A 110,004-nucleotide genomic window follows, 5' to 3' on the forward strand; every position below is an offset into this window, starting at 1 on the left:
CTGCGCCGCTGCACGGCCTACTCGGACTCCGTCAACGACGTCCCGATGCTCTCGGTCGTCGGCACCGCGGTCGCGGTCAACCCCGACCAGGGCCTGCGCGACGTGGCGCGGGCGCGCGGCTGGGAGATCCGCGACTTCCGCACCGGTCGCAAGGCGGCCCGGATCGGCGTGCCGTCGGTGCTGGGCGCAGGGGTCGTCGCAGGGGCCTTGGCGGCGGGCATGGCCTACCGCCGCCGCGGCCGTTCCTGACGGGTCGTCCTACCTGGGGCCGGGGCCACCGGGCCCGGGGCCGCCGGGGCCCTGCTGGTCCAGCGGCACGATGAAGACGGCGGTGCCGTAGGCCGCGATCTCCGTGCTGCCGGGCATGATGTCGCCGCTCTCGAAGCGCATGGCGAGCACGGCGTTGGCGCCCATGCCCGCGGCGTTCTGCTTGAGCCTGCCGAGCGCCTCGAACCGCGAGTCGTTGAGCAGCTGGGTGTAACCGGCCTGCTCGCCGCCGAACATGCCCTTGAAGCTGGCACCGATGTCGGAGAAGGCGTTGCGGCTGCGCACGGTCGAGCCGAACACCTCGCCGATCACCCGGACGACGCGGTAGCCCGGCACGTCGTTCATCGTGCTGACCAGGATCGGTGGCGGCGGAGGCATGGGGGGCATGGGTTGGTTCACGGCGGGGATGCTAGCCGCGAGATCCGCCCCCACGCCGGAGAACGCCGGTGTTCAACCGGGGTTTCAGCCCAGCGTTCACCCGAGGAAGACGTTGCGGCGCTGGGTGAGCAGTCGGTAGAGCGTCTGCTGGATGGTCTCGCGCACCTGGTCGGTCAGGTTGAACACCAGCATCGGGTCGTCGGCCGCCCCCGCCTCGTACTGGTCGGTGGTGATCGGCTCGCCGAACTCGATGTACCACTTCGAGGGCAGCGGGACGAGGCCGAGCGGCCCGAGGTGCGGGAAGAACGGCGTCACCGGGAAGTACGGCAGGCCGAACAGCCTGGCCAGCGCCTTCACGTCGGCGATCATCGGGTAGATCTCCTCGGCGCCCACGATCGAGCACGGGATGATCGGCACCCCGGTGCGCAGCGCGGCGGAGACGAAGCCACCCCTGCCGAAGCGCTGGAGCTTGTAGCGGTCGCGGTACGGCTTGCCGATGCCCTTGAAGCCCTCGGGCCAGACGCCGACCAGCTCGCCGTTGCGCAGCAGGCGCTCCGCGTCCGCGCCGCACGCGAGCGTGTGACCCGCCTTGCGGGCGAGCGCGCCGAGCACGGGGAACTTGAAGACCAGGTCGGCGGCCAGCATCCGCAGGTGCCGCTCGGCCGGGTGGTGGTCGCGGACCGCGAGGCCCGTCATCACCGCGTCCATCGGCATCAGCGTGCCGGAGTGGTTGGCCACCAGCAGCGCGCCGCCCTCGGCGGGCACGTTGTGCAGGCCGATCGTCTCGACGCGGAACCACTTCTCGTACAGCGGCCGCAGCGGCGGGAACAGCACCTTGTCGGTCAGCTCGCGGTCGAAGCCGAACTCGTCGACCTCGTAGTCACCGGTGAGCCGCTTGCGCACGAAGGCGAGCGCGTCGGTCAGCCCGCGCTCCAACGCGGACTCCTCGCGCACCTGCTCGCGCTCGTCGGGCTTCTCCTCCTGCGGCGGCAGCTCGTCCTCGGCCGGGACCGGGCGCACCGGCGCTGATCCCGCAGGTTGCTGCTGTTGCTGCTTGCGCGCCACCGAGCGGATCGGGATCACTCGTGCTCCTGCCATCGTCCTCACCTCCTCACTCCCTCATCGGCCCAGCCGGGCCAGCACTCCACGGATGCCCCGCTCGGCATCGTTGACGAGTTCCGGGTCGATCACCGGCCGCAGTCCCCGGCCGCGCACGTAGTCGTCGAAGGCCTGCTGGGTGGTCCACCTCGGGGTGAAGCCGAACTGCTCGCGCAGCTTGGCCGTGTCCACCACCCTGCCGAAGTTCAGGAACCGCATCTGCTCCGGCGAGAAGTCCACCAGCCTCGCCCCCCGCACCACCTGCGCGAAGGGCTGCACCGCGAAGCTGGGCACCGGCATCGGAACCCGGCCAGCGCGGCGGATGGCCTGGGAGAGCAGCAGCAGTCCGTCCGCTCCCGCGTTGAACACCCCTGGCAGGTCGTGCAGCGTCGCACGTTCCAGGATCGCGAGGGCGTCCTCGGAGTGCAACAGCTGGACACGGGCGTCGTAACCGAGCACGGTCGGCACGACCGGCAGCGCGAAGTAGCGGGTGAGCACCGTGTCGATGCGCGGGCCGATGAAGTTGGTGAAGCGCAGCGTGGAGATGGTGACGTCCGGGCGGCGCCTGCCGTAGCCGCGCACGTAGCCCTCCACCTCGACCGCGTCCTTGGCGTAGCCGGAGGACGGCAGGTCCTTGGGGCCCATCGACTCGGTGAACACCGCGGGGTCGCGCGGGCTCGAACCGTAGACGGCGGTGGTCGACTTGACCACGAACTTGCGCACCAGGTCGGACTTCTGGCACGCGGCCAGCAGCTGCATCGTCCCGATGACGTTCATTTCCTTCATCGCCGTGCGGCCGGTCGACCCCGGGTTGGCCGAGAGCGAGGCGTGCACGACGGTGTCCACCTTGGCGGTGGCGATGACCTTGGCGATCAGCGGGTTGCGGATGTCCGCGCGGACGAACTCGGCCCGGCCCATCCGGCGCAGCAGGTCGCGCGGCGGGGGCACGGTGTCGACCCCGAGCACGCGTTCGATGTCCGGGTTCGCGGCGAGGCGGGCTGCGAGGTGTCCGCCGAGGAAACGGCTGACCCCGGTGACGAGAACGACGTTGGGCGCCATGCGACTCCCTGGGCACTGGCGGTGAAGGGTGGGATGTTACCCGCCGGAAGCTTCGCAGGAGTCGGCCAGATCGTTAGCCGGATCCTGGACGCGTCACCGTACTGGACGAGTGCGTTTCCGATCACTCTGTGCTCCGGGGCACACCGCGAGCCCGCCACGGAGGACGGTCCAGGACGCGCGAACGCCCGCGCCGGAGCGTTCCGGGCGCGGGCGTCACGGGATTAACCGCAGGGGCGGTCGCGTACTGCTTACTTGCCCTGCTTGCGACGCGCGTGGCGGGTCTTGCGAAGCAGCTTGCGGTGCTTCTTCTTCGACATGCGCTTGCGACGCTTCTTGATGACCGAGCCCATGCGGGTTCCTTCGCTGTTGACGTTTGCGTATTTCGAGCTTCTCGCACGCCCACGCACACCTGCCGGCGGCCTCGGGCACGCAGCGGCTTGCCAGAGTACCTGGACGGGCTGAAGCCCCTCTCGTCAGCTATCCAGCCGAGTAGTACGCGTTCTCCAAGTAGGCGTGCACCTCGTTCTCCGGGACCCGGAACGAACGGCCCACGCGCACGGCGGGCAGCTCACCCGAGTGCACCAGGCGGTACACGGTCATCTTCGAGACACGCATGATGTCGGCCACCTCGGCGACCGTCAGAAACTGGACCTGACCGAGCCTGTCGTTCTTCTTCTCCCTGCCAGCCGGCATGTGTCACCGCATCTTTCATCGCCACGTGGCGCGCCGCCGGCTTCCCCTCCGGCGGAACTCAACACGCACGCGCTCCCCCTGAGGGTAACCGGGCTGGAGTGACTGAAGCGACTAGCGGGAAGTTCCCTCATGAGCCCGGCCCAGCTCGACCGAGCGGTCGCGCGCCGCCTCGATCGCGGCCAGCAGCGCCGCGCGGACGCCGTGCTTCTCCAGCTCCCGGATCGCCATGATCGTGGTGCCCGCCGGGGAGGTCACGGCCTCGCGCAGCGCGACGGGGTGTTCGCCGGAGTCGCGCAGCATCTTCGCCGAGCCGATGGCCGACTGGATGATCAGATCGGCGGCGACCGCCCTGGGCAGGCCGAGCAGGATGCCCGCGTCGATCATGGCCTCGACCAGGAAGAAGAAGTACGCGGGGCCGGAGCCGGAGAGCGCGGTGACCGCGTCCTGCTGGGCCTCGGGCACCCGGACCACCTTGCCGACGGCGCCGAGCATGCCCTCGGCCAGCTCCATGTGCGCCCGGGAGGCGTGCCGCCCCGCCGAGATCGCGCTCATCGCCTCGCCGACGACCATCGGGGTGTTGGGCATGACGCGGACCACCGGAGTGCCTTCGGGCAGACGGCTCTCGAACAGCGAGGTCGGCAGGCCCGCGCAGAGCGAGACCACGAGCGCGCCGGAGGACAGCGAGCCGTTCAGCTCCTCCAGCAGCGGCTCGATGTCCTGCGGCTTGACCGCGACCACGAGCGCGTCGGCCAACTTGGCGGCCTCGGCCACCTCGACCCCGCGCACGCCGTAGCGGCGGGTCAGCTCGGCGGAGCGCTCCGGGTGGCGTTCGGTGAACATCAGCTCGGCGCACGGGTGCCCGGAGGCCAGCAGCCCGGACAGCAGCGCCTCACCGATCTTCCCCGCACCCAGTACCGCGATGGTCGTCATGGCTGACAACCCTAGGGCTTCACCCTGCGCTGGTCAGAGCGAGTTGCCGGGCCTGGCAGACGAGCTTGCCGGAGGAGTCGATCACCGTGGCGTCCTCGTCGAACCACTGGCCGAGCACCGCGCGGGAGTCGACCTGCAAGCGCAGCCAGCCCGTGCTGGGGCGGGAGCGCAGCAGAGCCGTGAGCTGCACGGTCGGCGACCAGCTGAGCCTGCCGAGGTTGAACGTCACCGGCATCGAGATGTCCCCGGCGACCAGGGCGAACAGCGGGTCGGGCTGGCCGTCGCGCGGGCGCACCCACAGGCGCAGGCGCAGCGGGTCGCCGATGTTGCCGTTGAGGAAGCCAGCGCCGTCGGGGTCGAGCATGACCTGGCAGGCCTTGGACATCCGGAAGGTCTTCGCCGCGTCCGTGGCACCGACGTCGATGGCGCGCGCCGGGGGCTCGGCGGGGAGGTCGGGCAGATCCGACCACGCGGGCACGGCGTCGGGCAGCCTGCCGACGGTGATCATGGCGTGCACGCAGGTCCTGCCGCGCTGCAACAGCTCGGCCTGCACGACGGTGACCGTGCGCCCCGCCTTGGCGACCGTGGTCCGCACCAGGACCGGACCGAGCTCGGGGGTGTGCAGGAAGTCCGCGCTGACGCTGAGCGGGTCGAGTCCGCCCGTGCCGCCCGGGTCCACCGCGGCGAGCGCCGTCCTGGCGATCAGCGCGAGCAGGTAGCCGCCGTGCGGTTTGCCGCCGATCGTCCAGTCGGCGGCCAGCTCGCCGGTGAAGCTGCCGTCGCCCATCGGCCGCACGGTGGTGGCGATGGCGAAGGGGGTGACCCGCACCGGGTCCGTGCGCAGTCTCATGAGGTACCGACCAGGGAGCGCAGGAAGAAGGTGGTGTTGGCGGGGCGCTCGGCCAGCCGCCGCATCAGGTAGCCGTACCACTGCCCGCCGTAGGGCACATAAACCCGCATCGTCTCGCCCGTCTCGGCCAAGCGCCGTTGTTCGTCCGGTCGTACTCCGAAGAGCATCTGGTGCTCGTAGCTGCCCGGAGCGCGGTCGTACCACTTCGCCCGCTCGCCGATGATCGACACGAGCCGGGGGTCGTGCGTGGCGAACATGGGGTAGCCCTCCCCTTCGAGGAGGACGTTCGCGCAGCGCACGTAGTTCAGGTCCACCTCGTGCGGGTCGGTGAAGGCCACCGACTCCGGCTCCGCGTAGGCGCCCTTGCACAGCCGCACCCGCGAGCCGGCGAGGTCCCGGCAGTCGCCGGGCGTCCGGCGCAGGTACGCCTGGAGCACCGCGCCCACCGACGGCCAGGTCCTGCGCAGCTCCGCGAGCACGCCCAGGGTGGAGTCGGTGGTGGTGTGGTCCTCCATGTCCAGCGTCACCGTGGTGCCGCACTGCTCCGCCGCCGCGCAGATGCGCGAGGCGTTGGCCAGCGCCAGTCCCTCGTCGAAGGCCTGGCCGACGGCGGAGAGCTTCACGCTCACCTCGGCGGAGCCCGAAAGCCCCGCCGCGTGCAGGCTGTCCAGCAGGTCCAGGTACGCCCGCACCGTGCGATCGGCCAGCTCGCGATCGGTCGTGTGCTCGCCGAGGTAGTCCAGCGTCACCGCGAGCCCGTCCCGCGCCAGCGCGGTGGTGACCGCGACGGCGTCGTCGGTGCCCTCGCCCGCCACGAACCGGTCGACCACACCGCGACTGAGCGGGGCGGTCGACACCATTCGCTGGACGGCGTCGTTGCCCGCGGCGGCGAGGATCAACGAGCGCAACGGATTCACGGGCGGAACTGTACGTCAGCAACAAGATCGAAAAGCCTGCGGCGGACACATCTCCGCAACGAGAAAGTCGATCAAGCCGGATCGAGGCGCGGGTTCTGCCCGAGGTGCAACCGCGCGAACAGCAGCGCCTCGGCCAGATCGCTGACCCGCTGCTCGCGGCTGGTGGCCTTGCGGGTGCTGACCTCCAGCACCACCTGGCCGTCGAAACCGTTGCGCGCCAGCTCTTCGCACAGCTGCGCGCACGGCTGGTTGCCGCGCCCCGGCACGAGGTGCTCGTCGGTGGGCGCCCCGGTGCCGTCGGCGAGGTGGATGTGCCGCAGCCCGGATCCCATCCGCTTGGCCAGCTCCAGCGCGTCCACGTGGGCGGCGGCGGTGTGCGACAGGTCGAGCGTGTAGTTCGCGTAGCCGATGTCGGTGGGGTCGTAGGAGGGCCGGTAGCCGGACAGGCGCAGCTGGCGCTTCCTGCCGAGCGGGCGCAGCGGGAACATGTTCTCCACCGCGACCGCCACCTCCGTCACCCGCTCCAGCTCCGCGACCAGCTGCGGGAAGGAGTCGGCGTACTTGCGCTGCCACTTGAACGGCGGGTGCACCACCGTCGTCGGGGCGTCCAGCGCCGCGGCCGCCGCGACGGCGCGGCGCAACCGCACCTCCGGGTCGGGCGACCAGATCCGCTGGGTGATCAGCAGGCAGGGCGCGTGCACGGCCAGCACGGGAACCCCGTGCATGTCGGAGAGCCTGCGCAGCGCGCTGACGTCCTGGCTGACCGGGTCGGCCCAGACCATCACCTCGACGCCGTCGTAGCCCAGCTCCTTGGCGTACTCGAACGCGGCGGCGGCGGGCTGCGGCCAGACCGCCGCCGTGGAGAGTCCGACCGGGATCAACGGTTCACCAGCAGCAGCGCCGCCGGTGAGATGGTCACCACCAGGCCGACCAGCACGGTGAGCACGATCGTCTGGAGGTCGTCGGCCTTGCGGATCTTGCGGACCAGCCACACCATGCCGCCGATCACCGCGAGCGCGACGAACAGCGCGACCGGGGCCATCCAGCTCCACAGGAACTGGAACCCGATCCAGAGCCCGGCGCCGCCGACCAGGCCGCCGCCGAGCTGCGCGAGCATGACCAGCCACTCCTTGGCCGGAGACGGCTCGTCCTCGTCGTACTCGTCGTACTCGTCCTCGTCGGACTCGGCGCGCTCGGCGTCGTCCTCGTCCGCCTCGGCGTCCGGACGGGCCTCGTCGTCCTCCTCCAGCTCGTCCTCGCGCTCGTCGTCGACGACCGCGGGGGCCTGGCTGGTCGGGTAGTCCTCCTCGGCGGGACGGCCGCTGCGCAGCGCCGCGTACGGCTGCTGCCCGGTGTTGCCGAACCAGTCGTGATCGCCGTCGAGGCCCGCGGGGGCCGCGCCGGTGAGCGGAGGCGTCGCGCCGACCTGGGTGGGCGCGGCGTCATCGGTGATCCTGGGGAACTGCTCGGTGACCGGCTCGCCCGCCGCGGCGCCGGGCGGCGGCACGGGGAGGGCCTGCGAGGTCTGCGCGGCCGGGTTCGGTCGCGGCACCAGTCGCTGGCCACCGGGAGTCCCCGGCGGCGGGTAGTCGCCGCTGATCGCCGGGTACTGCGCGGTCACGTCCGCGTCGGGGGTGCCGGGCGGCGGGGCCAGGTGCGAGCCCGTGCCCTGCGGAGCCGGGTGCTGCCCCGTGCCCTGCGGCGGCATCGGGTGCGCGCCGGTCCCGGGCACCGGGTGGGCTCCGGTGTTCGGCGGGGGTGCGGCGAAGCGACCCGAGGTGTGCGGCGGGCCCCCGGCCTGCGGGCTGGGCTCGAAGCGCTGCGGCGCGGGCTGCTGGGGCGGCGGCGCGGCGAAGCGACCGGTGCCCTGTCCGGGCCCGGCGGGCGGGCGCTGCTGCGGTTGCTGCGGTTGCCCCTGGTGCGGCTGCTGCCCCTGCTGCGGTTGACCGTCGTCGCGGATGGCGCGCATCTGACCGGAGTCCGTGAGGATCCGGTTGATGATCGCCTGCGGCGCCGTCTCGTTGACGTCGTCGTCGGGCCGCCTGCGCCTGCGTCGCGCCGTCGGCGGTCCGTCGGCCCCGTACTGGGCGAGCAGCTCCGCGACGGTCTTCTGACCGTCGTCGTGCTCCGACTCGCTGTTCTTGCTCATTGAGTCCACCGTGCCCCGTACCGGCCTGTCCGTCCAGAACTGTGATCCTGCCGACCCGAAAGCTGATCGATCGAGCCGTTCACTGCCGGAGCAGTCTGGACTGCTTCCTCCGTCTGGTCCAGCCGTCTCAAGATCACTCCCTCGCGCAGCGCCCACGGGCAGATCTCCAGCTCGGCCAGCGACAACGCTCGCATTGCGGCCTCCGCGACCAGTGCGCCCGCGACCAGCTGGTGCGCCCTGCTGTGGCTGACGCCCTCCAGCTCGGCCAGGTCAGCTGCTGACATGCGGGAGATGAAAGCGATCAGCTGGCGCAGCCCCGCGTCCGTCAGCGTCCTGCGGGCCATGGGGCCCGCGGAGGACGGCGCGGCACCGGTCAGCCTCGCCAGGGTGCGAAAGGTCTTCGAGGTGGCCACCGCGTGATCCGGCGGCCCGATCTTGCGCAGCCGCCGGGAGACCGGGGCCAGTTCGGCGTCCAGCCGCTCGCGCAGCTCGCGGACCTCGCGCTTGGTCGGCGGGTCGGAGGCGAAGCGGGTCCTGGTCAGCCTGCCCGCGCCGAAGGGCAGCGACAGCGCGAGATCGGGGTCCTCGTCGATGCCGACGGCGATCTCCAGCGAGCCGCCGCCGATGTCGAGCACCACCGTGTTGCCCGCTGACCAGCCGTACCAGCGGCGCACCGCCAGGAAGGTGTAGCGGGCCTCGTCCTCGCCGGAGAGGACCTTCAGCTCGACGCCGGTGCGCTCGTGCACCAGCGCGAGCACGTCGGCGGAGTTGCTCGCCTCGCGCACGGCCGAGGTGGCGAAGGCCATCAGCTCGGCGCAGCCGAACCCGACGGCGGAGTCGCGGGCGTGCGCGACGGCGTCCACCAACAGCTCCGCGCCCTCGTCGCTGAGCCGGTCACCGTCGGTGATCTGCTCGGCGAGCCGCAGGACCGCCTTCTCCGACCGCATCGGCGTCGGGTGGGCACCACGATGCGCGTCCACCACCAACAGGTGGACGGTGTTGGACCCGACGTCAAGCACCCCTAGGCGCACGGAGACAAGGCTACCCGCCGGTCGGGAGCGCGGTGGCCATCGGCCCGGTCCGGGCGCGGGTGAACGGCGTCCGGGGCGCGCGGCCCCGGACGCGTGATCAACAGCCTACGACTCGAACTTGTAGCCCAGCCCACGGACCGTGACCAGGTACCGGGGCAGCGAGGGGTCCGGTTCGATCTTGGAACGCAGCCGCTTCACGTGCACGTCCAGCGTCTTGGTGTCGCCGACGTAGTCCGCGCCCCACACCCGGTCGATGAGCTGACCGCGCGTGAGCACCCTGCCGACGTTGCGCAGCAGGTACTCCAGCAGGTCGAACTCCTTGAGCGGCAGGCTGACCTCCGTGCCGGAGACCGTGACCACGTGCCGCTCCACGTCCATCCGCACCACGCCCGCCTCCAGCACCTGCGGCGCGAGGTCGGAATCCATCGCGTTGTCGGCGCCCCTGCGCAGCACCGCGCGGACGCGGGCGATCAGCTCCCGCGCCGAGTACGGCTTGGTGACGTAGTCGTCGGCGCCCAGTTCGAGGCCGACCACCTTGTCGATCTCGCTGTCCCGCGCCGTGACCATGATCACCGGGACCGAGGAGCGCAGCCGCAGCGCGCGGCAGACGTCGGTCCCGCTCATCCCGGGCAGCATCAGGTCCAGCAGCACGATGTCGGCGCCGTTGCGGTCGAACTCCTCGAGCGCCTCCTGGCCGGTCGTGGCGACGGCGGTGGCGAAGCCCTCCTTGCGCAGCAGGAAGGCGAGCGGGTCGGCGAAGGACTCCTCGTCCTCGACGATGAGCACCCTGGTCACGAGACTCCTCCGGATTCGACGACTGCGAGTGGCGCGGGGTCTTCCGACATCACCGCCGCGGGCGCGGCCTCCGCGACCCGGTGTGCCGGGATGCGGAGGGTGAAGGTGGAACCGGTGCCCGGTTTGCTCCACAACCGCACCTCACCGCCGTGGTTGGCGGCGACGTGCTTGACGATGGCCAGGCCGAGGCCGGTGCCCCCGGTCGCCCTGGAGCGGGCCGGGTCGGCCCGGTAGAAGCGCTCGAAGACGCGCTGCTGGTGTTCCGGGGCGATGCCGGTCCCCCGGTCGGTGACAGCGATCTCCACGGTCCCGTCGGCGAAGCGGCGGCTGACCGAGACCGGGCTGTCCGGCTCCGAGTAGGACACGGCGTTGTCGATCAGGTTGGTCAGCGCGGTCACCAGCAGCGTGCGGTCGCCGTCGACGAGCAGCCCGCTCGGCTGGTCCACGGTGATCTCGATGCCCGCGGACTCGGCGGCCAGCCGGGAGCGGCCCAGCGCCTCGTCGACGACGTCGTCGACCTCCAGCACCTCCAGCTCCGGCAGCGCCTCGGCGCCGGTCAGCCGGGACAGCGCGATCAGCTCGGTGACCAGGGTGCCGAGCCGGGTGGCCTCGCGGAGGATCTTGCCGCTGAACCTGCGCACCTCGACCGGGTCGTCCACCGCGTCGAGCACGGCCTCCGCCAGCAGCGCGAGCGCGCCGACCGGCGTCTTCAGCTCGTGGCTGACGTTGGCGACGAAGTCGCGGCGGGTGGCTTCGAGGCGGACCGCCTCGGACTGGTCGGCGGCGTCGACGACGGCGAAACCGTCCCCGAGCGGGCGGACCTCGGCGAGCACGGCGGCGGGCTGGCGGCCGACGCGGTTGTCCAGCGGGGTGAGGTCGACCTCGACGGGCTCGCCGGTGGCGATTGCCCGCTCCGCCGCCTTCTCGGCGCGGAGGTCGGGGCGGTTGTCCCTGACGAACCCGAGCTCGACCGAGCGCGGGTTGTGCACGACGACCGCGCCGAAGCGGTTGATGACCGCCACCCCGTTGTGCGAGGAGTGCACGACGCGTTGCACGAGATCGGCCACGGTCAGCTCGGCGGGTCGGTTCCGGGCGCGCCGACCGGCGGCGCGCCCGGAGACAAAGCCGACCCCCGCGCCGACCAGCAGCACACCGATCAGCAGGGCGATGCAGCCCGAAGCGGTCACGGGCGCATCGTAAGCACTGGTCCGGGCGGTTGGACTACTCCCAGACGGCTATACGTGACGCCTGTGACACCTGTTCGAGGCGTTGTTCAACAACAGGTCTCGCACCGTTCACCGAACGGTTATCGACCCTGGTTCGCGACGGCCTTGATCGCGCCCGCCGCTGCCTCGGGGTCGAGGTAGGTCCCGCCCGCCTTCACCGGCTTGAGGTCCTCGTCGAGGTCGTAGCGCAGCGGGATGCCGGTGGGGATGTTCAGCCCCGCGATGGCCTCGTCGGAGATGCCGTCGAGGTGCTTCACCAGCGCGCGCAGCGAGTTGCCGTGCGCGGCCACCAGGACGACCTTGCCCGCGCGCAGGTCGGGCACGATCGCCTTCTCCCAGTACGGCAGCATGCGGATGCCGACGTCCTTGAGGCACTCGGTGCGCGGCAGGTCGGAGCCGAGCCCGGCGTAGCGCGGGTCCTCGTCCTGGGAGTAGGTGCTGCCCAGCTCGATCTCCGGCGGCGGCGTGTCGTAGGAGCGGCGCCAGAGCATGAACTGCTCCTCGCCGTAGGCCTCCAGGGTCTGCTTCTTGTCCTTGCCCTGGAGCGCGCCGTAGTGCCGCTCGTTGAGCCGCCAGTCGCGGCGGACGTCGATCCAGTGCCGGTCGCAGCCGTCGAGCGCGAGGTTGGCGGTGGAGATCGCGCGCCGCAGCAGCGAGGTGTGCACCACGTCGGGCAGGAGCTTGGCCTCGCTGAGCAGCTTGCCGCCGCGCTTGGCCTCGACCACCCCCTTCTCCGACAACGGCACGTCCACCCAGCCGGTGAACAGGTTCTCGGCGTTCCAGACGCTCTCACCGTGGCGGAGCAGAACCAGGGTCGCTGTCATGGCGTCAAGCCTGCCAGATCACTCTTTCGTGTTAGGACAGAGTCCGGCGAGGACGGTGCGCACGTGGAAGGCCGACTGCTCCTCGGTCATCGCCCCCGGCAGGAACAGCGCGCCGGAGAGCGCGGGCCCGATCAGCATCTCGACCAGGAACTCCGGGTCGGTGCCCGCCAGCAGCTCGCCCTCGGCCACCGCCCGCCGCAGCCGCTCCACCATCGCGGCGCGACCGGGGCGGACCACCTGGGTCCAGTAGACCTCGAACAGCTCGGGGCGGCGGTGGATGTCGGGGACCAGCTCGGCGACCAGCTTGCCCGCCCGGGTGTCGATCATGCTGCGGTAGAGCTGCCAGACCCGCTCGACGAGGACCGGCTCCAGCGGCCCCTCCTCGAACTCCTGGTGGATGAAGTGCAACGAGGCGAGCGCGTCCTGGAGCAGCTCGTCCCCGGACTTCCACCTGCGGTAGATCGTGGTCTTGGCGATCCCGGTGTGCGCGGCGAGGCGTTCGATGGAGAACCCGGCCATCCCCTTGTCGACCACCAGGTCCACCGCGGCGGAGAGGACCTGGCCGTCGATGGCGGCGTTGCGCGGTCGGCCGCCGCGCTGCGGGCGCTCGGCTGCTGGCGTGGACATGTCACGAGAACCTAACCCGAATCGGCCGTCCAGCCGAGCCCTGTGGACGGCGAACGCCAAGGCGAACGTTGGCGTGCTTCAGCATCGGGTGAAGCACGAGACGCGCGACGGGGTTCACCGGTAAGCACCAGGTTCCGTCCTGTCACGAAAACCTTGGGGGTCACCGTGTCCAGAAGCCTGACCGTTCTCGCCGCCGCCGGAGCAGCCGCGGCGCTCTCCCTGCTCGCCCCGCTGACCGCGCAGGCGGCAACGGGTCAGTTCACCGCTCTCACCGCGACCGGTCAGTCCTACGTGATCCAGAACCCGCCCGCGTTCAAGTGCTTCTCCCTGTCCCAGGAGGGCGTCCGCGCGAACAACCGCACGAACGCGACCGCGCTCGTGTACTCCACCGCCCAGTGCACCGGCGTTGCGACCACTGTCCCGCCCGGCAGCTCCACCTTCGTGCCCAACGGCTACCAGAGCGTGAAGTTCAGTTCCTGAATGACTCATTCAGGACCCTCAACGCGCTGAATGACTCATTCAGGTACCTGAACTCCCTGAATGAGTCATTCAGGGAGTTCAGCGCACCAAACGCGGCATTCGCGAGGCCGCGTGGGACAGGGGCTAGGCCTTCTCGCGGGCGCGGAGGTCCTTCCGGAGGATCTTGCCGCTGGCCGATTTCGGGATCGCTTCGAGGAATTCCACGACCCTGACCTTCTTGTACGGCGCCACGCGCTCGGCGACGAAGGCCCGCACCGCCGCCTCGTCGAGGTCGGCGCCCTGCTGCCGGACGACGAAGGCCTTGGGCACCTCCTCGCCCTCCTCGTCGATCACGCCGATCACGGCGGCGTCGGCGATGAGCGGATTGGTCAGCAGCAACGCCTCCAGCTCGGCGGGCGGCACCTGGTAGCCCTTGTACTTGATCAGCTCCTTGACCCGGTCGACGATCGACACCACGCCGTTCTCGTCGATCACCGCCACGTCGCCGGTGTGCAGGTAGCCGTCGGCGTCCACAGTGGAGTCTGTGGCCTCCTTGTTGTTCAGGTAGCCCACCATCACGTTGGGGCCCTTGCACAACAGCTCGCCGGGCACGCCGGTGCCGACCTCATCGCCGGTGGCGGGGTCGATCAGCTTGCACTCCATGTTCGGGATGATCAGGCCGACCGTTCCGATCGCGATGTCCTCGCGCACGTCCGGGATCATGTGGCTGACCGGGCTCATCTCGGTCATCCCGTAGCCCTGGCGGATCGTGCAGCCCAGCCGCGCCTTCACCGCTGCGGCCAGCTCCTCGTCCAGCGGGGCGGCGCCGGAGAAGAGCACCTTCATCGGCGACAGGTCGTAGGAGTCGACGATCGGGTGCTTGGCCAGCGCCACCGCGACGGGCGGGGCGATGTAGACGCGGTCGGTGCGGTGCTCGGCGATCACCCGCAGGAACTCGGGCAGGTCGAACTTGGGCATCGTCACGACGGTCGCGCCGACGTGCAGCGCCGCGTTCATGGTCACCTGCATGCCGTAGATGTGGAAGAACGGCAGCACCGCGAGGACCCGGGTCTCGCTGCCGACCTCGATCAGCTCGCAGATCTGCGCGATGTTCGCCACGAGGTTGCGGTGGGTGAGCATCACGCCCTTGGCCCGCCCGGTCGTACCGGAGGAGTACGGCAGCACCGCCAGGTCGGTCGCCGGGTCGATCACCACGTCGGGCGGTGCCGCGCCCTCGGCGAGCAGGTCGCTGAGGCTGGCGTGACCGGGCGCGGCGTCCAGCACGATGATCTCCGAGACCCGCACGCCGTCGGCCTTGGTTGCGGCTTCGGCGCGGTCGAGGAACGCGGAGATGGTGATCAGCACGGTCGCGCCGGAGTCACGCAGCTGCGAGGCCAGCTCGTCGGCGGTGTAGAGCGAGTTGACCGTGGTGGCCACGGCGCCCGCGCGCAGCACGCCATGGAAGGCGACGGCGTAGAAGGGCGTGTTGGGACTGAAGATCCCGACCACGTCGCCCTTGCGCACGCCGCGCGCCGCCAGTGCTCCCGCGACCTTGTCGATCATCGCGGCCAGCTCCCCGTAGCTCAGCGAGCGGCCGGAGGAGCCGTCCACGAGCGCGGGGTGCTCGGCACGCCCGGTGCCGTCCCTCTGGGAGAGGTCGCCGAAGAGGTACTCCGGCAGGCCCACGTCGGGGATCGCAACATCGGGGAACGGGCTCCTGAAGATCATGAACGTCCCTCCGTCGGGTGGTTGCCCAGGTGGCGGCGCCCCATCGTGACCGGCTTCACAACCCAGGGTCAAGGCATCCGCCACCTGCAGGAACCCGATATCTTTCCGTTACTTCGCATGACTAACTACACTCGAATGGAGTAACGGGCCAGGCTTGTGATCGCCCGGTCGTGTCTGCCAAGTTGGCAGCACCTCGCCGGTCGGCTCCCACGCATTCCCCGATCCGGTGAGGCGTCGCGCGGTTCGCATCCCCCGTCGAACCGCGGCCCGCCCGGAACACCGCCCAGGTGCCCCCCACCTGCGCGACCGGCCGGGGACACGCGTGGAGCGGCTCGAGCTCGCGACTCCCTCTCTCTCCCGAGCCGCTCCACCGTCCCCCTCACTCCTCGGTGGCGATGACCGGGGCGGCCTTCCTGCGGCGCAGCCAGATCACCAGCGCCAGCACGGGAATCGCGATCACCACGGCGAACGGCAGCACGGCCCCGATCGCGGTCAGCAGCCCGGAACCGAAGGCCAGCAAGGCGTTCCAGCCACTCGCCAGACCGGCGAGGAACCCGCTGTCGGCCTTGGCGGGCGGAGCGCCGGTCCTGAGGACGGTGAGCGTCACCGTGGACATGGCCACCTGGTTGGACATCGACTCCAGACGCCGTTGCAGCGCTTCGAGATCGGCCTGCCTGCGGTTCAGCTCGCCCTCGACCTGGACGATCTCGCCGACGGTGTTGGCACGCGCCAGCAACGCCCGCACGCGCTCCACGCTGGCCCGCTGCGAGGTGATGCGGCTCTGCGTGTCCACGAGCTGGTCGGTGACATCGGTGGAGCGCACGTCGCGCACGTTCACGGTGCCGAGCTTGGTCAGCTCGTCGAGCACGGCGTCCAACTTGTCCGCGGGCACGCGCAGGGTCAGCGTCGCGCGGGTCTCCCTGGTCTCCTCCGCACCTGCGAAGCCACCCGCCCTGGTCGCCGCCTCCTTGCCGCGCCCGACCACGCCCGTGACGTCGGCGGCGCTCAGCTCCAGGCGCGCGGTGCGGATCAGCTGGCGCTCCGGGGAGATCGAGAGCGGATCGATCTTCTGGTCCGGCGGGACCGGCGCGTTGGGGGCGACACCCGCCACCTCACCCGCGCCCCGCTTGCTGAGACTGCCATCGGCGGGGACGGGCGCGGCGAGGTCGTGCGCGCTCTGCGCCTCACCGGAAGACAGTGCGCCGGAACCACATCCGGCCAGTAAGCCCAGTGCGAGCACGGCACCGACCGCGGTGCCGAGACGTCGAGTCGAGTTGGATGACGGCATGCCCCGGAGACGGAAACCGACCTCCGCCGCGTTCGTCCACCAGCATCACGATTGGGACTCGGCGTCTCCGACCAGGTGCTTGAAGGACTTCAGGTTGGCGAGGGACTCGCCCCGGGAGACCCGCCAGTCCCACTCCCGCCGGATCGCGTCCGCGAAACCGATTTCCAGGAGGCTGTTGAAGTCCCCGTCGGCCGCTTCGAGGACCTGGCCGAGCAGCCGGTCCAGCTCGTCGGCGGTCACCGCGTGCAGCCCGATCCTGCCGACGAGGTAGATGTCCCCCTCGGCGTCCAGCGTGTAGTGCACGCCGTAGAGCTTCGCGTTGCGGCGCAACAGGAACCGGTAGACGTCCTCGTGCTTGCTGTCGGGCTGGCGGCAGACGAAGGCCTCGATCAGCAGCGCCTCGCGGCCGATGATGAGCCAGCAGTTGGTCTGGAGCTTCTTCGTGCCGGGCAGCGTGACGAAGTACTTGCCCGTTTCCTTGCTCTGCCAAGCGAGTTCGCGTTCGTCCAAAGTGGATTCGATCAGCTGCTGCACGGACATGCCCCGACCTCCGTTCGCGCGGCGTCGGCGTAGGCGGCCAACAACCCCTCCGTGGTGCGTTCCCAGGAGAAGCGTGCCGCATGCCGCACCGCCGCCGCGGACATGGCCGCGCGCCGCGCCGGGTCGAGCGCGATCCCGGCGAGCGCGTCCGCCCAGCGCTCGGTGCGGTGGTCGGGCAGGAGCAGCCCGGACACGCCGTCAGCGACCGCGACGGGCAGTCCACCGACCGCGGTGGCCGCGACCGGGGTGCCGCACGCCTGCGCTTCGAGCGCGACGAGGCCGAAGGACTCGCTGTGGCTGGGCACGGCGATCACGTCGGCGGCCCGGTAGACCTGGGCGAGCGCGGCACCGGAGCGCGGAGCCAGGAAGCGGACCACGTCGGCGATGCCCAGCTCGACGGCCAGCCGCTGCAACAGCTCCGGCTGGTCGAGCCCGGTGCCGGACGGCCCACCGACCACGAGGGTCACCATGCGCTCGCGCAGCGACGGCGTGCGGGCCAGCAGCTCAGCGGTGGCGCGCAGCAGCACGTCAGGCGCCTTCAACGGCTGGATGCGCCCGACGAAGGCCGGGACCACCGCGTCGAGGGGCAGGCCCAGCTCGGCACGCGCGGCGGCGCGGTCGCCCGGGGTGAAGCAGTCGAGGTCCACGCCCGGCGGGATCGTCAGGACCTGCTCGGGACGCGCCCGGTACAGGCCGCGCACCTGCGCCGCTTCGATCTCGGTGTTGACCACGAGGCGGTCAGCGGCGGCGGCCAGCTCCTCCTCGCCGACCACGCGCGCCTTCGGCTCGGGGCGCTCCCCCTCGGCGAGCGCGGCGTTCTTCACCTTGGCCAACGTGTGCGCGGTGTGCACCAGCGGTGTTCGCCAAGCCCGCTTCGCCCGCACACCGGCCTGCCCGGCGAGCCAGTAGTGCGAGTGCACCGCGTCGAAGCTGCCCTGACCGGCCGCGACCACCCCGGAGGCGAACTCGGCGATACGGGTGGGCAGGTCGTTCTTGTCCAGCTCCGGCGGTCCGGCGGGGACGTGCCGCACGGTCACCCCGGGCACCATCTCCACGGCGGGCGGCAGGTCGGGGGCGTTGGCCCTGGTGAACACCTCGACCTCGACCCCGTTGGCGGCGAGGTGCCTGCTGGTCTGCGCGACGTAGACGTTCATCCCGCCCGCGTCCCCGGTGCCCGGCTGCTCCAGCGGCGAGGTGTGCATCGCCAGCACGGCGATCCGCTTGATCACAGTGACTCCCCTGACTCCCCTTGGCAGCGCTCGACGAACTCGGCCAGCTCGGCGGAGAAGCGCTCGGCCTGCTCCACGAAGGGCAGGTGCCCGCACTCCGGGTACCAGCTCGTCGCCGCGCCGGGGATGAGGTCGGCGGCGTAGCGGCCCGCCGCCGGGTCGACCACGCGGTCGTCGAGGCCGTGCAGGACGAGCGCGGGCACATCGAGCCCCGACAACACGTCAGCGCTGCCGACGTCCCGGCGGAACAGCCCGTGGCGCACGGCGGGCGAGGTGTTCAGCGCGGCTCCGAGCCCGCGCTGGCGGATCTCTCCTGGCAGCGGCAGCACGGTCATGCCGTCGATGAACTCGTGGAGTGCCGGCACCGCGACCGCGGGGTCGTCGGACAACGCGGCGGGGAGCGCGGCGCGCATGACAGCTCCGGTGCGACCGCCTTCACGACCTCGGCCGAGCTCGGTGATCGCGCCGACGAACGCCACCCCCGCGACAGCCTGTGAACCGTGTTCACGCAGGTAATCGGTGATGACGAGGCCCCCGTAGGACCAGCCGACGAGCACCGCGTCGCGCCCGGCGTGCGTGAGCAGTGCCGCCACATCGCCAGCCCAGCTCGCGGACCGGTCGTAGCCGTCCGCAGGAACCGAGGAGGAGCCGTGCCCGCGCAGGTCAGCGGCGATGATGCGGAAGCGGGAGGTCAGGTGCTCGTCGGAGAGCTGGGCGTCCCAGCACCGCGCCGACTGCGCCCAGCCGTGCAGCAGCACCACCGGAGGGGCGTCGGGCGGCCCGGCCTCGACCACGGCCAGCCTGGTCCCACCGGCACCGCTCAGCTCCGAGAGTCGCACCGCTCCAGTGAACCCGGAGAGCCCCCGCACCCGCGAGGGCCCGTTCCCGATCTCACATCAGCGGACAGCCTCAGCGGAGCGCGGACTTGGACAGCCACTGGTTCCAGGTGAGCTGCCAGTCGTAGACGTCGTACTGCGGGGCGATGGCGGTGGCCGAACCGGTGACCTCGACCGGGTCGCCGATCAGCGCGCTGTCGAAGAACCTCTTGGCATCGGCTTCCAGCAGGTTCGCGCAGCCGTGCGAGGTGTTGGCCCTGCCGATGTTCGCCGCGTTGTCGTTGTTCTCGTGGATGAACTCGCCGTGGTTGGAGATCCGGACGGCCCACTTCTTCATGACGTTGGTGTAGCCGTACTTCGGGTTGTCCATCTTCTCGACGTTGTTCTTCTGCATCACGATGTAGGTGCCGTTGGGCGTGTTCAGGTCCTTGTTCCCGTCCTTGCCGTAGCTGGCCGGGTAGGTCGCCACGGTCTGGCCGTCGCGCTGCACGACGAGCTTGTGCGAGGGCGTGTGCGCCTTGACGATCTGCGCACGACCGATGCTGAACTGCGTGCTCACGTCCGCGCGGCCGAAGTTGCCGTCGCCGTAGGGCACCGCGTAGAGGTTGGCGTGGACCTTGATCTTGGTGTTGGCGGGCCAGTACTTCTCCGGCCGGAAGTGCACCTCGCGGTCGTTGAGCCAGGCCCACGCGCCCTCGACCTTGGGCGTGGTCTCCACGACGAGCGCCTTCTCTGCTGCGGCCTTGTCCTTGATCTTCGCGTCGAACTCGACCTTGATCGGCATGGCGATGCCGACGACCGCGTTGTCGGTGGGGTTCACCGTGGCCCGGATCAGCTTGCCCGCCTTGAGGGTGCTGAAACCGCCCTTGACCTCGACCGGCTTGTTGTCGGTCCCGGTGGCCTTGCCCGTCCAGGTGTAGCTCTTCTCGAACGCGAGCTTCTCGGTGCTGGTCCAGCTCAGCTTGTCAGGGGCCAGCTCGCCCTTGACCGCCTTGCCGTCGGTGTTGGCGAGGGTGACCTCGGTCAGCGTGCCCTGGGCGACGGTGACCTTGACCGGGGCGGTCGGGCTGATGTCCTTCGCGCCGTCGACGGGGTCCATCGCGATCTTGGCGACGGGTGGGGCCTCGACGGCGGGCGCCGCGCCCTCACCGCTGCATGCCACCAGCGAGAGAACCGCGGCGAGCGCCATGCTCGTCAATCCGACAACGCCCCGAGTTCCCCGCTTACCCACGTCCATCGACCTCCACCTACCCATGGGCACGATCGTGCACCTCCCAGAAGACGTTCGGCGTGAAGCCGAGGGTGCGCCAGTCGGGTGTGACGGTCGTCACCTCGAACCGCCCAAGGATGCCTCAACCGGTGCAAACGTCCACGAACAACTCGGCGAGCACGGGTTCGATGGGGTTGGCGTAACCGACCGTCCCGCCCTGGTTACCCGCGAAGTGGAGCCCGATCACGCGCCCGGACTGGTCGACGACGGCGGCCCCGGAGTCGCCCCGGTCACCGAAGCGCCCCGCCGCCACCTCCACGCGGACCTGGTCGCGCATCCGTCGCACGCCGAGGCCGGCGCCGTAGTCGAGCTGCACGGTCGCGTCCACCGACACCACGACGCCCGCCGTGAGCCCGGTGCTGCGACCCCGCTTGCGCACCGGAGCGCCGATGCGCGCCGCCGCGTGACCGGTGATCGGACCGATGCCCACGATCGCGGGCTCGGTGGCGCTGCCGGAGCGGAACCTGATCAGCGCGGCGTCCACTTTGGACGAGAGAGCGCCGCGCGCGAGGCTGCCGCACACGTCGTCCGGGCACCGTCCACCGTCCACTCTGGACGGATGGGTCAGCTCGTCGCCGATCGCCCAGCCGTCATCGACGCACGCGACGTGGAAACTGGTCAGCCCCAGCACTTCCCCGCTGCCGAGCCGGTCGGTGACGAGCACTCCGAGCGTGCCCACCGTGACGTACTCGCCGTACTCCGGCGCGAGCGGCGGCCCGAGCCGGATCGGCCTGCACGGACCGACGCTGATCCCGCCGACCAGGGTCGAGTACGCCTCGGGCGGTGGTTCCGGAGCGGAGTCCGCGCGCATCAGCGCCGTGTGCGCCACGACGTCGTCGCGCACCACGTCGACCGGAACGCCCTCCACCTCGCGCGGCAGGATGTTCCTTGCCGCCACACGGTTCTCGGGGAGCTTGTCGAGCACCGACACCGAGATCGCCAGCCGCCCCGTCGGCAGCCCCGCGACGCGCTGCTGCGCGATGTCCACGCCGACAACCCCTGGCAGATCGAGAAAAGCGTCTTCGACCCGCCGTTTGACCGGTCGGATCTCGTCCCTGCGCCAAGCCCGGGTGTCGCCCGCCATGATGCCCTCCTCGTCAGAGCTGGCATCCGCACATCCCATGAAACACGCGCAGTTAGACGATCGTCACACGACGTCACCCGAACGGCCCCCGCCCGCGTAGGTGTTTGCCCTACGCACGGCCGCAACGACGTACCCAATGTGGCATTTGTTGCGCCAGACGAAACCAACGCCACATTGGGTACTTCAGTCCGCGCTGAGGGGACCGAGGAGGAGTGCGGTGAACGTGGTGGCGCGCAAGGAGAACGGGTTCTAGAGCGCGCAGCCGATGAGGACGGGTTCGGGGTGCAGCCGGACGCCGAAGGCGGAGGCGACGCCGTCGCGCACCTCGGCGGCGAGCGCGAGCAGGTCCTCGGTGCGCGCGGAGCCCCGGTTGGTCAGCGCGAGGGTGTGCTTGGTGGACAAGGAAACCCGGCCATCGCGGGCGCTGTGCCCCTTGCGGAAACCGGCGCGCTCGATCAGCCACGCGGCGGAGAGCTTCACGTGCCCCTCGGTCGCGGGGAAGTTCGGCACCGGAACGTCCCCCGCCACGGCGGCGATCCGCTCCAACACTCCGGGGAGCTCGCCCTGGGCGAGGATCGGATTGGTGAAGAACGAGCCCGCGCTCCACGTGTCGTTGTCGACCGGGTCGAGCACCATTCCCTTGCCGCGCCGCAGTTCCAGCACGACCTTGCGCACCTCCCCGACGGGCGCGCGCTCGCCGACACCGACGCCGAGCGTCCTCGCCAGCTCGGCGTAGGCGATGGGCGCGGACCGCCCGCCGTCGGTGAGCGCGAACCGCGCGCGCAGCACGACGGCGTTGTCCTTGCCCTTGAGCACGCTCGTCCGGTACGCCAGCCCCAGCTCGGCGGCGGGCACCATGCGCACCTGGCCGCTCTCGCGGTCCAGCAGGTCGACGGAGACCAGCACGTCGGTGATCTCCACGCCGTACGCGCCGACGTTCTGCACGGGGGTCGCGCCGACCAGGCCGGGGATGCCGGAGAGGCACTCCAGGCCGCCGAGGTCGTTGGCGACGGTGTGCGCGACCACGTCGTCCCAGTCCTCGCCCGCCTCCACGGTCAGCTGCACGCGGCCGTCGCTGAGCCGGTCGATGCGCCTGCCGGATGTGCCGATGCGCACGACGGTGCCGTCGAAGCCCTCGTCGGCGATCACCAGGTTCGATCCACCGCCGAGCACGAGCAGCGGTTCCGCGGCCGCGTCGGCGGCGCGCACGACCTCGACCAGCTCGGCGGAGGTGGTCGCGTTGACGAACCGGGCCGCCGGACCGCCCAGTCGCAGCGTCGTGTGGTCGGCGAGCGCGACGGCTTCGGTGGCGGACGGCGGTGTGGTCACGGCCGCCAACGGTAGCCTGACGCGCCGTGGCCACCAGCACCGAGACCTCACACGAGTTCCCGTTCCCGGCGCCCGCGCTGCTCGCGGCGCTGACGGACGCGGACTACCTGCGCGCGCGGCTCGCCGCGGTCGGCGGGGGCAAGGCGGAGCTCCTCTCGCACGAGAGCACCGACGGCGAGAGCAAGGCGGTGCTCAAACAGGGCGTACCCGCCGACAAGCTGCCCTCGTTCGTCCGCACGCTGATCAACGGCGACCTGGTGATCGAGCGCACCGAGCGCTGGCGCGCCGCCGGGGAGGGCGCCGTCGGCACGGTCGTCGCCTCGGTGCCAGGAGCCCCGGCCTCGATCAACTGCTCGCTCCAGCTGCGGCCGAGCGGCACGGGGTCGCAGCTGCTCAGCTCGCTGGAGGTGCGGGTGTCGCTGCCCTTCGTCGGCGGCAAGGTGGAGAAGGCGATCGTGGAGCAGATCGGCAAGCTGCTCGACGCGGAGAACACCTTCACGCTGAGCTGGCTGACCGGCAAGCCGTGAACCAGGCACGCCGCAAGCCCCGGTTCGCGGCGGGCCGGGCGCGTGCGCTCGGCCTGCCGACCCGGGGCACCACCAACCCCAACCGGCTGCGCCGCGTCGACCGCTGGATGGCGGCGAACCCGCGCGTCGGCGAGGTGCTGCGCGCGGCGGCCGACCCGCTGGTGATCGACCTCGGCTACGGCTCCTCGCCGGTGACCACCGTGGAGATGGCGCAGCGCCTTCGCGTCGTCCGAGCGGACCTGCGCGTGCTCGGCCTGGAGATCGACGCCGAGCGCGTCGCCGCCGGGGCCGCGGTCGCCGACCCGCCGCTGCTGGACTTCCGGCGCGGCGGCTTCGAGCTGGCCGGGCGGCGGCCCGACCTGGTGCGCGCGTTCAACGTGCTGCGCCAGTACAGCGAGTCCGACGCCGAGCAGGCGTGGCGCACGATCCTGGACGGCCTGGCCCCCGGCGGCCTACTGGTCGAGGGCACGTGCGACGAGATCGGCAGGCGGTGCTGCTGGGTCACGCTGGACGCCTCCGGGCCGCTGACGATGACCTTCGCCTGCAAGCCCTCCGACCTCGAGGTGCCGTCCGAGCTGGCCGAGCGGCTGCCGAAGTCGCTGATCCACCGCAACGTGCCCGGCGAGCGCGTGCACGAGCTGCTCTCCGACCTGGACAGCTGCTGGGCCAACGCCGCGCCGTTCGTGCCCTTCGGTCCGCGCGCCAGGTGGGCCGAAGCCATCCGGCTGTTCGCCGAGCGGGGCTGGCCCGTGCGCGACAACCACCGCCGCTGGCGCCTCGGTGAGGTCACCGTCGACTGGGCCGCGGTCGCCCCCGCCGACCTCTAGGGTCGAGCGCATGGAGCACGCCGACTTCGTCAATCACGTGCGAGAGCAGGCCGTGGCGCTGCGCGAGGCCGCAGTGGCGGCCGGCCCGGACGCGAAGGTGCCGCCCTGCCCTGGCTGGACCGTCTTCGACCTGGTGCGGCACATCGCCAACGTGCACTCGCGAACCGCTGAAGTCCTTGTCGCACAAGACATCACAGCTCCGCCGCAGTTCGCACGCGCACCGAAGCAGTGGGACGAGCTGCTGGTGTGGTGGGACGACGTGGCCGCCACGATGCTGGACCGCTTCGTCGAGCTGGACCTCGACAAGCCGACCTGGATGTTCGCTTCGATGCCCGGAAGCGTGCGCGTGTGGGCACGGCGGCAGGCGCACGAGACGGCCATCCACCGGGTGGACGCGGACCTCGCGCACGGCGTGGACTCCCGGCTGATCTTCGATCCCCAGTTCGCGGCCGACGGCGTCGACGAACGCCTGATCGCGTTGCCGCTGGGCAACTTCAGCTCGTCGACCGCGAGCGGCACGGTCCTGTTCCACGCCGCCGACGCGGGCCGCGCGTGGACGATGACGCTGCGCCCCGGCCAGACGCCCGAGGTGACTCCGACTGCGGACCCCGCGCTCCACGCCGACGCCGTGGTCGCGGGGACGGCGGACGCGGTCTACCGGGCCATCTGGAACCGTCCGAGCACCGCAGTGGTCACCGGTGAGCGCGAACTGTTCGACGCGCTGCCCTCGATCTGACTATCTGATTCACACCACGTCGAAAACGACGGGAAGGTGGTCCGACGCCTTCTGGAAGATCTCCGAGTTCGGCACCGAGAAGTCCCGCACGGTCGCCGAAGCGGTGTGGAAGCAGTAGTCCAGGCGCAGGACCGGCTCGTCGAGCTTGATGGGGAACAACTGCGTGGGGAACGTCGGGCGCCCGGCCGGGCTCGCATCCTGGAGCCCCAAGGACTCCAGCAGTTCCGCGACCTCGCCCCGTTGCATGTCCGCGACGATCGGCGCCAGCGCTCCGGCGAGCACCGGGGCGCTCTCGTAAACGCCGCTCAGGTCGGGCAGATCGCTGGCCTTGAACGAGTTCAGATCGCCGACGACAACGGTCGGAACGCTGGAGTCGATCTCCGGAGCCAGCGCCTTCACCTGCGAGACCCGCACGTCCTCGCTGAGGTCGTCCAGGTAGACGAGCACGAGTCGAAGTCCGCCGCGCACACGGGCGGAGATCGCGTTGCGCGTCGCGATCCGAACTGAGCGGACGTCTTCCAACTCAACATTGCTCAACAGGGTGAGACCGTTGTTGTGCCCCAACTCCGTCAACCGATCGTCGCCCAGGTTGACGCAGAAGGCGTACCTGTAGCCGAAGTGCTCGCAAATCTCGTCGGTCGTGAAGATCTCGTCCCACCGGAAAGTGTCGACGAGCCCGACGACATCGGCCCCCAGCTCCTGAACCGCCAGCTTCACCTCGGGCAGCCGCTGCGGCACGGGCGACGTGGTCTCGTACCCGTCGAAGCCGCCACTCATGATGTTGTAGCCAGCGATGCGCACGCGCCGACCATAGCCGGGGTTGCGCATCGCTCGATCGTGACCGCCTGACAGACTGACCAGCCATGTCCAGCCCTGAACGCCGCTACGTCATCACCCTCGGCTGTCCCGACCGCTCCGGGATCGTCGCCAAGATCTCGACGTTCCTCGCGGAGTTCGGCGGTTGGATCGTGGAAGCGGCTTACCACACCGATCGCGAGACCAACTGGTTCTTCACCCGCCAGGAGGTCCTCGCCGACTCACTGCCCTTCGACCTCGCCGAGCTGCGCACGCGCTTCGCCAGAGTCGCCGCCGAGCTGGGCAGCCGCACCGACTGGCGGGTGAGCGACACCGGAGTGCCGCGCCGCGTGGTGCTGCTGGTGTCCAAGGCCGGGCACTGCCTCTACGACCTGCTCGGCCGCGTCGCCTCCGGCGAGCTGGACGTGGACGTGCGCGCCGTGATCGGCAACCACGCGGACCTCGCCAACATCACCAGGGCGCACGGCATCCCGTTCCACCACGTGCCCTTCCCCGGCCCCGGCCAGAACCCCGACGGCAAGCAGGCGGCCTTCAACCAGATCCGTCAGATCGTCGACTCGCACCACCCCGACGCCGTGGTGCTGGCGCGGTTCATGCAGGTCCTGCCGCCGGAGCTGTGCGCGGCGTGGGCGGGCAAGGCGCTCAACATCCACCACAGCTTCCTGCCGTCCTTCATCGGCGCGCGCCCCTACCACCAGGCGTACGCGCGCGGCGTGAAGCTCGTCGGCGCGACCTGCCACTACGTCACCGCCGAGCTCGACGCCGGGCCGATCATCGAGCAGGACATCGTGCGCGTCGACCACACCGACAGCAGCGGTGACATGGTCCGCAAGGGCCGCGACATCGAGAAGGTCGTGCTCGCGCGCGGCCTCCGCTGGCACGTCGAGGACCGCGTCCTGGTGCACGGCAACCGAACCGTGGTCTTCCACTAGCCCTCCGCCACCCGGGTCCACCAGTCTTCAAGACCCACAAACCCCACCCGCAACCGTCTTCAACCGCCCCCAACCCCGCCAGGGTTCGTAGCGGTTAGCGATGATCGAAAGCGGGGTTTGGTTTACTTGAAGACCAGCGAACCGACGCGAGCTAGCCCTTCGTCAGTGCGAGCAACGGGAACACCGGCTCGAAGTCCTGGCCGTGGCCCACGAAGGAGCCCTCGCCGCACACGGAGAGCCCGTACCGCGCCCCCAAGGACTCGACGCGGGCGCGTTCATCTCGCGCACCGGGCATCGCGATGTTGCCCTCCGCCAACCGGTGCGCGGCGCGTTTGTCCACAGTGCACACGAAAACACCGCCGGGCCGGAGCACCCGAGCGACCTCGCGCAGCACAGCCTCCGAGTCGGGCATGAGGTGCAGCAACCAGATCGCGGTCACGGCGGAGACGCTGGAGGACCGCGCGGGCAGGCGACGCGCGTCGGCCTGGGCGACCCGTCCCGGCAGGCGCTGGGTCGCGTGCCCCAGCATCGACAACGAAAGATCAACGCCAATTACCTGGCGAGTCATCGCAGCGGCCACGATCCCCGTGCCCACCGCGACGTCGAGCACCGGGCCGGGCGGAAGCAGTCGTTCAACAGCGGAGGCGGCGGCACGAGCACGGGGCTCACCGCCGCGGGTCGAGTCGTAGTGCGCGGCTTCGACCTCGTAGTCCGGCATGGTCACCGCCCCAAGCCCTCCACGACCTCGGCACCGGCCAGGCGGGCCAGCACGTCACCGGGGATGAAGAGCTTGCTGGAGCGCACACCGCTGCCGATCACCAGCTCGGGCGCTGCGGCCACGACGGAGTCGAGCAGGATCGGCCAGCCCTCCGGCAGCCCCACCGGAGTGATTCCCCCGTAGGCCATGCCGGTCAGGCTGACCGCCTCGTCCATGGGCGCGAACGACGCCTTGCGCGCCTCCAAACGCTTGCGCGCCAAGCCGTTCACGTCGGCGCGTGTGGTCGCCAGCACCAGGCACGCCGCGAAGCGCACGGTGTCGCCGCGCTTGCCGCTGATCACGACGCAGTTCGCCGAGGCGTCCAGCGGCGAACCGTACTTCTCGCAGAACGCGGCCGTGTCGGCCAGCTCGGGGTCGATCTCGGCGACCCCGACGCGGTCGCGGTCGGCGTCGGACAGCGCGCTGAGCGCCTTGGCGACCGGCTCGGCGAGCAGCTCCGGGTGCTCGGCGGCGGGCAGAACGGTGAGCGATCCGGCGATGGTCCAGGTCATGCGCCCAGGCTAAACACCTTCAGGATCGCGGCGTTGAAGGCGTCCAGGTCCTTGGGCGAGCGGCTGGTGATCAGCTGCCACCCGTTGTGGTCGCAGACGAAGACCTCCTCGTCCACCCACGTCGCGCCCGCGTTGCGGATGTCCGTGGCGAGGCTCGGGAACGAGGTCAGCGTCTTGCCGCGCACGACGTCCGCTTCGACGAGCAGCCACGGCGCGTGGCAGATCGCCGCGATCGGCTTGCCGGCGGCGACGAACTCCTTCACCAGGCGCACGGCGTGCGGGTTCATCCGCAGCTTGTCCGGGTTCGCCACCCCGCCGGGCAGCACGAGCCCCGCGTAGTCGGCGGCGACGGCCTCCTCGAAGGTGATGTCGACGGGGAAGGAGTCGGCGGGTTCCAGGTGGTTGAAAGCGCGCACGCTGCCCAGCTCGGGGCCGAGCAGTCGCGGTTCGGCGGGGGCGTCCAGCACGGCCTGCCACGGGGAGGTCAGCTCGACCTGCTCGATGCCCTCGTCGGCCACCATGAACGCGATTCTCTTCAGGTATTCGGCCATGCACTTCGGCTACCCACGAGACGGCCGGGCAAGCCAATCGCTGAGCAGCTCCCGCACACGGGGCCGGTGGGTGAGCAGCGGCGCCCGCGTCGGCAGCACTTCGAGCCGCCCGCGCGGGAACGCCGCCGCGACGGCCTCGCCGACCTCGCGCGGGTGCTGGCCGTCGCCGGTCGCCGCGATCACCAGCACGTCCGCCTTCACCGCCGCCACCTGCGCGGGATCGCTCAGCGGGGCCTGGCCGGGAAGGGCGGCGAGCGCGTCGCCGAGCCGCATCAGCGCGGCGATCCTGGTGTCCACGTAGTCGCCGAGCTCCACGCCCCGGGGAAGGTGCTCCAGCATGAGTTCACGCAGCTCAGCACGGTCCCCACGAGCCACAGCGGCGGCTTGGCGGAGCAGCGGGAGGTCGGGGTCGCCGCGCGGCTCGGCCAGCGCGGCGGGCAGCAGCAGGGCGAGCCGGTCGAAGCGCTCCGGCTCGCGCGCGACGAGGTTGATCAGTGCGGCGGCGCCGAGCGAGGTCCCGATGGCGGCGGTGGCGCCCACCTCCGAGGCAACCGCTGAAACGTCGTCGGCGACGCGCTCGTAGCGCCAGTACCCGGACGGGGCGCCGGGAGCGTCTCCGTGCCCCGGAAGCGTGAGCACGACGCGGGTACCGGGCAGGCCGGAAGCAGGCAGCCTCGCCTCGCCCGGTGTCGTCCCGAGGCCGGGAACGACGACGGTGACGGGGTCCCCGCAGCCGTGCGCCTGCCAGATCACCAACGCGGGCCGCGCTGGACCTCGGCCAGCTTGGGGCGCACGTCGACGATGTAGACCAGCACCGCGACCAGCGCGGGCAGCCAGAAGAGCGCCCCGGGCCCGCCGAGCTGGAACAGGATCAGCGCTGCGGTGGAGCCGCCGGTGATGCCCAGCCACGCGGGCTTGGTCAGCTTCTCGGCGACGGTGAAGGCGTCGGCACGCTGCATGAGGGCGTGGCCGAACGCGTACACCCCGAACGGGATCGCCGCCCAGTAGATGACGAGCAGGATGATGACGTCTGGCCTCAGCACGACTCCCAGCGTACGGGCAGTTCCGGTGTTCCGGAGCCCCCGAGCGCGTCAGGGCCCCTGATCCACGGGAGTGATCAGGGGCCCTGACGGGTTCGCGCCGGAGGTCAGTTCTTGGTGGTCTTCTTCGCGGCGGCGGGCTTGGCGGCCTCGGTGCGGTTGGCGGCCTTGCGGGTGGTGCTGCGGGTCGCGGCGGCGGCCTCGGCACCGGCGTCGACGACGGCCTCGGCCACGTCCTCGGCCACGCGCTCGGTCGCCTGCGCGGCCTTCTCACCGGCGGAGCGGGTGCGGCGGGTGACCTTGCCGAGCACGTCGTCGGCCAGCTCGCGGACGTCGGTGACGACCTCCTCGACGCGGCCCTGGGCGACCTTGGTGCCCTCTTCGACCTGGGTCAGCGCCTTCTGCACCTGCGGGGTGTTGCGCAGGGTCTCCAGCGCCTCCTCGCCGCGCTCGGCGAGGTAGCCGTAGAGCTGCAGCGCGGCCTGGGTGTAGGCGTCGACGTACTTGCGCAGCTCGGCAGGCTCCAGCTTGGCGCGCAGGCCGGTCAGGTCCTTGGGCAGCTCGTCGGCGGCGGACTTGGCGGCCTCGGCGCCGTCCTTGGCGGCCTCGCGGGCCTTGCCGAGCGCGTCGGCGACGGCCTTGGCGGCCAGGTCACCGGCGCCGAGCGCGGCGAGCAGCGGGGTGCGGGCCTGCTCGAGCACGGTGGTGACGACGGCGCTCGCCTGCTCGCGGACGTTCTGGGTGGTGGTCGACACGGTATTGCTCCTTAGTTGTCGCGAGTCGCTGTCGGCAGGTCGCCTTCTCCGTCCGAAGTGGACGGTGAAGCGCGGTTCTCCCGCCGGAAGGATTGGTAGACGTCGAGCAGCACCTGCTTCTGCCGCTCGGTGAGTTCGGAGTCGGCGAGCACGGCGTCCACGACGGCACCGCTCTCCCGCTCCTCGAGGATTCCGGCCTGCACGTAGAGCGCTTCGGCCGAGATCCGCAGCCCCTTGGCGATCTGCTGCAGGATCTCCGCGCTCGGCTTGCGCAGTCCCCGCTCGATCTGGCTCAGGTAGGGGTTGGACACCCCGGCCTGCTTGGCCAGCTGGCGCAGGGAGATCTGCGCGCTGGAGCGCTGCGTCCGGATGTACTCACCGATGTCGCGGACCGTGCCGACAACGGCTTCGTTGACGTCGCTGACGGCTTTTTCGACCCGGCTCATCCGGCCACCTCCTCTCGCTGTTACCCGACAGTACGCACGGGTGCTAGCTGTTGCAAGCAAAGCGCTTGCAGGAGGGTGGTGGCCTTGCCCACACTGGACCGGACTACGGTCGTGACGTGCGAGAACAGGCCCCGGCAGTGCTAGCGGTCGCGGCGGGCGGCGTCATCGGCGCCCTCGCCAGACACGGCGTGAGCCTGGCAGTCGACGTTCCCCGCGACGGGTTCCCCTGGGCCACTTTCGGCATCAACGTGCTCGGCTGCCTGCTCATCGGCGCGCTGATGGCACTGCCCGCGAAGGGCCTGCGCAGGCCGCTGCTCGGCACCGGCGTCCTCGGCGGCTTCACCACGTTCTCCGGCTACACCGTGGAGACCGAGCACCTGCTCGCGGGCGGGCACTTCGTGATCGCCGGGCTCTACGTCCTCGGCACGCTCTTCGCCGCGCTCGGCGCCGTGGTCCTGGGAGCGAGGCTGGTCAGGTGAACGCCCTCCTCGTCGCGCTCGGCGCCGGAGTCGGCGCGCCGCTGCGCTACCTCGCCGCCCAGCGCTTCGGCACGCGCGGCATCTTCGCGGTCAACGTGATCGGCTCGTTCGTGCTCGGCGTGCTCACCGGGGCCGCCGTGGCAACGCCCGGCATGGCGCTGCTCGGCACCGGCCTGTGCGGCGCGCTGACCACGTACTCGACCTTCGGCCACGAGACCGTGGAGCTGCTCAGGAGCGGTCGGCGCCGGGCCGCGCTGCTCAACGTCGTCGGCAGCACCGTGCTCGGCGTGCTCTCGGCGGCGGGCGGAGTGGCCGCTGGAGCTGCCCTGTTCGGCTGAAGGCGCCACGGCCCACCTCGGGTTACCGTGATTGACGAGGTGCGCCATGGGCGAAGTGAGCAAGCGCAAGGCACAACGGCTGCGCAACCGGATGGCCGCGATGCTCGCGAGCCAGGGCGCGGTCGCCGATCCGCGCTGGCGCACGGCCTTCGAGCAGGTGCCGAGGCACGTGTTCCTGTCCCGCTTCTTCAAGCCGCACCCGGACGGCGGCTGGACGGCGGTCGCCGACTCCGATCACGAGTGGCTCGACCTGGTCTACTCGGACTGGGTGTGGGTGACCCAGCTCGACTGCGACGAGCGCCGCTGGGCCACCGCCAGGCAGCAGGGCCGCACCCCCGGCACCGCGACCTCCTCCTCCAGCATGCCGACGATCATGGCGATCATGTTGGAGGCACTAGAGATCCGGGGCGGCGAGAAGGTGCTGGAGGTCGGCACCGGGACCGGCTACAACGCGGCGCTGCTGTGCCACCGGCTCGGTCAGCGCAACGTGTCCACTGTGGACGTCGATCCGCTCGTGCTGCGCAGGGCGGCGGCCAACCTGGAGCGCGCGGGCTACCGCCCGACAGTGTCCACCTCCGACGGCGCGGCGGGCTACGCGCCGACCGCGCCCTACGACCGGGTGCTCGCCACCTGCTCGGTCGCCCGGATCCCGTTGCCCTGGCTGGCCCAGACCGTGGTCGGCGGCCTCGTCGTCACCACGTTGCACCGGCCGCTCGGCGCCGGGCTCGTGCGGGTCAGGGCGGGTCGCAACAGCACCGGCGAGGGCAGCGTGCTCCCGGCGGACGGCCGGTTCATGCCGCTGCGCGCCCATCGCGGCCCCGAGCTGGCCGAGCTGCTGCGCGCCATCGGTGAGTCCCCTGCCCCCGCGTCGCCGACGAAACTCGGCATGAACGTGGTGACCAGCCCGAGCAGCGCGTTCGAGTTCTTCGCCGGTCTCGCGCTGCCGGGCGTGCGGCCCGCCACCGGCGTGACCGAGGGCGACGCGAGGCAGAACTGGCTGCTGCACCCCGACGGCTCGTGGGTCCGGCACATCTCCGAGCGCGGGCGCCACCACGTCGAGCAGGGCGGGCCCCGGCGGCTGTGGGACGAGACCGAGCACGCCTACGAGCGCTGGCGCGAGCTCGGCGAACCCCGGCGCGAACAGTTCCGGCTCACCATCGACTCGGACGGCCAGTGGATCTGGCTCGATGAGCCGTCCGGTGGACAGCACTGGGAACTCGAATCCGCGTAATCTCCAGCCCATGATCTGCCCGAAATGCAGCGACGTGTTGGTGACCTACGAGCGCAACGGCGTGCACGTCGACCAGTGCCGGGGCTGCCAGGGCCTCTACCTCGACCGGGGAGAGCTGGAACAGCTGGTCAGGGCGTCGAGCACGTACCACAGGAGCAGGCGCGAGGACGACGGCGGGAAGCGCAAGCGCGACGATGGCGACAGCTTCATCATGGACATCCTCGAATTCATCATCTGATCCGGCCACCCGGGTCTGGTCTTTCTCCCAGAATTCACCGAATTTATCTGCATGGAAGTGCATCATTCGGTGCGCAGGCCCTCCGGCCGCATCGCGCGGCGCAGCTGCGGCAGCGTCAACACCGTGGCCAGCAGCACGGCGAGCACGGCCGCGACGCCCATCGTCGCGATCCCCTCCCAGTCGTAGTGCTGCGGCATCGGCGTGGTGTTCAGCACCAGCACCGCCAGCCCCAGACCGCACACCAGCGCCCCTCCCGTCCCCAGGAGCACCGGCACGGCGTTCTGCCACAGCACCGACAGCGCGAGCGTCGAGTACGGCACTCCGGTCGCCGCCAACACCGCGAACTGCCGCCTGCGCTGCCTGACGTGCTCGAAGGCCACCACCAGCAGCCCGCCGGCGGCCAGCCCGAGCGTCACCGCCGAACTCACCGTGACGAGCCCCCGGATCGCCGCGTAGGTCCGCTCGGAGTCGCTGGCCGTCATCGCCAGCGTGGGCAGCGCGAACTGCCGCGTCAGCCCGATCACGTTGCGAATCTGTTCCAGCGCAAGGGAATCGTGCCCGCTGAGCCAGACGGACACCTGGTGCTGGAGTTCGGGCACCGCGCCCCCGATCGCCGCAGGGGTGAGCAGCAGGCCCGGCCCGATCCACCTCAGGTGTGCGGCGGGCCGAGCGACGGGGCGGACGTGCTCGGGAAACCTCCAGCTCACCTGGGCCGCGCGCGCTGAATCGGCGTCCAGCGCGAACTCCGTGCCGACTGGCACCCGCACGTTCTCGCCGTCGCGGTCGGGGTAGGCGAAGACGTCGCCGTCCGTGCAGTTCGCGATCGGCGTCAGCTCGCGCAACGCGGGGCACGGCGCGACGATCAGCTCAAGGGAACCGAACTCGCGCAACGGTTGCCGCGTGTAGACCACGTCGTAGGAGACCACGCGCGCCACCCCAGGAGTCGCGCGCAACCGCTCGGCCAGCACCCGCGCCGACTCCGCGTCGGAGGTGGCCGTCCACGCCCGATCGCGATCGTCGGCCCGGTCCAGGTACTCGTTGTGGCGCATCGGATCGACGGTCAGCAGCAGCGCCTGGAGCGCGATCCCACCGGCCAGCAACGCCGTGAACCCGCCGACGATCCGCCACGAGGCACCGCCGTGCGCCTCCATCCGCCGCATCGCGAGCTGCCAGGACAGCGGCCCTCCCCGCGACCGCCCGGCGCAGCGTTCGAGCAGCCACGGCAACACCATCGGCATGCCGGCCAGGATCAGCACGACCCCGAGCACCACGAGCGCCGGGCGGGCCTCCGACGCCATGCCCCGGTGCTGCCCCGCCAACAGCGCGACCCCGGCCAGGACGGGCAACAGCCGCCACCACAGCCTGCGCGGAGGCCCGCCAACGCCCCGGCGGACGCCGAGCGGCTCGATCAGCGTGCTGCGCAAGGCGAACAGGGCCGCCCAGACGGCGATCACCGGGACCACCGCGAACACCAGCAGCGCCAGCGGGATCGACGGCCGGATGTCCCGCGCGAAGACGCTCACGCCGAACGGCGAGACCCGGTCGACGAGCTCGCGCCCGCCGGAGAAGAACCCCGCACCGACGACGAGCCCGGCCAGCGCACCGACGAGCGACTCCCCCGCAGCGATCCGCCTGACCTGACCGCTGTCCGCGCCGATCAGCCGCAGTGCGGCGAGCCTGCGGTCCCGCGCCGAGGCCGACAGCCGCGCGGTGCCCGCCACGAACACCACCACCGGGACGAACAGCACCACCGTGGCTATGACGGCCGGCAGCACCAGCAACGGGTTGAAGTACAGCTCCCCGACGGGAACGCCGACGACGTAGGCCCCGACGACCCCTTCGGGCAGCTCGGCGCGCTCGACACCGACGTAGAAGTGCAGCTCCGAAGGGCCGCTCAGCCCCTCGTCCCCGATGAGCCCGACGACGCGCTGGGGGAACCTCGGCCGCAGCAACTCTCCGCTCTGGTCGGCGAGGAGGTCGCGCAGTGCCGGCGAGAGCACGACCTCGCCCGGCTTCGGCACCACGTCGACGCCGGGAATCCTCGGCGGGTTCGGCCCGTCCGCGAAGAGCATCGCCCCGCCGAAGCGCCGCCCGGCGAACTCCGTGCTGATGTAGGAGCTGTACAGCGGGCTGACTCCCGGAACCGGCTGCAGCGCGATGGCGGAGGAGTCGATCGCGCGGGCGTGCGTGCGCTCCTCGTGGGAGTTCAGCACCGCGCTCGCGGAGGCGGCGACGAGCAGGGCCGCAACGCCGAGCCCGATGCCGACCGTGATCCACACCAGGCGCACCACCGAGCCCCGGCCGCCCGCGACCGCGAGCCGCGCCCCGAGCGCGAAGTCAGCGAAGCACCGCCCGGTCCGTCCCAAGCTCACGCGACGAGCTCGGCGTCCTGCGTGCGCCCGTCCCGCACGACGACCTCGCGGTCCGCGTAGGCCGCCACCCGGGGCTCGTGCGTGACGATCACGACCGCGGCACCGGCTTGCTTGGCCGCCTCGAAGAGCAGCCGGAGCACGCGCTCGCCGTTCAGCGAGTCCAGCGCGCCGGTGGGTTCGTCGGCGAAGAGCACCTTCGGCGTGGTGGCCAGTGCCCGCGCCACGGCGGCCCGCTGACCCTGACCTCCGGATACCTCCCCGGGCCGCTTCGCAGCGATGTCCGCGACCTCCAAGCGGTCCAGCCACTGCGCCGCCACGCGCTCGGCCTCGGCCCTGCGCGTCCCGCCGAGGCGCAGCGGCAGCGCGACGTTCTCCAGGAAGGTCAGTTCGGGAACGAGCTGACCGAACTGGAAGACAAAGCCGAAGTCGTTGCGGCGCAAAGCACTTCGCTCACTGTCAGACATCGCCGACAGCTCGGCGCCCCGGTAGGTCACCGCGCCCGCGTCGGGCTTGAGGATGCCCGCGAGGCAGTGCAGCAACGTGGACTTCCCGGAACCGGACGGCCCCATGACCGCCACCAGCTCCCCCGCGCGCACCGACAGGCTCGCGTCGACCAGCGCGGCCGTCTTCCCGAAGGACTTCGCGAGGCTCTTCGCCACCAGCAGTTCACTCACGCTCCGGCCTCCCTCAGCTCGTCGAGCCGCGCCGCAGTCAGCTCCAGCCAGCGGAGGTCGGCTTCGAGGTGGAACAGGGCGTGGTCGCACACGAGCTGCTCGGCGAGGTCTCCCTCGGCCTTGCGCCTGGTCAGCACGCGCATGAGCCGCAGGTGCTCCGCGCGCTGCGTGTCGAGAACGCCCTGCGCGCCGCGACCGGACATCAGCGCGAGAACCACCTTGGCGTACAAGGTGTTCTGCAGGTACAGCTCGGGTTTCTCCGGGGTGCCGAGCCACTCGTCCACGTCGGTGACGCCCGCGTCGGTGATCGCGTAGCGCTTGCGCTCCGGCCCTCCGCCCGCCTCGGTGCCGTCCACCTGCACGAGACCGTTGCGCAGCAGGCGGGACAGGGTCGAGTAGACCTGGCCGTAGTGCAGCGGGCGGTCGTGCCCGAACCGCTCGTCGTAGGCGCGCTTCAGGTCGTAGCCGTGCCGTGGACCCTTCTCCAACAAGCCCAGCAACGTGTGCCCCACTGACATGGAGCGGACTGTACACCGAGTGTATAGCGCGAGACATCGATTTCCCTGATGTGGCCCTCGCGCCCTCGTGCAACGCCGGAAAGGGGTCGGCCGTATCCGGTTGAGAAGCAGTCGAAACCTGGGAGCGCGAAGTGCAGAGAACCGTCGGACTGGTCGCCGCAGGCGCCCTCGTCGGTGTGCTGATCAGCGCGCTCGGCACGATGTCCATCGGGGCGGACACAGGCGCGGGACCAGAGCGAACGCGCACGCAGCTGGACAGCAGGGCCGCCCGCGCCATGCCTCCCGAGCCGCCGCCCGCGATCACCTACGTGCCCCCGGAAGGCGGGGCGAGCGCACCCAAGGGCGAGAAGGAGGGCAAGACCACCAAGGGCGCCTGCACCGTCGATCCGAGCTACCACGACAAGGACACCTCGGGCATGACGTCCTCGGCCGCCCAGGCGTGGACCAAGGCCAAGGAGGAGGCCACCTCGAAGGGCGTCACGCTGTGCGCGCACGAGGCGAAACGCTCTGTCGCGCAGCAGAAAGCGGAGTTCGACGAGGCACTGGAGCGCTACGGCGGGGACCGTTCGCTCGCCGAGAAGTACGTGTTACCGCCCGCTAAATCTTTGCATGTGAGCGGGCTCGCAGTGGACGTGCAGCCCCGTGCGTCGGCAGCATGGTTGGAGCGCACCGCTGGAGCATTAGGCTGGTGCCGCCGATATGCCAACGAACCGTGGCATTTCGAGTACCACAAGGACTACGCCTCTTCGGGTTGTCCGGCTCTGAAGCCGCATCCGTGAGGCGCCGGTGCATACCGTCCGCACTGACATCAGTGCCCCCCGACGTGTGGACGGTGTGACTGGGTCGCCCGGGTCAGCGCATGCCGGGCGGCCCAGTGCACCAGCTCACGTCACCAGGCAGAACGGGTGCCCGGCCGGATCCGCGTAGACCCGGAACCCGCGCTCCGGCGAATCGGCGCCGAGCGGCTTCGCGCCCACCGAGACGACTCGGTCGTGCTCCGCGTCGATGTCCTCGACCTTGATGTCCAGGTGCAGCATCTGCGGCCGCTCCCCCTCGGGCCAGGTCGGCGCGAGGAACTCCGGATCGCGTTGGAAGGAGACCTTGGCCCCGTCCGGCCCGGTCACCGAGGCCCACCTATCGTCCCCTTCGACCCCGTTCCACCCCAGCAAGTCGTTGTAGAACTCCGCGAGCGCCAACGGCTCCGGGCAGTCCAGCACGACCGTCTCCAGTCGCAGGGCGCGGTTCTCGGCCATCGCCACTCCTCCAAGCGTAACCACTGTTAATTGAACGACAGTTACTAACCAGTGTCCGCAGTATGGTGGTCGGCCTCACGGGCGGCAACCGTTCCCGGTCGTAGAGTGGGACGGGTGACCGCCTGGAACACCGACCACGACGTGGACCTCCTGCTCGCGTTCTTGAATACCCGCGACGAGGAGGAACACACGGACGTCCTCGACGACGTCGAGCAGTGGCGGCTCTGGGCGCGCAAGCGCGACATCGGCGAGCCCGGCGACCCCGCCGACCTCCGGCCGCTGCGCGACGCCCTCCGCGAGGCCGTCGCCGGACGCGAGCACGCCCCCGACATCGCCGTCGACCTTCGCGCCGAACTGCGCTCCGGCATCCCCGTGCTCGCCCCCACCACCGCTGCGGGCCTGTTCATGGCCGCCGCTCTTCGCCTGACCGTCGTCGGCGACTGGGACCGCTTCAAGATCTGCCCGGCGCACACCTGCCAGTGGGCCTTCTACGACCGCTCCCGCAACCGCTCGCGCTCCTGGTGCTCCATGCGCGTCTGCGGCAACCGCGAAAAGGCGCGCACCTTCCGCGAGCGCGCCAAGACCTGACCCGGCCCGCGCGCCTGCCTAGGACCTGTCACGGCGCCCACCGGGGGTTGGGGTGTCTTCAAGACCACCAAACCCCCCTGTCGATCATCGTTAACCGCCGCAAACCCCACGGTCCCGCGAGCGCGGCGCGGGCGGCCAGCGCCGAGCGCTCGAAGGTGAACCGGGGCAAGTGCGGCGGGCGGGCGAGTTGTCGACGATCAAGCCTGGGCCCACGGGACCGCTGACATACCGAGATCGTGCCCCTGCTCCGATGCGGGGTGCTTGCCTGATCGCGGGCAGTAAGAAGCCCCGACGTCGCGGGGGCAACGCGACGCCGGGGCTGTAAACCCGACCCGGCCGGGCGCGGTCGGTCGGAATCGGGTGGTTCTGGGAGGGGTGTCCGCGCGAGGCGGAGGGCCGGGGCCGGGCGGGCGCCCACGGGCTCGTCGGCGGGGGAACCGACTTCCGGAAAGGGCTCAGGACAGTAAGCCTCCGGAGCGAACCCGCGGGCGCCGCGCCGGTCGGGAAGGGCGTCACGACCGTTGCACAGACGGTCGGCGCCGAAGCATGAGCAAGATCAACTCGAACTGCGCACACCCCAACCGCGCCAGCGGTCGCGGGGTCAGTCCGGAGACGTGGCCGGACGGCTCAGGAAACCGGCGACGGGCACGACGCCGTCGCCGTAGACGACACCGGTCACCGAGAGGACCGGCGGCGGGAGCAGCAGCGCGGGCAGACCGGCGGCACCGCGCTGCGGGCCGCTCTCGGCCAGGCCGTTGCCGCTGGTGGGCGAGGTCCCGGTCTGCACGGGGTTCGGCTTGGTGTCCTCGTGCGGCAGCGTGGGGACGCCGTCCTTCTTGGCGTCACCGGAGCCACCGAGGGAGAGGCCGGCACGAGCGGGCGCGGGACGCGCGCTCACGTGGTGGGTGTGCCGCGCCGAGGTGCCCGCCTCGTCGGCGGGGGCCTGCGCGGGCGGGTCGTCCGCGGCGGGCAGCGTCACCGGGCCGCCGGGCCAGGGCAGCGGTTTGGGCCGCTCGGCCGAGACCTCGCCGGAGGAGTGGTTGCCCAGCGCCGGTCGCTCCGGACCGGCGGGGAGCAGGTTCGGCAGCTCGGGCTCGGGAAGCGGCCGGGTCAGCCCCGCGCTGGGGTCCTCACCGGGCTCGGGGGCGGGTGAGGCGATGCGCAGGCGCAGCAGATCCTTGATCAGATCGCGCAGCTCGGAGTGGTTCGCACCGGGTTCACCGCGCACGACAGCGGCAGGAGCCGCGGCAGTCGTGGCAGTCGTGGATTCGGAGCGCTCGACGGCCTTCGCGGCCCGGAGGCGTGCGGCGGGGCCGGAGTGCGCGGTGGTGTTGGCGATGGCGTTGGCGGTGGCCGGTTCGACGAGGACGCCGGCCGGCGTCGCGGCATCCGCCGGTCGCTGGCCCTGCTCCAAGACGACCGACGGGCTCAGAACGTCGACACGGGCCGGCGCCTCGTCGGCGGTAGCGGTGGTGGCCACGGCCAGCCAGGCGGTCGCAGCAAGACCACCAGTGACGGCCAGCCGTACGGCAACAGCGCGCAGCCTCTCTCCCCAGCTGCGCACCGTTCCGGTGCTGGACACCGTCACCACCACCCGCCGATCACCAAAGACGTAACACGCTCGGGAACCGCTGCGATTGACATGTTTGTTCCACCCGGCGCCGTTGGCGAGCCTACCCGCAATTAACCACCCGGAAAGGCTGCTCGGTGCTCCACTCGGGGACGGGCCGCTGGCCTGCGATGACGGTGCGTGGCGCCACTCGGTCGAGTGAGCCGGGTGCGCACGCGTAACGCACCCCCGCCACCTGGCGTTCCGCCGCGCTCCCACGCTCTCCCGGCACCCGGCCTCACACGCAGAGTGACGAAGGTCGATCTTTCGGGTTTCACCGCACGACCTGGCTTTTCCCGGGCGGTTCAGGCACTGACCGGTCTCCCCCGGGGCACCCGGCGGCCCGGTTTGCCCGATCGAGCCGTGATCATCGGCGTCGCCTTGGGCCATTGGGTGCGCGGAGCGCCCCGTCGGACGTGTCACGCCCACCCGATCCGGCGAGTGGCGGATCCGCCGGATGTTACTGGCGAGTCACATAGCTCGGCACCACCACCGGCGACCACGCGAAGGGGAACGTTGTGGACGGAGCAGTGGACGGGGAAGAAGACACAGCCGAGACCACGGCGGACCTGGTCGCGGGGGCCAGGGCCGGGGAGGAGCCCGCGTGGCGCGCGCTGGTCGCCCGCTACGAGCGCCTGGTGCTGGCGACGGCGCGATCACATCGGCTGAGCAGCTCCGACGTCGCGGACGTCGCGCAGTTGACCTGGCTGCGGCTCGCGGAACGGCTGGACACGGTGCGCGATCCCGAGAGCCTGCCCGGCTGGCTGGCGACCACGGCCCGCCGCGAGTCCCTGCGGCTGCTCGCCGAGCGCCGCAGGGAGATGCCGTGCGAGCCGCCCTTGCTGGACCGCGCGGTGCCCGAAGGCGGACCGGAGGAGCAGCTGCTCAGCGCGGCCGCGCGCAAGGAGCTGTGGCGCGCGTTCGCGGACCTGCCGCAGCGGTGCCAGCGCGTGTTGTGGGTGCTGGCGTTCCACCCGGAGACCAGCTACGCCCAGCTCGCACGGGAGCTGGGCGTAGCGGAGAGCAGCATCGGACCGATGCGCCTGCGGTGCCTGCACGCGTTGCGGCGCAAGCTCGCGAGGACTCAGCGCTGATCAGGACGCGAGCTTGTGCAGACGGCGCACGGCCTCGTCCAGCACCTCGTCGCGCTTGCTGAAGGCGAAGCGCACGAGGTGCCGCCAGTTCTCCTGGTTGTCGGTGAAGACCTGCACGGGCACCGCGGCGACGCCGATGCGCTCGGGCAGGGCGCGGCACAGCTCGTAGCCGTCCTCGAAGCCGAGCGGGCGCACGTCGGCGCAGACGAAGTACGTGCCCTCGCTCGCGTGCACGCCGAAGCCCGCCTCCGCCAGCCCTGCGGAGAGCCGGTTGCGCTTGTCCTGCAAGGCAAGGCGCTGCGCCTCGACCCAGTCCAGCTCCGTGCGCAGCGCGTGCGCGACGGCGGGCTGGAACGGGCCGCTGCCGACGAAGGTGAGGAACTGCTTGGCGGCGCGGGCGGCCCCGACCAGCTCGGCGGGACCGCAGATCCAGCCGACCTTCCAGCCGGTGGCGCTGAAGGTCTTGCCGGAGCTGGAGATCGTCAGCGTGCGCTCGGCCATCCCGGGCAGCGTCGCGAGCGGCGTGTGCTGCCTGCCGTCGAAGAGCAGGTGCTCGTAGACCTCGTCGGTGATCGCGACGACGTCGTGCTCCTGGCACAGGCGGGCGATCTCGGCCAGCTCGTCGGCGGTGTAGACGGTGCCGGTCGGGTTGTGCGGGGTGTTGACCAGGATCGCCTTGGTGCGCGGGCCCATCGCCGCGCGCAACCCGTCCAGGTCCAGCGCGAACCGGTCGCCGTCCGGCACCAGCGAGACGACCTTGCGCTCAGCACCGGCCAGCGCGACGGAGGCGGCGTAGGAGTCGTAGTACGGCTCGACCAGCACGACCTCGTCCCCCGGCTCGACGAGGCCGAGCAGCGCGGAAGCGATCGCCTCGGTCGCGCCGACGGTCACCAGGACCTCGGTGTCGGGGTCGTAGGCGGTGCCGTAGCGCGTGCGGTGCTCGGCGATGGCTGTGCGCAGCTCGGGCATCCCGGGGCCGGGCGGGTACTGGTTCACCCCGTTCGCGATGGCGGCCCGCGCCGCTTCGAGCATCGACGCCGGACCGTCGGTGTCCGGGAAGCCCTGGCCCAGGTTGACCGCGCTGGTGCGCTGGGCGAGTGCGGTCATCTCGGCGAAGATCGTCGAGGTGAACGGCTGGAGCCGGGAGACGAGAGCACGATTAGCCACGGCCCCGATCCTGCTCGTTCAACGCCCCTGGGCCAAACACCGGTAACAATCGAGGGGTGGCGACGCTGACTCCCCGAGAGCAAGAGAAGCTCCGCGACCTACGCCGGATGAAGGTGGTGGCGCTGTGCTTCCTGCTCGGCGCGACGCTGATCTTCGCCGTGACGCGCTGGCAGGAGTCGCTCGGCGCACCGGGCTGGGTCGGCTACGTCCGCGCGGCGGCGGAAGCCGGGATGGTGGGCGCGCTCGCCGACTGGTTCGCCGTGACCGCGCTGTTCCGGCGTCCGCTGGGGCTGCCGATCCCGCACACGGCGATCATCCCGACCCGCAAGGACGACCTCGGCCGCAACCTCGGCACCTTCGTCGAGTCGAACTTCCTCTCCGAGGACGTGGTGCGGGACAAGCTGCGGCGCGTCGGCTTCGCGGCCCGGCTCGGCGAGTGGCTGTCCGAGCCGGAGCACGCCGACCGCGTGACCGAGGAGGCCGCGACGATCGTGCGCGGCGCGGTGGCGGTGCTGCGCGACGAGGACGTGCAGGCGGTGCTGGAGCAGGCCGTCGTGCGCAAGCTCACCGACCGCGAGTGGGGGCCGCCGCTGGGCAGGCTGCTCGGTCAGCTCTTCGCCGACGGCACCCACCACCGGCTGGTCGACCTGCTCTGCGACCGCGCGCACGAGTGGGTGCGCGAGCACCCCGACGCGGTGTCGAAGCTGGTCAGCGACCGCGCGCCGAGCTGGTCGCCGAAGTTCATGGACAGCATCCTCGCGGAACGGGTGAACAAGGAGCTGCTGAAGTTCACCGCGAAGGTGCAGGCCGACCCGGAACACCCGATGCGCCAGGCGATCGACCGCTTCCTCACCGAGTTCGCCGACGACCTGCGCAACGATCCGGCGACCATGGCCCGCGCCGAGCAGGTCAAGCAGCAGGTGCTCGCGCACCCGGACGCGCAGCGGCTCACCGGCTCCGCGTGGGGCGCGGCGAAGAAGATGATCCTGGCGGCGGCCGAGGACCCGTCCAGCGAGCTGCGCAGGCGGATGCGCGACGGCCTGCTCAAGCTCGGCGACCGGCTGGCCTCCGATGCCGCGCTGCGCGCCAAGGCCGAGGGCTGGCTCGAAGGCGCCGCGATGTACGTGGTGATCAACTACCGCGACGAGATCGGCGGCCTGATCACCGAGACCGTGCAGCGCTGGGACGCCGAGGAGGCTTCGCGCAAGATCGAGCTCCAGGTCGGCCGCGACCTCCAGTTCATCCGGATCAACGGGACGGTGGTCGGCGCGCTCGCCGGGCTGCTGATCCACACCGTGAGCCAGATCCTCTTGTAGCTCAAGCGATCCCGTGTCCCGGAGGAACTGGGTCGGCGAGCCCGCTCCACGCGGCTCCGATGCGCCGCACAGCTTCGGCGAGCTGGTCATCCGGCAGTGTGTACGGCAGCCGCATCCACTGCTCCAGCCCGCCGTGCGCGGCGAACCGGGACCCGGGAACGGCCTGGACCGAATGCCTCCCGACGGCCATCGCGAGCTGTGTGCTCAGCGGCTTTCCCAAGTCGCACCACAGGTTCAACCCGCCCGGCGGCCGGTTCACCGTCCACTCCGGACAGTGCTCCGCCAGCAGTTCGACCATGAAGTCCCTGCGCCGCGCGAACTCCTCGCGGCGCGGCGCCAGGATGGCTTCGCCGTCGGCCAGCAGTTCCGCGAGCACCAGCTGCTCGAACACCGGCGAGCCCAGGTCCATCGACGGTCGCGACTCGCCGAGCCGGTGCACCAGCTCCGCGGGCGCGCGCAACCACCCCATCCGCAAGCCGCCCCAGTACGCCTTGCTCGCCGAGCCTGCCAGGATCACCCAGTCCTCGGCGAAGGCGGCCAGCGGCGGCGGCGCGTCCACCGGGTCGCCCTCCAGGTCCAGCTCGACGAGGGTTTCGTCCACCACGGCCAGCGTCCTCGCCCTGCGCAGCGCGTGCGCGAGCCGCTCCCGGTCCGGCGCGGACATCCGCAGGCCCGTGGGGTTCTGGAAGTCCACGACGAAGTAGGCCAGCCGGGGCGCGGCCTGGCGCAGCGTCGCCTCCACGCTGTCCAGGTCCCAGCCGTCCCGGTCCAACGGCACCGCGACGGGCAGCGCGTGCGCCGCGCGGATGCCGTCGACGGCGGTCGGGTAGGTCGGGTTGTCCACCAGGACCCGCTGCCCCGGTCCGACGTGCAGCCGCAGCGCCAGCGTCAGCGCGTGCTGCGCCCCGTTGGTGATCATGACCTGGTCCGGCGTCGTCGGCAGCCCGCGCTCGGTGTAGCGGCGCGCGATCAGCTCGCGCGGCTCCGGCAGGCCGAAGGACTGGTAGCCGTGGCTGTTGAGCAGCTCCGGCAGGCGCAGCCGAGCCCGGTCGACAGCCGCCGCCAGTCCGGGCGGCGCGAACGGTGACGCGTGCGCCATGTCGATGACGGTCGAGGGCGGGTGGAGCGACCACCCGGTCCGGTCCGGTTCCTTGCCCGGCACGGAGATCCACGAGCCCGCGCCGCGCCTGCTCGCCACCATGCCGTTCTCGCGCAGCGAGTCCATGGCCGTGGTGACCATCGTGCGGCTGACGCCCAGCGCCTCGGCCAGCTCCCGCTCCGCAGGCAAGCGGGTCCCCACCGGCAGGCGTCCGTCCAGGAAGAGCACGCGCAGCGCTGCGGCGAGGTCCACCGCGGCTCCCCGGCCGTCCGGGCGGCGCCACGAGCCGAGGAAGGAGGCCAGACGCGGACCGGAGATCCGGCTTCCCGCAGGCAGAGTGGAGGTCATGCGGCCAATTGTTCAGTATTGGCCCTCGAAGTAAAGGCCAATCAGTCCTCAGGATGAGTGCATGGCCGCTGTGAACCTGAGTCCGCTCCCGCTCTCCGACCGACCGCTCCGGCGCTTCACCCAGCTCTTCGCCGGCCTCGCGCTGTACGGGGCGAGCATGGGGCTGATGGTGCGCGCGGGCATGGGGCTCGACCCGTGGGACGTCCTGCACGAGGGCCTGACCAACCGGATCGGGCTGAGCTTCGGCACCATCACCGCGCTCACCGGGGCCGTCGTCCTGCTGGCCTGGTTACCCCTCCGGCAGATGCCAGGCATCGGCACCGTGGCCAATGTGGTGGTGATCGCACTCGCGGTGGACGCCACGCTCGCCCTGGTGCCCGCGCTGCACGGCCTGCCGCTGCAGATCTTCGCCATGCTGGCCAGCGTCGTGATCAACGGCTTCGCCTGCGCGGTCTACATCGGCGCCCGGCTCGGCCCCGGCCCGCGCGACGGCCTGATGACCGGCATCACCGCGCGAACGGGCTGGTCGATCCGCCTGGTGCGGACCGGGATCGAGCTGGCCGTGCTCGCGCTGGGCTGGCTGCTCGGCGGAACCGTCGGCATCGGCACCGTGGTCTACGCGCTGGCCATGGGACCCGTCGTGCAGGCCTTTCTGCCATCCGTGGCATTGCGTGCGCCCACCCGGGTGCAAACGCCGTCGTAGATCTTCTTTGTCGGTTCGGACCTCTACTGTCGGAAGCGTGCCGCTGATCGACATGGCAGAGCGCGCTGGCGTCCGCATCGACGGCGGCGTGCGCGCCAACGAGGACCAGATCGTCGTCCTGCCCCACGCCGTCGTCCTGCTCGACGGTGCCACCACGCTGCAACCACGCGCCCGCTCCGGCGGCTGGTACGCCGAGTGCCTCGGCGACTACCTGCGCCGCGGGCTGAACAAGGACCCCGAGGCCGACCTCGCCGAGGTGCTGGAGACGGCGATCGGCACCATGGCCGAGGACTACGAGCTCAAGCCGGGCAGCTCACCGTCCAGCACCGTCGCCATCGTGCGCTGGACCGACGACCACGTCGACTCGCTCGTCCTCGCCGACAGCCCCGTCGTCGCGTTCACCATCGGTGACGTGCACGTCGTCAACGACACGCGCCTGGCCAACCTGCCCCGGCCGAGCAGCAGCCACCGCGAGCACCTGCGCGAGGGCGGCGGCTACGGCGAGGAACACCTGGAGCTGCTGCGTTCCTCAGCCGCCGAGGTCGGCGCGTGGCGCAACCGCGAGGGCGGCTTCTGGGTGGCCGAGGCCGATCCCGCCGCCGCCCGCCAGGCCATTCGCGCCGGCTGGCCACGAGACCAGGTGCAGAGCGTCATCATGGCCAGCGACGGCGTCTCCTGCGGCGTCGACGACTACGGCCTGTTCGCCGACTGGACCGCCCTGCTCGACCAGGCCTCCGACGAGGGCCTGCACTCCGTGCTCGACGCCGTCCGCAAGGCCGAGGCCACCGACCCCGACGGCAAGCGCTGGCCCCGCCCCAAGCTCCACGACGACCAGGCCCTGGTCCTCATCCACTTCGACGATGACTGGCTCCCCGACTTCCTCCGCTGATCCGACCGGGAAGCATTCCGAGGAAGGGGCGCGTCATCGCTGGCCCGAGGCCTTGTGCAGCGCGGGGCCACGCTTGGCGCGCTGCACCTTCCCGTCGCTGTCGGTCGACCAGGAAGTGGGCGACGGCCAGCGCCGCATGAGGGCGTTGCGGAGTTCGCGGCCGCGCACGCCGACGATGCCGGTGCCGAGCAGGGCGGCGGCGAACACGCCCACCGAGACGACCATCGCGGCGAGCGATTCTGTGCGGTAAGCGGCGAAGACGTCCTCCGAGCCCAGTCCCAGACCGTTGCCGACCAGGTAGGAGGACGTGCTGAACACCAGCCCCGCCCCGGACAACGTCGCGCCGACCCGCGCCAGCGGATGTGTCTGCCGCTGCGAGTGGTAAGCCAGCAGGTCCTCGGCCGGGCGGTCGGATGCCGGATCGGCCAACCTCGTGCGCAGCTCGGCACGTTCGGACCGGCGCTGCCTCCAGTCGAACAGCACGCCGATGACCGCGAGCAGCATGCCCGCCGAGATCAGGACCGCGAAGATCCAGACGCCCCCGGCGATCAGGGCCTCGATCGGCGAGGAGTAGGTAGTTTTCTTGCACTCGTACTTCCCACCCGCGCAGCGCGTCAGCACCGACATCTGCAACGCGAGGACACCCACGAGCCAGAGACCGGCAGCACCGTAAAGACACCGCTTCGCGATCGACGGCCTGGGCGTGGTCTTCTTGCCCGCACTGTCACGGCGCGCTTGTTCCACCGGCTTCCAGGCTTGTTCTTCGTCGTTCGAAGTCCAGTGCGCGGCGACCCGGGCATGGCGACGTTCATGGGCCGGGGTGAGCAGGTGGGAACTGGCGTAGCCGACGAAGGCCATGATCACCGCGTAGCCGGTGATGAGAGAGAAGATCAGCGCGCTCTCGGCATCGTCTCCTTCCGCCAGCACCACGATCAGCCCGATCACCCCCAGCGGGCCGGCCAGGGTCGCGTTCGCCCAGCCGAAGAAGGCGAGTGCCTCCGCGGGTTTGCCGGTGACGGACCGAACCTGGTCGGGCGAAGGAACGGCATGGCGGGACGCGCCCCGGGCGGCCGCGTTGACGATCGCCCTGGACGTGGTCGACTCCCGCAGGAAGCTGGCCACCGCACCAGCGGCACACACGACCAGCACGAACGCCAGCAGAACACCCAAGCTCATGCGGCTGAGGTGATCGACGGCCTTCTCCAGGCCGCGATCGTCGAGCAGGTCCTCTTCGGCGAGCAGGCCCATGCACATGATCAGCGCGAAGGCGCATCCCAGGCCGATCAGGAAGGAGGTCAGGGACCGGACGCAGGCGCGCGCGATCTCACTGGCCAGCCCGACTTCGTACTCGTACCAATGCCACGGGTTGGCCTGGCTTCCGTCGGCACTCACCGGGAACTCCTCCGCCTCCAGCATTTCTCGCCGCATCATAAAGACGCCAGCCGTGCGGATCTTCGCGTCCTTCTGGAGGAGGTCGGCGGGTACCTCTGGCAACGCGACCGAGACGACGACTGAGACGACAGAAGCCCCAGCCGATCCGGCTGGGGCTTCTCTTCGCAGTTCATGTGTGGTGGCCAGGGGCGGGGTCGAACCGCCGACCTACCGCTTTTCAGGCGGTCGCTCGTACCAACTGAGCTACCTGGCCTTGCTTCCAGCGAACTGGAAACGTGGCGACCCAGACGGGACTCGAACCCGCGACCTTCGCCGTGACAGGGCGACGCGCTAACCAACTGCGCCACTGGGCCTAGTGGCATTTCTTACTACTGTAGTGCAGTGCCCCCAACGGGATTCGAACCCGCGCTGCCGCCTTGAAAGGGCGGAGTCCTAGGCCGCTAGACGATGGGGACCAGGTCGGTTCGGTGACCAACCCGACCTTGCCTCCCGGTTGCCCGTTGGGAGTACCGAAAGCATAGGGCAGACCGTCCAGCAAATACAAAACGGGGGTCCTCAAAGGGGCTGACCTGCGAAAAGGGTTTGCCGAGGGCGGGACGCCGGGGGCATGCGGGAGTTCCCTCTGCGCGGCCGGGCCGCGCTGGTGACCGGGGTCAGCAGGCGGGCCGGGATCGCGTTTGCCGTGGCAGAGCGGTTGGCGAGCCTGGGGGCGGACGTGCTCGCCCAGTCGTGGGAGGCGCACGACGCGGAGCAGCCGTGGGGCGCGGACCCACTTGGTGTGATCTACGTCATCGACGAACTGAGGCGGAGGCTGCCCTCAGGAGCGGGGCGGATCGAGCACGTGGAGGCTGACTTCGCGGAGCCGGACGCGCCCGCGGCGGTGGTGGACGCGACGGTGGCGGCCTTCGGGGCGATCGACGTGGTGGTGGCTGCGCACGCGCGCAGCAGCGGGCAGAGCCTGGCGGAGCTGACGGCGGCGGAGCTGGACCTGGCACACGCGGTGAACGTGCGGGGGTCGATGTTGCTGGCACAGCGCTTCGACGCGGTGCGCGACCACAGCAGGCCGGGCAGGCGGATCGTGCTGTTCACCTCCGGGCAGCACTACGGCGCGATGCCTGGCGAGCTGCCCTACGCGGCCTCGAAGGGCGCGCTGCAGCAGGTGACGGCGAGCCTGGCGGGGGCGCTCGCGGCGAAGGGTGTGACGGTGAACTGCGTGAACCCGGGGCCGGTGGACACGGGCTGCGCCGACGACGCGGCGCGGGAGCACGTGGCCGGGCGAATGCCCATGGGGCGGTGGGGCCGACCGGAGGACACGGCGAACCTCATCGAGTGGTTGATCTCCGACGGCAGCGCCTGGACGACCGGGCAGACCCTCGTGAATGACGGCGGGTGGGGGCTGCGGATCTGACCGTTCCGAGGGGCCAGAAGGGTGAACGGCGAACACGGGAAGTAATGCCCGCGACGCGGCGCGTGGCTCATCCCCACCGTTTTGGCCTATTGCGGTCACGAATTGCGACCGGGCGATGACAATTGTCTGCGATTGCCGGGAAAGCAGCACACAGGTATCTTTTGCGAAAGCCCCGAAAGACGCACAACGATCAACCGGGTCTTCAGGTGGCGGATGCGCCCGGGGGGTGCGCGTCTCGGGGGAGCCGCACCGAGCGGGACGAGTGACACGGGAGCGTCCCGCGAACAAGGAGTGAGGTGGGGCGAGCAGGCCTCAGCCGCCGCCCCACCTCACGTCCTCACAGGTCATCCGGATCACCGACAGCCCAGGTCAGCGCTGCACCGGGGGCGCACCGTCCTCTCCTGGAACCAGGCCGAGCATGTCCAGCAGGGTCCGGCAGTCCTCCGCTCCTAAGGCGCCGCGGGCGACCGCGACCCTGGCCCTGTGCACCTGCTCGTCCGAGATCCGTGAGGGATCGCCATTGCGCGGCATGGGCACTCCGCCCGCCTGCCTGCCGACCGACTCACCCTGTTCCCACAAGAACTTTTTGACTTCGAGCGACCCGTACATCGCGCCTCCCCGACTTGGGCTTCCGGCGCAGGTTATCTACCGCTAGAACCGATCGCAGCCCCCCGCAGAGTGATTCAGTCAAAACCCTGGGTAACCATACGATCGTCGCCCGGTTTCGATTCAGTGACCGCGCCCCGGGCACGCCCGCCCGCCGGGACCGCGCGAGACTGGGGCGCCAGGCAGAGCACACCCCCAGGAGCAGCCGTGAGCGTGAGCACCACCACCACGACCCAGCAGTACGTGGTCACCGGCATGACGTGCGGACACTGCGTCGCCTCGGTCACCGAGGAGCTGTCCGAGGTCCCCGGCGTGACCGGCGTCGAGGTCGAGCTGAGCTCCGGCACGGTGACCGTGCGCAGCAGCCGGCCGCTGGCCGACGACGAGGTCGCCGCCGCCGTGACCGAGGCCGGGTACGCGGTCGCGAGCGGTTCATGACGAAGCGGGCGAACCCGGCACTGGTGCTCGCCGCGCTGGCGGTGGCACTGGTCGCCCTCGTGGGCGCCGGGTTGGCGCTGGGGAAGGTCGACACCCAGCCCAGCAAGGCCGAGACGCACACCGGCCAGCAGGGCGGAAAATGATCTTGATTCGTTGATAAGCGCCGTTCAGGCGGGGTGTTCTGAAAGATCTTGACGAAAAATGTTGAATTCCACCCCTGTTGAGCGAACTGCGCGCGTGCGACAATCGGGCGTGCTGACACCCCCCGTCAGCGCCTGTGGAGATCCCCTCCGGCCCCCGCGTTCCTCCCCCTGGCGCGGGGGCCTCTCCACGCGTAGGGCAGGATTGGGCGAAGCGACTGCCCGTGACACACGTCACGGAGTACTCCGGTTCAGAGTCCACCGGCTACCCTCTTCGGCGTGCTTGGACGACTGAAATCTTCGACTGGACGCCATCGCCCGCCGGTGCGGCAATCCGAGGAGCTCGCTCCCGACAAGGAGATGGACTCCTACCTCGCCGCGCTGGCCCCCGAATCAGATGTCGAGACGACCGCCTCGGGGCGCCGCTTCGGCAACGCGCAGGTCCTCCAGCTGCGCCTGCAGCTGATGGCCAACGAGCAGCTCCGCGAACTCGCCGAGATGCGGCAGACCTCGCCGACCGCGCTGGCCCAGGAGTGGGTCATGCAGCGCCTCGAGTGGGAAGCCCGCCAGAACAACCTGGTGTGAGCCGCACTCCCCCCGTTCTCCCCGTGCACGGACTCAGATCGCGATCCGCGTGACGAAGTCGTCGAGCAGGCGCAGGCTCTCCTCGCGCCCGGCGGCGGGCAGGCTGAAGAGCAGCCGGTCCGCCCCCGCTTCGGCGAAACCGTCGATGACCCGCTGATCGGGTCCGTGCACGTAGGCCGTCACCGACGGCATCGGCTTCCCCGCCGCTCCCGCGGCGCGACGCAGCTCCACCACCCGCTCGGCCAGCTTCGCCGGGCCGAAGGGCGGCGGGGCGATCCAGCCTTCCGCGTGGTCGACGATCCGTTCGACCAGGGTCGGACCCCAACCGCCGAGCAGGACCGGCGGATGGGGCGAGCGCACCGGCTTCGGCCAGGAGCGCATCGGTCCGAAGTCCACGTGCTCGCCGTGGAACTCGGCGATCTCGTTGGTCCAGATCTCCTTCACGGCGAGCACGCGCTCGCGCAGCACCCGTGTGCGCACGCGCGGGTCCACACCGTGGTTGGCGATCTCCGGACGGTTCCAGCCCGCCCCCACGCCCAGCTCGACACGGCCGCCGGAGAGGTGGTCGAGGCTGGCGACCTCCTTGGCCAGGATGATCGGGTCCCGCTGGACGAGCAGCGCGATCGCCGTGCCGAGCACCAGGCGCTCGGTGACCGCGGCCGCCGTCGCGAGGACCACGAAGGGGTCGAGCGAGCGGCAGTAGCGACGCGGAACCGGACCGCCGCCGGGGTACGGCGTGTGGTCGAGCGGCATGTGCGTGTGCTCGGGGACGAACAGCGCCGAGAAACCGCGTTCCTCCAGCGCTCCGGCCAGCTCGGCGGGGTGGATGCCCTCATCGGTGACGAACGCGTAGGCGCCGAACTGCACGGAGCGTCTCTCCCCTGCTGGTCAGCGGGGTGGCAGCACCCCGGCGTGGAAGGCTCGGGCCACCGCGTGGGCGCGATCCCTCGCCTCCAGTTTGCGCAGTATCCGGCGGATGTGGGTCTTCACGGTCTCCTCGGACACGCCGAGCCGGTTGCCGATCCGCTTGGCCGTCATGCCCTCGGCGATCAGGCCGAGCACCTCCTGCTCGCGGCGGGAGAGCAGGGTGCCGGAGTTCTTGGCGTGGCCGCTGTTCTTCAGCAGCGGGCTGATGCTGGGGTCGATGTAGAAGCCGTTCTCCAGCGCGAGGCTCAGTGCGCTGGGCAGGCGGTTCGGATCGATCTCGCGCGGCAGGAAACCACGCGCACCGGCCTGGCGCGCCCGCTCGACCTCGCCCCCGCTGCGCGCGCTCTGCCGGAACAGCACCACCACGACCAGGTCGGGGTGCAGGCCGCTGAGCAGGCGGCACAGGTGCGCTCCGGGATCGGCGTCGGCGTCGACGAGCAGGACGTTCGGCTTGGCGCTCTGGCAGAGGTTCACCGTGGCGGCGGTGGAAGCGGCGGCGCCGACCCAGACGGTGCGCGGGTCGCGGTGCAGCACCGCGGCGACGCCCTGCTGGAAGAGCGGAACTGAGTCCACGTGCGCCACGCGGACGACCTGCTGCCCCGGGGTCGCCCTGGCGGCGGGCACGTTGGCCCTGAGCGTCACCTGTTCCACTGCGTTCCCCTCTCGCCGCCAAGACCTCTCACGAGGTAAGAGCACGCTGACGGGGACTCATCACGCGGAAACGGGGTGCTTCTTGTGTGAGCTATCCCCCGAAGGGGTGGGGTTTGGGGGTCAGTGCTCGGGTCGCTCGGCCGTTCGGGGGCCTCTCGGGGCCAGGTTGCCGACCTCCAGGCGGGCCTTCGTCGCGACGGACTGGGCCGCGAAGCAGACCTGGTAGACCAGCAGGTGCCCGGCGTGCGTGGCCTGCTCGTCGCGGGAGAGGTAGTGCCGGCAGGCGGCGTGGTCCTGCCTGGCCGTCAGCCCGGCCTTGCGCGCGAGCTTCGCGGCGATCTTGGACTGGCCGTAGGGCAGCAGCCGCTTGGCGACGGGCTCGGGCTGGCCGACCACGACGGAGTCGTAGGTGGCCCTGGTGATCGCCATGTTCTCGGACTCGCGGAACAGCCAGCAGGCGCCGATCGCCACCGCGACCACCAGCAGCAGGACCCCGCCCGCCGCGATGTTGAGCACCGTCTTGGCGCGCCTGCTCATCCGCCTGCGGCCGCCGGGCTCGGGGACGCCCGCGTCGGGCATCCGGCTCGTCGGCGACGGCGGTGGTGCTAAGTGGTCTTCGGTCGAGGCCATCCGTCTGTCCGCTTCGTCGGACCTGGAGCGATGACCGCGCCAGGAGGTTCGCAGGATATTCAGGCGCGGCACCGCTTGGACAGCGATTGACGGCGATTGGCGACGTTCCCGGTCACTCGGCCGACATCCTGCTGGGCCGGAGAGCGGTCTCAGGCGGCGGTCGGCAGGTGCGTGGAGCGGGTGGGCAGGACGGCGGAGGCAGCGGCGGTCTTGGTGCGCTCGGCCAGGACAGGCACGGTCGCGGGGGCGATGTCCTCGGCCTGGGCGTGGTCGTTCATGTGGTCCGACACGGCCATCAGGACGAGAACGACCAGGCCCGCGGCGATTCCGATCCAGATCATGGTGACCATCTCCAGCTCCTCCGTTGTGTCCCCTCTGCGGCGTGACACCACAAGAGTCGCTGGTCGAAGGGGGTCGGCGGATCGGCTGTGCGGCCAGAGCGCGCTCGCCATCCGGCCGAGGGGGAAAAACCCTGACGGGGGGCTCGGGCCGACCCCCGATGCCGGCCCGAACCCCCCGTCAGGGATGACGCACGCCGGACTACTCCTCGGCGTACGCGCGGGCGGTCACCTTCCGCAGGACCGGCCCGCAGGCGGCCGCGGCGAGCAGGGCGACGACCAGGCCCAGCACCGCCGGGGTCACCAGCCACGGACTCAGGACGAGGTCGCCCTTGGCCAGTGTCAGCAGCCCGGCACCGATGAAAGCACCGGCGACGCTCGCACCGACCGTCGCCACGAGCGCGGGCAGCATCGCCTCCCTGCGCAATGCCTTGACCAGCACGTTCGTTGGCGTTCCCGCCGCGATCAACGCACCGAACGTGCGCCTGCGGTCCACGACGGACCCGGCGGCGGCCACCCCGGCGCTCACCCCGCCGAGGATGGTGGCGATCGCCAGGCCGATCACGGTCACCCGGCGCAGGTCCCCGAGCAGGGTGTCACCGTGCGAGTCGTAGGCCCCGTTGCTGTAGATCGACGCGCCGACCACGTTGCGCAGGACGGCGGTGCGGGCCACCGCCTCGTTCTGCGGCGTCGTCACCACCGCGACCGAGCTGATCGCGAGCTTGTTCTGGGGCACCAGCGCCGGGTCGACGAAGATGGTCGCGCTGCCTCGGCCGTTCGGCTGGTACTCGCGGACCGGCACCTGCGTGGGCAGGTCGATGTCGGCGGACTCGGTGCCCCGCGAGCCGTAGCTCTGGAAGACGATCTCGCCGGGGGCGATGCGCGTGCCCCTCGGCACGTAGATCGCGGGTCCCTGCTGGCAGACCCCTATGTCGACCGGGCGGACCTTCACGGCGTCGGTGCAGCTCAGCACCATCGCGGACTGGGAGTTCCGGTCGCCCTTGGCCCCGAGCCTCCCCTCACTGATCGCGATCACGGGCGCGGTCACACCGTTCTTCGCCATGTCCGTGCGCACGGCCGCGACCTGCTTGGCCTGCGCGCCGTAGGTCTGGGCGACGAGCACGCCGTCCCGCCAGGTGCCGTCGCTGAAGCCGATCCTGCCCTCCAGTCCGGGGAACATGGTCAGCGCGAGGGAGCCCGCGAACACCGCGACCACGACGCCGGAGGACGCGCGGAAGGCGGCTTTGGGGTCATCGCGCAGCCTGCGCCCGGCGAGCAGCGTCGCCGGGGAGCGCCAGACGCCCGTGAAGAACCTGCCGACCCACGAGGTCACCAGCGGGCCGACCAGCACGAGGGCGATCGCCACGGCCGTGAGCCCGACCAGCACGTAGGTGGTGGTGCCACCTCTGCCCTGCGCCATGCCGAGGCCGACGAAGAAGATCGCGCCCGCTCCGAAGATCAGCAGCAGCCGCGCGACGCTCGGCGGGCGCTTGGTGTGCTGGTTGGCGGCACCGAGCGGTTGGTTGAGCACCCGGCGCAGCCCGAACACCGCGGCGAAGCAGACCATGAGCGGGGCGAGGACCAGCACCGCGATCACGAGCAGCGCGCTCGGCGTGAAGTCGGAGGGGAACCAGGTGCCGCCCTCCCACGGAATCCGCGAGGTGAGCGAGCGCAACGGGATGCCGATGATCAGACCGAGCACCGTGCCGGCGACGGCGGCGACGGCGGTCTCCGCGACGGTCATCCAGACGACCTGCTGGGGTGTCGCTCCCGCCAGCCGCAGCGCGGCCAGCCTGCGCTCCCTGCGCGCCGCGGTGAGCCGAGCGGCCGAGGCCACCAGCACCAGGCAGGGCACCACCAGGATGATCAGCCCGACCTGGGAGAGCAGCAGCAGGAGGCCGTCGGGGTGGCCACCGCGCTCGGGACGGGCCAGATCGGCGCGCGACTGCGCTCCTGAGGGCATGGCGTCCGGGGCGTGGCCGACGATCGCGACCAGCTCGCCCGGGTAGCTCAGCGCCTCGTCGCCCAGCGCGCCGACGACCTTGCCGGGGAACCGCTCGGCCAGCTCGGCGGGCGGGCGCTTCGCGGCCAGCTCCGCCAGCGCTGGGGAGAGGAAGACCTCGCCGGGGCCGGGGACGCGGGGAATGCCGGGTGCCACGGGGATGCCGGGCTTGAGGGCGGCCACGTCGAAGCGGTGCACGCGCTCGCCGTCGACGTCGTCGTAGGTCTTGACGACGAGCAGCGGCTGGTTTGCGGACTGCTCGGGGCCGCCCGCGCTGTACTGGGAGCGCCAGCTCTCGCGGTCGGCGCGGTTCTGGATCGCGCCGGGCGTGGCGGCCAGCCACACCACGAGCGCGACGCCGACCGCGACGCCGAGCATGGTGAAGAGGGCGGACGCGCGGCTGCGGGAGTCGGCCCGCAGCACGCGAACGGCCAGTTGCAGAGGGTTCACGCGGCGGCTCGCAGTGCGATCCGGCCGTCGGTGATCTCCACGACGCGCTGGGCGCGGGCGGCGACGTTGGGGTCGTGGGTGACGATGACGACGGCGGCCCCGGTGGCGCGCGCGGCGTGCAGCAGCGCGGTGACCGTCTCCTCGCCGGTGCGCGAGTCCAGCGCTCCGGTCGGCTCGTCGGCGAAGATCACCCGGGGCCGGTGGGCGAGCGCCCTGGCGATGGCGACCCGCTGCGCCTGGCCGCCGGAGAGCTCACCGGGGCGCCGGTGCTCCATCCCGCCGAGTCCGAGCTTGATCAGCCACTCCTGGGCGGTGCCCATCGCCTGTTTCTTGGAGCCGCCCGCGAGCAGCAGCGGCAGTGCGACGTTCTCCTCCGCGCTCAGCTCGGCCACGAGCATGCCGGTCTGGAAGACGAAGCCGAACGCGCTGCGGCGGAGCTTGCTGCGCTCCCCCTCGCCGAGGCGGGTGATGGGACGACCCGCCACCAGGACGTCCCCTCCGTCCGCGGGCAGGATCCCGGCCAGCACGTGCAGCAGCGTGGATTTGCCCGAACCGGACGGGCCGACGATGGCGACGACCTCACCCACGTTCACGGCGATGTCCACCCCGGCCAGCGCGTGGGTCTGCCCGTAGCGCTTGACCAGGCCCTGCCCGACGAGAATGGGCTGGCGATCGGCAAGTGGGTTCAGACCCATCGGTTCTGTCACCGTCTCCTCCAAGATGTGAACGACTGGGACAACCCTGCGTCCCGGCGCGGTCCCACCACTTCGGCCAGCGGGCCGGGCCGTCACCCGATCGGTCGGCCGAATGGCCGAGGGCGGTCATGGCCGCGTGGCCGACCCGCTCCCGGCCGCGGTGGTCGTAGCCTGCTGTCTCGTGGACAACTCCCTGGCGAGCTGGCAGGCACTCATGCGCCGGCAGTGGCCGATCGCGCTCGCGCTCGGCTTGTTGCTGGTCGCGGAGCTGGTGTCGACGGGGCCCACGCGCGACCTGCTCGCGCTCCCGCCCGCCGTGCTGCTCGCCGCGGTCGCGGTGATCTCCCCGCGCAGGCCGATCGACGCCGCGTTCATCGGCGCGGCGATGCTCGTCGGGACCTCGCTGGGCTACTCCTTCACCGGCACCGACACCTTTGCCGTCTTCAGCCCGGTGTCCCCGTCGGAGACCGCGTCGATGATGGTGCTGATCGCGACGGTGGTCCGCTCCGCGCCGGGGCGGTGGGCGACGACGGCCGTGGTGACGATCTGGTTCTCCGGTCTCGTCGCGGCGATCTTCAGGCCCCACAACGCCCGGTCGGGCTGGTCGCTGAACAACTTCGACGAGGCGTTCCCGACCTTCATGCTGTTCGCGCTCGCCGTCGGCACCGGACTGTACTTCCGGGCTCGGGAGAAGGACCGGCAGCGCACCGTCACGCACGCGGTGACCTCGGCGCAGCAGCAGGAACGCATCGCGCTGGCCCGCGAACTGCACGACGTCGTCGCGCACCACGTCACCGGGATCGTCGTGCAGGCCCAGGCCGCGATGATCGTCGCCGAGAAGGATCCCCTTGCGGCGCAAAGGATTCTGCCCAGCGTCGCGCGCAGCGGAAGCGACGCGCTGACCGCGATGCGACGGCTGGTCGGCACGCTGCGCGACGCCGACGCGCGGATCGGCGTCGACGCCGCGGAGTCCGCGACCGCCGACCTCGCCGCCGACGTGCGCAAGGTGGTCGAGGAGGCGCGCGAGATCGGACCGCCGATCGAACTGCGGATCGACCTGCGCGCGGAGGTGCCCGCCGAGGTGGCGCGCTCCGTGCTGCGACTGGTGCAGGAGGCGCTGACCAACGCGCACAAGCACGCGCTGAACGCCTCGGTGATCAAGATCGACGTGATCAGCGAGGAGGGCAGGACGCGGGTGGTCGTCGCCGACGACGGGCAGGGCTCGGCCCATGATCCGATCGGCGGCTCCGGCGGCTACGGTCTGGTCGGAATGCGGGAACGCGTCGAACTGCTCGGCGGTCGCTTCTCGGCCGGCCGGGGGTGGAAGGGCGGCTGGGAGGTCTTCGCCGAGCTGCCGGTCGGGGAGGCCAAGCAATGACGATCCGGGTGCTCATCGCCGACGACCAGGACATGGTGCGCATCGGCTTCCGGATGATCCTGGAGAACGAGGACGACATGGAGGTCGTCGCCGACGTCCGGGACGGCATCTCCGCGGTGAGCAAGGCGCGCGAGCTGCGGCCCGACGTGTGCCTGATGGACATCCGCATGCCTGGGCTCGACGGCTTGGAGGTCACCAGGCAGCTGTGCGGCCCCGGCGTCACCGACCCGATCAAGGTCGTCGTCGTGACCACCTTCGACCTCGACGAGTACGTGCACACCGCTCTGGCCAACGGCGCCAGTGGCTTCCTGCTGAAGGACGCCGGTCCCGCGCTGCTCGTGGAGGCCGTGCGGGCCGCCGAGCGCGGGGACGCGTTGATCTCGCCGCAGATCACCGTGCGGATGCTGGAGCACTTCAACAAGCCTTCGGTCAGCGTGGCCGACAAGCCGCACGAGGCGTTGACCGAGCGCGAGCTGGATGTTGTGCGCGCGGTGGCTCGGGGGCTGACCAACACCGAGATCGGCGCCGAGCTGTTCCTGTCGCTGTCCACCGTGAAGACGCACCTGGCGTCCGTGCAGTCCAAGCTCGGCGCGCGCAACCGCGTGGAGATCGCTTCGTGGGCGTGGCGCTCCGGCCTGATGACCTGAGCCTCGCTCGTTTGGTGCGCTCAACCACCTCAATGACTCGTTCAGCGCGTTGAAGTAGCTGAATGAGTCATTGAGGACTCTCAAGTACCTGAAGGAGTCATTCGGGGAGTTGAGGTACCTCAATGAGTCATTCAGGGCCCTCCAACGCACTGAACGGGTCGTTCAGGGGCCTGAGCGCGCTGAACGGGTCGTTTGGGGCCCTCCAACGCACTGAACGGGTCGTTCAGGGGCCTGAGCGCGCTGAACGGGTCGTTTGGTGCGTTCAAGTACCTGAAGGGGTCGTTCGGGGCTTACGAGGGGGAACGGGGCGTTGGGGGCGGCGGGGACGTAACCAATGCGGCATTGGTTACGTCTGGCGAAACAAATGCCACATTGGGTACGTCGCGGCGGGGGTGGGTGTGGGGGTTGAGGTTTGGGGTCGTTGGGGGCTCGTGCGTGCAAGAGTTGGTGATTGAGGGGTTCCCGTCGTGATCGATGGCAGGCGTCGCGAAGTCGGGCCGGGTGAGCGGTTGCAGAACGGGCCGGACCGGGGTGCGATGGGCGCCCAGGAGCACAAGGGGCCTGAAAGCAACGGGCCAGGAGGCAGCGACCCTGCAAACAACGGCCCTGCAAACAGCGACCCTGCAAACAGCGGCCCTGTAGACGACGGCCCGCGCCGCTGAGACGGAGGCGGATCATGCTCGACCGGCTCAGCTTCGACGTCGCGGTGCGCGGCCCGAAACCGCTCAAAGCGGCGGACCGCGAGGTCAACGCGGTCCTGACGGTCTCGGCGCACCCGTTGCCGAGGACGGCGGAAGTGATCGTCTTCGACCGGTCGAACCGGGCGGGGTTCGCGGCGGTGAAGGCGCACGTGCTCAGCGCGGTCGACGCGATCGCGGACGGGGTGGAGTTCGCGGTGGTCGCGGGCACGACGACGCTGCCGGACGGGGCGCGCCTGGTGGTGGCGGACCAGCGGACGCGAGCGGCGGCGAAGGCGGCGGTCGGGAAGCTGGGGCGGCAGGGCGGAGCGCGGTTCGCGGACTGGCTCGGGCGAGCCGCCGTGATGCTCACCGAGCACGCCGGGCCGCACCCGCGCGCGATGTTGATCACGGCGGGGACCAGGCAGGAGTTCGCGGAGGCGGCGGCGCCGTACGCGGACCGCTTCCTGTGCAACTACGTGGGCCCGGACAGCTCCACGGAGGGCGTCGAGGACGGCGTCCACCTGCGACTGGAGCTGCCGAAGCACGCGCGCCTGCGCTTCCTGCGGCAGATCTCGCCCCGGCAGGTCGATCTCACCGACGAGGCGAGCCCACTGGGGTTCAGCACGGGGACGTGGGGCGCGGAGTCCCGTGAGTACCAGCTGAGCATCGAGATCCCGGCGACGCCGATCGTGTCGCAGTTCCTCGCGGCGCGCGCGACCCTCGTGCGGCATGGGGAAGACGGGAAGCCGGTCCGGCTCGCGCACGTCAATGTCATTGCGCAGATGGAGATTCCGCTACCGGTGTTCGAGGAAGCCGATGATGGGCCCTCGCTCCGGTCGGGCGGCGAGCGCATCGGGGTACTTCCGAGCGCCTCCGCGAACGCCGTGAACACGGGCTTCGCCGAAGCGGACGCGCCACTGGTGCCGTTGACACCGGACGCGACGTTGCGGCCCGCCTGGGGTTACTGGTTCTGGCTCGATGTCGGAGCGCTCGTCAGCGCTTCCGTTGAGGCGACACCGATGTCGTTGCAGCCCTACCTGCCGGCGAACTCGCAGCTGACCGTTGTGCTGTACGGATTCCCCGGAGAGCTCGGTATCGATCCGGCATCGGCCACCGGAGTGCTGGAGATGAACGCGGACGGCTCGGCGCGCGTGCTCCGCCAACCGTCCATTGTGGAGCATCCGACCCGGCTGTTCTTCCCCGTCCGCACTCCGCGCGAGCTGCGGCCGCTTCGCCTGCGCTGCAACATCTACTGGCAGCAGGAGTTGATCCAGTCGCAACTCGTCACCGCGAACCCCGGTGAACTGAAGTCCACTGTGGACTTTCGCATCGCGGATCCGGACGATGTGCCGCTGCGGTACACGCCGTACCAGTACAGCGCGAGCCTGCTGCTCGACGACGACGGCAGGGGGACGCACGCGCTGCGGGTGTTCGCCAAGCAGGGCGAGGACGTGCTGCGGGCGGAGGCGAGCATCTCCGGGCACCAGCTGACGAGCGCGATCAGGATGGCCAGGGGCGCGCTGAGCCGGGTGGCGTGGGGCAACGAGCACCCGTGGCGCGAGGAGTTCACCTACCGCTACGCGCTCCCACCGAGCGTCGAGCAGGTCAGCAACGACCTGATCACCTTGGCGGTCAACGGTTATCGGCTCTACCACGTGCTGGTCAGGGCCTTGGGCCGCTCGGTGAACGAGAACTCCTACGACATGGCCGACCGCATCGCCGACGCGCTCGGCGCTCCGGGTTTCGTGCAGATCGCCTTGAAAGAAGGCGCTCAGCACGTGATCCCCGCAGCGATGGTCTACGACCTGCCGGTGGACAGCAACGCGCCGAAGTTGGCTCTGTGTCAGGACTTCCTGGACTGGGCGAGCCGCAACGAGATCCCTCGGAGCCCCTGCCTCCAGCGCCAATGCCGCCAGGCGCTGAGGCCGAACCCGAACGTCGTGTGCCCCGGTGGCTTCTGGGGTTTCCGCCACGCGCTCGGGTTGCCCGCGTCGCTCGGGGCGGCGCCCGCCGTGCCGTCGCTGCTCCCCCACGACGGCGGAGCGCGGCTCGTCGGCGGGGTCTACGAGGACTTCGCCTCGACGGCCGCACACCGCGACGCGCTGCGAGAGCTCTTGCCGTGGAAGGACTACCGGCTCGGCGAGGACCGGGAGAGCACGCTCGCGGCACTCAAGGGCGACCCGCAGATCGTCTACTTCTACTGCCACGGCGGCGTGAGCGGCGAGGTCCCGTACCTCCAGGTCGGCAGGCGGGGCGGGCCGACGATCACCCCGGACACCCTCCGCGAACGGCGGCCGCGGTGGTCGTGGAGCCGACCGCTGGTGTTCCTGAACGGCTGCCGGACAACGGATCTGGAGCCGGAGCGGGCGATCGACTTCGTGAGCTTCTTCGTCGAGGACGCCTTCGCGTGCGGGGTGATCGGCACCGAGATCACGGTCTTCGAGCAGATGGCCGACCAGTTCGCCGAGGAGGTCCTGCGCGGCTTCCTCGTGCACGGCGAGCCGATCGGCGCCGCCGTGACCCGCGCGCGGATCTCCTTGCTGGCCAACGGGAATCCGCTGGGGCTGGCCTACATCCCGTTCGTCTCGCCGACGGTCACGATGGCGCCTCTGCGAGTTCCTTGAGCCGCACCAGGGTCTTCTCGATGTTGGCCCGGTTGTGGCTCTCCCGGTCGACGACTCCGGTGCCGACCGGCGCGATCACCGCGCGGAAGAGGCGATTGCGCAGGTCACGGGTGCTCTCCGTGACGCGGCACCCCAGGTCGCTCTCCTCGATGTCGTAGCGCCACTCCGCGACGAGCGAGCCGAAGCTCCGCACGCGGTAGGCGAAGCAGCGCCCGGGCTCGGCGAGGACGACCTCCGCCGTGGTCCACCAGCGGAAGAGCCCGTTGCGGTTCCCGGCGCGGAACCTCGCGCCGACGCCGCGCGCGGAGCTCAGCCAGCGCGCGTCCGTCGACTCCGCAACGAAGCGGCTCTGCCGTGCCACGTCGCTGACCAGGCCGTACACGGCTTCCGGCGACGCGCTGATGTCAACGCTGCGTTCCATGCGCCGCACGATCCTCGTATGCGGAGGTGTTGTCGAGGGTGCACGCGCGAATAGCGGGTAGCCAGCGAGTATGAACAGCACACCTGCGGCCGCGCAGCCGCACAGCTCGCGCTTTCCCTGGCCGCAGGTCACCGCGTTGGTCGTCGGCGCCGTGTACTTCCTGATCGGCCTGGTCGGCTTCACCGTGACCGGGTTCGACGACTTCTTCATGCACGACCACGACGTTCACCTGCTGGGCTTCACGGTGAACCCGCTGCACAACCTCGTGCACTTCGCGATCGGCTTGGCCGGAGCAGCCGCGTCGACGGGGTTGCGGGCCACCGCCGTGTTCGGCTGGGTGCTCGCGATCGCGTACGGAGCGGTGTTCGTCTTCGGCCTGTTCGCGGTGTCCACGCCGGAGATCAACTTCCTGAACATCAACTGGGCGGACAACGGCCTGCACTTGGTCAGCGCGGCCGTCGGTGTGCTGGTAGCCGTCGGGGCGACGAAGATCGCCACCAGGGAAGGCTGGACCGATCCGCCCCGCCCGGGAACGAACTAGCGCGCAGTCGTGGTGAGGGTGGTCTGGGCGGTGGCGGCGGCGGTGATCTTGACTGTGAGGGTTCGGGCCGCCGCGTCGTAGGTGAACGGAGTGGCTGCGCCAGCGACCGCAACGGCTTGCGGAGCAGCTGCGACATCGCGGATGTTCACGGTCCACGTTCGGTTCGGCACGGCTCCGGGGAAGGTGCCGACGCGAGGCATGATCGTGAGCGTTCCAGAGCCCGCGCGCTCGGTGTAGCGGATCTCGGTCCGACCGAATTCCCCTGCGCGGTAAGCATTTCCCTCTCCGGCGTCCTCGTACAGCGAGAACGTGCCGATGCCACCGGAGGCGACGTCCAGGGTCACCTGGTCCAACGGCCGCTGCCCGGAGTGGTCGACGTAGTCGGTGCGCGTGGGCAGGATTCCGCCGCCCCGCAGGAAAACCGGCATCGTGGAAAGGTCGGTGCTGACCTCCTGCACGGACGGCCCGGTGTAGCGCTTGCCGGTGAAGTGGTCGACCCAGCTGCCCGGCGGGAACCAGACCTTCGTCTTCACATCGGTCATCCCGGGCGAAGCCACGGGCGCGACCAGCACGTCGTCGCCGTAGAGGTACTGGCGGTCGAAGCGGTAGGCGTCCTCGTGCTCGGGGTAGTTGAGGTACATCCCCCGCGTCATCGGCAGGCCGGTGTCGTGGGCCTGCCGCGCGAGCGAGTACGTGTAAGGGACAAGGGATTCGCGGAGCTGAAGGAACTTCGTCGCGGACGCGCGCGCCTGGTCGGCGTAGTCCCACGGCAGGCGGACACCGTGGTTGGAGTGCAGGCGCAGCAACGGTTGGAAGGTGCCGAACTGCACCCACCGCGCGTACAGGTCCTCGGGGAGCTTGTTGCCGTTCTCCGGGTAGTTGTGCGCGCCGATGTCGTGCGACTCGTAGGGCATGCCGATGTTGCCGCGCCGAATCGTGTAGTACGAGGCGAAGGACAGCAGCTCCCACGTGGACGTCGTATCCATCGAAGTGTCCACTGTGTACCGATGCTCGGCCCAGGGACCCGCGGGGTAAGCCGGAGTGAGCGCGTAGCCGCCGAAGCCGCTTCCGCTGCGGTTCCAGGAAAAACCGCGCTTGCCCTGGTCGTCCGCGCGCTTGGCGTACTGGGCGTTGAGCACGCTGTCCGGGGAGATGCCTTCGCCGCGCGCCATGCTGCCGTCGCAGCAGCTGTCCGGCCACCACACGTCGACTCCCTGCTCCTCGAACTTCCGGTGCAGGTTGAAGTAGGCGGCGGACTCGGCGGGGTTGCTGAGGTCGAAGACCCGGCACTCCTCGGACAGGTTGCAGAGCCCGACGCGCAGGTCCCGGCCCAGCTCGGCGCGGACCTCGGCGTAGCGCGGATCGCTGGTGGCGATGCTGGGGTGGATGTTGAGCGAGACGCGGATGCCTTCGCGGTGCGCCCAGTCGAAGAAACCCTTGGGGTCCGGGAAGTACTGCGGATCCCAGTCCCACCCGTTCCACTTGTTCGGCGCCTTGAAGTCGGTGTCCACCACGAGCGCGTCGAGCGGGACCTTGTTGGCGCGGAAGCCCGGCACGATTTCGTTGCGGTAGTCGGCGTCGGAGTGCGCGTAGTACCGCGAGTACCAGTTGCCGAAAGTCCAGCGGGGCAACAACATCGACGGCCCGGTGAGGTCGCGGAAGTCTCGGAGACCCTGCCGGTAGTCGTGGCCGTAGCCGAAGAAGTAGCCGTCCTGGTAGTCGCCCGTCCGCTTGGGGCGCGCGACGACCGAGCCGTTGGGCTGCATGATCCCGGTCTCGGTGTCGTTGAGCAGGTACCAGCCGTCGCGGCTGATCATGCCTTCGTAGAGCGCGCGCGGGCCGTCGGCCTCGTCGAGGCTGCGCCGCCAGCCGCCGAGGTTCGCGGCCGTGTGCGCGGGATCGGCCGGGATCGGATAGGCGGCGTCCAGCGGGGTGAGGGCGACGCTGTCGATGTCCACTCCGCAGCGCCCGACCTCCGTGCACTTCACCGCCATGGCCGGAGCGCCCGCCGGGAGGTCGACCTCGACCTTGGCGATGGCGCGGGTCTCCCAGCCGCCGGTGGGTCCGAGGGTGATCGGGACGCTGACGTCGCCCGCCGTCACGGTCATGGTCTGCGGCTCACCACTGGGCACCGCGTTGGCGTAGCGGACCTGCACGGAGTGCTTGCCAGCAGGGACTTTCTTGGCCGTCCAGCCGACCGTGGCGTTGCGGCGGGTCAGCCCGGCGACGTAGCCGCGACCGGTGAAGCCGGGGTGCTCGTCGGCGATGATCGCGCCGTTGACGTTGCGCTGCGTCTCGGCCTCGCAGAGCGCGCCGTAGTCGCACGAGCCGACCAGCTCCCACGCCGGGCGCGCGGTCACCGGCATCGACCCGGCCATCAGGTCCACGCGCAGGTTGTCCTGGTTGAACGGCCCGGAATTCAGCCGGTACTGCAACGTCAGCTTGCCCGTGCGAATGATGAGCAGACCCTTTTCCTGGGTCTTGGTGAAGGCGACGCGGGGTAGCTGGCGATTGACCGCGTTGAATGTGGGGCGGTCCTCGAATCGGCGGTCCCCGGCGTATTCCATCCGGATCAACGTCGGTGTCAACACCTCGAAGCGAGCCGCTCCACTGACCACGGATGCGCCACCGGAGTCGGCGACCACGGGTGCGGCGGAACCGAGCACGACCGCCATCACCATCGCGATGGCCAAAGGGGTTCTGCGCAACACCATCGCCCGCTCCCCGCCTATTCCGCTGATTCGCGACAAGCGTAAGCCTGATCACTGTCCGCCCGCTGTCCGCCGATGGGCTGTTAGCCGGACGGGGGCTCCTGGGTACCCGGGCGGCATGAGAGTTCTCCCGCTGGGCATCGCCGTGGTGGCAGCCGTCTCGGGCCTCGCGCTCGCCGGAGCACCGGGCTCGCTGCTCGACCCCGACGACCGCGCCCTCGCCAAGATCCTGCTCGTCGCGGGCACCGTGCTGTTCCTCGTCGGCGGGATCGCCGTGACCAGGTTGCTCGCGGCCGACATCGACCGCAGGTTCGACCAGCGCGGGCTCCAGTCGGCCGGTTCCGTGGTCAAGATCGGCATCACCGTCGTCGGATACGTGCTGGTCGCGCTGACCGCGCTCGGCCTGATGGCGGTGCCGGTGCAGCAGCTGCTGCTGGGCGGCGCGATCACCGGCGTGGTGGTCGGCATCGCCGCGCAGCAGACGCTGGCGAACGTCTTCGCCGGGCTGGTCGTGCTCTTCGTGCGGCCGTTCAAGGTCGGCGACACCATCGAGGTGCGCTCCGGAGCGCTGAACGGGCCGTTCGTCGGGCGGGTCATCGCGCTCGGGCTGACCTACGTGACGCTGTCCACCGAGGACGGCACCCTGCTGCTGCCGAATTCCGGAGTGCTGGCCTCGGGTTTGACCGTCAACCTGCCTTCCTCCGCCTCGGTGTGACTCCTGCATTCGCATGACTCCTCTGGCCAGCGGGCGTGGAAACCCGGACAGTTAGTGGGAAAACCGGCATTCGGGGGCTGATCACATGACCCGTTTCCACCGCCGCGGCTTCCTGCACACCGCGTTGGCCGGAGCACTGGTAGCGGCCACACCCGGTTTGGCGTCAGCGGAATCCCCGCGACCTCCACGCACATTCGACACGGCAGCACTCAGAACTGCGATCACCCGTTTGCTTGGCGGAAACACCGGATGGGCGCAACAGTTCGACCTACGGCCCGTGGAACCGCCGAGCGGCGCTTACGACGTATTCGACATCTCGGGCGAGCGCGGAGCGATCGAACTCGCCGCGAGCAGTCCGGTCGCGCTGATGTCGGGATTTCACTGGTGGCTCAAGCACGTCGCGGGCGGGCACCTGTCCACCAACGGCGACCGGCTCGACCTGCCCCGCCAGCTGCCCGCGCCGAAGCGGCCGATCACGAAGACGACCTCGCTGACCGACCGCTACGCGTACAACTTCACGGTCTTCGGCTACACCATGCCGTACTGGCACTGGGAGGACTGGGAGCGCGAGCTCGACCTGCTCGCGGCCAGCGGCTACAACCGCGTCCTGTCCATGGTCGGCCAGGAGATCATCTGGTACGAGCTGTTCCAGGGCTTCGGGCTCACCGAGTACGAGGTGCGGCAGTGGATCGCGCAGCCGGCGCACCAGCCGTGGCAGTGGTACGGCGAGATCACCGGCTACGACGACGGCGAGTCCGCCTACAGCGGCCCGGTCAGCGTCGAGCTGATGCGCAAGCGCGCCGAGCTCGGCAAGAAGATCAACGAGCGGATGTGGCAGCTCGGCATCACCCCGGTGCTGCCCGCGTTCATCGGCCACGTGCCGGACCGGGTCTTCGCCGAGCGCAACCCCTTCGCCAAGGTGATCCCGCAGGAGGACTACGGCGGGCACCTGCGGCCGTGGTGGCTCGCGGCGACCGACCCGCTGTGGCCTCAGCTCGCCGAGCAGTTCTACCGCTTGCAGGCCAAGCACTTCGGCACCTCGACGCACTACTCCAACGACCTCATGCACGAGGGCGGGGTGCTCGGCGACGTCAAGATCGGAGACGCCGGGCGCGCGGTGCAGGGCGCGCTCACCAAGGCCGTGCCGAACGCGACGTGGCTCTTGCAGGCGTGGCAGGGCAATCCGCGCAAGGAGCTGATCGAGGCGATCGACAAGGACCGCGTGATCGTGCTCGACCTCGACTCCGACGACGGTCCACTGTGGAACAAGACGAATGCTTTCTGGGGCGCGCCTTGGGCTTGGGGCACCATCCAGAACTTCGGTGGGCGCCTGGGCATGTTCGGCAACCTCGTCGAGCCCGGGCGCACGCTGCCCGCGGTGCGCAAGGCGGCCGACCGGGGGCGGCTCACCGGGACCGCGATGGTGCTGGAGGGGACCTACCACAACCCCGTCGTCGGCGACCTGCTCGCGGAGATGACGTGGCGGGACGAGCCGGTCGAGCTGGACGGTTGGATCGCCGACTACGTGCGGCGGCGCTACGGGAGCTCCGACCAGAACGCGCTGACGGCGTGGCGGGTGCTGCTGAACACGGCGTACTCGTACAAGTCGACCAACCACACCAGCGGTGAGGGCCCGCACGAGACGCCGTTCGCCGCCGAGCCCTCGTTGACGGTCACCTCCGCGTCCTCGTTCGCACCGAAGACGTGGCGCTACCCGCCCGAGCAGTTCGAACCCGCGCTCGCCGCGTTGCTGCGCGTGCACCCGATGCTGCGGCAGCTCAAGACCTACCGCTATGACCTCGTCGACGTCACCCGTCAAGTGCTCGCCAACCGGGCTCGGCGCGTGCTCGACCGCGTCCGCGCGGCCTACCAGGCGAAGAACCGGCTCGAAGTGGAACGGCTGGGCGAGCGGTTCCTGCACTACGCCGACCTGACCGATCGCGTGCTCGGCACGCACGAGCAGTGGATGCTCGGGCCGTGGGAGCAGCGCGCGAAGGCGTGGGCAGGCACTCCGCTCGAAGAGGAGGTCCTGGTGTGGAACGCCAGGTCCATCCTCACGATCTGGACGATCAAGGGTTGCGGCGTGTTCCACGAGTACGCCAACCGCGACTGGCACGGGCTGATGGGCGACTACTACCGAGCGCGGTGGCAGCGCTGGTTCACCGAGCTGGCCAAAACTGTCGACCTCGGCGTGCCTCCGGTGTTCACCGACTGGTGCTCGCGAGCCGACAACTGGGCGCGGCGCGCGGCGGTGCACCCGGCCAAGCCGATCGGCGACACGTACACGATCGCCGCCGGGATCGCGGCGGAGTTGGCGGGTGAAAACGACTAAACCCCTGACGCGCGCCTGTCCGGTTGTGACAGATTTGCCCGGTGCGCGATTTCTTCAAGGGACTTCGGATGTTCGGTCAAGGACTGGGCATTCTTCTGAGCAAACCGAGGCTGCTGCTGATCGGCGCGCTGCCGGCGATCATCACGACAGCGCTGCTGATCGGCGGCCTCGTCACCCTGTTCTTCTCACTGGACGAACTGGCCGCGCTGGTCACGCCGTTCGCCGACACGTGGTCGGAGGGCGCGCGGAACGTCCTGCGGATCGCGGCCTCCGTCGTGCTGTTCGCGGCGGGTCTGATGCTCGGCAGCTTCCTGTTCTCGGCGTTGACGCTCGCCATCGGCGGCCCGTTCTACGAGACCATCGCGGAGAAGGTCGAGGACGACCTCGGCGGCGTCCCCAACGCGGTCGACCTCGGCTTCTTCACCTTGCTGGGCATGGGGATCGCGGACACGTTCCGGCTGCTGCTGCGGTCGCTGATGTTCACCGTCCCGCTGTTCTTCGCCGGGTTCATCCCGGTGTTCGGGCAGTTCGTCGTACCGGCGCTGATCGTGCTCGTGACGTCGTGGTTCATGGCGCTCGAACTGATCGGCGTGCCGTTCTACCGGCGCGGCATGGCGTTGAAGGAGCGGCGGGACCTGCTGCGCAAGCGCCGGATGCTCGGCTTCGGTCTCGGCCTGCCCGCCGCACTGCTGTGCATGATCCCGATCCTGGGCATCATCGTCATGCCCGTGGCCTTCGTCGGCGGAGTCCTCGTGGCCCGCGAGCTCGTCGGCCTGTCCTCCACCGCTCCCGCCCGGGCTTAGCCGTTCTTCCGTTTCGCACCCGTTCCCCGCAATGGGTGCGAAACGGATGCGCGCGGCGCTTGTGGGTGGGGTTTGCTGCGGTTAGCGATGATCGACAGGGGGGTTGGGGGGTCTTGAAGACGCCCCAACCCCCGATGATGCCGGGCGTGGGGCCGGGGTCAGCAGAGGCCGGTGTACCAGGCGTCAATCGTTCGGAAACCGTCGATGTGGCCCTCGATGTCAATCACGCCGGGCGGGACGCACAGGTCCTGCTCGGTGAAGGCGATGTTCTTCACCTTGATGTTCACCCGGGTCGGGCCGCAGTGGTTGTAGCGGGCGCGGAAGTCCGGGGTCTTGCCGGGGGCGATGAACCCGCAGTGGTACTCCCGAGCACTCTCGGCGGCCTGGGCACCGGGGACGAGCACGGTGCAGGCGAGCGCGGCACTGATGGCCGCGGCACTCATTTTCTTCACGGCGGCACTGTGCTGCACCCGGTCGGCATTTCATCGCAAAACGGACATAGCTCGCCCGTTCGAAGGAACACGAAAGCTGATCGGGAAAGGCTTCGTTTCGTTGCCGCGCAACGGAAACTCCGCTAGGGCGCGAGGTCCTTGGTGAGGGCGGTCATGGCGCCGAGGACGTGCTCCTCCGCTACGCGGGCCAGGCGCTTCTCGGCGGTGCCGCGCAGCAGCTCGACGAGTTCGCGGTGTTCGTCGACGACGAGGCCGCGGTAGCCCGCCCGGCCGAGGCGGATGCGGGTCAGTTGGCAGAGGCGGACCGATGAGCGCAGCGCCAGCCACGCCTCGCACAGCCTGCGGTGCCGGGCGGCGCGGTACACGCGGTCGTGGAACTCGATGTCGAGCGCGAGCAGTTCGACGGCCTCGGCGCCGGACTCGACGGCGATGGCCATGCGGTCGACGACGTCGTCGAGTTCGGCCAGCTCAGCGGGGGTGGCGCGCTGCGCGGCGAGGGTGCTGGCCAGGCGCTCGATGGTGGCGCGCAGGGTGTAGACCTCCTCGGCCACCTCGGGCGTGACGTCGGTGACGCGGGTGCCGCGGTGCCACTCGCTCTGCACGAGGCCCTCGTGCTCCAGCGACGCGAGCGCCTCGCGGACGGCGCCCCTGCTGACGCCGAGGGTCGCGGCCAGCTCGACCTCGCGCAGCGCCGTCCCTGGCAGGAACGTGCCGTCGAGGATGGCGTCACGGATGCGGTCCGCGGCGTCACCGGAGAGACCCCGACGCTCCACCTTCTTCATTTTTCCATCCTAGCGATCCCTTGCGCTACGCGTATAGCCTGCGAGAACGTGAGCATGACTTGTCCGAATGTCGACATTAGGAGGAGCGCGATGAGCGCACTGCCCAGGTTCCACCTCGCCGTCCCGGTGAACGACATCGACGCGGCGCGCTCCTTCTACGGCGGAGTGCTCGGGCTGGCCGAGGGGCGTTCGGCGCAGCGGTGGATCGACTGGAACCTCTACGGCCATCAGTTCGTCACGCACCTGTCCGAAGAGGACGGTGGGGACGCGGCGAGCAATCCCGTTGACGGGCACCAGGTTCCGGTGCCGCACTTCGGGTTGCTGCTGACGATCGAGGACTTCCACGCGCTGGCGGAGCGCATCAGGGGCGCGGGCGTGGAGTTCGTGATCGAGCCCTACCTGCGCTTCGCGGGCCAGCCGGGTGAGCAGTGGACGATGTTCTTCCGCGATCCGGCCGGGAACGCGTTGGAGTTCAAGGCGTTCGCGGACGACTCGCAGGTCTTCGCGAAGTGAGGCGGGTCCTCGTCACGGGCGCCTCGGGAGGCATCGGGCGCGCCATCGCCAGGGCGTTCGCGGCCGACGGGGCCGAGGTCGCGGTGCACTACTCCTCCCGCCGTGAGCAGGCACAAGAGACGTTGGAGGGCAGTGTTCTCGTCCAAGGCGATATCGCAGATCCCGCGCAGGCCAAACGAATCGTGGAGGAAGCGGCTGCCGGGCTCGGCGGGCTGGACGTGTTGGTCAACAACGCGGCGGCCAACGTCGCGCACCCGATCGCCGAAACGTCCTATGAGGACTGGACTGCGGCGTGGCGGCACACCGTTGACGTGAACCTGGTGGGGGCGGCCAACCTCAGCTACTGCGCCGCGCAGATCATGATCGGCCAGAAGAGCGGGCGCATCATCAACATCGGTTCGCGCGGAGCTTTTCGCGGTGAGCCCGACCACCCCGCCTACGGAGCGAGCAAGGCCGGGCTGCACGCGCTCGGCCAGTCGCTCGCGGTCGCCCTTGCGCCGCACGGGATCGCGGTGACCTCGGTGGCACCGGGGTTCGTCGAGACCGACCGCGTCGCGGACAGGCTCGCGGGCGAATCCGGAGAGCGAATCCGTGCTCAGAGTCCCTTCGGCCGCGTCGCTGAACCGGAGGAGATCGCGTCGGCGGTGCTGTGGCTGGCCTCGCCGGAAGCGGTGTGGGCCTCGGGCACGGTCGTGGACCTCAACGGGGCTTCCCACCTGCGCTGACCGGCGGCGCCGTTGAAGCCCTGACCACGAGTTCGGTCGGGAGCACGGTCGGCTTGGGCGCTTTGCGGCCGGACAGCAGCAGCAACGCCAGCTCCCCCGCGATGCGCCCCTTGCCGAGCAGGTCCTGGCGAACCGTGGTCAGCGGCGGGTCGAGCAGCCGCGCGGTGGGCGTGTCGTCGAAGCCGACCAGCGACAGGTCCTCCGGGACGCGCAGACCGAGCTGCCGGGCGGCCGTCGTCGCGGCGGCGGCCAGCTCGTCGGACATGCACAGCAGCGCGGTCAGCCCGGGTTCCTCGACGAGCGCGGCGTGCGCGCCGGCGACGGCCCGTTCGCGGTCCATGCCGCTGAACTCCCAGATCGGCACGGAGTCGGGGTCGATCCCGGCCTCGGCGATGACGTCGAGGTAGCCGCCGAGCCGCTCGCGGTTGATCCGGAACGGGCTGGCCTCGGCCTCCGCGCGGCTGCGCCGGCCGCCGGGGAAGCCGTACATGCAGTCCTGCGCGAGCACGCCGATCCGCCGGTGCCCCAGCTCGACGAGGTGCCGGGCAGCGGCCTCGGAACCACCTCGGTCGTCGATGCCCACGACCGCCGCACCGGGCAGGTGGGGCTCGTCGACCACCACGAGCGGCAGCCCGCGATCACGCACGGCTTGCAGGGCGGAAGCCTTGTCGGACAAGGAGTACGACACCATCAGGTCGGCCTGGGCGCGCATCACCCGCTCCGCCCTCGGGCCGCCGTCCTCACCGCCGGGCAGCAGCACGAGCGCGTGCTCCCCCGGCGCGATGGCCGTGGCGAAGGCGTCCAGCGTGATCGACAGCGCCGGATCGGAGAAGGCGATGGACAGGTTGGCGTCGAGCATGAACGCGATCGCCCCGGACTGGCTGCGCGCCAGGCTGCGGGCGACGGGGTTCGGCCCCGCGTAGCCGAGGCGCTTGGCGGCGTCGAGCACCCGCGCGCGCAGCTCGGCGGAGAGCTGGTCCGGTCGGTTGTACGCGTTGGACACCGTGGCCCTGGAGACACCGACCGCCGCCGCGACATCGTCGAGCGTCGGACGCCGACGCCGTGTGACATTCACCATCGCAGTCTAGGACGGCCGCAAACCACTGGACTTACTGAAGCGCTTAAGTCACTGTGGGAAAAGAGAAGGGAGGAGATACGTGATCAACCACAGGATCGCGGTGTTCGTCGTGTTCGCACTCAACGGGGCCGCGTTCGGCTCCTGGGCGCCGCGCATGCCCGCGCTGGCCGAGACCCTGCGCGCGGAGCCGGGAACGCTCGGGCTCGCACTGCTCGGGGCGAGCGTCGGCATGGTGCTGGCGGCGTCCTTCTGCGGCAGAGCCGTCGAGCGCTTCGGCGCGCGGTTGGGGATCGCCGTGCCGCTGCTGGTCGGGGCCGCCGCGCTGCCACTGATCGGCCTGGTGGACTCGATCCCGTTGCTGGCGGCGGTGTTGCTGGTGCTCGGAGCGGCGACCGGCGTGGTCGACGTGGCCATGAACGTGGCCGGGGTGGCGATCGAGCGCGCGGGTGGCAAGGCGGTCATGCCCGTGCTGCACGCGGGGTTCAGCGTCGGAGCGATGCTCGGCGCGGGCGGCGCCGCCCTCGCGGCCAGGCAGGGCTTGTCGGTCGCGAAGCACCTGAGCGTGGTCGCGGTGATCACCGCGCTCGTGCTCCTCGCGGTGATCAAGTCGGTTCCGAAGACAGCCGCAGCCGCTTCGGCAGAGCCCGTCGTCAACGGCAAGGTCGCGGGGCGGCCGGTGTTGTGGCTGCTGGCCAGCATCGCGCTGTGCTCGGCCATCGCCGAAGGCGGGAGCGCGGACTGGTCGGCGTTGTTGCTGGTCACCGAGCACGGGATGGCGCAAGACGCCGCAGCGCTCGGGTACGCGGCCTTCGCGGGCTCGATGGCGATCGCCAGGTTCGCGGGCGCGTGGACGCAGAACCGCTTCGGAGCGGCGAGAACCCTGTGCTGCGGTGCGGTTCTGGCCTCGGCCGGGCTGCTCATCTCCGCACTCGTACCCGGCGGTGGCTACCTGGGCTTCGTGATGGCCGGAGCCGGTCTCGCCGGGGCCTTCCCGATCGCGCTCGGCCTGGCCGGAGCGGCGGGCAGGCGCCCGGACGGCAGCGGCGGGGAGCGCGAGATCGCGTTCGTCTCCGCGTTGGCCTACAGCGGTTTCCTGTTCGGGCCGCCGATGATCGGCGGGATCGCGCAGCTGACCTCGCTGTCGCTGTCCTTCGTCGCGGTCGGGCTGACCACCGCGCTGATCGCGCCGGCGGCGGTGGCCGCGACCCGCTCCCTGGCAAGGGAACGAGCCGCGGCCGAGGAGGTCAGGACCTCGGTTCCCAGCGGAACCACCTGAGCGCGGCGTAGACCGCGAGCACCGCCCACAGCAGTGAAGCACCGGCGGCGGGCCCGGCGGAGACCAGCTGCTCCACGAACCCGACCGACCTGCCGTCCCAGGTCACCCCGAGCCAGCCGGTGCGCAGCATCTCGGCGATCCCGCCGCCAGGCAGGGCGACGGAGATCCAGTGCGCCATCTGGTTGTCCGCGAGGAACGAGCTGGCGGCGGCACCGGCGGCCACCATGAAGATCGGCAGCGTGGTGAGCTGCGCGTTCTCCGGAGTCTTGGTGAACACGGTCGAGGCCATGCCCGCCGCGGCGAACAGCGCGAGCCCGATCAGCACACCGGCGGCGAACAGCAGTGGGTTGGCCGGGATCGGCGCCCCCGCCGCCATCGCGATGATCGCGAGCACCAACGACTGTGCGAAACCCAGCACCAGCACGGGTCCGACCGTGCCGGCCAGCACACCGAAGTCGGTCAGCTCGCCGCTGCGCAGGCGCTTCAGGAACAGGTCCTGCCTGCGCGCGGTGAGCGTGGTGGTGATGGTGATGTAGACGGTCATCAGCAGCACGAGCATGATCTGCAGCGTGACCACGACGCCCCAGCCGCCCCCGCCGAACGAAGAGCCCTGGTAGGCCATGTAGCCACCGAGCCCCAGCGGGAACGCGATGGCCATGAACATGACCGTCCGGTTGCGCCACAACAACTTCAGCTCGGTTCCCCCGAGCGCGAGCACCCTCATGCCGCCTCTCCCATCCGCTCGGCCACCTGGTGGAAGACGTCCTCCAGCGAGGCGTGGTGCGCGCGCAGGCGCCCCAGGTCGGCCCCGCGCTGGTCGGCCCAGGCGAGCAGCGCGCTCAGATCGTGTTGCAGGCGCGAAGAGTTCAGCTCGATCCGGCCCGCGTTGTTGGTGAAGTTGGACATCCCCGGCAGCACCGGCAGCTCGGTCACCGCGATCCCGTGCGGCAGGTCGAAGGCGATCCGCGCCGGATGGGTCGCGAGCACCTCGTCCAGCGTCCCGTGCACGCTGATCCGCCCTCTGTCCATGATGGACAATCGGTTGGCCAGCGTCTCGGCCTCCTCCAGGTAGTGCGTGGTGAGCAGCACCGTCGTCCCCTCGACGAGCAGCCCGCGCACGACCTCCCACGTGCGCTTGCGCGACTCCGGGTCGAGCCCGGTGGTCGGCTCGTCCAGGAACAGCACCTCCGGCCGGTTGAGCACGGCGAGCGCCAGATCGAGCCGCCTGCGCTCGCCGCCGGAGAGCTGCTTCACCGCCACGTCCGAGCGGTGACCGAGGTCCAGCAGCTCCAGCACGTCCAGCCGCCCCCGACGGGCAGTGGTGATCTTCCCCCACAGCTGGAGCGTCTCGGCCACGGTCAGGTCACCGGCGAAACCGCTGTCCTGCAACATGACCCCGATCCGCGAGCGCAGGCGCCCCCGGTCGGCCACCGGGTCGAGGCCGAGCACCCGCACGGTCCCCCCGGAAGCGCGCCGATGCCCTTCGAGGGTCTCGACAGCCGTTGTCTTTCCCGCGCCGTTCGTGCCGAGCAGTGCGTACAGCTCGCCCGGACGGACTTGCAGGTCGATCCCCCGCACCGCCTCGAACGAGCCGTAGGCGCACCGGAGCCCGACGGCGTCGATCGCGTATTCGTTCACGGGACAAAGCCTGCTGGAGCTGGAGCTCCGCCAGTAGTGCGCGCGATCATCACTCAGGGCGGTGGTGCGCGTTGCTGCCGTACTGACAAATGTCATCGGCAGTAGCGTTGCCCGCGTGCCCCCACCGCAACCGCTCCTGGAGAAGCGCATCCGCGCCGTCCACGCCTACACGAAGTGGTCGCTGCTGGGAAGCGTGCTGGTCTTCGCGCTCGTGCCGCTGCTGGTCCTGCTGTTCAAGGGTTCAGGGCTGTGGACCCTCGCCCTCGCCGCGCTCCAGATCGTGTTCGCGGTGTTCGCCGGGCGGCTGACGCTGCGCGGGCTGAGCGAGTACGGCACCGTCCGCTGGACCGATCGCGAGCTGCTGATCACGTTGGCGCTGTCGCTGATCTCAGCCCTGGTACTGGTGCCGACCGCGCAACCCACCTACTCGGCTTGGGCCGCGTTCAGCCCGGCTGCCGCGGCCGGTGCGGCCGCGGCGGTTCTGCCGAGCCCGGCGCGCTGGGTGCAGACGGCGGTGATGGCCGGGCTGACGGCGCTGATCGGGCTCGCGCAGCCCCACCTCTACTGGGTGGTGTGCATCGTCATCGTGGTGCTGGTCGCGGTGATCACGGTCTCGCAGGCGTGGCTGTGGGACGTGACGGAGCAGATCAACGCCGCGCGCTCCACCGAGTCGGAGTTGGCCGTGGCCAACGAGCGTCTGCGCTTCGCGGCTGACCTGCACGACGTGCTCGGGCACAGCCTCGAAGTGATCGCGATGAAGGCCGAGCTGGCGGTGCGGCTGCCCGACGACGAACGCGCGCGGGCGACGATGGCCGAGGTGCGCCAGACCGCGCACGACGCGCTCAGCGAGGTCAGGGACGTCGTGCGCGGCTACCGGCGGGTCGACCTCGCGACGGAGCTCGGCGGTATCCGGTCGTTGCTCGAAGCAGCCGGAATCGCTTGCCGCATAACGGGTTCTCTGCCGTCTTCGCAGCAGCCGTTGTTCGGCGCCGTGCTGCGCGAGGCGATCACCAACGTGCTGCGGCACGCGGCCGCGACGCGCTGCGAGATCACCTTCGACGGCTCGGGGGTGACCGTGCTCAACGACGGCGTCGTGGGCGCTCCGCAGGACGGCACCGGAACCGGGCTGACCGGGCTCGCGGCGCGGGTGCACGCGGTGGGCGGCCGGTTCACGGCGGGCGCGGAGCCGGGTGGGACGTTCCGGGTCAGCGCGGAGATCCCCGAGGAGGACGCGTCATGATCAGGTTGCTGCTGGCCGACGACGAGCACCTGATCCGGGGCGCGGTGGCCGCACTGCTCGCGCTGGAGCCGGACATCGACGTGGTGGCCGAGGTCGCCGACGGCCCGTCCGCGCTGAAGGCCGCGAAGGAGCTGCGCCCGGACGTGGCCATGCTCGACCTGGAGATGCCGGACATGGACGGGATCGAGCTGGCCGAGGCGCTGCGCGACGAGCTGCCGAAGACCCGGATCGCGATCGTCACCAGGCACGCGCGGCCAGGTGTGCTGCACCGCGCGCTCAACGCCGGTGTGCTCGCGTTCGTGCCGAAGACCGCGCAGGCCCAGTCGCTCGCGGACGTGGTGCGCAAGGTCAACGCGGGTCAGCGCTGCATCGACCCCGACCTGGCGACGCAGGCGCTGCTCGCCGGGCCGTGCCCGCTCACCCCGCGCGAGCTGGACGTGCTGCGCGAGAGCCGCGAGGGCGCGACCGTGCAGGTCATCGCGCAGCGGCTGCACCTGACGCAGGGCACCGTGCGCAACTACCTGTCGACGGCGATGACCAAGCTCGACGCCGAGACCCGCTACGAGGCCGCCCAGCGCGCGTGGGAGCTGGGGTGGCTGTGACAGCTCCGTTATCGCTCGTACAGGTAATACCCAGCTAACGCACAGAAGCTGCGGCACATGAGACGTGCCGTGCTGATCAACGTGGTGTTGATCTTGATTGTGCTGGTGGCGGGCTTCTTCGCGGTCCGCCTGCTGTTCCCGGGTCAGTCCGCCCAGGGCGCGGCACCGCGCACGGTCCCGGTCAGCACCGGCTCGGTCAGCGCGACGGTCTCCGCGGCGGGGACGGTGCAGAGCGCGTCCACGGTCGGCGTGAACTTCGGCACGAGCGGGACCGTCAAGAAGATCTCGGTGAAGGTCGGTGACAAGGTCTCCGCTGGTCAGGAGCTTGCCAGGCTGGACGCGACCGCGTTGCAGAGCAAGGTCGACCAGGCCGCCGCGAGCCTCGACGCCGCGCAGGCCTCGCTCAACGCGGTGAAGGCCGACGACGCGGCGACGCTCGCTCAGCGCAAGAGCCAGGTCACGCAGGCCAAGGCCGCGCTGACCGAGGCGAAGGCCAACCTGTCGTCGTCCGTGCTCAAGGCTCCCGCTGAGGGCACGGTCGTGTCGATCTCCGGTTCCGTGGGCAATCCCGCCGGTTCTTCGTCCGGTGGGTCCTCTGGTGGATCGTCCTCGTCGTCCTCGTCCAACTCGTCGTCGTCGAGCACGACGAGTGGCTTCGTGGTGCTGTCCGACCTGGTGAACTTCCAGGTGAAGGCGAACATCGCGGAGATCGACATCTCCCGGTTGAAGGCCGAGCAGGACGCGACGGTCACCATCAACGCGTTGCCCGACAAGCAGTTCCCCGCGAAGGTCAGCCAGATCGACCTCACGCCCACGACCAGCGGAAACGTCGTGCAGTACGGCGTAACGCTGAGCCTGAACCAGGTGCCGGAGGGCCTCAAGCCCGGGCAGTCCGCGAGCGTCCAGGTCGTGGTGGCCAAGGTCGACAACGCGATCACCGTGCCGAGCTTCGCCGTGCAGTCCACCGGCGGCACGCACCGAGTGACGGTGTGGAGCAACGGCCAGCAGTCCGTGCGCGCAGTCCAGGTCGGGGTGAAGGGCGAGCAGTCGACGCAGATCACCTCCGGGCTGACCGAGGGCGAGCTGGTCGTGATCCCCACCGCGACGGCGAACACCCAGCAGCAGCAACAACTTCCGGGTGGCGGCGGGCGCGTGCAGTTCGGCGGTGGGGGCGGTGGCGGGGGCTTCACCGGCGGCGGTCCGGGTGGGAACCGATGACGGCTCCGGTCATCGAGATCAAGGGCCTGCGCAAGACCTACGGCGGCGGTGACACGGCCGTGCACGCACTGCGCGGGGTGGACCTGACCGTGCACCGGGGCGACTACGTGGCGATCATGGGCGCGTCGGGCTCCGGCAAGTCGACGATGCTGAACATCCTGGGCTGCCTCGACGTGCCCAGCGGCGGTCGCTACAAGCTCGACGGCATCGACATCGGCAGCTTCAACGAGACGCAGTTGTCCTTGCTGCGCAACAGGAAGCTCGGGTTCGTCTTCCAGTCGTTCAACCTCATCCCGCGCGTGTCGGCGCTGGGCAACGTGGAGCTGCCGATGACCTACGCGGGGCTCGGCCGCAAGCAACGGCGCGAGCGCGCGGAGGCGGCTCTGGAACTCGTCGGGCTCAGCGACCGCGCGCACCACATGCCCAACGAGCTCTCCGGCGGTCAGCAGCAGCGCGTCGCCGTGGCGCGGGCTCTGGTGAACGCGCCCGCGCTCGTGCTCGCCGACGAGCCCACCGGCAACCTGGACAGCAAGAGCAGCAACGATCTGCTCGGCGTGCTGGGCAGGCTCAACGCGCTCGGCAGGACGATCGTGATGATCACGCACGAGAACGATGTGGCCGCACACGCCCGCCGCGTCGTGCGGCTCGTCGACGGCGAGATCACCTCCGACCACCGGCAGGCGCCGCTATGAGCCCGCTCGAAGTGCTCCGGTTCGCGGTGAAAGGCTTGCTGGCCAACAAGATGCGGTCGGTGCTGACGACGCTCGGGATCAGCATCGGTGTCGCGGCGGTGATCCTGCTGACCGCCGTGGGCAACGGCGCGTCCAAGGCGATCGAGAACAGCATCGCCGGGCTGGGCACGAACCTGCTCACCGTCTCCCCGATGCGGGGCGGAGCCGCGACCGCGCCGCGACCGCTGACCGTGGCCGACGCGGAAGCTTTGGCGGACAAGCGGATCGCGCCGGACATCCGCAGCGTCTCGCCCGTCGTGTCCGCGCAGGCGACCGCGACCTACCGGGGGCTCAGCCACAGCGTCGGGCAGGTCATCGGCACGCGGCCGAGCTACTTCGACGCCACGAGCAGCCCCGTCGGTTCTGGCGCGGCGTTCTCCGACAGCGACGTCACCGACGCGCGCAAGGTCGTGGTGATCGGGCAGACCGTCGCGCAGGAGCTGTTCGCAGGCGATGACCCGCTGGGCAAGCAGATCCAGCTCAACAACATCCCGTTCACCGTCGCGGGAGTGTTGGCGCAGAAGGGTTCCAGTGGTCTCCAGAACGCCGACGACACCGTGGTCGCGCCGCTGACCACGTTGCAGTACGCGCTGACCGGGACCGGCAGCCTCAACCAGGTCGTCGTGCAGGCGGAGTCCGCCGAGGTGATCACGGCCGCGCAGAACCAGATCACCGCTGTGCTCAACCAGCGGCACGGCATCACCGGATCGTCCACTTCGGACTTCCGCGTGCAGAACCAGCAGCAGCTGCTGAGCACGCGCACCCAGGCGGTGGACGTGTTCACCACGCTGCTCGCCGCCGTCGCCGGGATCTCGTTGCTGGTGGGCGGGATCGGCATCACCAACATCATGCTGGTCACGGTCACCGAGCGGATCAGGGAGATCGGCATCCGCAAGGCCATCGGCGCCCCGCGCGGCGCGATCTCCGGCCAGTTCCTCGCCGAGGCGACGCTGCTCAGCATGATCGGCGGTGCGATCGGGGTGCTCGCGGGCTGGGTGGGCAGCCGGTTCAGCTTCTCCGGCATCCAGCCCGAGGTGCTGCCGTCCTCGGTGCTGCTGGCCTTCGGCGTGTCCGTGCTCATCGGACTGTTCTTCGGCAGTTACCCCGCGAGCCGGGCGGCCCGGCTGCGCCCGATCGAAGCCCTTCGGCATGAGTGAGGCTGGGATGTCCACCGACCCCGAGAAGCTGCTGACCAGCGAACTCGACAGCGGCGACCTGAACGAGCGGCTGGCCTCCGCCGGGCGCGGCACCAGCAGGCTGACGCTCGTGCTGGCCGCCGCCGCGCTCGCCGTCGTGTCCTTCCTCGGCGGGATCGCCATGCACTCAGCGCTGGGCGGGCGTGCCCCCGCGCGGCAGCAGCCCCAAGCCCAGCAACCCCAACAGCAGCAGCAATCCCCGCAGGGCCGTGGCACCGCGGGCACGATCTCGCGGGTCGAGGGCGACGCGGTCTACGTCAAGGGCCGCGACGGCCAGGAGGTCAAGGTCGTGCTCTCCGCGCAGACCTCCGTGATGATCACGCAGCGCGGCTCCGCCCGCGACCTCGCCCCCGGCGACACCGTTGCCGTACAAGGAGAACGAGGCGAGGACGGAACCGTCACCGCGCGTCAGATCACCGAGCAACCCGCAGGCCGCTGACCGCCCCAGCCGAAGTTCACCAGTCTTCAAGACCTACGAACCCCACCGAAAACGGTCGCTAACCACCACAAACCCAGCGCGTGGTTTGTAGCGGTTAGCGACCGCAGAAAGGGGGGTTTGCGGGTCTTGAAGACTGTGCAACTACGGCGTGCGGGTGCTCGCGGCCAGGACGGACTTGGTCAGTGCGGTGATGCGTCCGGCGGCGGTGGCCCACGGAGTGCCCTGCGGGTGCAGGGTCAGCACGACGACGATCTTGCGATCTCCCTCGCCCACAAGGCCCGACGTGTGCAGCGCGGGGCTGCGCAGGTCGATCTCGTTCGCCGCGGCACCTTCGCCGGTGACGACGCACTTCTCCCCGCGCGGCGGCTCCGGGTACCCCGACCACCCCTGCTTGACCGCCCACGGCCGAGGAAGCGCGCGGGGAATCCCGAAGTACTGGTCGCGCTCGTCTGTCGCACATTGTGTGGACTTGCGGAGATTGCCGAGAACGAACTCACGGTACGGCTGCGGAGCCTTCTCCAGCAGGTACCTGTAGACCTTGACGACGTCGGAGGCGCTGACCGCCGTGTAGCCCCACCAGTTCGGATCGGCGGGCGGCTGCGTCTCGGTGAGCCCGATCAGCCGCACCATGCGGTGCACGATCTCGTTGAGCCCGTTGCGCTCCCACAAGATCGAAGCCGCGGTGTCGTCGCTGGAGCGCAGCATCGGCTCCAGCAGCGTCAAGTCGATGTCGGGCACCGGCGTGCCGACTCCGCGCCTGGTCAGGTAGTCCAGCGCGATCAGGATCTTCACCAGGGACGCGGAGCGGAACCGCGTCGTGGCCTCGTGCTGCACCGTCAGCTGACCGCTCGCCCGGTCGAAGACCGCGAACCCCGTCGTCACCCCCTGCGGGATCTCGACCGCGGGCGCGGCCACCGCCTGGGGCGCCATCGCCGTGCTCAGCGCCATCGCCGCCGCGACCACCTTGGTCCTCACGTCGCCTCCCTCGTCCGGGAAGCCCGAAGCTAGGTCGCGGCAGCTCGCGCGGTCTGTGCTCTTCGGCGGAGGCCAAACGTTTCAACTGTAGGTTCAACCCCATGCCGATCCTCATCTACGCGCCCGGCTCGCGGGGCGACGTCGCACCGTTCACCGGCTTGGGCATCCGCCTGCGCGAAGCCGGCTACGACGTCGCGGTGGCCACCTACGCCGAGTTCGGCGGTTTCGTGCGCGAGGCGGGCCTGGAGTTCCGGAGCATCCCGGGCGACCCGCGCGGCATCGGCGCGACGCCGGAGGGCCAGCGCTGGCAGGAGGGCGGCGGCGGTCCGCTCGGCACGCTGCGGATGATCAAGGTGTTCCGCGAGCACATCGCCGAGCTGAACGAGGGGATCTTCAGAGCGGGCGCCGAGGGCGCGGATCTGGTGCTGTCCAACAGCATGGCGGTCTTCACGGCCTACCACGTGGCCCAGGGCCTGCGCGTCCCGCTGATCGCGACGCCGTTGCAGCCGTGGTTGCCGACCGCGGACGCCGCGCCGGACATGCTGGTGCCGTTCCCGCTCGGGCCGTGGGGCAACCGCGCGGTCGGCCGCATCTCGCTGCTGACCGGAGAGCAGGTGATGAACAAGGGCGTCGCCGCCGAGCGCACGCGGCTGGGCCTGCCCAAGTCCGGGCTCGGCGCGCTCACCACCTCGGTCATGCGGCGCGAACTCCCGGTGATCAACGGCTTCAGCCCGGTGGTCGCGCCCAGGCTCAGCGACTGGACGGACGCGGAGGACGGGGTCGGTTTCTGGTGGCCCGCGAGCCGCCCGGACTGGGCGCCGCCCGCCGCGCTCTCCGACTTCCTCGCGGCCGGCCCGCCGCCCATCTACCTCGGCTTCGGCAGCCGCGAGTTCTCCGATCCCGCCAAGCTCAACGACCTGGTGGCGCACGCCATCAAGCTCGCGGGCGTCCGCGCGGTCGTGCAGGCGGGCTGGGCGGGGCTCGACCTCACCAGCGACGACGTGATGACCATCGGCGAGGCCCCGCACGAGTGGCTCTTCCCGCGCATGTCCGCCGTGGTGCACCACTGCGGAGCGGGCACGACCGGAGCCGGGCTGCGCGCGGGCGTCCCCGCCGTCGGCGTCCCGGCGATCACCGACCAGCCGTTCTGGGCCAAGCGCCTTGAGGCGATCGGCGCGAGCCCCGGCTGGGTGCCGTTCACCGAACTGAGCGCCGAGCGCCTCGCCGAGCTGATCAAGGCGGCCCCTCAGCACGCCCCGCGCGCTCGTGAGCTGGCCAAGCTCGTGCGGGCCGAGGACGGTGCGGGCGAGGTCGTTCGCCGGGTCAGTCGCCTGCTGGGCTGAGCGCGGAGTCGTAGTCGCGGCGGTTCGCCTCGATCTCGTCGATGTGGTCCGCCGCCCACCACGCCAGCTGGAGCGCGGTGCCGAGCAGCGTCCGCCCCAGCTCGGTGAGCGCGTACTCGACCTTCGGCGGCACCGAGGGGTGCACGGTCCTGCCGACCAGCCCGTCGCGTTCGAGCTGGCGCAGGGTCAGCGTCAGCATCCGCTGCGAGATCCCGGTGACGGCGCGGTGCAGCTCGCCGAAGCGCATCGTGCCCTCACGGAGCGTGCCGATCACCAGCAGCGTCCACTTGTCGCCGACCCGCGCGAGCACCTGGAGCACCCTGCGGCAGGTCTCCTCGTCGGCGTCGGTCCGCAGTGCGAGCACATCCCGCTCGGTCATCACGCACTCCCGTGTTCGTAGCGCACATCAATGTGCCTTCTTGTGCAGCGATCCAATACTTACTGATGATGCGCCTACGCACAACTAGTAACTATTGGAGGATCGCGTGACCAAGACCGTCGCCGTCGTCGGGGTGGGCCCCGGAGTCGGACTGTCCACCGCCAGGCTCTTCGGCAGCAAGGGCTTCCGCGTCGGCCTGATCGCCAGGAACGAGGCGAAGCTGACCGGCTACGTCGAGCAGCTGCGCGCCGAGGGCATCGACGCGCACGCGCACCCCGCCGACATCGCCGACCACGCGCGCCTCACCGCCGCGCTCGCGGAGATCGGCGAGGTCGACGTCCTCGTGTTCGGCCCCAGCGTGATCGACCCCGCCCAGCTCCAGTTCCCCACCGAGCTGACCGTGGAGTCCGCTCAGCGGGAGCTCGACGTCTACGTCCTCGGCGCGATCGCCGCCGTGCGCCAGGTGCTGCCGGGCATGCGCGAGCGCGGTGAGGGGACGCTGCTGTTCAGCGCGGGAGCCTCTGCCGTCGAGCCGGTCCCGATGCTGGCCAACCTGGGGATCGCCATGTCCGGGCTGCGCAACTGGGTGATCGGGCTCAACGCCGAGCTGGCCCCGGAGGGCATCCACGCGGGCACGCTCACCGTCTGCGTCCGCGTCGAGAAGGGTGCCGGGGAGGCCGACCCCGACGCCATCGCCGCGCGGCACTACGCCATGTACACCGACCGCGACCGGGCCGAGGAGGTCATCGGCGACCTCGGCTTCATCGCCACCGCGGTGAAGCAGCTACCCGCCAGGCGTACCTGATCGGGCATTTGCCACCGAAGCGCGCGTGTCCCCTCCCCGATCCCGATAACGTCCTTGCAGTAGCAAATCGGGGAGGGGTCATGTCGAGCCACCAGGAACGCGTCCAGCAGATGCTGCGGTCCTTCGACGAACGCGTGCAGCAGATCAGCAAGGCGCAGGACAAGCTGCGCGAGCTCCAGGGGACCGCGCGCAGCGGCGACGGAGCGGTCACCGTGACCGTCAGCCCGGCGGGCGCTGTGCTCGACCTGCGGCTGAGCCCGGACGCCGTGAAGCGCTCGCACACCGCGTTGCAGCAGGACATCCTCAAGACCATCCGGCTCGCCACGGCCGCCGCCGCGCAGCGCGTGGACACCGAGTTGGAGCCCGTCCTCGGCGAGGACCTGGCGAAGGCGAAGCAGGCGCTGAACGGGGCCGCCGAGTGAACGGCTACGAGGTCCAGCCCGACGCGCTGCTGAGCCACGCCGACGGCAGCGACAGCCTCGCCGACAAGTTCGACCAGCTCGAACGCCTGCTCCTCCAGGCGAAGCTGGACGACGAGTGCTTCGGTCCGCTCGCCAAGTCCTACGGCACTCCCAAGATCTACTACGACATGCTCGACGAGTGCCGTGCGCTCACCAGGGGAGCCGCCGCGTACCTCCGGCAGACCTCGGCAGGGCTGCACGCGACGCATGCGATCTACAACGGCACGGAATCGGGGCTGTCCCAAGGGTTCTCCGCGCTCGGCAAGGACGTCCAGGCGTGACGGGGCCGGGCAGCTTCGCCGAGCTGAACAAGGGCGATGACAAGCAGAAGAACTGGTTCGAGCAGCTCGCGGGCCGGGGCAGTTCCTGGGTCGGCTCCGCGCAGGACCTCGCCGACGCCACGTCGCCGCCGGAGATCGCGGTCGCCACCGTCAAGAGCCGCGCCGAGCTGTTGCAGACCATCGCCAGCCCCGGGAAAGCCTTGGCGGACAACGGACTCGGCTTCCTCGTGTCGCTGGTGATGAGCCCGCTCGTCGAGATCGCGGAGTGGGCGGTCGGCGATCCCGAGCAGATGCGCGCCACCGGCGAGGGCTGGGCCAAGGTCGGCAGCTGGCTCGACGAGGTCGCCATCGCCGAGCGCCGTCGCGCCGCCGCGACCGAGGCCGTGTGGGTCGGTGCCGCCGCCACCGCCTTCCGCGCGCAGATGGAGTCCTTCGCCACCGCCGTCGATGGCCTCGCCGACGACGTCCGCGAGATCAAGGAGGTCCTCGACACCATCGCCGACCTCTTCGACATGCTGGTCGAGTTCTTCATCGAGGCGATCACCGAACTGGTCATCGGCGTGCTCGTCCAGTGGCTAGCCGCCATCGCCGCCGCGTGGCTGACCGCGGGCACCAGCACCGCCATGGCGATGAGCGCCACCTTCGCCCGCGTCGGCGGCACCGCCGCACGGTTGAGCACCAAGGCCGCCTCCGTGCAGCGGCAGCTGTTCGGGCTCGTTGAGCAGTTGGAGAAAAACCTGGTGCGAGTGCGCGGAACGGGCGGAATCCGCCACGTGCTCAACGAGATGGAGAAGCTGCGCGGCGGCCGCTGGTTCGAGAAGCAGGGGATGACGCAGCTGGACCGCAGCAGCCGCGTGGGCCGGATCTTCACCAACGCCGACTACGCAACGGAATCGCTCGCATCGGCCACGGACAACCGCTTCATCAGGGGCACCACCGGCCCTGCCGCGCTGGCGGCGAACATCAGCGAGGGCATCCTCTCCACGATGGTCGGCGGCACCACCAGGCTCGGCAAAGCCGCCACGACCGCGGGCATCGCGGTGGGCACCGACGTGGCCATCGAGAAGGGCGCTGAGCACGTCTACGACAAGGCCACCGACCCGAAGAAGTCCAAGGAGGAACGCCGAGCCGACCAGCAACGCGGCTTCGACCTCTGACCCCGTGCGAGTCAGCCCGGGGTCGGGCAGGCTGTGCGCATGGGCGAGCTGATCCACCTCGGCGACCGCTGGGCGCTGCCGTACCGGGGCATGGAGGTCACGCAGATCCGCGTGGACAACGCGCTGACGCTCCTGCTCGACGGCGGCGCGGTGATCACGATCGAGGCCGACGCCGAACTGTCCACTCCGGACGGTCCGGTGCGGCTTCGCCCGGGCAGGCAGCGGGTGGCCGATGCGCTCGCCCTGTTCGGCGCGAAGCTGACCTGGGAGATCATCTTCAAGAACGGTGAGCTGCACCTTGGCTTCGACAACGGCTACCACCTGACGGTCGAGCCGGACGCGAAGCACGAGGCGTGGTCGGCGACGGGGCCCGGGGAGCTGCGTGTGGTGTGCACTCCGGGCGGCGAGATCACGACGTGGGGCCGAACCTGAGCGGCAGCAACGGCGTCCACAGTGGACAGTCCGAGCTCGCCCCTGCCACCGTGGACAACAAGCCTTCCGCACGAAAATGATCACCTTCCTTTGTTGCCAGCCGCGCACATCAGGAAATTCGACGCCTTCGCATTTCAGGCAAAGACCAAGTTCATGAGTGCCCAATCGCCTGCTGCTCCCGCCCCTATCAAGTAGACATTGCCGAGGGGGTGACGGTGAGGAACCAGACACAGTTGGCCAATCCCTGCGCGCGGCCCGTACCGCGCCAACGGCAGGGCGGCTCTACGCTGAGCAGCATGGGACGCTGGGGCGACGATGAGAAGTCTGCGCTCGTTGCCCTCCTCCGCACGCGCCCTTCCGGGATGTCCTGGCCGGAGATCACGGCCGAGGTCGCCGACACCGGAAGCGCGCTCCGGGTCTGGGAAGCGCACCTCGAACCGTCGCTGTTCGCCGAACCCGACGACGCTCTTCACTCCGCTCACGCCGATGTCACAGCGTGGAGCGCACAGGATTTCGAATTCCTCACGTTCTACGACGACCGCTATCCGGCCCAGCTGCGCGAAGTGCACCAGATGCCACCGGTGCTGTTCACCCGAGGGCATCTTGTCCCTGACGACAAAGCGGTGTCCGTTGTCGGCTCGCGACGGGCTTCCGACGAAGCCCTCGCGAACGCCACCGCCATCGCGACCGAGCTGGCGAAGGCTGGACTCACGGTCCTCTCCGGCTTGGCCGAGGGCATCGACACCGCAGCGCACGTGGCCGCCCTGGCCAGCGGCGCGCGAACCGTCGCGATCATCGGCACCGGCATCGAGAAGAGCTACCCGCCCAGCAACCGCGATCTCCAGGCGGAGATCTCCCGGCGCGGCCTTGTCATCTCCCAGTTCTGGCCCGACGCGACGCCGAGCAAACAGAGCTTCCCCATGCGCAACGCCACGATGAGCGCATACGGGCGGGCCACGATCGTCGTAGAGGCGAGCGAGAAGAGCGGGACGCGCATCCAGGCACGCGTGGCCGTCGCTCACGGCAGGCCCGTCATCCTGATGGACTCCGTCGCCCGCGGAACCAAGTGGGGAAACGCCCTCGTCGGTGAGCCCGGCGTCTTCACAGCTCGCACTCCGGAAGAGGCCGTCGAGCGAGCCCACGATCTGGCCACCGAGCCGGACGACCTCACATACTTGCTCACGGCGGCCAAAGACCTATGACCAGCGGTACCCCGCACGAGTACCGCTCAAGGTTGCAGGTCCGAGTCGGTGGCTTCTTCCGCAACACAGTGCGTGTCCCTGGACAGACCTGCTCCGTTTGCACAGGGCCGTCGACGCTGCCGCTGTGCAGGCAGTGCTACGCGCAGCAGCAGGAATTCGGCGAGCGCCTGGCGTCATCCGTTTTGACCTTGACCTATGTCCGGGGCGACACCGCGCACCAGTCGGTTCACACGGTGCGCGCGTACAAACGAGACCCGCCCGCACCGAGGTGCGCCGAGAACCTGGCAACGATGATCGCGGCGGCCACCAAGATCCACGGTCGGTGCATCACCGAGAGCACCGGATCTCCGTGGGAGGCGATCACCTTCGTCCCCTCCAAGAACTACCCCGTCACGGAGCACCCGGTGGTGGGACTCGCGCGCAAGGCCGCGGGGGCAAGCATCCCGGGCAATCAGGTCCTGCTGGAACTCGGGCCAGGAATCGCCGACAAGAACCGGGTCGTGCGCGATGACCGCTTCGTACTCTCGGAGCAGCACCGTGAACGCGTACGCGGACGACATGTTCTGCTCATCGACGACACCTGGGTGACCGGCGCGAAGATCCAGTCCGCTGCCGTGACCCTGCGCGATGCGGGAGCTTCGCGGGTCACCGCGCTCTGCGTGGCGCGCTGGTGCAAGGTCGGCTGGGCGGACCACAAGGCGCTGCTCGACAGCCGTACCGATCCGTACGACCCGTTCATCTGCCCAGTCAGCGGGAAGAACTGCGTCGAGCGCTGACCGCTGGTCATGGTGCAGGCGAGACCGACTTGATGTTGGCGATGGCGAAGCCGCGTTCGGCGTCCCGCAGGTAGCACCAGGATTCGAGCCACCGGTCGTTGATCTCCTCCGGCTGGATGTCCCTGATGGTGAACGCGCCTGTCTTGTCGCTGTAGGCGATGCGCACAACACCGCCGTTGTCCAAGGCATCGGCGAGCAGCTCCAGTTCCGCGTCGCTGAGGGAGCCGTTCTGTCGCGCCAGCGCCTCGAACGTGTCGGTTTCCCTCTCCGCCCGGCCGAGTTCTCCGCGCGGATCGGCGGCGAGTTGTTCGATCAGCTCGGTCGGTGTGAGCCGGGCGCGACCAGATCCGGCAGGTGCCCGGTTCACCACTGCTTCGTGCGCGCGGCGAGACTCGACGATCACGGTGCCGGACTCGTCCTCGGCGACCGGGGCGAGGCCCGCCGCACGCAGCCCAGCGAGGACGTCGGCAGGCTCGGCAGTGCTGGACGCGACTGTCGGAGCGAGCTGCCGCAGACGCAACGCCCCCAGCGAGCGGGTGTGCAGGATCTCGGTGATCGTCGCTTCGTCCGCAACCACGCAGCACCGCGTGCTCCGCACCCGCACATGTCCGTGCCGCCGCGCGACGTCATTGACCAGGTACTCCAGTGGTTGGGGCAGCTCGCGCTCGGAGATCGCCCTCAGCTCCGCCAACAACTCGGCCGCATCCCAGCCTGCGTCGAACGCGGCGCGCACGCTCGCCGGGGAGAACCGCCACATCCCGGCTGAACCGCGCGCTTCGCTCACGGCGGCATCCGCCAGCAACCTGGCAACGGCCAAGCTGGGCTCCCCGGTGACGACGGCCGTGAGATCCGACTGGAGGATCACCGTGCAGGCGGCCTCGGGAAGCGTTGGGGCGCAACGCCGAGCCAGCTCCTCCACGTCGTCGGGAACGGCCAGCAGGTGTTCGCCGAGCGGACTCACCGCGTCGGCCGCGATCACCCCGAGCAGTTCCGCTTCCCTGAGCGCAGCCGCGACCTTGTCCGCGCGCTGGTCGTCCGAGTAGCCGTGCAGCGGGCAGAACCAGTCGATCTCCCGGCCCGCAGCGACCGCGGAGCCACCCGAGCGCGCGGCGGACAACAGGGCTCGGCGCATCAGCCCCGCCTTCGACGGAACGAACAGCGGGGGCGGAATCTCCTTGTCTCCCTTGACTTCTTCCCTGCTACTCGGCGCGTGGTCCATCGCGAACCACGCGCTGGCCAGCGTCGCCCAGCGCGAGCCGGGCTCTGCCGCTCGCCACTCCGCGAACGCCGCCGCCGGCGCGTAACCAGCCCCGGTCTTGCCGAGCAGTCCGACCGCGTGCGCCACGTCGATCCACAGCGCGACCACACCTTCGGGCACCGCGAGCCGACCAGCGAGCTTGCTCCGTTCACGCGCGCCGATCCCGCCCTTCTTCAACGCTGCGAACGGTTTCGCGGCAGCGTCGTCGAGCAGGGTCGTGATCCCGCGCAGTGTTTCCTGGGCGGCGGCCTGCGCACCCGCGTCGATCACGTCCTCGTCCGCATCGGCCAGCGGGATCTCCGGTCGGCCGGTCAGCGAGAACTCCTGTTCCGCGAGCAGCGCGGCGACCGCGATCTCCCTCGGCACCTCCGGCGTCCCGTTGAGCAGCAGTACGAGCCCTGCCAGGTTCTCCGAGCGCTCATCCCCGCTCTGGACGCCGAAGTAGCCGAACCGGATGCGGCGATATCCATCAAGTCGTCCTCTCGCCGCTTTCGGCAGCGCCTTCACCCGCGCGACGATCGAACGCGTGTCCGACATCAGCTCCGTGAGCCGGGCGATCAGCTCCGGCTTGCGCAGCCCGTCAACGTCACCGCCCAGCGCCGCGACCGCCTTGCGCAGATCATCGGCGAGCACCGTCTGCGCCAACTTGGCGACTGGCCGCGTCGTGCCCAAGGCCTCCGACCAGTGCGAGCAAAGCGACTCCGGCAGGGACAACGTCGCCGACCTGGTCCAGGCCAACCCGCGAGCGCACAGCTCCGCGACCCCGTCGCGCACCGCAGCCTCCGGTGCGTCGAGCAGTCGCGCTACTCCGGTCACGGTCGCCGACGGGGCCAGCACGGCGATGGCCTGGCCCACGACCACCGCGTCCCGGCTCACCCCGCGCAGCGCGACGGCAGTCGAATGCGTATCGCTCAGCCGCTGGGCGAGCCCGGCGAACCCTCGCGGAAACGGCTCGACCAGCACGTCCGGCCGCGTGTGGAGCAACGCCGTCAGCGACGCGCCGTCCAGTTCGGACAGGTACTCGGCGAACGCTTCGGTCTGCATGCCTGCACATTGTGCTCCGCGACGTCAGGTGCGCGGCCCCGCCCAGTAGCCTGCCGCTGTACAGAACCCGACCGTGCGGAGGACGTGGCCGTGGCGCGACGCGGATATCGCGAGATCGCGGACGAGATCCGGAGCCTGATCGACTCGGGAACCCTGCCGCCGGGGAGCAAGGTCCCCGGTGAGAACGAGATCATGGCCCAGTACGGCGTCGCCCAGCCGACGGCCCGCCGCGCGTTGGACGCGTTGAAGAACGCCGGTCTCGTTGTCGCGCGCCGTGGCTCGGGCACCTACGTCCGTGAGTTCCGCCCGGTCCGTCGCGTTTCTCCCGACCGGCTCAAGACCGCCGTGTGGGGCGCCGACCGGTCGATCTGGAGTGTCACGGACAACCGTCGTCTCGCGGTCTCGGATGTTCGCGTCTCCGAGGAAGCTGCTCCGCCCCACGTCGCACACATCCTTGACCTGGCCGCCGATGACCAGGTCGTGGCCCGGAGACGGCTGTACGTGGTCGAGGACCATGCCATCCAGCTGGCGACGAGCTACTACCCGGCGACGCTCGTCAAGGGCTCCGCGATCGCCGAGACCGACACGGGCAGCGGTGGCGCCTACGCGCGGTTGAAGGAGCTTGGGCAAGAGCCTGTGCACTTCCGAGAGGAACTGCGCACTCGGATGCCGAATACGGAGGAAGCTAAGACCCTCCACCTGGTTCAGGGAACACCGGTCATCGAGATCATCCGCACCGCGTACACGGCCGACAACGTGCCAGTGGAGCTGAACGAGATGATCCTCGACTCCGGCTCCTACATGCTGGAGTACAAGTTCTCCGCTCACCCAAACTGACTATCTGTACAGAACCTGCTTGACTCGCGGAACGCCGATTCCGCTAATGGGGCACAGGTTCTGTACAGAGGAGTCGGGGTATGCGCGTCACCACCTGGTCGCAAGCGATGAACGTCCGCACCCTGCGGGACGCGCACGAGGCGGTCCGACGACTCCGTCCAGCGCCAGACGCGCCGCTCCGAGCTTGGCGTGACTTCTACGAGCGGAGCGCGGCGGTCTACACACAGGTCGCCGACATCGACCGGGCGCACCACCACGAAGCGCTCTACTGGGTCACCCGCGACACCGACCGCGCCAGCGAGTTCGCCAGACGCCTCACTTCACAGACCACCTAGCTCGCGCCGCATGTTGTTGCGCGCCAAAGAATCCCACCGCCGATGTGCGCCAGCGGTTCGGTAAAGAACGTCTCGTTCTACAAGGCTTCGCAGGACAGCGGCGCGACCAATGCGCCACTGCTCGTCCGCAACGTGCGAGTACTCCGCGCGCACCGCTCGCACATAGGCGTCGTACTTCGACTCAGGCGCGCCAAGGATCGCCAGGTCGACGTCGAGCAGCACATCGGCCAACACATCCTGACCGCCGGCCTCATGCGTGATCGTGGCGAGAACCAGCGCCTCAACGCGGTCGATGACGGCATCAGGAATTCCGGCGGCCGCGAGGTGGCGTCGAGCCCACGCGGCACTCGCCTGCTCGTCCTCACCCGGCTTGCCGTTGTAAACGACATCGTGGGCACAGATGGCCAGGGTCAGAACATCACGGTCGACAGGGTCGAGCACGATGTCCTCGGCCAGCACTTCCACATCGGCGAGCATCGCCAGGACGTGCCGTTCCGTGTGGTAGCTGCGGTGCGCTTCGCCGTACCGCGCGAGCAGTTCTTCCGCTGAGACACCAGCATTCTCCGCATTCCCGCCGCGCCCAGCGACGGCTCGCACCCAGGCTTCGCGCACCACAGCCCCCTGAAGATCCGACCGGATCTCAGCCTGCACTAGCTCCAGGTGCCCTCAACCCGCCGAACGGAGTCGCACCACATGGTGTAGTCGCCGTAGTCGCCGCCCTTGACCCGAATCTTCTCCGGAGAGCAGATCAGTCCGCTCTTCGTCGGAACGATCGTGATCGTGGCGCTGCCCTTGCACTTGTTGTGGTAGTACACGGTGGTGTTCATCTGAACTCCGCCCTGCTTGTACGAATAGGTGAAGCAGCCGCTTTCGCCCCGGTGCATCTTCGCTTCGGCCGAGGCCGAAACGGACGACAGACCCGCAATACCCACAGCTAGAACGGTCGCAGCGAAAACCCTGAAAACCTTGCGCATGACAACTTCCTGACCCGAGTTCGAGATGCGCGATCCCTGCAGGAACAACTCACTCCCACGGGCCGCGAATAATTACCGAAGCACAGTAGCAGCCTTCCGACAGGGCCATTCACGCAACCAAATCAAGGCTTCGATCACCCGATGGAGTGGCAACCTTTCGGCTGGACTGAAAGCATTCGCTCGCTCGGGCGCGCTCACTTCCGGCGCCCGCCGACCAAGCACTGCCTCACCTGTCGAAGCGCCGACCGGCACACCCCCTCAAGATTGTTCACATTCCCCCAGCGCTAAATCCGGTCAACGCCATCACGCAACGCCAGTAATCTCCGGCCACCAGGTCGGGCGGCACATCATGTTCTCCGCCGTGCTGGGGGGGCGGAGGTTCACGGTGCTTGAGATCAATGGTGTTGACGAGCGGTCTGTCTGGGGCAGGTTCCGCATGCCGGTGCGACCGAGGTTGCTCGACTTTCGGATGCACCCACAATCTGACGTCGTAGAGCAGCACTCCAACGAATGGGTGCGGTCCCGACTGGGCTCGGTGTTCGAGAACACCCACAGCCTGGACGTCTTCCTGCGCGGCCGCCACGGAGCCTGGGCGGGCTTCGCGCACCCCAGTGCGGATCTTGCTTGGGCCACGGTCGTTGCCGACGTTTTCCAGTTCTGGTTCCTCCTGGACGACGTGGTGACCTACCACCGCGCGAGTGAGGCGGACGGCAGCGGCGACTTCGACGGCTACTCGTCCCTGTTCGACGACCTCCGTTCGATCATGGCCGGTTCGCCGCCGCGGCAGCACTCGGTGCACACCGACGCCTTTCGCGACCTGTTCGACCGGGCGAGGACCCGGTTGAGCGCGGAACAGCAGCACCGCTTCATCAGCTACATCGAGGTGATGCTCGACGGGTTCGTCGACGAGATCGCGCTTCGGGCCTGCGGCGGAGACCTGGACTTCGACGGCTACATGGATCTGCACCGGCGCAGCTCCGGGATGGACTGGGTCTACCTGCTCGTGGAGCGAGGAATGGACGTCGACCTGAGCGCGGCGCGCGAGTCGCATCCGGAGATATTCACCCTGCACGACGTTCTCACCAACACGTTGATCTACGGCAACGACATTCTGGGTTTCCGGCGCGACCACGTCGCAGGCGACCAGATGAACGGAGTCGTCGTGCTGATGCGCCACGGTATGGAACTGCAAGAAGCGGTGAATCACGTGAGCGCGCTCTTGCTGGCCGGTGAACGCGAGTTCGTCGATCTCCGCGCCAAGATCCTTGCCAGCGAACTGGGCAAGGACCCACAGATCAGTGGCTACCTGGCTGAGCTGGGTCAGGTGCTCGTCGGCGACCAGCAGTGGCACTACGTCAGCCCTCGGTACCACGGCGAGCAGCACGAGTGGAACGGCGTGCGATGGGGCTACTTCGAACTCACCCGTGCTCGGACATATTTCGTCTCCGCCGACGCCCCCGAATGATCCATCGGTGAGAGGAGCTTCCATGGACGCCTCCGACTCGGCATCGGGAACGCCAGGCGCGAATGCCCCTCGTGGACTTCCTGTCTTCGGCCATGTTCTCCAACTGCTGCGCAAGCCGCTCGCGCTGATGAAATCGCTTCCCGCACACGGCGACGTCGTCGACCTCCGGGTGGGCACGGCGACGGTGACCGTGGTGTGTGATCCAGAGCTGACGCGCCAGGTCCTGCTCGACGACCGCACCTTCGACAAGGGCGGGTTCATGTACGAATGGGCTCGCCGTTATCTCGGCGGCGGTTTGGGCACGTGTCCGCACTCCGACCACCGCAGACAGCGCGGACTGATCCGGCCCGCGTTCGTGCCGGGGCGCCGGAGCGGGTACGTCCAGATGATCGTGGAGCACGCGCGGGCGGCCGTCAGTTCCTGGCGCCACGGGGACTCTGTCGACGTGACCTCCTACGCGGAGCGGCTGTCCAGCCAGGTCGCGCTCGCGACGCTGTTCCCGACGACCACGTCGCAGCGAGCGCTGGAGGGCATGCGACGCGACATCACCTTCATCTTCGGTCGCGCACCGCGGCTGGCGCTGCTGCCGTGGACCAGTCGCAGGCGTTTCGCCAGGACCGTCGACCGGCTGCACCGGTCGATCGTCTCGATCATCGCCGCGCGACGAGCGGACGGAGACGGGCAGGACGACCTGCTCAGCCTGCTTGTCGCCGCGGCGCCGCGCGACGAGGCAGGCGAGTCCGACACGGAGATCGTCGGTCAGGTCACGACCTTCTTCGTGGCCTCGTACGAATCCACGGCCAGCACGCTCGCCTGGGCGATGCACCTGCTGGCGCAGCACCCCGAATCGCAGCGGCGGCTCCAAGCCGAACTGGACGCGGTCCTCGGCGGACGCGCGCCGACACCGGAAGACGTGACGGCGCTGTCGTTCACCGCGAACGTCGTCACCGAGACATTGCGTTTGTTCCCTCCGGCGTGGCTCGCCACCCGGGTCGCGACCGCAACCACGCAGCTCGGTGAACAGACGATTCCCAAGGGAAGGATTGTCGCCTACAGCCCCTACCTCGTACACCACCGAGCCGACCTGTTCACCGCCCCCGGTCGATTCGACCCCGACCGCTGGACGGAACTCTCCGCAGCACGAGCACCTTTCTTCGCCTTCGGCGGAGGTGCTCGCAAGTGCATCGGCGCCGGTTTTGCCGTCGATGCGCTCGTTGTCAACCTCGCCACGGTTTTCACGCGCTGGTCTCTGGAACCGATCACCGATGCGCAGGCACGCCCGAAGGTGGGAATCCTCGTGCGACCGGACCGACTCAGACTGCGAGTACTGTCACGCACCGAAAAACGCTGAAGACCGAGAATTCAGCGCGCCAGTCGAAATTTTGCCGAAAAAGAAAAGAAGGCCATTACATGCCGCGAATCATCACGCGAGCCGGGAGCGCACTCGTCGCACTCGTCGGCGTCTTCACGTTCGGCGTCTCCGCCGCGCACGCGGACCCGCCCACGCTGTGCAATTTCTACGAGAAGGACGGCATTCAGTTCTACGGAAACTGTTCGCCCACCTACAACGCCCTGGTCGAGTGGGACACCGTGAACTCGCCCCTCGGCCCGGGCAGGCCATGGCGCCAGTGCGCGCGCAGCAAGGAGCACATCCGCCTCGGTCATGTGGCGCTGGTTCGCAACAAGCGCGCGGCGCCGGGGGCCTGCTAGCTGCGCCCAGACAGACCGAAGGCCCCCTGATCGCTCAGGGGGCCTTCGCGTTGTTCGTGCTGGTGGGCCGCGTGGGACTCGAACCCACAACCCGCGGATTAAAAGTCCGCTGCTCTGCCAATTGAGCTAGCGGCCCGCCGACAAGGCTAGCCGACCGCGGGGTGTGACGGTTGCAGAACCGGGCATCGTGGCGGCAACGATCTCGATCACCGCTGGTGGGGCGGCCACGGAAGACCACCCCACCTCGCGCGGCGTCAGCCCTTGCCGAGCGCGGAGAGTGCCTTCCAGTTGCTGTACGGCGCGCCCCAGATGTCGCTGCCGTTGGTCGGGATGTCGATCTTGGCGCCGGTCACCTCGATGGGGTCGCCGATGAGGGTGGCGTCGTGGAACTCCTTGGCGCGCGCGGAGGTCAGGTTGATGCAGCCGTGCGAGACGTTGGCCTTGCCGTGCGAACCGCGGGTGCTGTCGTTGGCGTGGATGAACTCGCCGTTCCACGACATCCGGACCGCCCACGGCGCCGGGTAGTTCTCGTACTCGTAGGCGAGGTTGGTCATCAGCTTGAGGCGGTGCTTCTCCATCGCCCAGTACTTGCCGTTGCGGGTCACGAGCTTGCGGTCGTGCTCCTTGCCGAGGCTGGCCGGGTAGTCGGCGACCTGCTGGCCGTTCTCGGTGACGATCACGTGCTTCGTCTGGTTGTCGGCGACGGTGATGCGGGAGCGGCCGATGCCGAAGCTCCTGGTGATGCTCTCCTTGCCGAAGGAGTTGCCGCCGAAGGAGACGCCGTAGAGCTTCGCGTTCAGCGTCACCTTGGTGTTCGGCTTCCAGTACTCGGCGGGGCGCCAGTAGACCTGGTCGTTGTGGGTCCACGCCCAGGAGCCCTCGGTCGCGGGCTCGGTGGTGACCTTGAGCGCCCGCTCGACCGACGCCTTGTCCTTCACGTCCTGGCCGAAGACCAGGCCGATCGGCATGGCGATGCCGTAGGTCTCGCCCTGCACCACGTTCGGCGTGATGTTGATCATGCGGCCCTGCTTGACGGTGCTGAAGGAGCCCGCGAGCGCGACCGGCTTGCCGTCGGTGCCGACGGCGCTGCCCGCCCAGGTGTAGGTCTTGCTGAAGCCGAGGTCCTCCCCAGGAACCCAGGACTTCTTGTCCTCGGCCAGCTTGCCCGCGACGGCCTTGCCGTCGTTGTTGGTCAGCTTGACCTCGGTCAGCGTGCCGTCGGTGACGCCGACCTTGACCTCCTGGCCGGGAGGCACGTCCTTGGCGCCGTCGGCGGGCGCGATGGCGACCTTCGCCGGAGCCTTGGGCGCCTCCTCCGCGGTCGCCGCGCCTCCCCCTTGCGCGGTCGTGCCACCCCCGCCGGTGCACGCGGCCAGGGCGGGCGTCAGCGCGAGCGCGGCGCACCCCAGCACGATCAGCGCCCAGCGACGCCCCGAACGACCCTTGTCCCCCACCATGGTGTCCTTTCACACAAACCCGTAAACGCACTCACTTGACGCCCCGGGCGGGTGGCACGTTGGCGCGGACATCTATGAGCTGCATCACACTTCAGTGCCAGCTCGTCGCGCTCGTGGCATGAGAAAGACCCGATGATCACTCGCGTTCACCCGAAATGCCTGCTCAAACCACTCGATGGGTCCACAGTGGACACGCTGTGGTACCGAACGGGGACCGCACATCACGATCTGGCGCAGCGAAAGCGTCAACAACCCGCGCCGCCGCGTCAGGACCGCGTATGGGGCCTCGCCGACCGCCGACGGCAGGAGTGTCGTGGAGCGGTCGAACACCCCCACTCCACGGAGCCCACGGTGACCCTCGCTGAGCTGATCCCCTCACTCCGCGCCTCGATCGACCGCCTGCCCGCCGCCGAGATCTGGCCGAGCTCCACCCGCCTCACACCGACCGGCGACCTGGCCGTCGGCGGCGTCGCGCTCGCTGAGCTGGCCGGGCGCTTCGGCACCCCGACCTACGTCGTGGACGAGGCCCAGGTCCGCGCGAACTGCCGCGCCTACCGCCGAGCCCTGCCGGACGTCGAGATCGCCTACGCGGGCAAGGCGTTCCTGACCCGCGCGATGGTCACCTGGATCGCCGAGGAGGGCCTGTCGCTGGACGTCTGCTCGGCGGGCGAGCTGGCTGTGGCCCTGGCGGCCGGTTTCCCGGCGGAGCGGATCATCCTGCACGGCAACGCGAAGTCCGCCGACGACCTCAAGGCCGCGATGCAGGCCGGAGTCGGCCGGGTGGTCGTCGACTCGCTCGACGAGGTCGCCCAGCTCGGCGCGCTCGCGACGGCGCAACCGGTGCTGGTCCGCGTCACCCCGGGCGTCGACGGGCACACCCACGCCGCGATCGCCACCGGTGTCGAGGACCAGAAGTTCGGGTTCTCGCTGGCCAGCGGCGCCGCGGCGGAGGCGGTCCGGCACGTCCTCGCCGAGCCCGGCCTACGTCTGGTCGGCCTGCACTGCCACATCGGCTCGCAGGTCGGGCGGGTCGCGGACTTCGAGCTCGCGGCTCGCCGGATGGTCGGCCTGCTCGACAGCGTGCGCGCCGAGCACGGGATGACGTTGCCGCAGCTGAACCTGGGTGGTGGGCACGTGGTGCCGTACCTCGCGGGCGAGGCGGACTTCGACCTCCACGGCTTCGCCGATCGAGTTCGTGGCGCGGTGAACTACGAGTGCGATCGGCGAGGACTGCCCGCGCCGAAGCTCACCGTCGAGCCGGGCCGCTCGCTCGTGGCGCGCGCCGGAGTCACGCTCTACCGCGTCGTGACCGTCAAGCGCGGGACAAGCCGCACGTTCGTCGCGGTCGACGGCGGCATGAGCGACAACGCGCGCCCGGCGCTCTACGGCGCGAAGTACGCGGTGCGCCTGGTCGGACGGGGAAGCCGGGTGCCGGACGCGCCCGTGACCGTCGTCGGCAGGCACTGCGAAGCGGGCGACGTCATCGCCGAGAACGTGCCGTTACCGGGAGATGTGCACGCCGGGGACCTGCTGGCCGTGCCGTGCACCGGCGCCTACCACCACTCCCTCGCCTCGAACTACAACATGGTCGGCCGTCCGCCCGTCGTGGCCGTGCACGAAGGCACCCCGCGACTGCTCGTGCGCGGCGAGACCGCTCAGGACCTGCTCGCGCGGGACATCGGTTTGTGAACCACGGCCGGGGCCTTGCGAACGCGCTCGTGCCAGCTCAGCAAGGTCACCGCGCCGACGATCACCGCGAAGCCGATCCACTGCGTCAGCGTCAGCGAGGTGCCCAGCAGCCCCACGCCGATCAGCGCGGCGGTCGCGGGAAAGGCCAGCTCCGCCAAGGTCGCGCGGGACGCGGGCGTGGTCTGGAGGCCGAGGTAGTACAGGCGCAGCGCGAGCAGGCCCGGGATCACGGCCAGCAGCACCAGGCCCAGCGCGTTGTCGAAGCCGACCAGGACGGGCGCGCCCTGCACGCCGACCACGGCGGCCGATGCGGGGAGCCCGATCGCGAACCGCAGCGTGGTCACGTGCATGGGCGACATCTCCGTGCTGACCATCCGGCCGAGCACCGTGCCACCCGCCCACAACGCCGCGGCGCCCAGCGAGAGCAAGGCGGCGGACAACGCGGACACCCGGAACTGCGACGGGTCGGGGAAGCTCAGCAACCACGCGCCGAGCAGCGCGGGAACGGCGAACGCGGCGTAGGTCCAGCGCACGCGTTCGCGCAGGAAGAAGAAGGCCGCCAGCACCGCGAACACCGGCTGGAGCTTTTGCAGGACGAGTGGCGTGACCGGGTCGCCGAGCTTGAACGCGGCGGTGAACATCGCCGTGGCCACCGCCGAAGCTCCGACGCCGATCGCCACCAGGGCCGTCTTCTGCTTCGCCGTGCTCGCCGCGAACGCCCGCATCGCCGCGGGCAACCACGGCAGCAGGAGCACCACGACGATCAGGTGCTCCCAGAACACGACCGTCGCCGGGGGAAGCGCGTCGGCGAGGGGTTTGCGCAGCAGTCCGTCGGTGCCCCACAGCGCCGCCGCGCAGGCCACCAACCAGGTGCGATCACGCACCGCTCACCTCCGGGGTCGAGTTCCTGCCCGGACACAACCATCGGGTGAGGCGCCCGCATTCCCACTGTCCACTGTGGACTGCTTAGCAAATCGGCGTGCGGGCACGGCGACGCAGGGTGGCGCGCAGCCCGGCGAATCGCCTTCACTATCGTCCGCTCCCGTGGAGATGTACGCGGCGGTCGTCGATCGCGAGGTGTCTGCCGAGGACGCTCCGAAACTCGCTGACGAGATTCGGAGCTGGCTGCTGATGCGCCAGGTGATCATCGGGGAGCAGTTCGAGATCTTCGAGGGCGACCCGCTGTGGGCCTACCGCCCCGGCTCGAACGTCAAGCGGCTGCTCGGCCCGAGCCCGGACATGCTGCGCGGCGTGCGCATCGTGACCGGCCGCACCGCGTTCTCCTCGACGGCGGGGCACTTCCTGTTCTGCCCGGTCTGCCGCTACACCTTCGAGCCCGACGAGGACGACGCGACCGACGCGCTCGCCGAGTGGCAGGCCGGTGGCAACGCGGGCCCGGTGAGCTGCCCGGACTGCTACCTCACGCAGCCGATCACCGAGTGGGACAGCGACTGGGCCTACGGCAACCTGGGCATCGAGTTCCACGGCTGGCCGGACCTGCCGTACTTCTTCGTCAGGGAGCTGACCAGGCTGCTCGCCCACGAGACCGTCGTCGCCTGCGGCGTGGCGCGCTGAGGTGTTCCTGCCCGAGGAGCGCGAGCGCGCCGCACTGATCGAGGTCGTCCGGCTCGGCGACGACCAGCTCGTGGCGATCTGGGAGGGCGACAGCGCCCGGAGCGCGCTCGACCTGATCGCGAGCGTGCCGTACGAGGAGATCAGCCGCTGTTTCGTCCCCGGCTGGATGATCCGCGCCCACGACGGGGCCGGGCCGCTGTTCGAGATCGAGTTCTGCTTCCGCTGCGACGGCGCGCTGCTGCGCGGACCGGTCGTTCCCGAGGACCAGCGCATGATTCACGGCTTCGCCGCGCAGAGCGCGCAGGCCCAGGAGCTGCTCGCCCGCTTCCGCTCGGAAGAACCCGCCTGACGTGCCCGGTTACGCTTGACGGCGTGACCGCTGGAACTCCCTCGTTGAAGATCGGCCAGTACCCGGTCGATCCCGCCGTCGTGCTCGCGCCCATGGCGGGCATCACGAACGTGGCGTTCCGGCAGCTCTGCCGCGAGTTCGGCAGCCCCACCTCGCTCTACGTCTGCGAGATGATCACCGCGCGGGCGATCGTCGAACGCGATGCGAAGACCATGCGGATGATCGCCTTCGGCGAGGGCGAGAACCCGCGCTCCATGCAGATCTACGGCGTCGACCCGGTGAACGTGGCCGAGGCGACCCGGATCGTCGTCGGCGAGGGCCTGGCCGACCACGTGGACATGAACTTCGGCTGCCCCGTGCCCAAGGTGACGCGCAACGGCGGCGGAGCGGCGCTGCCCTACAAGCGGCGGCTGTTCGGCGAGATCGTGGCCGCGGCGGTCAAGGCGGCCGAGCCGGCGGGCGTGCCGGTGACGGTGAAGTTCCGCATCGGCATCAACGACGAGCACATCACCTACCTCGACGCCGGGCGGATCGCGGAGGCGGAGGGCGCGAAAGCGGTCGCGCTGCACGCCCGCACCGCCGCGCAGCGGTACTCCGGCGAGGCCGACTGGACGGCGATCGCGCGGCTCAAGGAGGCCGTGCGGACGATTCCCGTGCTGGGCAACGGCGACATCTTCTCCGCGCAGGACGCGCTGCGGATGATGGCCGAGACGGGCTGCGACGGCGTCGTGGTCGGGCGCGGCTGTCTCGGCAGGCCGTGGCTGTTCGCGGAGCTCCAGGCCGCGTTCAGGGGCGAGCCGATCCCCGAGGGGCCGTCGCTGGGCAAGGTGGCTGAGATCCTGCACCGGCACGCGCTGCTGCTGGCCGACCACCTCGGCGCGGACACGGGCGTTCGCGACCTGCGCAAGCACATGTCCTGGTACCTCAAGGGCTTCCCGATCGGCTCGGACCTGCGCCGCCAGTTCAGCCTGGTCAGCACGGTCGCCGAACTGGAGGACCTGATCACCCAGCTCGACCACTCCGCGCCGTTCCCCGAGGACGCGGAGGGCCCGCGCGGGCGGCAGGGCTCGCCGGGCAAGGTCGCGCTGCCGGAAGGCTGGCTCAACGACCCCGAGGACACCGCCGTCCCGGTCGGCGCCGACCTCATGCACTCCGGGGGCTGACGCTGAGAGCGCTCGGCCTCCTCCTGCTGCTGGCCGTCGCGGGCTGCGGGCGCGCGATCACCGGCGAGGCGGTGCTCGCGGGCGTCGGCGACGCCGAGCGGGCGCTGGTGCTCCGCTACGTGGAGGACGGCAACGCGGCGGCGGCCAGGGGCAGCGCGGCGCAGCAGGAGCTGTACCGGAAGAGCCAGCACCCCGATTTCCATTCAGGCATTTGCCAACTTAATGGCCTGACGGTGCTGACCGAACCGGTCTGGTCGACGTTGCGGGCGGACCCGAAATGGTCCCCGGGCGGAAACACCGCTCCCCCTCGCGGGAATGTGTATGTCGTTGCAGTCGCCGTCTCGACACGTCGCGACAACAACACGGTGGGCAACCAAATCGGTTCCCAACACGTTGTCGTCCTGAATGGAATGGCGTATGGGTTCGCGCCCTGCCCGAACTGAACGCACTCCGTCCCGACCCCGCGAAAACCCTGGGCCGACCGTGGATTTTGGCTGGTCCACGCGGGTGGTGGAGCCCCGGCCCCGCGCGACCCACCTGCACGGCCGGGTACACAACCCTCTGGGAGATGGATCACGCTGCGTCACCAGTTCGGAGCAACCCTCGATCAGCCAGTCGAGCGAATTACCGGACGGGCCGGGCGCGGTGCCTCAAGGGCTCCGGCGCGCGCGACGACACCACCGTCGTAAGGGAGGTGAGTGCGGTGACCGTACTGCGGCCCGGTGTAGCCGAGTCGGACCCGGCGCGAGACGGCGCCGTCCGAGGCGTGCCCGCACCACCCGTCCCACCGGCGCACCGCGGTTCCTCGGCGAACGGGGTTCCGCACAATTCGAGTTCCCAGCAGCCGAACGCGGGCCTCGTCCAGCTCCACGAATCCATCGCCGCGTTGTTCGCATCGCGCGGGCAGTGGCGGCAGGCATATCACCACCTGCGTTCCGCACTGGACCTGCTCTCCTCGGAGCAAATCGAGCCGCCGCACGTTCCGGAACAACTGCGCAACGAAGTCGACAGGCTGCGCAGGGAACACGCGGAAGCCCGTGAACAAAGCCTCAGGGACAGCCTCACCGCCTCCTACAACCGGCGGTACCTGGACCAGCGCCTGGTGGACCTGCTCACCGAGCAGGATCGCGACACCGCGGGCGGCCTCGCCGTCGCGCTCGTCGACCTGGACTGGTTCAAGCAGGTCAACGACACCTACGGGCACCTGGTCGGCGACCGGGTGCTCCAGCGCGTCGTCGAACTGCTCCAGGACGGCCTGCCGGAGGGCGGGTTCTGCGCGCGCTACGGCGGCGAGGAGTTCGTCCTGGTGCTGCCGGACATCGACGCCCCGGCGGCGGTCGCCGTCTGCGAAGCGGCGCGGGCTCGCGCCGAACGGTTCCCCTGGCAGCAACTGGCCACCGGGCTCCGGGTGACCGTCAGCATCGGGCTGGCCCACGAACCGGCCCCGGAACAGGGCGGAGCGCCCCTCTCGGTCGACCCCCAGGCGCAGCTGCTGCGCGCGGACAGCCTGCTGTACGTGGCGAAGCAGTCGGGCCGCAACGCGGTCGCCTACCGGGAGGGTGGGCGCGTTCGGCTGGCCGGGGCTGCCGCCGGGCGCAGGGCAGTGGCCGAGCCGCGCGTTGTCGGGTACTACTGACCGCCACCCGTACGGAGCAACGCGGTAACAACGATCCGGCCCATTCGCGATCACCGTTCGTTCGGTTACCTTCGTGAGTCCGGACCGTGATCCGTACTATCGGCCGGGACCTCGGAGCGCTCGTCGTCCGACAGAGCGTGACGGGGTGTGACACTGCGCACACGGCGAAGCAACCCAGACGGGTTAGCTTTGCGTCTTCGACGGGGGACGGGCGACTACGACCAGGGAAAGGAGGCCGGGTGTCGGAGGACTCGCGCCGCGGCTTCGGCTCCCGGGGCTCCAGCCACGAACCCCAGAACGAGCACCGGCCGCAGCTGGACCAGCCGACCGGCCGTCGGCGCCGCTCGCTGGACGAGGACGGCGGAACCTCGGTCTCGGACCTGCTCGCCAAGCACGGCGGCGGCAAGCAGCTGCCACCCCAGGAACCGGTCGACCCGCGCTGGCAGCAGCAGCAGCAGCCCCAGGCAGCGCCGCAAAGGCCCCCAGCGCCGCCGCAGCAGCCCCCGATGCCGATGTCGCCCCCGCCGGTGCACCAGGGCGCCCCGCACTCCGGACAGTGGCCCGTCGACCCGGCGGCGCCGCAGCACTCGCCGATGGAGCAGGCGCAGGGTGGCCGCAGGCGCGCACGTGAACAGACTTCGGGTCCGCAGCGGCTCCCTGTGGAGCAGCCGCCGTTCGACCCCAGGCTCTCCCCGCCGCAGCGGCCACCGCAGCAGCAGCTCCCGCCCCCGCAGGCGCCCCAGCAGAACCGGCCGCCGCTGGAGCAACCGTCGGCACGCAGGCTCGCTCAGCCGGAACCGCCCCAGGCGACCGGCCGCAGGGCGCTGCCCGAGCCCCCGGCGGGCCGCCCGCCGATGGAGCCGCAGCAGACCGGCCGCCGCGCGCTGCCCGACCCGCAGCAGCCCCTTCCTCCCGGCATGCCACCCCGTTCCGCCGAGCCCCAGCAGGGCGGCAGGCGGTTCCCGCCGGCCAGTCCGCCGATGCCCCCAGGTGCGTCCGGCCCCGCTCGGCAGCAGCAGCCCGCGCAGCCGCCGCGCTTCCCGCGCGACCACATCAGCGGACCGCAGCGCCTTCCCGGTGGTCCGGTCCCGCCGCCCGGCGCGGCCCCGGCACCGCCGCAGGCCCAGCCCCCGGCTCCGGCCCCCGCTCTGGCTCAGCCGAAGCAGCCCGCAGGCGAGTCGGACTTCGAGCTGGACGAACGCCGCCGCAAGATCGACGCCACGCTCGCGCGCTTCTCGGCGGTGCACGACGAGATGGCCGAGATCGAGCAGGCCGAGAAACAGCGGCGCGGCAAGCTCACCCGGCTGATCCGGATCGAGGAGAGCGCGGAGCTCGGACCGGAGTTCAGCGCTCAGCTCAGATCCAAACTCGATTCCGAGGACAGGGCGATACGAAGCCCAAAAGTGCCGATCCGGCAGCTGCACGCCACGATGCACCACGCAGCTCCGGATCTCGCAGAGCGGAACAGTCGCAACGGAATCGCCGTCGGCAGCGGGGCGGTTGGCGCTTCTGGGGATGAGGGCGTCACCGCGCTCATCGAGCAGATCCCAGACGAACCCGAGGACGACCTCCCGGTCGAGGCCGAGTCCGAGCCCGTGCCCCTCGCGGACGGCGGCGGGGACGGCGGCGATCCGCCGCTCCTGCCCCCGCAACGGCTGAACCCCAAGGCGCGCTTGGCTTTGCGCGGCGTCGCGGTCGCGGTGGCGGCGCTGGTGTTCGTGGTGCTCGGCACCGGGTGGGTCACCAAGGTCTGGCTGGACGGGCAGTTCCGCGAGGTCGACGCGCTCGACCAGAACTCCGCCGCCATCCTGCACAAGGACAAGCAGTACGGCGCGGAGAACTTCCTGATGGTCGGCTCCGACACCAGGGCGAACTCCAAGGCGGAGGACGGCGTCGGCAGCGAGGCCGCATCGGAGGGCGCGCGCTCGGACACCGTGATGATCGCCCACGTGCCCGCCGACCGGAAGCGCGTGGTGATGGTGTCCTTCCCGCGCGACCTCAACACGCAGATCCCGGACTGCAACGGCTGGGACCCGAAGACCGGCGAGCAGACCTCCAAGAAGATCCCCGGCTCCAAGCAGAAGCTGAACGCGGCCTACGCGATCGGCGGGCCGAAGTGCCTGACGAAGCTCATCCAGAACCTGTCCGGCTTGCACATCAACCACTTCGTCGCGATCGACTTCCAGGGCTTCAAGGCGATGGTCGACGCCGTGAAGGGCGTGGAGATCTGCGTCTCCAAGCCGATGAAGGACGCCGAGATCGGCGTGGTGATCCCCGATCCCGGCAAGCAGACCATCAACGGCGACGCCGCGCTGAGCTTCGTCAGGGCGCGCAAGGTCGAGGGCGACACGACCGGCGACTACGGCCGCATCAAGCGGCAGCAGGCGTTCCTGTCCTCCTTGCTGCGCAAGGCGATGTCGAGCCAGGTGCTGACGAGTCCCGGCAGGCTGCGGGACTTCGCGAGCGCTTTCGCGAAGGCGACCTACGGCGAGAACATCGACGTGAGCCAGCTGCTGACGCTCGGCGAGTCGCTGAACGGGTTGGAGGCCGGGCGGGTCACCTTCACCACGGTGCCCACGACCACGACCAAGCTGGAGGACAACAGCTTCCGCGAGGACCTGCGCACCGAGGCCACCAAGGCGCTGTTCAGCGCGATCATCAACAAGGCCCCGCTGCCCGGCGAGAAGCCTTCCAGCAACGGCACTCCCGATCCCCAGGCGGGCGGTCCGGTCGGTCCTCCGCCGACGGCGAAGGAGGTTCCCGTCCAGGTGCTCAACGGCAGTTCCAAGCCGAGGTTGGCCGAGACCACGGCGGAATCCCTGCGCAAGGCGGGTTTCCAGGTCGTCAACGTCAGCGGCGCGGGTGAGCAGGTGCAGCGCACCGTGATCCGCTTCTCGGCCGAGCGCGCGCTGCACGCGAAGGTGCTCCAGGGCGTCGTTCCCGGTGCGCTGCTGGAGGAAGTGCCGAACATGGGCGGCTCGGTGCGGCTGCTGCTCGGCCCGGAGTTCGAGTGGAAGGCCCCCTCCGGCGGCGGGCAGAACCAGCAACCGAGCACGTCGACGACGCCGCCCCCGCTGCCGAAGGACCTGTCCACGGTGAACGCGGCCGACGAGATCTGCAAGTAGCTCGGCGCACGCGGTGTTTGTGCTCCATTAACGCCCGGTTCACCGAGCTATACGGTCCCCGAGTCCTGCCCGACGTAGGGTGGGCGGCATGCGTGAGGCCTACCAAGAGCAGCTCGACCACTTCGCCAACCACCTCGGTGACATGTGCGCGGCGGTCAGCGAAGCCGTTCAGCGGGCCACCGCCGCGCTGCTGGACGCGGACCTGTCGCTCGCCGAGCAGGTGATCGACGAGGACGCCCGCATCGGTGAGGCCCGCAAGGCCGCCGAGGAGCAGGCCTTCGCACTGCTCGCCCTCCAGTCCCCCGTCGCGACCGACCTGCGCGTCGTCGTCTCCGCGATCCACGCGGCCGAGGACCTGGAGCGCATGGGCAAGCTCGCGCTGCACGTCGCCAAGACCACCCGCCGCAGGCACCCGCAGCCCGTGCTGCCGGAGCAGGTCCGCGAGGACTTCTCCGAGATGGGCCGCGTCGCCCACGAGCTGGGCAAGAAGGCCGAGCGCGTCATCCGCACCCGCGACCTGGAACTGGCCATGGAGCTGGAGCAGGACGACGACGAGATGGACGAGCTGCACCGCCACCTCTTCGCCGTGATGATGAGCCCCGACTGGCCGCACGGCGTCGCGCCCGCCGTCGACATCACCCTGCTCGGCCGCTTCTACGAGCGCTTCGCCGACCACGCCGTCGCACTGGCCCGCCGCGTGGTCTTCATCGTCACCGGCAAGATGCCCGGCGACGACTAGAAGTCCGCTGGTCTTCAAGTACGGCAAACCCCCGTCTCAGCGGTCGTCAACTGCCGCAAACCCCTTGGTGCTGTTGGGGTTTGTGGCGGTTAGCGATGATCGAGACGGGGGTTGGTGGGTCTTGAAGACCGGCGAACTTCGGAAGCACTGGACGGGATCGGCCGGGTGCTCGCGCACCCGGCCGATTCGTCTTTTCGTTGTGGCTCAGCCGAAGCGGCCGGAGATGTAGTCCTCCGTTGCCTTCTGCGTTGGGTTGGAGAAGATCTTCTCAGTGCCGTCGACCTCGACGAGGCGGCCGGGCTGGCCGACCCCGGCGAGGTTGAAGAACGCGGTCTGGTCGCTCACCCGGGCGGCCTGCTGCATGTTGTGGGTGACGATGACGATCGTGTACTGCTGCTTGAGCTCGGTGATCAGGTCCTCGATCGCCAGTGTGGAGATCGGGTCGAGCGCGGAGCACGGCTCGTCCATCAGCAGCACGTCGGGCTGCACGGCAATGGCGCGCGCGATGCAGAGCCGCTGCTGCTGACCGCCGGAGAGGCCGCCGCCGGGCTTGTCGAGGCGGTCCTTCACCTCGGCCCAGAGGTTCGCCCCGCGCAGCGAGCGCTCGGCGATCTCGTTGAGCTCCTTCTTGTTCTTCATCCCGGCCAGCCGCAGGCCCGCGACCACGTTGTCCTTGATGGACATGGTGGGGAACGGGTTGGGCCGCTGGAAGACCATGCCGATCGTGCGGCGGACGGACACCGGGTCCACTGTGGACGCGTAGATGTCCTCGCCGTCGAGCAGCACCTGCCCCGCGACACTCGCCCCGGGGGTCACCTCGTGCATCCGGTTCAGCGACCGCAGCACGGTCGACTTGCCGCAGCCGGACGGTCCGATGAACGCCGTGACGCTGCGCGGCGGCACGGACAAGGTGACCCCGTCGACGGCCTGGAACTTGCCGTAGTAGATGTTGAGGTCCTTGACGTCGATGCGCTTGGCCATCGCTGGTTTACCGCCCGCTCACTTCGTCTTGATCGCCGAGAGCCGCGAGACGATCGCGGCCACGAGGTTGAAGAGCATGATGATCACTACCAGGGTCAGCGCGGCGCCCCAGACGCGCATGTCGCCCGCCTCGGTGCCGGTGGCGCGCTCGGTGTTCATCAACAACGGCAGCGAGGCCATCTCGCCGGAGAAGATGTTGTAGTTGATGAACGGCGCGTAGCCGACCAGGATCAGCAGCGGCGCCGTCTCGCCCATCACCCTGGCCAGGCCGAGCATGACGCCGGTGACGATGCCGGACAGCGCCGTCGGGATGACGATCTTGACGATCGTCTTCCACTTGGGAACGCCGAGCGCGTAGGAGGCCTCGCGCAGCTCCATCGGCACGATCCGCAGCATCTCCTCGGTGGTGCGGATGACCACCGGGACCATC

The 110,004-nt window shown here is 70.2% G+C and carries 119 protein-coding genes and 4 tRNA genes (2 of these 123 cut by a window edge); 57 read left to right on the forward strand and 66 right to left on the reverse strand.

The genetic code is table 11. The features are described from left to right. Positions 1-249, forward strand: partial view of an HAD family hydrolase gene (locus tag ABD798_RS11400; RefSeq protein WP_344873566.1) — the 3' end only. Its footprint begins 645 nt before the window's first position; the window shows 249 of its 894 coding nt (coding positions 646-894); the start codon falls outside the window, past its left edge; its stop codon occupies positions 247-249. Positions 250-258: 9 nt separating this feature from the next. On the opposite strand, the gene ABD798_RS11405 is transcribed toward ABD798_RS11400, so the two are convergent. The 15 genes from ABD798_RS11405 to ABD798_RS11475 all read right to left on the reverse strand — a co-directional run bounded on the left by ABD798_RS11405 (position 259) and on the right by ABD798_RS11475 (position 12,844). Continuing rightward, positions 259-666 (reverse strand): YbjQ family protein, encoded by a 408-nt coding sequence (locus ABD798_RS11405; RefSeq protein ID WP_344873568.1) that lies wholly within the window; start codon positions 664-666, stop codon positions 259-261. Between the two features lie 75 nt (positions 667-741). After that, the gene (locus ABD798_RS11410; protein WP_344873570.1) at positions 742-1,743 is read right to left on the reverse strand and encodes a lysophospholipid acyltransferase family protein; all 1,002 of its coding nucleotides are present in this window, start codon (positions 1,741-1,743) and stop codon (positions 742-744) included. Positions 1,744-1,764: 21 nt separating this feature from the next. Then, the gene (locus ABD798_RS11415; protein ID WP_344873572.1) at positions 1,765-2,802 is read right to left on the reverse strand and encodes an NAD-dependent epimerase/dehydratase family protein; all 1,038 of its coding nucleotides are present in this window, start codon (positions 2,800-2,802) and stop codon (positions 1,765-1,767) included. Positions 2,803-3,050: 248 nt separating this feature from the next. Then, positions 3,051-3,152, reverse strand: a complete 102-nt coding sequence (locus ABD798_RS11420) for a 30S ribosomal protein bS22 (protein ID WP_076993459.1) — start codon at positions 3,150-3,152, stop codon at positions 3,051-3,053. A 127-nt stretch (positions 3,153-3,279) separates the two neighbouring features. Next, positions 3,280-3,495, reverse strand: coding sequence for a helix-turn-helix domain-containing protein (locus tag ABD798_RS11425; RefSeq protein ID WP_344873577.1), 216 nt, complete (start codon positions 3,493-3,495; stop codon positions 3,280-3,282). A gap of 111 nt (positions 3,496-3,606) precedes the next feature. Further along, the gene (proC, locus tag ABD798_RS11430; protein ID WP_344873579.1) at positions 3,607-4,425 is read right to left on the reverse strand and encodes a pyrroline-5-carboxylate reductase; all 819 of its coding nucleotides are present in this window, start codon (positions 4,423-4,425) and stop codon (positions 3,607-3,609) included. Between the two features lie 19 nt (positions 4,426-4,444). Next, a complete protein-coding gene (locus ABD798_RS11435; RefSeq protein ID WP_344873581.1) occupies positions 4,445-5,275 on the reverse strand; it encodes a thioesterase family protein in 831 nt (276 codons plus the stop codon). Further along, positions 5,272-6,192 carry a proline dehydrogenase family protein gene (locus ABD798_RS11440; protein ID WP_344873583.1) on the reverse strand — a complete coding sequence of 307 codons (921 nt, stop codon included), beginning with the start codon at positions 6,190-6,192 and terminating at the stop codon, positions 5,272-5,274. The genes ABD798_RS11435 and ABD798_RS11440 overlap by 4 nt, the downstream gene beginning before the upstream one ends. Positions 6,193-6,263: 71 nt before the next feature. Then, positions 6,264-7,073 carry a sugar phosphate isomerase/epimerase family protein gene (locus tag ABD798_RS11445; protein ID WP_344873585.1) on the reverse strand — a complete coding sequence of 270 codons (810 nt, stop codon included), beginning with the start codon at positions 7,071-7,073 and terminating at the stop codon, positions 6,264-6,266. Then, positions 7,070-8,341, reverse strand: a complete 1,272-nt coding sequence (locus ABD798_RS11450) for a hypothetical protein (protein WP_344873587.1) — start codon at positions 8,339-8,341, stop codon at positions 7,070-7,072. Before ABD798_RS11450 ends, ABD798_RS11445 begins: the two co-directional genes overlap by 4 nt. Then, positions 8,338-9,372 carry a Ppx/GppA family phosphatase gene (locus ABD798_RS11455; RefSeq protein ID WP_344873589.1) on the reverse strand — a complete coding sequence of 345 codons (1,035 nt, stop codon included), beginning with the start codon at positions 9,370-9,372 and terminating at the stop codon, positions 8,338-8,340. Before ABD798_RS11455 ends, ABD798_RS11450 begins: the two co-directional genes overlap by 4 nt. 105 nt (positions 9,373-9,477) lie before the next feature. Continuing rightward, positions 9,478-10,167, reverse strand: a complete 690-nt coding sequence (locus tag ABD798_RS11460) for a response regulator (protein ID WP_344873591.1) — start codon at positions 10,165-10,167, stop codon at positions 9,478-9,480. Beyond that, entirely contained in the window at positions 10,164-11,354 is a 1,191-nt protein-coding gene (locus tag ABD798_RS11465; protein WP_344873593.1) for a sensor histidine kinase, read from the reverse strand. Before ABD798_RS11465 ends, ABD798_RS11460 begins: the two co-directional genes overlap by 4 nt. Positions 11,355-11,473: 119 nt before the next feature. Further along, complete coding sequence (locus tag ABD798_RS11470) at positions 11,474-12,217, reverse strand: phosphoglyceromutase (protein ID WP_344873595.1); 744 nt, start codon at positions 12,215-12,217, stop codon at positions 11,474-11,476. An 18-nt stretch (positions 12,218-12,235) separates the two neighbouring features. Beyond that, positions 12,236-12,844 (reverse strand): TetR/AcrR family transcriptional regulator, encoded by a 609-nt coding sequence (locus ABD798_RS11475; protein ID WP_344873597.1) that lies wholly within the window; start codon positions 12,842-12,844, stop codon positions 12,236-12,238. Between the two features lie 165 nt (positions 12,845-13,009). Here ABD798_RS11475 and ABD798_RS11480 point away from each other — a divergent pair, with 165 nt between their 5' ends. Beyond that, positions 13,010-13,324 (forward strand): hypothetical protein, encoded by a 315-nt coding sequence (locus tag ABD798_RS11480; RefSeq protein WP_344873598.1) that lies wholly within the window; start codon positions 13,010-13,012, stop codon positions 13,322-13,324. Between the two features lie 123 nt (positions 13,325-13,447). On the opposite strand, the gene ABD798_RS11485 is transcribed toward ABD798_RS11480, so the two are convergent. From ABD798_RS11485 to ABD798_RS11520, 8 genes are all read right to left on the reverse strand, one after another. Continuing rightward, complete coding sequence (locus tag ABD798_RS11485; RefSeq protein ID WP_344873600.1) at positions 13,448-15,031, reverse strand: AMP-binding protein; 1,584 nt, start codon at positions 15,029-15,031, stop codon at positions 13,448-13,450. A gap of 379 nt (positions 15,032-15,410) precedes the next feature. Further along, positions 15,411-16,319, reverse strand: a complete 909-nt coding sequence (locus ABD798_RS11490) for a DUF4349 domain-containing protein (protein ID WP_344873602.1) — start codon at positions 16,317-16,319, stop codon at positions 15,411-15,413. Between the two features lie 45 nt (positions 16,320-16,364). Further along, positions 16,365-16,859: a type III secretion system chaperone family protein gene (locus tag ABD798_RS11495; protein WP_344873604.1), complete on the reverse strand. Its 495-nt coding sequence runs from the start codon at positions 16,857-16,859 to the stop codon at positions 16,365-16,367. Continuing rightward, positions 16,841-18,061, reverse strand: a complete 1,221-nt coding sequence (gene mshA / locus ABD798_RS11500) for a D-inositol-3-phosphate glycosyltransferase (RefSeq protein ID WP_425549207.1) — start codon at positions 18,059-18,061, stop codon at positions 16,841-16,843. Before mshA ends, ABD798_RS11495 begins: the two co-directional genes overlap by 19 nt. A 23-nt stretch (positions 18,062-18,084) precedes the next feature. Then, entirely contained in the window at positions 18,085-18,927 is an 843-nt protein-coding gene (locus ABD798_RS11505) for an alpha/beta fold hydrolase (protein ID WP_344873606.1), read from the reverse strand. Between the two features lie 70 nt (positions 18,928-18,997). Then, positions 18,998-20,161: a L,D-transpeptidase gene (locus tag ABD798_RS11510; RefSeq protein ID WP_344873608.1), complete on the reverse strand. Its 1,164-nt coding sequence runs from the start codon at positions 20,159-20,161 to the stop codon at positions 18,998-19,000. Between the two features lie 115 nt (positions 20,162-20,276). Beyond that, complete coding sequence (locus ABD798_RS11515; protein WP_344873610.1) at positions 20,277-21,278, reverse strand: chymotrypsin family serine protease; 1,002 nt, start codon at positions 21,276-21,278, stop codon at positions 20,277-20,279. Positions 21,279-21,527: 249 nt separating this feature from the next. Continuing rightward, the gene (locus tag ABD798_RS11520; protein WP_344873612.1) at positions 21,528-22,607 is read right to left on the reverse strand and encodes a UDP-N-acetylmuramate dehydrogenase; all 1,080 of its coding nucleotides are present in this window, start codon (positions 22,605-22,607) and stop codon (positions 21,528-21,530) included. A gap of 26 nt (positions 22,608-22,633) precedes the next feature. Between ABD798_RS11520 and ABD798_RS11525 the strand changes: the two genes are divergently transcribed. The 3 genes from ABD798_RS11525 to ABD798_RS11535 are packed head-to-tail and all read left to right on the forward strand — an operon-like array spanning position 22,634 to position 24,697. Then, positions 22,634-23,134: a DUF2505 domain-containing protein gene (locus ABD798_RS11525; protein WP_344873614.1), complete on the forward strand. Its 501-nt coding sequence runs from the start codon at positions 22,634-22,636 to the stop codon at positions 23,132-23,134. After that, positions 23,131-23,961: a class I SAM-dependent methyltransferase gene (locus ABD798_RS11530; protein ID WP_344873616.1), complete on the forward strand. Its 831-nt coding sequence runs from the start codon at positions 23,131-23,133 to the stop codon at positions 23,959-23,961. Before ABD798_RS11525 ends, ABD798_RS11530 begins: the two co-directional genes overlap by 4 nt. Before the next feature lie 10 nt (positions 23,962-23,971). Next, the gene (locus tag ABD798_RS11535) at positions 23,972-24,697 is read left to right on the forward strand and encodes a maleylpyruvate isomerase family mycothiol-dependent enzyme (protein WP_344873618.1); all 726 of its coding nucleotides are present in this window, start codon (positions 23,972-23,974) and stop codon (positions 24,695-24,697) included. Positions 24,698-24,706: 9 nt separating this feature from the next. On the opposite strand, the gene ABD798_RS11540 is transcribed toward ABD798_RS11535, so the two are convergent. Further along, positions 24,707-25,498, reverse strand: a complete 792-nt coding sequence (locus ABD798_RS11540; RefSeq protein ID WP_344873620.1) for an endonuclease/exonuclease/phosphatase family protein — start codon at positions 25,496-25,498, stop codon at positions 24,707-24,709. A gap of 62 nt (positions 25,499-25,560) precedes the next feature. Between ABD798_RS11540 and purU the strand changes: the two genes are divergently transcribed. Next, complete coding sequence (gene purU, locus ABD798_RS11545) at positions 25,561-26,445, forward strand: formyltetrahydrofolate deformylase (protein WP_344873622.1); 885 nt, start codon at positions 25,561-25,563, stop codon at positions 26,443-26,445. Between the two features lie 151 nt (positions 26,446-26,596). On the opposite strand, the gene ABD798_RS11550 is transcribed toward purU, so the two are convergent. The 7 genes from ABD798_RS11550 to ABD798_RS11580 all read right to left on the reverse strand — a co-directional run bounded on the left by ABD798_RS11550 (position 26,597) and on the right by ABD798_RS11580 (position 30,506). Beyond that, a complete protein-coding gene (locus ABD798_RS11550; protein WP_344874002.1) occupies positions 26,597-27,163 on the reverse strand; it encodes a class I SAM-dependent methyltransferase in 567 nt (188 codons plus the stop codon). Positions 27,164-27,165: 2 nt separating this feature from the next. Beyond that, positions 27,166-27,714, reverse strand: a complete 549-nt coding sequence (locus ABD798_RS11555; RefSeq protein WP_086821928.1) for a YbaK/EbsC family protein — start codon at positions 27,712-27,714, stop codon at positions 27,166-27,168. After that, positions 27,711-28,265, reverse strand: a complete 555-nt coding sequence (locus tag ABD798_RS11560) for a type 1 glutamine amidotransferase domain-containing protein (RefSeq protein ID WP_344873625.1) — start codon at positions 28,263-28,265, stop codon at positions 27,711-27,713. Before ABD798_RS11560 ends, ABD798_RS11555 begins: the two co-directional genes overlap by 4 nt. A 9-nt stretch (positions 28,266-28,274) precedes the next feature. Next, on the reverse strand, positions 28,275-29,018 hold the full coding sequence (locus tag ABD798_RS11565; RefSeq protein ID WP_344873627.1) for an alpha/beta fold hydrolase: 744 nt from the start codon (positions 29,016-29,018) through the stop codon (positions 28,275-28,277). Further along, positions 29,015-29,308, reverse strand: a complete 294-nt coding sequence (locus ABD798_RS11570) for a DUF2516 family protein (RefSeq protein ID WP_344873629.1) — start codon at positions 29,306-29,308, stop codon at positions 29,015-29,017. Before ABD798_RS11570 ends, ABD798_RS11565 begins: the two co-directional genes overlap by 4 nt. A 104-nt stretch (positions 29,309-29,412) precedes the next feature. Then, the gene (locus tag ABD798_RS11575) at positions 29,413-30,060 is read right to left on the reverse strand and encodes a hypothetical protein (protein WP_344873631.1); all 648 of its coding nucleotides are present in this window, start codon (positions 30,058-30,060) and stop codon (positions 29,413-29,415) included. An 11-nt stretch (positions 30,061-30,071) separates the two neighbouring features. Further along, a complete protein-coding gene (locus ABD798_RS11580; RefSeq protein ID WP_344873633.1) occupies positions 30,072-30,506 on the reverse strand; it encodes a helix-turn-helix domain-containing protein in 435 nt (144 codons plus the stop codon). 116 nt (positions 30,507-30,622) lie between these two features. Here ABD798_RS11580 and ABD798_RS11585 point away from each other — a divergent pair, with 116 nt between their 5' ends. The 4 genes from ABD798_RS11585 to ABD798_RS11600 are packed head-to-tail and all read left to right on the forward strand — an operon-like array spanning position 30,623 to position 32,792. Then, positions 30,623-30,985, forward strand: a complete 363-nt coding sequence (locus tag ABD798_RS11585) for a fluoride efflux transporter FluC (protein ID WP_344873635.1) — start codon at positions 30,623-30,625, stop codon at positions 30,983-30,985. Further along, positions 30,982-31,323, forward strand: a complete 342-nt coding sequence (locus ABD798_RS11590; RefSeq protein ID WP_344873637.1) for a fluoride efflux transporter FluC — start codon at positions 30,982-30,984, stop codon at positions 31,321-31,323. Before ABD798_RS11585 ends, ABD798_RS11590 begins: the two co-directional genes overlap by 4 nt. 46 nt (positions 31,324-31,369) lie before the next feature. After that, positions 31,370-32,554 (forward strand): ATP-grasp peptide maturase system methyltransferase, encoded by a 1,185-nt coding sequence (tgmC, locus tag ABD798_RS11595; protein ID WP_344873639.1) that lies wholly within the window; start codon positions 31,370-31,372, stop codon positions 32,552-32,554. Positions 32,555-32,564: 10 nt separating this feature from the next. Then, positions 32,565-32,792, forward strand: a complete 228-nt coding sequence (locus ABD798_RS11600) for a TFIIB-type zinc ribbon-containing protein (protein ID WP_344873641.1) — start codon at positions 32,565-32,567, stop codon at positions 32,790-32,792. Positions 32,793-32,854: 62 nt separating this feature from the next. Here the strand turns inward: ABD798_RS11600 and ABD798_RS11605 are convergent, their stop codons facing one another. From ABD798_RS11605 to ABD798_RS11615, 3 genes are read right to left on the reverse strand one after another with little or no spacing between them, the layout of a single operon-like run. Then, positions 32,855-35,164: an ABC transporter permease gene (locus ABD798_RS11605; RefSeq protein WP_344873643.1), complete on the reverse strand. Its 2,310-nt coding sequence runs from the start codon at positions 35,162-35,164 to the stop codon at positions 32,855-32,857. Beyond that, the gene (locus ABD798_RS11610) at positions 35,161-35,838 is read right to left on the reverse strand and encodes an ABC transporter ATP-binding protein (protein ID WP_344873645.1); all 678 of its coding nucleotides are present in this window, start codon (positions 35,836-35,838) and stop codon (positions 35,161-35,163) included. The genes ABD798_RS11605 and ABD798_RS11610 overlap by 4 nt, the downstream gene beginning before the upstream one ends. After that, complete coding sequence (locus ABD798_RS11615; RefSeq protein ID WP_344873647.1) at positions 35,835-36,356, reverse strand: PadR family transcriptional regulator; 522 nt, start codon at positions 36,354-36,356, stop codon at positions 35,835-35,837. The genes ABD798_RS11610 and ABD798_RS11615 overlap by 4 nt, the downstream gene beginning before the upstream one ends. A gap of 131 nt (positions 36,357-36,487) precedes the next feature. Here ABD798_RS11615 and ABD798_RS11620 point away from each other — a divergent pair, with 131 nt between their 5' ends. Beyond that, positions 36,488-37,135, forward strand: a complete 648-nt coding sequence (locus ABD798_RS11620) for a D-alanyl-D-alanine carboxypeptidase family protein (protein ID WP_344873649.1) — start codon at positions 36,488-36,490, stop codon at positions 37,133-37,135. A 105-nt stretch (positions 37,136-37,240) separates the two neighbouring features. Here ABD798_RS11620 and ABD798_RS11625 read toward each other — a convergent pair whose 3' ends face one another. Continuing rightward, positions 37,241-37,609: a VOC family protein gene (locus ABD798_RS11625; protein ID WP_344873651.1), complete on the reverse strand. Its 369-nt coding sequence runs from the start codon at positions 37,607-37,609 to the stop codon at positions 37,241-37,243. 114 nt (positions 37,610-37,723) lie between these two features. Between ABD798_RS11625 and ABD798_RS11630 the strand changes: the two genes are divergently transcribed. Next, positions 37,724-38,197 carry a CGNR zinc finger domain-containing protein gene (locus ABD798_RS11630; protein WP_344873653.1) on the forward strand — a complete coding sequence of 158 codons (474 nt, stop codon included), beginning with the start codon at positions 37,724-37,726 and terminating at the stop codon, positions 38,195-38,197. Positions 38,198-38,798: 601 nt separating this feature from the next. Here the strand turns inward: ABD798_RS11630 and ABD798_RS11635 are convergent. Then, positions 38,799-39,779, reverse strand: a complete 981-nt coding sequence (locus ABD798_RS11635) for a hypothetical protein (protein WP_344873655.1) — start codon at positions 39,777-39,779, stop codon at positions 38,799-38,801. 545 nt (positions 39,780-40,324) lie between these two features. Here ABD798_RS11635 and ABD798_RS11640 point away from each other — a divergent pair. Continuing rightward, positions 40,325-40,900, forward strand: a complete 576-nt coding sequence (locus ABD798_RS11640) for an RNA polymerase sigma factor (RefSeq protein WP_344873657.1) — start codon at positions 40,325-40,327, stop codon at positions 40,898-40,900. Here the strand turns inward: ABD798_RS11640 and ABD798_RS11645 are convergent, their stop codons facing one another. Then, the gene (locus ABD798_RS11645; RefSeq protein ID WP_344873659.1) at positions 40,901-42,067 is read right to left on the reverse strand and encodes a pyridoxal phosphate-dependent aminotransferase; all 1,167 of its coding nucleotides are present in this window, start codon (positions 42,065-42,067) and stop codon (positions 40,901-40,903) included. 107 nt (positions 42,068-42,174) lie between these two features. Here ABD798_RS11645 and ABD798_RS11650 point away from each other — a divergent pair, with 107 nt between their 5' ends. Further along, entirely contained in the window at positions 42,175-43,383 is a 1,209-nt protein-coding gene (locus ABD798_RS11650; RefSeq protein ID WP_344874004.1) for a DUF445 domain-containing protein, read from the forward strand. A 1-nt stretch (position 43,384) separates the two neighbouring features. Here the strand turns inward: ABD798_RS11650 and yczR are convergent, their stop codons facing one another. Continuing rightward, on the reverse strand, positions 43,385-44,830 hold the full coding sequence (gene yczR / locus ABD798_RS11655; protein ID WP_344873661.1) for a MocR-like transcription factor YczR: 1,446 nt from the start codon (positions 44,828-44,830) through the stop codon (positions 43,385-43,387). 61 nt (positions 44,831-44,891) lie between these two features. Here yczR and yczE point away from each other — a divergent pair, with 61 nt between their 5' ends. Both yczE and ABD798_RS11665 read left to right on the forward strand, forming a co-directional pair. Continuing rightward, positions 44,892-45,533 carry a membrane protein YczE gene (yczE, locus tag ABD798_RS11660; protein WP_344873663.1) on the forward strand — a complete coding sequence of 214 codons (642 nt, stop codon included), beginning with the start codon at positions 44,892-44,894 and terminating at the stop codon, positions 45,531-45,533. 52 nt (positions 45,534-45,585) lie between these two features. Continuing rightward, complete coding sequence (locus ABD798_RS11665) at positions 45,586-46,422, forward strand: protein phosphatase 2C domain-containing protein (RefSeq protein WP_425549208.1); 837 nt, start codon at positions 45,586-45,588, stop codon at positions 46,420-46,422. A gap of 33 nt (positions 46,423-46,455) precedes the next feature. Here the strand turns inward: ABD798_RS11665 and ABD798_RS11670 are convergent, their stop codons facing one another. The 4 genes from ABD798_RS11670 to ABD798_RS11685 form a co-directional block, all read right to left on the reverse strand. After that, positions 46,456-47,814, reverse strand: a complete 1,359-nt coding sequence (locus ABD798_RS11670) for a hypothetical protein (protein WP_344873666.1) — start codon at positions 47,812-47,814, stop codon at positions 46,456-46,458. Between the two features lie 176 nt (positions 47,815-47,990). Next, a tRNA-Phe gene (locus ABD798_RS11675) sits at positions 47,991-48,067 on the reverse strand. Positions 48,068-48,090: 23 nt separating this feature from the next. Then, positions 48,091-48,167, reverse strand: a tRNA-Asp gene (locus ABD798_RS11680). Positions 48,168-48,196: 29 nt separating this feature from the next. Continuing rightward, positions 48,197-48,269, reverse strand: a tRNA-Glu gene (locus ABD798_RS11685). 152 nt (positions 48,270-48,421) lie between these two features. On the opposite strand from ABD798_RS11685, the gene ABD798_RS11690 reads away from it, so the two are divergent. Beyond that, positions 48,422-49,222 carry an SDR family oxidoreductase gene (locus ABD798_RS11690; RefSeq protein WP_344873669.1) on the forward strand — a complete coding sequence of 267 codons (801 nt, stop codon included), beginning with the start codon at positions 48,422-48,424 and terminating at the stop codon, positions 49,220-49,222. A 369-nt stretch (positions 49,223-49,591) separates the two neighbouring features. Here ABD798_RS11690 and ABD798_RS11695 read toward each other — a convergent pair whose 3' ends face one another. Next, the gene (locus tag ABD798_RS11695) at positions 49,592-49,753 is read right to left on the reverse strand and encodes a hypothetical protein (protein ID WP_425549199.1); all 162 of its coding nucleotides are present in this window, start codon (positions 49,751-49,753) and stop codon (positions 49,592-49,594) included. 330 nt (positions 49,754-50,083) lie between these two features. On the opposite strand from ABD798_RS11695, the gene ABD798_RS11700 reads away from it, so the two are divergent. The 3 genes from ABD798_RS11700 (at position 50,084) to ABD798_RS11710 (ending at position 50,991) form a co-directional block, all read left to right on the forward strand. Next, the gene (locus ABD798_RS11700; protein ID WP_344874006.1) at positions 50,084-50,266 is read left to right on the forward strand and encodes a heavy-metal-associated domain-containing protein; all 183 of its coding nucleotides are present in this window, start codon (positions 50,084-50,086) and stop codon (positions 50,264-50,266) included. Continuing rightward, on the forward strand, positions 50,263-50,409 hold the full coding sequence (locus ABD798_RS11705; protein WP_344873673.1) for a hypothetical protein: 147 nt from the start codon (positions 50,263-50,265) through the stop codon (positions 50,407-50,409). Before ABD798_RS11700 ends, ABD798_RS11705 begins: the two co-directional genes overlap by 4 nt. Positions 50,410-50,730: 321 nt before the next feature. Further along, a complete protein-coding gene (locus ABD798_RS11710; RefSeq protein ID WP_344873675.1) occupies positions 50,731-50,991 on the forward strand; it encodes a hypothetical protein in 261 nt (86 codons plus the stop codon). Positions 50,992-51,024: 33 nt separating this feature from the next. Here the strand turns inward: ABD798_RS11710 and ABD798_RS11715 are convergent, their stop codons facing one another. From ABD798_RS11715 to ABD798_RS11740, 6 genes are all read right to left on the reverse strand, one after another. Continuing rightward, the gene (locus tag ABD798_RS11715) at positions 51,025-51,858 is read right to left on the reverse strand and encodes an LLM class F420-dependent oxidoreductase (RefSeq protein WP_344873677.1); all 834 of its coding nucleotides are present in this window, start codon (positions 51,856-51,858) and stop codon (positions 51,025-51,027) included. Positions 51,859-51,879: 21 nt separating this feature from the next. Then, positions 51,880-52,569: a response regulator transcription factor gene (locus tag ABD798_RS11720; protein WP_344873679.1), complete on the reverse strand. Its 690-nt coding sequence runs from the start codon at positions 52,567-52,569 to the stop codon at positions 51,880-51,882. Positions 52,570-52,689: 120 nt separating this feature from the next. Further along, a complete protein-coding gene (locus ABD798_RS11725; protein ID WP_344873681.1) occupies positions 52,690-53,199 on the reverse strand; it encodes a hypothetical protein in 510 nt (169 codons plus the stop codon). 149 nt (positions 53,200-53,348) lie between these two features. Beyond that, positions 53,349-53,540, reverse strand: coding sequence for a hypothetical protein (locus tag ABD798_RS11730; protein ID WP_344873683.1), 192 nt, complete (start codon positions 53,538-53,540; stop codon positions 53,349-53,351). Between the two features lie 199 nt (positions 53,541-53,739). Further along, on the reverse strand, positions 53,740-55,989 hold the full coding sequence (locus ABD798_RS11735; protein WP_344873685.1) for an FtsX-like permease family protein: 2,250 nt from the start codon (positions 55,987-55,989) through the stop codon (positions 53,740-53,742). Then, complete coding sequence (locus ABD798_RS11740) at positions 55,986-56,684, reverse strand: ABC transporter ATP-binding protein (protein WP_344873687.1); 699 nt, start codon at positions 56,682-56,684, stop codon at positions 55,986-55,988. Before ABD798_RS11740 ends, ABD798_RS11735 begins: the two co-directional genes overlap by 4 nt. A gap of 181 nt (positions 56,685-56,865) precedes the next feature. Between ABD798_RS11740 and ABD798_RS11745 the strand changes: the two genes are divergently transcribed. The 3 genes from ABD798_RS11745 (at position 56,866) to ABD798_RS11755 (ending at position 62,013) form a co-directional block, all read left to right on the forward strand. Then, a complete protein-coding gene (locus ABD798_RS11745) occupies positions 56,866-58,062 on the forward strand; it encodes a sensor histidine kinase (RefSeq protein ID WP_344873689.1) in 1,197 nt (398 codons plus the stop codon). Further along, on the forward strand, positions 58,059-58,709 hold the full coding sequence (locus ABD798_RS11750) for a response regulator (protein WP_344873691.1): 651 nt from the start codon (positions 58,059-58,061) through the stop codon (positions 58,707-58,709). Before ABD798_RS11745 ends, ABD798_RS11750 begins: the two co-directional genes overlap by 4 nt. A gap of 676 nt (positions 58,710-59,385) precedes the next feature. Beyond that, on the forward strand, positions 59,386-62,013 hold the full coding sequence (locus ABD798_RS11755; RefSeq protein ID WP_344873693.1) for a CHAT domain-containing protein: 2,628 nt from the start codon (positions 59,386-59,388) through the stop codon (positions 62,011-62,013). On the opposite strand, the gene ABD798_RS11760 is transcribed toward ABD798_RS11755, so the two are convergent. Beyond that, positions 61,985-62,434 carry an SRPBCC family protein gene (locus ABD798_RS11760; RefSeq protein ID WP_344873695.1) on the reverse strand — a complete coding sequence of 150 codons (450 nt, stop codon included), beginning with the start codon at positions 62,432-62,434 and terminating at the stop codon, positions 61,985-61,987. The genes ABD798_RS11755 and ABD798_RS11760 overlap by 29 nt on opposite strands. A gap of 70 nt (positions 62,435-62,504) precedes the next feature. On the opposite strand from ABD798_RS11760, the gene ABD798_RS11765 reads away from it, so the two are divergent. After that, on the forward strand, positions 62,505-62,975 hold the full coding sequence (locus tag ABD798_RS11765) for a DUF4383 domain-containing protein (protein ID WP_344873697.1): 471 nt from the start codon (positions 62,505-62,507) through the stop codon (positions 62,973-62,975). On the opposite strand, the gene ABD798_RS11770 is transcribed toward ABD798_RS11765, so the two are convergent. Next, positions 62,972-65,689 carry a TIM-barrel domain-containing protein gene (locus tag ABD798_RS11770; RefSeq protein ID WP_344873699.1) on the reverse strand — a complete coding sequence of 906 codons (2,718 nt, stop codon included), beginning with the start codon at positions 65,687-65,689 and terminating at the stop codon, positions 62,972-62,974. The genes ABD798_RS11765 and ABD798_RS11770 overlap by 4 nt on opposite strands. 115 nt (positions 65,690-65,804) lie before the next feature. On the opposite strand from ABD798_RS11770, the gene ABD798_RS11775 reads away from it, so the two are divergent. The 3 genes from ABD798_RS11775 (at position 65,805) to ABD798_RS11785 (ending at position 69,536) form a co-directional block, all read left to right on the forward strand. Then, the gene (locus ABD798_RS11775) at positions 65,805-66,401 is read left to right on the forward strand and encodes a mechanosensitive ion channel domain-containing protein (RefSeq protein ID WP_344873701.1); all 597 of its coding nucleotides are present in this window, start codon (positions 65,805-65,807) and stop codon (positions 66,399-66,401) included. 85 nt (positions 66,402-66,486) lie between these two features. Continuing rightward, on the forward strand, positions 66,487-68,733 hold the full coding sequence (locus ABD798_RS11780) for an alpha-N-acetylglucosaminidase (RefSeq protein ID WP_344873703.1): 2,247 nt from the start codon (positions 66,487-66,489) through the stop codon (positions 68,731-68,733). A gap of 41 nt (positions 68,734-68,774) precedes the next feature. Beyond that, the gene (locus ABD798_RS11785) at positions 68,775-69,536 is read left to right on the forward strand and encodes an EI24 domain-containing protein (protein ID WP_344873706.1); all 762 of its coding nucleotides are present in this window, start codon (positions 68,775-68,777) and stop codon (positions 69,534-69,536) included. A 158-nt stretch (positions 69,537-69,694) separates the two neighbouring features. On the opposite strand, the gene ABD798_RS11790 is transcribed toward ABD798_RS11785, so the two are convergent. Both ABD798_RS11790 and ABD798_RS11795 read right to left on the reverse strand, forming a co-directional pair. Beyond that, positions 69,695-69,979 (reverse strand): DUF6355 family natural product biosynthesis protein, encoded by a 285-nt coding sequence (locus ABD798_RS11790; protein ID WP_344874008.1) that lies wholly within the window; start codon positions 69,977-69,979, stop codon positions 69,695-69,697. Between the two features lie 131 nt (positions 69,980-70,110). Then, positions 70,111-70,770 carry a GntR family transcriptional regulator gene (locus tag ABD798_RS11795; protein ID WP_344873708.1) on the reverse strand — a complete coding sequence of 220 codons (660 nt, stop codon included), beginning with the start codon at positions 70,768-70,770 and terminating at the stop codon, positions 70,111-70,113. A gap of 90 nt (positions 70,771-70,860) precedes the next feature. On the opposite strand from ABD798_RS11795, the gene ABD798_RS11800 reads away from it, so the two are divergent. Further along, positions 70,861-71,283: a VOC family protein gene (locus tag ABD798_RS11800; protein WP_344873710.1), complete on the forward strand. Its 423-nt coding sequence runs from the start codon at positions 70,861-70,863 to the stop codon at positions 71,281-71,283. Further along, positions 71,280-72,008: an SDR family NAD(P)-dependent oxidoreductase gene (locus ABD798_RS11805; protein WP_344873712.1), complete on the forward strand. Its 729-nt coding sequence runs from the start codon at positions 71,280-71,282 to the stop codon at positions 72,006-72,008. Before ABD798_RS11800 ends, ABD798_RS11805 begins: the two co-directional genes overlap by 4 nt. Here ABD798_RS11805 and ABD798_RS11810 read toward each other — a convergent pair. Further along, positions 71,983-73,083, reverse strand: a complete 1,101-nt coding sequence (locus ABD798_RS11810; protein WP_344873714.1) for a LacI family DNA-binding transcriptional regulator — start codon at positions 73,081-73,083, stop codon at positions 71,983-71,985. The two genes, ABD798_RS11805 and ABD798_RS11810, sit on opposite strands and share 26 nt — an antisense overlap. Before the next feature lie 85 nt (positions 73,084-73,168). On the opposite strand from ABD798_RS11810, the gene ABD798_RS11815 reads away from it, so the two are divergent. Continuing rightward, positions 73,169-74,362, forward strand: coding sequence for an MFS transporter (locus tag ABD798_RS11815; RefSeq protein ID WP_344874010.1), 1,194 nt, complete (start codon positions 73,169-73,171; stop codon positions 74,360-74,362). Here the strand turns inward: ABD798_RS11815 and ABD798_RS11820 are convergent. Together ABD798_RS11820 and ABD798_RS11825 are read right to left on the reverse strand one after the other, a co-directional pair. Next, complete coding sequence (locus ABD798_RS11820) at positions 74,331-75,086, reverse strand: ABC transporter permease (RefSeq protein WP_344873716.1); 756 nt, start codon at positions 75,084-75,086, stop codon at positions 74,331-74,333. The two genes, ABD798_RS11815 and ABD798_RS11820, sit on opposite strands and share 32 nt — an antisense overlap. After that, positions 75,083-76,000, reverse strand: a complete 918-nt coding sequence (locus tag ABD798_RS11825) for an ABC transporter ATP-binding protein (protein ID WP_344873718.1) — start codon at positions 75,998-76,000, stop codon at positions 75,083-75,085. Before ABD798_RS11825 ends, ABD798_RS11820 begins: the two co-directional genes overlap by 4 nt. 115 nt (positions 76,001-76,115) lie before the next feature. On the opposite strand from ABD798_RS11825, the gene ABD798_RS11830 reads away from it, so the two are divergent. Genes ABD798_RS11830 through ABD798_RS11855 form a run of 6 tightly spaced genes read left to right on the forward strand, consistent with a single transcriptional unit; the run spans position 76,116 to position 81,426 of the window. Beyond that, complete coding sequence (locus tag ABD798_RS11830) at positions 76,116-77,240, forward strand: sensor histidine kinase (protein ID WP_344873720.1); 1,125 nt, start codon at positions 76,116-76,118, stop codon at positions 77,238-77,240. Then, positions 77,237-77,842 carry a response regulator transcription factor gene (locus ABD798_RS11835; RefSeq protein ID WP_344873722.1) on the forward strand — a complete coding sequence of 202 codons (606 nt, stop codon included), beginning with the start codon at positions 77,237-77,239 and terminating at the stop codon, positions 77,840-77,842. Before ABD798_RS11830 ends, ABD798_RS11835 begins: the two co-directional genes overlap by 4 nt. Positions 77,843-77,899: 57 nt before the next feature. Beyond that, the gene (locus ABD798_RS11840; protein ID WP_344873724.1) at positions 77,900-79,060 is read left to right on the forward strand and encodes an efflux RND transporter periplasmic adaptor subunit; all 1,161 of its coding nucleotides are present in this window, start codon (positions 77,900-77,902) and stop codon (positions 79,058-79,060) included. Further along, positions 79,057-79,752, forward strand: coding sequence for an ABC transporter ATP-binding protein (locus ABD798_RS11845; RefSeq protein WP_344873726.1), 696 nt, complete (start codon positions 79,057-79,059; stop codon positions 79,750-79,752). Before ABD798_RS11840 ends, ABD798_RS11845 begins: the two co-directional genes overlap by 4 nt. Further along, complete coding sequence (locus ABD798_RS11850; protein WP_344873728.1) at positions 79,749-80,948, forward strand: ABC transporter permease; 1,200 nt, start codon at positions 79,749-79,751, stop codon at positions 80,946-80,948. The genes ABD798_RS11845 and ABD798_RS11850 overlap by 4 nt, the downstream gene beginning before the upstream one ends. Before the next feature lie 7 nt (positions 80,949-80,955). Continuing rightward, a complete protein-coding gene (locus ABD798_RS11855) occupies positions 80,956-81,426 on the forward strand; it encodes a DUF5666 domain-containing protein (protein WP_344873730.1) in 471 nt (156 codons plus the stop codon). A 141-nt stretch (positions 81,427-81,567) separates the two neighbouring features. Here ABD798_RS11855 and ABD798_RS11860 read toward each other — a convergent pair whose 3' ends face one another. Further along, positions 81,568-82,401, reverse strand: coding sequence for a serine hydrolase (locus ABD798_RS11860; protein WP_344873732.1), 834 nt, complete (start codon positions 82,399-82,401; stop codon positions 81,568-81,570). A 101-nt stretch (positions 82,402-82,502) separates the two neighbouring features. On the opposite strand from ABD798_RS11860, the gene ABD798_RS11865 reads away from it, so the two are divergent. Continuing rightward, positions 82,503-83,744, forward strand: coding sequence for a glycosyltransferase (locus ABD798_RS11865; protein WP_344873734.1), 1,242 nt, complete (start codon positions 82,503-82,505; stop codon positions 83,742-83,744). On the opposite strand, the gene ABD798_RS11870 is transcribed toward ABD798_RS11865, so the two are convergent. Continuing rightward, positions 83,725-84,123, reverse strand: coding sequence for a winged helix-turn-helix transcriptional regulator (locus tag ABD798_RS11870; protein ID WP_344873736.1), 399 nt, complete (start codon positions 84,121-84,123; stop codon positions 83,725-83,727). The two genes, ABD798_RS11865 and ABD798_RS11870, sit on opposite strands and share 20 nt — an antisense overlap. A 106-nt stretch (positions 84,124-84,229) precedes the next feature. Between ABD798_RS11870 and ABD798_RS11875 the strand changes: the two genes are divergently transcribed. The 7 genes from ABD798_RS11875 (at position 84,230) to ABD798_RS11905 (ending at position 89,237) form a co-directional block, all read left to right on the forward strand. Then, a complete protein-coding gene (locus ABD798_RS11875; protein ID WP_344873739.1) occupies positions 84,230-84,928 on the forward strand; it encodes an SDR family NAD(P)-dependent oxidoreductase in 699 nt (232 codons plus the stop codon). An 80-nt stretch (positions 84,929-85,008) separates the two neighbouring features. After that, positions 85,009-85,350, forward strand: coding sequence for a YbaB/EbfC family nucleoid-associated protein (locus tag ABD798_RS11880; RefSeq protein ID WP_344873741.1), 342 nt, complete (start codon positions 85,009-85,011; stop codon positions 85,348-85,350). Continuing rightward, the gene (locus tag ABD798_RS11885; RefSeq protein ID WP_344873743.1) at positions 85,347-85,670 is read left to right on the forward strand and encodes a hypothetical protein; all 324 of its coding nucleotides are present in this window, start codon (positions 85,347-85,349) and stop codon (positions 85,668-85,670) included. The genes ABD798_RS11880 and ABD798_RS11885 overlap by 4 nt, the downstream gene beginning before the upstream one ends. Next, positions 85,667-86,827 (forward strand): WXG100 family type VII secretion target, encoded by a 1,161-nt coding sequence (locus ABD798_RS11890; RefSeq protein WP_344873745.1) that lies wholly within the window; start codon positions 85,667-85,669, stop codon positions 86,825-86,827. Before ABD798_RS11885 ends, ABD798_RS11890 begins: the two co-directional genes overlap by 4 nt. A gap of 39 nt (positions 86,828-86,866) precedes the next feature. Beyond that, positions 86,867-87,259, forward strand: a complete 393-nt coding sequence (locus tag ABD798_RS11895; protein WP_344873747.1) for a DUF6188 family protein — start codon at positions 86,867-86,869, stop codon at positions 87,257-87,259. Positions 87,260-87,555: 296 nt separating this feature from the next. Further along, complete coding sequence (locus ABD798_RS11900; RefSeq protein WP_344873749.1) at positions 87,556-88,461, forward strand: DNA-processing protein DprA; 906 nt, start codon at positions 87,556-87,558, stop codon at positions 88,459-88,461. A gap of 188 nt (positions 88,462-88,649) precedes the next feature. Then, complete coding sequence (locus ABD798_RS11905) at positions 88,650-89,237, forward strand: phosphoribosyltransferase (protein ID WP_344873751.1); 588 nt, start codon at positions 88,650-88,652, stop codon at positions 89,235-89,237. A 7-nt stretch (positions 89,238-89,244) separates the two neighbouring features. On the opposite strand, the gene ABD798_RS11910 is transcribed toward ABD798_RS11905, so the two are convergent. Further along, the gene (locus ABD798_RS11910) at positions 89,245-91,539 is read right to left on the reverse strand and encodes a helicase-associated domain-containing protein (RefSeq protein ID WP_344873753.1); all 2,295 of its coding nucleotides are present in this window, start codon (positions 91,537-91,539) and stop codon (positions 89,245-89,247) included. A 90-nt stretch (positions 91,540-91,629) separates the two neighbouring features. Between ABD798_RS11910 and ABD798_RS11915 the strand changes: the two genes are divergently transcribed. Next, positions 91,630-92,376 (forward strand): GntR family transcriptional regulator, encoded by a 747-nt coding sequence (locus tag ABD798_RS11915; RefSeq protein ID WP_344873755.1) that lies wholly within the window; start codon positions 91,630-91,632, stop codon positions 92,374-92,376. Positions 92,377-92,456: 80 nt separating this feature from the next. After that, positions 92,457-92,711 (forward strand): AMED_5909 family protein, encoded by a 255-nt coding sequence (locus tag ABD798_RS11920; protein ID WP_344873756.1) that lies wholly within the window; start codon positions 92,457-92,459, stop codon positions 92,709-92,711. Here the strand turns inward: ABD798_RS11920 and ABD798_RS11925 are convergent. Continuing rightward, positions 92,697-93,323 carry an HD domain-containing protein gene (locus ABD798_RS11925; RefSeq protein ID WP_344873757.1) on the reverse strand — a complete coding sequence of 209 codons (627 nt, stop codon included), beginning with the start codon at positions 93,321-93,323 and terminating at the stop codon, positions 92,697-92,699. The genes ABD798_RS11920 and ABD798_RS11925 overlap by 15 nt on opposite strands. A gap of 38 nt (positions 93,324-93,361) precedes the next feature. After that, positions 93,362-93,685 (reverse strand): hypothetical protein, encoded by a 324-nt coding sequence (locus tag ABD798_RS11930; RefSeq protein ID WP_344873758.1) that lies wholly within the window; start codon positions 93,683-93,685, stop codon positions 93,362-93,364. 535 nt (positions 93,686-94,220) lie between these two features. Between ABD798_RS11930 and ABD798_RS11935 the strand changes: the two genes are divergently transcribed. The 3 genes from ABD798_RS11935 to ABD798_RS11945 are packed head-to-tail and all read left to right on the forward strand — an operon-like array spanning position 94,221 to position 96,860. Then, the gene (locus tag ABD798_RS11935; RefSeq protein WP_344873761.1) at positions 94,221-95,150 is read left to right on the forward strand and encodes a terpene synthase family protein; all 930 of its coding nucleotides are present in this window, start codon (positions 94,221-94,223) and stop codon (positions 95,148-95,150) included. A gap of 22 nt (positions 95,151-95,172) precedes the next feature. Beyond that, positions 95,173-96,501 carry a cytochrome P450 gene (locus ABD798_RS11940; RefSeq protein ID WP_344873763.1) on the forward strand — a complete coding sequence of 443 codons (1,329 nt, stop codon included), beginning with the start codon at positions 95,173-95,175 and terminating at the stop codon, positions 96,499-96,501. 59 nt (positions 96,502-96,560) lie between these two features. Next, complete coding sequence (locus ABD798_RS11945; protein WP_344873765.1) at positions 96,561-96,860, forward strand: hypothetical protein; 300 nt, start codon at positions 96,561-96,563, stop codon at positions 96,858-96,860. A gap of 60 nt (positions 96,861-96,920) precedes the next feature. Here ABD798_RS11945 and ABD798_RS11950 read toward each other — a convergent pair. Together ABD798_RS11950 and ABD798_RS11955 are read right to left on the reverse strand one after the other, a co-directional pair. Beyond that, positions 96,921-96,996, reverse strand: a tRNA-Lys gene (locus tag ABD798_RS11950). A gap of 118 nt (positions 96,997-97,114) precedes the next feature. Further along, positions 97,115-98,314: a L,D-transpeptidase gene (locus ABD798_RS11955; RefSeq protein ID WP_344873767.1), complete on the reverse strand. Its 1,200-nt coding sequence runs from the start codon at positions 98,312-98,314 to the stop codon at positions 97,115-97,117. Between the two features lie 354 nt (positions 98,315-98,668). Here ABD798_RS11955 and lysA point away from each other — a divergent pair, with 354 nt between their 5' ends. Continuing rightward, a complete protein-coding gene (gene lysA, locus ABD798_RS11960) occupies positions 98,669-100,006 on the forward strand; it encodes a diaminopimelate decarboxylase (protein ID WP_344873769.1) in 1,338 nt (445 codons plus the stop codon). On the opposite strand, the gene ABD798_RS11965 is transcribed toward lysA, so the two are convergent. Further along, entirely contained in the window at positions 99,973-100,890 is a 918-nt protein-coding gene (locus tag ABD798_RS11965; protein WP_344873771.1) for a DMT family transporter, read from the reverse strand. The two genes, lysA and ABD798_RS11965, sit on opposite strands and share 34 nt — an antisense overlap. A 160-nt stretch (positions 100,891-101,050) precedes the next feature. On the opposite strand from ABD798_RS11965, the gene ABD798_RS11970 reads away from it, so the two are divergent. The 7 genes from ABD798_RS11970 (at position 101,051) to phoU (ending at position 108,593) form a co-directional block, all read left to right on the forward strand. Next, entirely contained in the window at positions 101,051-101,581 is a 531-nt protein-coding gene (locus ABD798_RS11970; RefSeq protein WP_344873772.1) for a hypothetical protein, read from the forward strand. 1 nt (position 101,582) lies between these two features. Next, positions 101,583-101,930, forward strand: a complete 348-nt coding sequence (locus tag ABD798_RS11975) for a hypothetical protein (RefSeq protein ID WP_344873774.1) — start codon at positions 101,583-101,585, stop codon at positions 101,928-101,930. Between the two features lie 23 nt (positions 101,931-101,953). Beyond that, complete coding sequence (dusB, locus tag ABD798_RS11980; protein ID WP_344873776.1) at positions 101,954-103,093, forward strand: tRNA dihydrouridine synthase DusB; 1,140 nt, start codon at positions 101,954-101,956, stop codon at positions 103,091-103,093. 71 nt (positions 103,094-103,164) lie between these two features. Continuing rightward, the gene (locus ABD798_RS11985; RefSeq protein WP_344873778.1) at positions 103,165-103,536 is read left to right on the forward strand and encodes a hypothetical protein; all 372 of its coding nucleotides are present in this window, start codon (positions 103,165-103,167) and stop codon (positions 103,534-103,536) included. Between the two features lie 260 nt (positions 103,537-103,796). Beyond that, the gene (locus ABD798_RS11990; RefSeq protein ID WP_344873780.1) at positions 103,797-104,729 is read left to right on the forward strand and encodes a GGDEF domain-containing protein; all 933 of its coding nucleotides are present in this window, start codon (positions 103,797-103,799) and stop codon (positions 104,727-104,729) included. A 239-nt stretch (positions 104,730-104,968) separates the two neighbouring features. Continuing rightward, a complete protein-coding gene (locus tag ABD798_RS11995) occupies positions 104,969-107,854 on the forward strand; it encodes an LCP family protein (RefSeq protein ID WP_344873782.1) in 2,886 nt (961 codons plus the stop codon). 88 nt (positions 107,855-107,942) lie between these two features. After that, positions 107,943-108,593 (forward strand): phosphate signaling complex protein PhoU, encoded by a 651-nt coding sequence (gene phoU, locus ABD798_RS12000; RefSeq protein ID WP_344873784.1) that lies wholly within the window; start codon positions 107,943-107,945, stop codon positions 108,591-108,593. A 204-nt stretch (positions 108,594-108,797) separates the two neighbouring features. On the opposite strand, the gene pstB is transcribed toward phoU, so the two are convergent. Both pstB and pstA read right to left on the reverse strand, forming a co-directional pair. Further along, positions 108,798-109,574, reverse strand: coding sequence for a phosphate ABC transporter ATP-binding protein PstB (gene pstB, locus ABD798_RS12005; RefSeq protein WP_344873786.1), 777 nt, complete (start codon positions 109,572-109,574; stop codon positions 108,798-108,800). Between the two features lie 18 nt (positions 109,575-109,592). Next, on the reverse strand, positions 109,593-110,004 hold the 3' end of the coding sequence (pstA, locus tag ABD798_RS12010) for a phosphate ABC transporter permease PstA (protein WP_344873788.1). Its footprint extends 500 nt past the window's final position; the window shows 412 of its 912 coding nt (coding positions 501-912); its start codon lies off the right edge, out of view; its stop codon occupies positions 109,593-109,595.

This window comes from Allokutzneria multivorans (assembly GCF_039537405.1).
GTDB lineage: Bacteria > Actinomycetota > Actinomycetes > Mycobacteriales > Pseudonocardiaceae > Allokutzneria > Allokutzneria multivorans.

Bases quoted from the DNA above. Each gene is read 5' to 3' on its own strand.
- ABD798_RS11410 (WP_344873570.1), bottom strand. From the start codon at position 1,743: ATGGCAGGAGCACGAGTGATCCCGATCCGCTCGGTGGCGCGCAAGCAG.
- ABD798_RS11415 (WP_344873572.1), bottom strand. From the start codon at position 2,802: ATGGCGCCCAACGTCGTTCTCGTCACCGGGGTCAGCCGTTTCCTCGGC.
- ABD798_RS11420 (WP_076993459.1), bottom strand. From the start codon at position 3,152: ATGGGCTCGGTCATCAAGAAGCGTCGCAAGCGCATGTCGAAGAAGAAG.
- ABD798_RS11425 (WP_344873577.1), bottom strand. From the start codon at position 3,495: ATGCCGGCTGGCAGGGAGAAGAAGAACGACAGGCTCGGTCAGGTCCAG.
- proC (WP_344873579.1), bottom strand. From the start codon at position 4,425: ATGACGACCATCGCGGTACTGGGTGCGGGGAAGATCGGTGAGGCGCTG.
- ABD798_RS11435 (WP_344873581.1), bottom strand. From the start codon at position 5,275: ATGAGACTGCGCACGGACCCGGTGCGGGTCACCCCCTTCGCCATCGCC.
- ABD798_RS11450 (WP_344873587.1), bottom strand. From the start codon at position 8,341: ATGAGCAAGAACAGCGAGTCGGAGCACGACGACGGTCAGAAGACCGTC.
- ABD798_RS11470 (WP_344873595.1), bottom strand. From the start codon at position 12,217: ATGACAGCGACCCTGGTTCTGCTCCGCCACGGTGAGAGCGTCTGGAAC.
- ABD798_RS11475 (WP_344873597.1), bottom strand. From the start codon at position 12,844: ATGTCCACGCCAGCAGCCGAGCGCCCGCAGCGCGGCGGCCGACCGCGC.
- ABD798_RS11485 (WP_344873600.1), bottom strand. From the start codon at position 15,031: ATGATCTTCAGGAGCCCGTTCCCCGATGTTGCGATCCCCGACGTGGGC.
- ABD798_RS11490 (WP_344873602.1), bottom strand. From the start codon at position 16,319: ATGCCGTCATCCAACTCGACTCGACGTCTCGGCACCGCGGTCGGTGCC.
- ABD798_RS11495 (WP_344873604.1), bottom strand. From the start codon at position 16,859: ATGTCCGTGCAGCAGCTGATCGAATCCACTTTGGACGAACGCGAACTC.
- mshA (WP_425549207.1), bottom strand. From the start codon at position 18,061: ATGCACACCTCGCCGCTGGAGCAGCCGGGCACCGGGGACGCGGGCGGG.
- ABD798_RS11510 (WP_344873608.1), bottom strand. From the start codon at position 20,161: ATGGACGTGGGTAAGCGGGGAACTCGGGGCGTTGTCGGATTGACGAGC.
- ABD798_RS11515 (WP_344873610.1), bottom strand. From the start codon at position 21,278: ATGGCGGGCGACACCCGGGCTTGGCGCAGGGACGAGATCCGACCGGTC.
- ABD798_RS11535 (WP_344873618.1), top strand. From the start codon at position 23,972: ATGGAGCACGCCGACTTCGTCAATCACGTGCGAGAGCAGGCCGTGGCG.
- purU (WP_344873622.1), top strand. From the start codon at position 25,561: ATGTCCAGCCCTGAACGCCGCTACGTCATCACCCTCGGCTGTCCCGAC.
- ABD798_RS11550 (WP_344874002.1), bottom strand. From the start codon at position 27,163: ATGCCGGACTACGAGGTCGAAGCCGCGCACTACGACTCGACCCGCGGC.
- ABD798_RS11555 (WP_086821928.1), bottom strand. From the start codon at position 27,714: ATGACCTGGACCATCGCCGGATCGCTCACCGTTCTGCCCGCCGCCGAG.
- ABD798_RS11560 (WP_344873625.1), bottom strand. From the start codon at position 28,265: ATGGCCGAATACCTGAAGAGAATCGCGTTCATGGTGGCCGACGAGGGC.
- ABD798_RS11580 (WP_344873633.1), bottom strand. From the start codon at position 30,506: ATGAGCCGGGTCGAAAAAGCCGTCAGCGACGTCAACGAAGCCGTTGTC.
- tgmC (WP_344873639.1), top strand. From the start codon at position 31,370: ATGGGCGAAGTGAGCAAGCGCAAGGCACAACGGCTGCGCAACCGGATG.
- ABD798_RS11600 (WP_344873641.1), top strand. From the start codon at position 32,565: ATGATCTGCCCGAAATGCAGCGACGTGTTGGTGACCTACGAGCGCAAC.
- ABD798_RS11615 (WP_344873647.1), bottom strand. From the start codon at position 36,356: ATGTCAGTGGGGCACACGTTGCTGGGCTTGTTGGAGAAGGGTCCACGG.
- ABD798_RS11625 (WP_344873651.1), bottom strand. From the start codon at position 37,609: ATGGCCGAGAACCGCGCCCTGCGACTGGAGACGGTCGTGCTGGACTGC.
- ABD798_RS11650 (WP_344874004.1), top strand. From the start codon at position 42,175: ATGAAGGTGGTGGCGCTGTGCTTCCTGCTCGGCGCGACGCTGATCTTC.
- yczR (WP_344873661.1), bottom strand. From the start codon at position 44,830: ATGACCTCCACTCTGCCTGCGGGAAGCCGGATCTCCGGTCCGCGTCTG.
- yczE (WP_344873663.1), top strand. From the start codon at position 44,892: ATGGCCGCTGTGAACCTGAGTCCGCTCCCGCTCTCCGACCGACCGCTC.
- ABD798_RS11665 (WP_425549208.1), top strand. From the start codon at position 45,586: ATGGCAGAGCGCGCTGGCGTCCGCATCGACGGCGGCGTGCGCGCCAAC.
- ABD798_RS11690 (WP_344873669.1), top strand. From the start codon at position 48,422: ATGCGGGAGTTCCCTCTGCGCGGCCGGGCCGCGCTGGTGACCGGGGTC.
- ABD798_RS11695 (WP_425549199.1), bottom strand. From the start codon at position 49,753: ATGCCGCGCAATGGCGATCCCTCACGGATCTCGGACGAGCAGGTGCAC.
- ABD798_RS11700 (WP_344874006.1), top strand. From the start codon at position 50,084: ATGACGTGCGGACACTGCGTCGCCTCGGTCACCGAGGAGCTGTCCGAG.
- ABD798_RS11705 (WP_344873673.1), top strand. From the start codon at position 50,263: ATGACGAAGCGGGCGAACCCGGCACTGGTGCTCGCCGCGCTGGCGGTG.
- ABD798_RS11725 (WP_344873681.1), bottom strand. From the start codon at position 53,199: ATGGCCTCGACCGAAGACCACTTAGCACCACCGCCGTCGCCGACGAGC.
- ABD798_RS11730 (WP_344873683.1), bottom strand. From the start codon at position 53,540: ATGATCTGGATCGGAATCGCCGCGGGCCTGGTCGTTCTCGTCCTGATG.
- ABD798_RS11740 (WP_344873687.1), bottom strand. From the start codon at position 56,684: ATGGGTCTGAACCCACTTGCCGATCGCCAGCCCATTCTCGTCGGGCAG.
- ABD798_RS11750 (WP_344873691.1), top strand. From the start codon at position 58,059: ATGACGATCCGGGTGCTCATCGCCGACGACCAGGACATGGTGCGCATC.
- ABD798_RS11755 (WP_344873693.1), top strand. From the start codon at position 59,386: ATGCTCGACCGGCTCAGCTTCGACGTCGCGGTGCGCGGCCCGAAACCG.
- ABD798_RS11760 (WP_344873695.1), bottom strand. From the start codon at position 62,434: ATGGAACGCAGCGTTGACATCAGCGCGTCGCCGGAAGCCGTGTACGGC.
- ABD798_RS11765 (WP_344873697.1), top strand. From the start codon at position 62,505: ATGAACAGCACACCTGCGGCCGCGCAGCCGCACAGCTCGCGCTTTCCC.
- ABD798_RS11770 (WP_344873699.1), bottom strand. From the start codon at position 65,689: ATGGTGTTGCGCAGAACCCCTTTGGCCATCGCGATGGTGATGGCGGTC.
- ABD798_RS11775 (WP_344873701.1), top strand. From the start codon at position 65,805: ATGAGAGTTCTCCCGCTGGGCATCGCCGTGGTGGCAGCCGTCTCGGGC.
- ABD798_RS11780 (WP_344873703.1), top strand. From the start codon at position 66,487: ATGACCCGTTTCCACCGCCGCGGCTTCCTGCACACCGCGTTGGCCGGA.
- ABD798_RS11790 (WP_344874008.1), bottom strand. From the start codon at position 69,979: ATGAGTGCCGCGGCCATCAGTGCCGCGCTCGCCTGCACCGTGCTCGTC.
- ABD798_RS11795 (WP_344873708.1), bottom strand. From the start codon at position 70,770: ATGAAGAAGGTGGAGCGTCGGGGTCTCTCCGGTGACGCCGCGGACCGC.
- ABD798_RS11800 (WP_344873710.1), top strand. From the start codon at position 70,861: ATGAGCGCACTGCCCAGGTTCCACCTCGCCGTCCCGGTGAACGACATC.
- ABD798_RS11820 (WP_344873716.1), bottom strand. From the start codon at position 75,086: ATGAGGGTGCTCGCGCTCGGGGGAACCGAGCTGAAGTTGTTGTGGCGC.
- ABD798_RS11835 (WP_344873722.1), top strand. From the start codon at position 77,237: ATGATCAGGTTGCTGCTGGCCGACGACGAGCACCTGATCCGGGGCGCG.
- ABD798_RS11840 (WP_344873724.1), top strand. From the start codon at position 77,900: ATGAGACGTGCCGTGCTGATCAACGTGGTGTTGATCTTGATTGTGCTG.
- ABD798_RS11845 (WP_344873726.1), top strand. From the start codon at position 79,057: ATGACGGCTCCGGTCATCGAGATCAAGGGCCTGCGCAAGACCTACGGC.
- ABD798_RS11850 (WP_344873728.1), top strand. From the start codon at position 79,749: ATGAGCCCGCTCGAAGTGCTCCGGTTCGCGGTGAAAGGCTTGCTGGCC.
- ABD798_RS11855 (WP_344873730.1), top strand. From the start codon at position 80,956: ATGTCCACCGACCCCGAGAAGCTGCTGACCAGCGAACTCGACAGCGGC.
- ABD798_RS11865 (WP_344873734.1), top strand. From the start codon at position 82,503: ATGCCGATCCTCATCTACGCGCCCGGCTCGCGGGGCGACGTCGCACCG.
- ABD798_RS11870 (WP_344873736.1), bottom strand. From the start codon at position 84,123: ATGACCGAGCGGGATGTGCTCGCACTGCGGACCGACGCCGACGAGGAG.
- ABD798_RS11880 (WP_344873741.1), top strand. From the start codon at position 85,009: ATGTCGAGCCACCAGGAACGCGTCCAGCAGATGCTGCGGTCCTTCGAC.
- ABD798_RS11895 (WP_344873747.1), top strand. From the start codon at position 86,867: ATGGGCGAGCTGATCCACCTCGGCGACCGCTGGGCGCTGCCGTACCGG.
- ABD798_RS11900 (WP_344873749.1), top strand. From the start codon at position 87,556: ATGGGACGCTGGGGCGACGATGAGAAGTCTGCGCTCGTTGCCCTCCTC.
- ABD798_RS11910 (WP_344873753.1), bottom strand. From the start codon at position 91,539: ATGCAGACCGAAGCGTTCGCCGAGTACCTGTCCGAACTGGACGGCGCG.
- ABD798_RS11920 (WP_344873756.1), top strand. From the start codon at position 92,457: ATGCGCGTCACCACCTGGTCGCAAGCGATGAACGTCCGCACCCTGCGG.
- ABD798_RS11930 (WP_344873758.1), bottom strand. From the start codon at position 93,685: ATGCGCAAGGTTTTCAGGGTTTTCGCTGCGACCGTTCTAGCTGTGGGT.
- ABD798_RS11940 (WP_344873763.1), top strand. From the start codon at position 95,173: ATGGACGCCTCCGACTCGGCATCGGGAACGCCAGGCGCGAATGCCCCT.
- ABD798_RS11945 (WP_344873765.1), top strand. From the start codon at position 96,561: ATGCCGCGAATCATCACGCGAGCCGGGAGCGCACTCGTCGCACTCGTC.
- phoU (WP_344873784.1), top strand. From the start codon at position 107,943: ATGCGTGAGGCCTACCAAGAGCAGCTCGACCACTTCGCCAACCACCTC.
- pstB (WP_344873786.1), bottom strand. From the start codon at position 109,574: ATGGCCAAGCGCATCGACGTCAAGGACCTCAACATCTACTACGGCAAG.